The sequence below is a fragment of the Rathayibacter sp. AY1B8 genome (genome assembly GCF_002932775.1).
Taxonomy (GTDB): Bacteria; Actinomycetota; Actinomycetes; order Actinomycetales; family Microbacteriaceae; genus Rathayibacter.
On the sequence record NZ_PSWJ01000007.1, the window covers coordinates 1 to 112,276 of the forward strand.

The following is a 112,276-nucleotide window of genomic DNA, read 5'->3' on the forward strand; positions in this document are numbered from 1 at the left end:
GTGAAGCGCCGATCGAGGTAGCGCTCGTTGACGAGGGCGGCCGCTCGACGTCGTCGCCATCGCGGCGGCCGCCCTCGTCAACGAGCGCTACCTCGATCGGCGCTTCACCGTCCACCACCTCGCCGCCGAGCTGCGGATGCCCGCCCTGCTGCTGCGGCTGCGGTTCCGCCGCTGCTACGGGCTCGGCCTCGACGAGCACCTCGCCCTCCGCCGACTCGAGCTGGCCGCCGTCCTGATGGCGAGCACCCCCGTCGCTCTCGGCGGCCTCGACCGCATCGCCCGGGGCTCCGGCTACCGGGGCACCGCCGAGCTGGATCGCGACCACCGGAGGCACCGCCGGTCCTCCGCGCTGGCCGCCTGGTTCCGGGCCGCCCCGCGTCCCGAGCGCGAGCATCGGCCCGGCACCCGGCCCGAGGAGGAGCTGCTCGCCGCAGCGCCGGGCGCTGCGACTCCGGCCCGCCCCAGCAGCATCCGCTCGGCACCGGTCACCCCGCTGAGGCGCCGCGCCTGAGCCCGGCCGCGGAGCGGTACAGTGCCACGATGCGCACCTCCGGAACCCGCCGATGACGGCCGTCCGCTACGTCGCGATCGGCGATTCCTTCACCGAGGGCGTCGGCGACGAGCGGCCGGACGGCACCACGCGCGGCTGGGCCGATCTGACGGCCGCGGGATGGGCGGCGGCCACGGGCGAGCGGATCGAGTACGCCAATCTCGCGATCCGGGGCCGGCTCATCGCGCCGATCCTCGCCGAGCAGCTCGAGCCCGCGCTCGCCCTGGGCCCGACCCACCTCTCCTTCAACGGAGGCGGCAACGACATGCTGCGCCCGCGGGCCGACATCGAGCGGATCGCCGACGCCTACCTCCGCGTCCTCGAGCGCTGCGACGAGCAGGGCGTCGTGCTGATCGCCCTGGCCGGCGCCGACCCGTCGCCGCGGCTCCCGCTCGGCTCGCTCATCCGCCGCCGCGGGGACGCGCTGACCGACGCCGTCCTGCGCCGGACGAGCCACCGGACCGACGTGGTCGTCGCCGACAACTGGCACGACCCCGCTTTCGCCGATCCGGCGCTGTGGTCGGAGGACCGCGTGCACCTCGGCCCGCGGGGGCACCGTCGGGTGGCCGACCGGGTCCTGCGGGCGCTCGGGCTCACGCCGCCCGCCGCGCTGCCCGACGCTCCCGAGGCCGCACTCCGGCGCGGCGGAACCGTGCAGTACTACCGGCAGCACGTCGCGCCGTGGGTGCAGCGCAGGCTCACCGGCACGTCCTCCGGGGACGGCCGCGCCGCGAAGTACGCGGGCTTCGTGCCGATCGACCCGGTCTGACGCCTCCTCCGAGGAGCACGGCCCTCGTTCGACGGGCAGGGATCTCCCCTGAGGCGCTCAGCGGCGACCACTCGTGGCCGCTCAACGGCGTCGAGCGCTCAGTGCCAGCCGTACCGCGCCGAGAGCACCCGGGCGACGGCGTCGTACCGAGCACGCTCCAGAGCTGCTCCTTCGCGGCGCATCCCGGCGGGGTGCACGCGGAACACGCGCTCCGGGTCGACCCAGCTGGGGCGCCCGTCCGGGTCCCAGCCGCCGGTCCCGACGGCCAGGTAGTCGGAGTGCTCCTTCGAGCTCAGCCGCACGGCGAGCACTGTCCCCGACTTCTCGACCGCGAGCACGAGCACCGGGCGGTCCTTGCCGCGGCCGTCGTCCTCCTCGTACGGCACCCAGGTCCAGACGACCTCGCCCGGGTCCGGGTCGCCGTCGGGCGTGGGCGCGTAGCCCAGGCGGACCCCGCGGAGCCGCGACGGGTCGACCTCGACGGTGCGGCCCACTCCGCTCGCGCCCGGGGTCGGCGCCGTCGTGCTCAGGTACGGGCGCTGCGGGCGGGGCCCGGCGTCCGGCCGCGGGGCGACCGCGCGGCCGAGGAGTCGGAGGAGCAGGGACACGACCGAGCGCGAGGAGGGCACCCCGGAACCCTAGCCCGGATCCGCGGCCGCCCGCCCGCGGGGGCGCTCCCGGCGGTTGCCCGGCCCGGACGCGCCGACGGGGTGCCGGCTCCGGAGAGCCGGCACCCCGTCGGGTGCTGCGGAGGAGGGGGTCAGTCCGCCAGGACGTAGCCCGCCTCGCCGTGGATGGCCGTGTCGATGCCGGCGATCTCGTCCTCGTTCTTCACGCGGAAGCCCATCGTCTTCTGGATGATCCAGCCGATGAGGAGCGTCATGACGAAGGAGTAGGCGAGGACGGTGAAGGCCGCGAGGGCCTGCTTGCCGAGCTGGCTCGCGTCGCCGGTGAGGAACAGGCCCACGCCGGTGCCGAAGAAGCCGATGTAGAGCGTTCCGATGAGGCCGCCGACCAGGTGCACGCCGACCACGTCGAGCGAGTCGTCGTAGCCGAGGCGGTACTTGAGGTCGATCGCCAGGGCGCAGACGGCTCCGGTGATGACGCCCAGGACGATCGCCCAGAACGGCGACAGGCTGGCGCACGCCGGGGTGATCGCGACGAGGCCCGCGACCGCGCCCGAGGCGGCGCCGATCGAGGTGGGCTTGCCGTCCTTGATCTTCTCGACGACGAGCCAGCCGAGGATCGCGGCGGCCGGAGCGGCGATGGTGTTGAGGAAGGCGACGGCCGCGATGCCGTCGGCGGCGAGCTCGGAGCCGGCGTTGAAGCCGAACCAGCCGAACCACAGCAGTCCGGCGCCCAGGAGCACGAACGGCGGGTTGTGCGGCTGGTGCGCGCCCTTGGTGAAGTTGACGCGCTTGCCGAGCACCAGGGCGAGGGCGAGGGCCGCCGCTCCGGCGTTGATGTGGACGGCGGTGCCGCCCGCGAAGTCGATCGCGCCGACGCCGTAGGCGATCCAGCCGCCGTCGACGACGGTGGCGTCGTCGCCGAGGGTGAAGTTGAAGACCCACGAGGCGACCGGGAAGTAAACGACGGTGGCCCAGACGCCGGCGAAGACCATCCAGGCCCCGAACTTCGCGCGGTCCGCGATGGCGCCGGAGATGAGCGCGACGGTGATGATCGCGAACGTCGCCTGGAACGCGGCGAAGGCCAGCGTCGGGTAGGCCGACGTCTGCTCGCCGAGTGCGTCGTTGTAGATGCCCTGCAGGCCGATCTGGGCGGTGTCGATGCCGAGGACGCCGTCGATGCCGACGAAGGTGTCGGTCCCCGCGGGGCCGGACGGGCCGTTGCCGAACGCGATCGCGTAGCCGTACAGGACCCAGAGGACCCCGATGAGGCCCATGGCTCCGAAGCTGAGCATCATCATGCTGATGACGCTCTTCGCACGCACCAGGCCGCCGTAGAAGAAGGCGAGCCCGGGGGTCATGAGCAGGACCAGCGCGGCTGCGATGAGCAGGAACGCGGTATTGCCTTGATCCATTGTTGAACCTCTCGTGAGTGTGCAGAGAAAAGCCCGGAGCGAGGACGCTGCGTCGGAGCACGGCCTGGAGACACGCGGGTGTCGGGTCACCTCGGGTAGCCGACAGTCTGGTGGCGCGAGGTTTCGTCCCGTGAGGCACCGCGTTTCGCGGAGGTTACGGCCGAGGCCCCTGTGTAAAAAGCGCGTTACGGCGCGCTGGCGGACGGCACGACGACGACCCCGGGAACGCCGGGAGGAGAGCGGATCCGCCCCTAGGAGCGGGGCGCCATCGAGGTGAGCGCGATGAGCCGCGACATCGAGCGCAGGTACTTCTTGCGGTAGCCGCCGCTCAGCATGTCGCCGCCGAAGACCTCGTCGAGGGGCGTCCCGGAGGCGAGGACCGGGATCTGCGCGTCGTAGACCCGGTCGATGAAGGCCACGAGGCGCAGGGCGTCGGTCTGGTCGGTCAGAGCGGTGACGCCCCGGAGCACGATGGTGTCGACGCCGTCGATCACCTTGATGTAGCGGGAGGGGTGCACGGTGCCCAGGTGGTGCACGGCGTCCGCGAACGGGTCGTCGGTGACGACGGAGCCGGCGGGGGCGGCCGCGACGAGAGCGTCGATCTCCTCGTCGGTGCGCACCACGGCGTGGCCCTCGATGTCGCGGCGCCGGTAGTCGGTGCCGTCGATCCGCATCGTCTCGAAGTGGGCGGCCATCGACTGGATCTCGCGGAGGAAGTCCGCCGCGGCGAAGCGCCCCTCGCCCAGCGCGTTGGGCGGGGTGTTCGAGGTCGCGGCGATGCGGCTCCCGGAGGCGACGAGCTCGCCGAGGAGCCGCGTCATCAGCATCGTGTCGCCCGGGTCGTCCAGCTCGAACTCGTCGATGCACAGCAGCGCCGAGCCCTTGAGGAGCGAGACGGTCGCCGCGTAGCCGAGCGCGCCGACGAGCGCGGTGTACTCGATGAACGTCCCGAAGTAGGTGCGGCCCGGCACCGCGTGCCAGATCGCCGCGAGCAGGTGGGTCTTGCCGACGCCGAAGCCGCCGTCGAGGTACACGCCCGGCTTGACCGCGGGGGCCTTCTTCCGGCCGAAGCCCAGGAAGCCGCCTCCGCCTCCCTTGGATCCGCCGCCGGCGGCGAACGCGCGCAGAGCCTCCACCGCGTCGGCCTGCGAGGGGTACTCCGGGTCGGGACGGTAGCTCTCGAAGGTGGCGCCCTCGAACTGGCGCGGGGGCACCAGCGTCGACGCGATCTCGTGCCCGCTGATCTGGGGCGAGCGGGCGGTCAGGCTGCTCGTCGATCGGACGTCGTCGGGGCTCACTCGCGTCTCGCATCCTGCGCACGGCGGGGGTCAGTGCGCTCAGTGGCGGCGGCCGCACCGGGCACGGAGCCGCCGCGGTTCTGTGTCGAACTCTTACGGCGCCCTCCGTGCGGCGTCGTCCGCGGACGCGTACTGTCGCTGAAGGGCGGGCTCCAGCGTAGCCCGCCGTGGAATCACGCCCGCGCTCCGCGCACCATCCTGGAGGTCCTCCTTGTCCGTCGAAACCGATCCGTCGCCGAAGTTCGCCTCCTACGCGCACCCCGAACGGCTCGTCAGCGCCGACTGGCTCGAGCAGCGCCTCGGCACTCCCGGTCTCGTCGTCGTCGAGTCCGACGAGGACGTCCTGCTCTACGAGACCGGCCACATCCCCGGCTCCGTCAAGATCGACTGGCACACCGACCTCAACGACCCGGTGCAGCGCGACTACATCGACGGCGCCGCGTTCGCCGCGCTCGTCGGCGGCAAGGGCATCGCCCGCGACACCACCGTCGTCGTCTACGGCGACAAGAACAACTGGTGGGCCGCCTACGCGCTCTGGGTCTTCACCCTCTTCGGTCACGAGGACGTCCGTCTGCTCGACGGCGGCCGCGACAAGTGGCTCGCGGAGGGCCGCCCGACGACCACGGACGCCTCCTCCCCGGAGCCCGCCGAGTACCCCGTCGTCGAACGCAGCGACGCCGAGATCCGCGCCTTCAAGGACGACGTCCTCGCGCACTTCGGCAACCCGCTGATCGACGTCCGCTCCCCGGAGGAGTTCACCGGGCAGCGCACCACGGCGCCGGCCTACCCGGAGGAGGGCGCCCTGCGCGCCGGTCACATCCCCAGCGCGCAGAACGTGCCCTGGGGCAGGGCCGCCGCCGAGGACGGCACCTTCCGCCCCCTCGACGAGCTGAACGGCATCTACCGCGAGGGCGCGGGGCTGAAGGACGGCGACTCCGTCATCGCCTACTGCCGGATCGGCGAGCGCTCCGCCCACACCTGGTTCGTGCTGACCCACCTCCTCGGCTTCGAGGGCGTCCGCAACTACGACGGCTCCTGGACCGAGTGGGGCAGCGCCGTCCGCGTCCCGATCGTGCAGGGCGCCGAGCCCGGCGAGGCCCCCGCGGCCCGCTGACGCGTCACGGCGGAGGCCGGGAGCGCCGATCCGCCCGTCGACGGGCCGGATCCGGGCTCCCGGCCTCCGCTGCGACCGCCCGCCGCCCCTCCCCCGATGAGACACTGGACCGGATGACCGACACCACGCTCCCCGACGCTCTGCGCGACATCCGCGAGGAGTTCCTCGCCCTCGAGAAGCCGGAGCGCCTGCAGCTCCTGCTCGAGTTCTCGAACGAGCTCCCCGACCTGCCCGAGCGCTACCGCGACCACCCGGACCTCTTCGAGCGCGTGGAGGAGTGCCAGGCGCCCGTCTTCATCGTCGTCGACGTCGAGGGCGGGATCGTGCACCTGCACGCCACGGCTCCTCGCGAGGCGCCCACGACGCGCGGCTTCGCGTCGATCCTGGCGCAGGGCCTGGCCGGGCTCACCCCCGAGCAGGTGCTCGCCGTCCCCGACGACTTCCCGCAGACCATCGGCCTCTCGGAGGCGGTCTCGCCTTTGCGCCTGCGCGGCATGACCGCGTTGCTCGGCCGCACCAAGCGGCAGGTCCGCGCGCACCTGGCCGCATGATCCTCCGGCCGCTCGTCCCCGCCGGTCCGCCGATCGTGATCGGCGAGGAGGGCGCGCGAGCGGCGGTCGCGGACGCCTGGCGTCCCGACGAGGCGGTGCGCGTGCGCCTGAACATGATCGCGAGCGTCACCGGCTCCAGCACCGGCTCCGACGGCACGAGCGAGACGCTCACCAACCGCGTCGACCGCACGATCCTCGGAGTCGTCCGCGAGCAGGCCGACGTCGTCCTCGTCGGAGCCGCCAGCGTCCGCGCCGAGGGCTACCGCGTCCCCCGGCGGGTCCCGCTCGCCGTCGTCTCCGTCTCGGGCGATCTCGCCGGGCACCGCCTGGAGCTGCAGGAGGGCTCCCGGGTCCTGCTGCTGGTGCCGGAGTCGCGCGGCGCGGTGGAGGGGCTCCCCGCCGGCGTCGAGGTCGTCCCGGTCCCGTCCTCCTCGGAGCGGATCGGCGTCGACGAGCTCCTGGAGGCTCTCGCCGGGCTCGGCCTGCACCGCGTCGTCTGCGAGGGCGGCGCCTCGCTCTCGGGCCAGTTCCTCGCCTCGGGCCGGGTCGACGAGCTGTGCCTCACCACCTCGCCGCGCGTCGTCCTGCCGGGCCTCCCGGTCGCGACGGGCACGGCCGTCGTCGACGACGCCTACGCCCTGACGCTCCTGGCCACGGACGATTCCGGGGCCGTCTACGCCCGCTGGAGCCGCACGCGCTGAGAGCCGCCCACCCGGCGTGCCTCCGCGTCCCGGGCGCGTCGGAACCCTAGTCTGCGATCGTGCCCGAATTCCCAGCGTCGTCCCAGCTCCCCGAGGAGTTCCGGGTCGCGACGGAGTCGATCCGCGCCGCTGCCACGCGCGCCGAGCTCACCGTGTCCGAGATCGCCTCGCCGTCGGGTCTCGCGCCCTGGGCCCTCGCCCTGTCGGGCGACGTCGCGCCGCACGCGCACGGACGCGACTCCGAGCTGGGCACGGGGCGCTTCATCCTGCTCTACGACCCCGAGGAGCCCGAGCAGTGGGGCGGCCCCTTCCGTGTCGTCTGCTTCGCCCAGGCCCCGCTTGAGGTCGAGATCGGCACCGATCCGTTCCTCGCCGAGGTCGCCTGGTCCTGGCTCATCGACGCCCTCGGGGCGCGGGGCGCCTCCTATTCCGCCGCGTCCGGCACGGCGACCAAGGTGCTCTCCACCGGCTTCGGCGAGCTGGCCACTCAGGGGGACGGTGCGCAGATCGAGATCCGCGCCTCCTGGAGCCCGGATGATGCGCAGCTCGCCGCTCACGTGGAAGGGTGGGGGGAGCTGTTGTGCATGCTCGCGGGTCTCCCGCCCGTATCGAGCGACGGTGTGACCCCGCTCGCCTTCCGACGGAACAACCGTGACTGATTACCGTGTCCTCTCCACGCCCGACGAGTTCCTCGCCGCGGTCGACGCCCTCGCCGCCGGCGAGGGCCCCGTCGCCGTCGACGCCGAGCGCGCCTCCGGCTTCACCTACTCGCAGCGCGCGTACCTGATCCAGGTCTACCGGCGCGGTGCCGGCGCGTTCCTCTTCGATCCCCCCGCCATCGGCCGGATGGACGCCCTGCAGGCGGTCATCGGCCAGGAGGAGTGGGTCCTCCACGCCGCCAGCCAGGATCTCGCCTGCCTGCGCGAGGTGGGCCTGGACCCGGTGCGGATCTTCGACACCGAGCTCGCCGCCCGGCTCCTCGGACTGCCCAAGGTGGGCCTCGGCGCCGTCGTCGAGGACCTCCTCGGCATCCACCTGGCCAAGGAGCACTCGGCCGCCGACTGGTCGACCCGCCCCCTCCCCCAGAGCTGGCTCGTCTACGCCGCGAAGGACGTGGAGCTCCTCGTGGACCTCCGCGACCGCATGGAGGAGATGCTCATCGCCGCGCGGAAGACGCGCATCGCCCGCGAGGAGTTCGAGGCGACGCTCGCGCGCGCCCCGAAGGCGGTCCCGCCGGATCCGTGGCGCCGCCTCTCCGGCATGCACTCGCTCCGCGGCCCGCGCCCCCTCGCCGTGGCGCGCGAGCTCTGGCTGGCCCGGGACGCGTTCGCCCGCGAGCGCGACATCGCTCCCGGCCGCCTGATCCCCGACTCCTCGATCATCGCGGTCGCCCGCAACATCCCGACCAGCATCGGCCAGCTCTCGGGCCGCCGCGACTTCACCGGCCGCGCCAGCCGCGGCGAGGTCGAGCGCTGGTGGGCCGCGATCGAGCGCGGGACGACGACCGAGGACCTGCCGAGCCCGACCCGCCCGGCCGCCGACACGCTCCCCCCTCCGCGGGCGTGGGGCGATCGCAACCCGGCCGCCGACGCCCGTCTGAAGGCGGGACGCGCCGTGGTCACCGAGATCGCCGAGCTGCTCTCGCTCCCGGTCGAGAACCTGCTCACGCCGGAGCTGCTGCGCCGGGTGGCCTGGAACCCGCCCGAGCCGCTGACCGCGGAGTCGGTCGCCGCGGAGCTCACCCGTGCCGGCGCCCGTGCCTGGCAGGTCGAGGCCACGTCGGGCTCGATCGCCACCGCGTTTGTCGAAGCGGCCCAAGCGCCGGCCGAGGGCACCGAAACCCTTTCGTAGGAAGCGGCAAAGGATTCCGGCTGCGCGGTGCCGGTTCCTACGATCGACGGCGACCGTGAGTTCCTGGGAGGCATTGTGGCCGAGAGATCCGAAGTCGTGTTCGTCGACGGAGTCCGTACTCCGTTCGGGCGTGCCGGCGAGAAGGGCATGTACTGGCAGACCCGGGCCGACGACCTCGTCGTCAAGGCGATGATCGGTCTGCTGGAGCGCAACGGCGCGCTGCCGAAGGAGCGGGTGGACGAGGTGGCGATCGCCGCCACCACCCAGCAGGGCGACCAGGGCCTGACCCTCGGCCGCACGGCGGCGCTGCTCGCAGGGCTGCCGAAGTCGGTGCCCGGCTTCGCCATCGACCGCATGTGCGCCGGAGCGATGACCTCGGTCACCGCGACCGCGGGCGGCATCGCGTTCGGCGCCTACGACGTGGTCCTCGCCGGTGGCGTGGAGCACATGGGCCGGCACCCGATGGGCTTCGGCGCCGACCCCAACCCGCGCTTCCTCTCCGAGCGCCTCGTCGGCGAGGACGCGCTCAACATGGGCCGCACGGCGGAGCGGATCCACGACCGCTTCCCGCACCTGACGAAGGAGCGCGCCGACCACTACGCCCTGCGGAGCCAGCAGAAGCTCGCCGCCGCGTACGCCGCCGGCAGCATCCAGCCGGACCTCGTCCCCGTCGCCACGCGCAGCGCCGCGGGCTGGGGCCTCGCGACCGCCGATGAGGCACCGCGCCCCGAGACGACCCTCGAGGGCCTCGCGGGCCTGCGGACCCCGTTCCGCCCCCACGGCCGGGTGACCGCGGGCAACTCCTCCGGGCTCAACGACGGAGCGACGGTGTCGCTCCTGGCCAGCGCCGAGGCCGCACAGGAGCTGGGCCTGTCCGCGAAGATGCGGATGGTGAGCTTCGCGTACGCCGGCGTCGAGCCCGAGATCATGGGCATCGGCCCGGTCCCCTCGACCGAGAAGGCGCTCCGCAAGGCGGGCCTGACCATCGAGGACATCGGGCTCTTCGAGCTCAACGAGGCGTTCGCCGTGCAGGTGCTCTCCTTCCTCGACCACTTCGGCCTCGACGACGACGACCCGCGCGTCAACGAGTACGGCGGAGCGATCGCGATCGGCCACCCGCTCGCCTCCTCCGGGGTCCGGCTGATGATCCAGCTGGCCCGGCAGTTCGAGTCGCACCCCGAGGTCCGCTACGGCGTGACGGCCCTCTGCGTCGGCCTCGGCCAGGGCGGCACGGTGGTCTGGGAGAACCCGCACTACGACGGCAAGCGCGGACGACGGAAGGGACGCTGACCCATGCTCGACGGATTCGAGAACCTCGTGGACCTCGCCGAGGGCGAGGTCGTCACCCACTCCTACGTCCGCGACGTGCCGCTGCCCAGCGGCCGCACGCTCGCCCTGATCACGCTCGACAACGACCGCGACCACACCCGCCCCAACACCTTCGGGCCGGCGTCGCTCTTCGAGCTGGCGGACGTCCTCCTCACGCAGAAGGAGCGCGCCTCGCGCGGCGAGATCCAGGCGGTCGGCATCACCGGCAAGCCGTTCATCCTCGCCGCGGGAGCCGACCTCAGCAAGGTCGGGGCCATCCCGAGCCGTGAGCTCGGCCGCCAGCTGGCGCGCCTGGGCCACCGCACGCTGGGGATGCTGGCCGAGCTGGGCGTGCCGTCCTTCGCCTTCATCAACGGCCTCGCCCTGGGCGGCGGCACCGAGATCGGCCTGAACGCCGACTACCGCACCGTCGACTCCTCCATCCCCGCGCTCGGGCTCCCCGAGGTCTTCCTCGGCATCATCCCCGGCTGGGGCGGCGCGTGGCTCCTGCCGAACCTGATCGGCATCGAGAACGCCCTCAAGGTCGTCGTCGAGAACCCGCTGAAGAACAACCGCACGCTCAAGGGCCAGGAGGTGTTCGACCTCGGCATCGCCGACGCGATCTTCCCGCCCGCCGCCTTCCTCGAGGACTCGCTCCGCTGGGCCGACGGTGTGATCGGCGGCTCCGTGAAGGTGGAGCGGCCGAACGCGCCCGGCAAGCTGGAGCGGCTGGTCAAGTGGGACGTCGCGATCTCGATCGCGCGCAAGCAGCTGGAGTCGCGGATCGGCACGGTCGCGGCGTCTCCGTACCGCGCGCTGGAGCTGCTCAAGGCCGCGAAGAACACCACGCGCGAGGAGGGCTTCGCCGCCGAGGACGAGGCGCTGGCCGACCTGATCTCGGGCGACCAGTTCCGCGCGAGCATCTACGCGTTCGATCTGGTGCAGAAGCGCGCCAAGCGTCCCGCGGGAGCGCCCGACAGGGCGCTGGCAAAGCCCGTCACCAAGGTCGGGGTGGTCGGCGCGGGCCTCATGGCCTCGCAGTTCGCGCTGCTCTTCCTCCGCCGCCTCCAGGTGCCGGTGGTCATCACCGACCTCGACCAGGAGCGGGTCGACAAGGGCGTCGCGGGCATCCGCGCCGAGATCGACGCGCTGCTGGCGAAGGGACGCGTCTCCCCCGACGACGCGAACCGCCTCCGCGCGCTGATCACCGGCACGACCGACCGCTCCGACTTCGCCGACGCCGACTGGGTGATCGAGGCGGTCTTCGAGGAGCTGTCGGTGAAGCAGGAGGTGTTCGCCGACATCGAGCGCTACGTCTCGCCCACGGCGGTGCTCGCGACCAACACCTCGTCCCTCTCCGTCGAGCGCATCGGCGAGCGGCTGGAGCACCCGGAGCGCCTCGTCGGCTTCCACTTCTTCAACCCGGTCGCGGTCATGCCGCTGATCGAGGTGGTCCGGACACCGCACACCGACGACGAGACCCTCTCGACGGCGATGGTCACCGCCGCGAAGCTCAAGAAGAACGCCGTCATCACGCGCGACACCCCGGGCTTCGTGGTGAACCGCGTGCTGGCGAAGGTCCTGGGCGAGGCGATGCACGCGGTCGACACGGGCACTCCCTTCGAGGTCGTCGAGCAGTCGCTGGCTCCGTTCGGCCTGCCGATGACCCCGTTCGAGCTGCTCGAGCTGGTGGGCCTCAAGGTCGGCGCGCACGTGCTCGACACCCACCACGCCGCGTTCCCCGACCGCTTCTTCGACAGCCCCAACCTGCACCGCCTCGCCGAGCTCGGCCACGTCTTCGAGCGCGACGCGAAGGGGCGTGTGAAGGGCGTCGACAAGCGCGCGGTCGCGATCGTCGCCGGGGGCACGGAGCCGATGACGGCCGAGCAGCTGCGGCTGCGCGTCGAGACGGGTCTCGCGGACGAGGTCAAGCGGATGCTGGACGACGACGTCGTGCACGCCGCGGAGGACATCGACCTCTGCCTGATCCTCGGCGCGGGCTACCCGTTCCAGATGGGCGGGCTCACGCCCTACCTCGACCGGGTCGGCGCGAGCGAGCGGGCGTTCGGGGACACGTTCCACCACCCCGCGATCCGCGGCGTCGACTGACGCGGAGTGCAGTGACGCGGAAGGGGCGCCGGATCTGATCCGGCGCCCCTTCCGCGCGTCGCCTGCGGGAGGGGTCCCGACGGCCGATCAGTCGCTGCGGGCGTCGTCCCGGGCCTCGACCTCGTCCGGGAGCGGACGGGCGACCGGGATCTTGCTGCCCAGCACCTGCGCGACGACGTCGCGAGCGATGTGCTGGGGAGTGAGTCCGACGTCCTCGAGGATCTCCTCGCGCTTGGCGTGGTCGAGGAACTGGTCGGGCAGCCCGAGCTCGGTCACCGCGGTGTCCACGCCGGCCTCGCGCAGGTCCTGGCGGATGCGCGTGCCGATCCCGCCGACGCGCACCCCGTCCTCGATCGAGACGACAATGCGGTGCTCGCGGGCGAGCTCGATGATGCTGGTGGGCACGGGCACGACCCAGCGGGGGTCGACGACGGTGGCTCCGATGCCCTGGGCCGCGAGCCGCTGGGCGACCTCGAGACCCATCGCGGCCATCGGCCCGACCGTGACCAGCAGCACGTCCTTACGCTCGGCGCGGGCGAGCACGTCGACCCCGTCGCCGAGACGCTCGACGGCGTCGATCTCGTCGCCGACGCTCCCCTTCGAGAAGCGCACCACGGTCGGCGCGTCGGTGACGCCGACGGCCTCGCGCAGCTCCTCGCGCAGGCGCACGGAGTCGCGCGGAGCGGCGAGGCGGATGTTCGGGACGACCTGCAGGATCGCCAGATCCCACATGCCGTGGTGGCTCGGACCGTCGGGTCCGGTGACTCCGGCGCGGTCCAGCACGAAGGTGACGCCCGCTCGGTGCAGTGCGACGTCCATCAGCACCTGGTCGAAGGCGCGGTTCACGAAGGTGGCGTACAGCGCGACGACCGGATGCAGCCCGCCGAAGGCGAGACCGGCGGCCGAGGTCACGGCGTGCTGCTCCGCGATGCCGACGTCGAAGACGCGCTCCGGGTACTTCTCCGCGAGGCGGTCGAGACCGACGGGCCGGAGCATGGCGGCCGTGATGCCGACGATCGTCGGGTCCTCGTCGGCCAGCGTGACGATCTCCTCGGCGAACACCGAGGTCCACGAGCGGGCCCCGGCCGCGCTCAGCGGCTCGCCCGTCTCGGGGTCGATCTGCCCGACGGCGTGGAACTGGTCGGCGAGGTCGTGCACGGCCGGACCGAAGCCCTTGCCCTTCTGGGTGATCGCGTGCACGATGACCGGCTGGCCGTAGTCCTTCGCCTGCTGGAGAGCCTCCTCCATCGCCGTCAGGTCGTGTCCGTCGATCGGCCCCAGGTACTTGATGTCGAGGTTGGAGTAGAGCGCCTCGTTGTTGATGAAGCGGCTGAGGAAGCCGTGGAGCCCGCCGCGAACGCCGCGGTAGACGGCGGCGGCGGGGCCGCCCAGCCGCTCCGAGACGGCCCGGGAGCCGCGGTGCATCGTGCGGTAGGTCGGCCGCGTGCGGACGCCGTTGAGGAAGCGGGCCATGCCGCCGATGGTCGGGGCGTAGGAGCGCCCGTTGTCGTTGACCACGATGACCAGCCCGCGGGAGTTGTCGTCGCTGATGTTGTTCAGCGCCTCCCAGGTCATGCCGCCGGTGAGGGCGCCGTCGCCCACGACCGCGACGACGTGGCGGTCGGTCTGGCCGGTCATCGTGAAGGCGCGGGAGATCCCGTCCGCCCAGGACAGCGAGCTGGAGGCGTGCGAGCTCTCGACGATGTCGTGCGGCGACTCCCTCCGCTGCGGGTAGCCGGCGAGGCCGCCGCGCTGCCGGAGCTTCGAGAAGTCCTGGCGACCGGTGAGCAGCTTGTGGACGTAGGACTGGTGACCGGTGTCGAACACGATCGCGTCGTGCGGCGAGTCGAAGACCCGGTGGATCGCGATGGTCGTCTCGACGACGCCGAGATTCGGCCCCAGGTGGCCGCCGGTCTTCGAGACCTCGCGCACGAGGAAGTCGCGGATCTCCTGCGCCAGCGTCTCGAGCTCGGCCGCGGTCAGGCGATCGAGATCGCGAGGACCGCCGATGGTCTCGAGAACAGCCATGCGCGCCGCCTTCCGGGGTCGTGAGCGAGGTGGGGACGTCTCCCGAGTCTACGCACGGGGCCCCCGGGAACGCGTGTGCGCCTCCCCCGCAGGGAAGGCGCACACGCTCTGCGGCTGATCTAGACGAGCGAGCGCAGCACGTACTGCAGGATGCCGCCGTTGCGGTAGTAGTCCGCCTCACCGGGGGTGTCGATGCGGACGACCGCGTCGAACTCGACGGTCCGCTTGCCCTCGGCCGAGTGCTCGGTCGGCTCGGCGACGACGTGCACCGTCTTGGGGGTGACGCCCTCGTTCAGCTCCTCGATGCCCGAGATGCTGATCGACTCGGTGCCGTCCAGGCCCAGCGACTCCCAGCTCTCGCCCGCGGGGAACTGCAGCGGGACGACGCCCATGCCGATGAGGTTCGAGCGGTGGATCCGCTCGAAGCTCTCGACGATGACCGCCTTGACGCCCAGCAGGCTCGTGCCCTTGGCCGCCCAGTCGCGCGACGAGCCGGAGCCGTACTCCTTGCCGCCCAGGATGACGAGCGGGGTGCCCTCGGCCTGGTAGTTCTGCGACGCGTCGTAGATGAACGACTGCGGGGCGTCCGGCTGGGTGAAGTCGCGGGTGTAGCCGCCCTCCACGCCGTCGAGCAGCTGGTTGCGCAGGCGGATGTTCGCGAACGTGCCGCGGATCATCACCTCGTGGTTGCCGCGGCGCGAGCCGTAGGAGTTGTAGTCCTTGCGGTCGATGCCGTGCTCGTCGAGGTAGCGGCCGGCGGGGCTGTCGGCCTTGATCGAGCCGGCGGGGCTGATGTGGTCGGTCGTGACGGAGTCGCCGAGCTTGGCGAGCACGCGGGCACCGGCGATGTCGGTGACCGGGGTCGTCTCCATCGTCATGCCGTCGAAGTACGGGGGCTTCCGCACGTAGGTCGACGACTCGTCCCACTCGAAGATCGAGCCCTCGGGGGTCTGCAGCGCGCGCCAGCGCTCGTCGCCGTCGAACACGCCCGCGTACTGCGTGTCGAACATCGACTTGTCGATCGACGAGTCGATCGTCGCCTGCACCTCGGCCGCGTCGGGCCAGATGTCCTTGAGGAACACGTCGTTGCCGTCGGAGTCGGTGCCGAGCGCGTCGACCTCGAAGTCGAAGTTCATCGAGCCGGCGAGCGCGTAGGCGATGACGAGCGGGGGGCTCGCCAGGTAGTTCATCTTCACGTCCGGGTTGATGCGGCCCTCGAAGTTGCGGTTGCCCGAGAGCACGGCGGTCACGGCGAGGTCGTTGTCCTGCACCGCGGCCGAGATCTCCTCGAGCAGCGGGCCGGAGTTGCCGATGCAGGTCGTGCAGCCGTAGCCGACCGTGTAGAAGCCGAGAGCCTCGAGCGACTCGGTCAGGCCGGCCTTCTCGTAGTAGTCGGTGACGACCTTCGACCCGGGTGCCAGCGTGGTCTTCACCCACGGCTTGGCCTTCAGGCCCTTCTGCGCTGCGTTGCGGGCCAGCAGGCCGGCCGCGAGCATGACGGACGGGTTCGACGTGTTGGTGCACGAGGTGATCGCCGCGATCGCGACGGCGCCGTGATCGATCGTGAAGGTCCCGCCCTCGCCGAGCTCGACCGTGGTCGGCTTGGAGGCGGTCGCCGGCGCGTGCGAGCGGTGGGTGTGCTCGTGGCTGCTGTGCTCGTCCTGCGGCTGCAGCTCTCCGGGGTCGGAGGCGGGGAACGACTCCGCGATGGTCAGGTCGACGATGTCGTGCGAGACGTCCGCGTAGTTGGTGAGATCCGACTCGAACTGCGTCTTGGCGGACGAGAGCTCGATCCGGTCCTGCGGGCGCTTCGGGCCGGCGATCGAGGGGACGACGGTGCCGAGGTCGAGCTCGAGGTACTCGCTGAAGACCGGCTCGACCGCGGGGTCGTGCCAGAGCTTCTGCAGCTTGGAGTACTGCTCGACGAGGGCGATCTGCTCGTCGCTGCGGCCGGTGAGGCGCAGGTAGTCGAGGGTCACGTCGTCGATGGGGAACATCGCGGCGGTGGAGCCGAACTCGGGGCTCATGTTGCCGATGGTGGCGCGGTTCGCGAGCGGCACCGCGGCGACGCCGGCCCCGTAGAACTCGACGAACTTGCCGACCACGCCGTGCTTGCGCAGCATCTGCGTGATGGTGAGCACGACGTCCGTCGCGGTCACGCCGGTCGGGATCGAGCCGGTGAGCTTGAAGCCGACGACCTTCGGGATGAGCATCGAGACGGGCTGGCCGAGCATCGCGGCCTCGGCCTCGATGCCGCCGACGCCCCAGCCGAGCACGCCGAGGCCGTTGACCATCGTCGTGTGCGAGTCGGTGCCGACGCAGGTGTCGGGGTAGGCGCGCAGCGCACCGCCCACCTCGCGGGTCATGGTGACGCGGGCCAGGTACTCGATGTTGACCTGGTGCACGATGCCGGTTCCGGGCGGGACGACCTTGAAGTCGTCGAAGGCGGTCTGGCCCCAGCGGAGGAACTGGTACCGCTCGCCGTTGCGCTCGTACTCGAGCTCGACGTTGCGCTCGAGCGCGTCCTCGGTGCCGAAGAGGTCGGCGATGACGGAGTGGTCGATCACCATCTCGGCGGGCGCGAGCGGGTTGATCCGGTTCGCGTCGCCGCCCAGGGCAGCGACGGCCTCGCGCATCGTGGCGAGGTCGACGATGCAGGGCACGCCGGTGAAGTCCTGCATGACCACGCGGGCCGGCGTGAACTGGATCTCGGTGTCGGGCTCCGACTCCGGGACCCACTCGCCGAGGGCGCGGATGTGGTCGGCGGTGATGTTCGCGCCGTCCTCCGTGCGGAGGAGGTTCTCGAGCAGCACCTTGAGGCTGAACGGGAGCTTCTCGTGACCGGGGACCCGGTCGATGCGGAACACCTCGTAGTCGGTCGAGCCGACCTTCAGGGTGTCTTTCGATCCAAAGCTGTCTACCGCGGACACGTCGCCCTCTCCTTCGCTGACTGCAGCGTCCGCCGACGGGCGGAGCCGCTCTCCGTCCTCATCTTGACGACCGCGCACAGCGGCCTGCCACCAAGGAGGACCTAACTCCTCGACGCCGAGGCGCCCGGTCGACCTCGCCGCGACGGTGCGGGGAGGCGAGCGCTATTTATCTCGACGTCGAGACAATTCTACGCACGATCCGCAGCATCGCCCGCATCGGCGCGCTCGTCGGCTCCGCGGTACTCGGCCCGGACGGCGAGCACGGTGAGCACCAGCAGCGGCGCGTACAGGGGCAGGCCCAGCGCCAGCTTCCAGATGCCCAGCGCCGTGGTGTCCTCGGCGAGGAACAGCGGGTACTGCACGGCCAGGCGCAGGAGGAAGAGCCCCGCCCACGCGAGGGTCAGGGCGCCGAAGAGGCGGCGCTTGCGCCGATCGGACCGCCAGGAGGTGCCGTCCCCCATCAGGAAGCCGGCGGCGACGCCGATCAGGGGCCAGCGCACGACGACGGAGAGGAGGAAGACGAGCCCGTAGACGAGGTTGGTGAGCAGCCCCAGGGCGAAGTTGTCGACGCCCCGCCCGGTGAACAGCGCCAGTGCGGCCGAGACCACCACGGCGAGCAGTCCGCCGACGGCCTGGATCACCGGCGTCCGGCCGAGCACCCGCGCCACCGTGAACGCCACGGCGAGGCCGACGGATGCGACCAGCGAGAGCACCAGCTCCGAGGTGACCGTGTAGAGCAGGACGAAGGCGATGCCGGGCACGACGGCCTCGAGGATCCCCCGGACGCCGCCCATGGTGCGCAGCAGCGCCTTCCCGTCGAACGGCTCGCCGTCGGCGACCGCGCCGAGTCCCGAGCGGCGGGCGGCCTGCGCGATCGCGTCGCCCACCTCGGGCCGGACCGGCTCCTCCGATCGGGCCGGGTCCTCGGGCCGCACCGGCTCCATGCCGGTCAGCTCGCGCTCTGCTGGGTCTGGCTGCCGGTCGGCACCTTCAGCGGGATCAGGTCGCGCGGAGGCATCGGGCCGCTGCCGCGGACCACGACGATGCTGCGGAAGAGCTCCTCGACCGAGGCGGCCGCCTGCTCGTCGACGGCTCCGGCTCCGGCGATCACGCCGCGGAGGAACCAGCGCGGACCGTCGACGCCGACGAACCGGGCGACGCGGGTCTGGCCGCCGGCGATCGGGAGCTCGGCGACGAGCTCCGGACCGAAGACGCCGTCGCGCTCCGTCGTCGATCCGCCCTGACGGCCGATCTGCTCGGCGATCTGGCCGCGGATCTCGTGCCAGAGGCCCGAGGAGCGCGGCGCGGAGAAGGGCTGCACCTGCAGCGTCGACCCTGCGTAGTCGAGGCCGACGGCGATGACGCGCTTGGTCCCCTCCTCGACCTCGAGGCGGATGTGCATGCCCTCGCGGGGAAGCACCTTCACCCCGCCGAGGTCGATGTAGGGGCGGACCGGGTTGGCCTCGCGCTCGTCCAGGGGCCCGGCCTCCGCGCGGTCCTCCGGCGCCGACTTCTCGAAGTCCTGCTGGACGGGCTCGGCGGCCTCGCCGGTCGTGGACTGGATGTCGCTCATGCGCTCTCCTCGTGGATTCTGGTCTCCTGGGCGCCGGCGGCGTACCCGGTGGATCCGAAGCCGCCCGTGCCGCGGACCGACTCGGGAAGCTCGTCGACGGCCGTGAACCTCGCCTGGACGACGGGGACGATCACGAGCTGCGCGATCCGGTCCCCCGCCGAGACGCGGTACGTCTCGCGGCTGTCGGTGTTCAGCAGCGCCACCCGGATCTCGCCGCGGTAGCCCGCGTCGATCGTTCCGGGGGCGTTGACGACGGTGATGCCGTGCCTGAAGGCCAGCCCGCTGCGGGGGACGACGAAGCCGGCGTGGCCCTCCGGGAGGGCGACGGCCACCCCTGTGCCGACGGAGGCGCGCTCACCGGGGGCGAGCACCACGTCCTCCGTCGAGTGGAGATCGGCTCCCGCGTCGCCCGGACGGGCGTAGGAGGGGAGCCGGTCCGCGGTGATCGGGACGTCGACGGTTGCAGGCACGTGACGAGGGTAGACCAAACGTCTGATCCAATAGGGTCATGCCGTCCTACCGAGAGAGGCTGTGGCCCGCGCCCTGGCTCTTCGTCGCCACCGCCCTCGTGATCCCCGCCAGCATCCTGGTGTTCGCGCCCATCGACTTCGCGGTGGGGGTGATCGTCGCGGTCGTGCTGTACGCGGGCTGCGTGCTGTCGCTGCTGGCACTCTCCCCCGTGATCGAAGTGGCGGAGGGGGAGCTGCGCGCCGGCCGCGCGCACATCCCGCTGGACCTCGTGGGCGAGCCGTCCTCCTACTCGGGGGACCAGGCGTTCGCCGAGCGTGGGACGCGCCTGGACGCGCGGGCGTACCTGGTCATCCGCGGCTGGGTGAAGGACGTGGTGCGGGTCCCGATCGAGGATCCGGCCGACCCGACGCCGTACTGGCTGGTCTCCACTCGCCGCCCGGACGACATCGTCGCCGCGATCCGGGGATCACGGCGACGGAGCGGTCGTCCTTCGGAACCGGGAGGCGCTTAAGCGGCGCACTCCAGGCAGATCGGTCCGAGCTTCTCCTCGTGGTCGATCTGCGAGCGGTGCTTCACGAGGAAGCAGCTCACGCACGTGAACTCGTCCGCCTGGGGCGGAAGGACCACGACGTCCAGATCGAGGTCGGACAGATCGGCACCGGGCAGTTCGAATCCGCCCGGGTTGTCGGCGTCATCGACGTCGACGACTCCGGACATCTTGTCGGGGACTCGCTCCTTCAGGGCCTCGATCGACTCGGAGTCGTCATCGGTCTTGCGGGGGGCGTCGTAGTCCGTAGCCATTCCCATCCACTTCTTATTTCTGCTGTTCAACAAATCGGCGGGGTCAGTGTGCATCACGACGCATCGATTCGCAAACCACCTCGAACGGCTCTTGACACCCGCTCGCCCCGCCTCCTTCCGCACCAACTTTCGACCCGCCCGGGGTATTCCCGGCCGATCGCCCGGGCGCGTGGCATCCTTGCCCGGTCCGCGTCCAGAAGGAGGGTCCCCACGATGATGGAACTGAAGGTGATCGGCGTCGAGGGCGGATCGCTCGTCCTCGTGTCCGAGGGCGGCGAGCGCTTCTCGGTCCGCATCGACGAGACGCTGCAGAGCCAGCTGCGGCCGCGGGTCCACACCCTCCCGCCGCGCGAGAAGCGCGTCTCCCCCCGCGAGATCCAGGCCCACATCCGCTCCGGGCTCTCCGCCGAGGAGGTCGCCGAGCTCACGGGCGCCGACCTGGGCTACGTCCAGCGCTTCGAGGGACCCGTCACGGCCGAGCGCGAGCACATCGTCGCTTCCGCTCTCGCCGTGCGCGTCTACACGACCACCGACCCCGATCCCCTCGAGGAGGGCACGCCCTTCGGCGATGTCATCCGCGACCGCCTCGCGTCGCTCGGCGCCGAGGGCGAGCAGTGGTCGAGCTGGAAGGAGGAGGAGGGCTGGGTCGTCAAGCTCCTTTTCCGCTCGGACGAGATCGACCACGACGCCCGCTGGCGCTTCGACCCGCGGAAGGCGCTGCTGTCGCCGCTGACCTCCGAGGCGATCACGCTCTCGCAGCAGGGTGAGATCCGGCCGACCCTCATCCCGCGCCTGCGCGCCGTCATCCCCGCCGCCGTCGACGAGCTCGCCACGCGCTTCGACACGGAGTCCGCGGAGGCGCCGAGCCGCTCCGCCCGGGCCGACCACCCCACCGCCGGCCGCCCCGCCGCGATGCCGCACGCCCGGCCGGCCGCCGTCCGCCCCTCCGACACGGAGCCGCAGCCGGCCCTCTCCGAGACCCCGCGCCCGATCTCGACGCTCCCCCGCCCCGTCACGAGCACGACGGAGCAGCGCGAGCGCAACCTCAACGACACCGCCGACCTGCTCGACGCCCTGCGGCGCCGCCGGGGCGAGCGCGATCACGCCTCGAGCCTCCGCGTCCGCGAGGAGCCGGAGCCCGAGGCCGAGGCCGCTCCTCCCGTCGAGAAGGCACCGGAGCCGCCGCGCACCGCTCCCCCGGTCCCCGAGCAGCCGTCGGGCGTGCGCGGGAGCCTCCGCAGGGGGCGGGCGTCGATGCCGAGCTGGGACGAGATCGTCTTCGGAGCGCGCAGCGACGACTGACCCTCCGCCGGCGCGGCTCCGCCGGGGTGGACGGTGCCCCCCGTCCCCTCGGCCCGGCTCAGGCCAGCGCGCCGAAGCGGAGGAGCGGCACCTGCGTCTCCTCCGGCGTGAGCGACCCGTGCTGCCCGATCATGGAGCGGCCGGAGGAGTCGTCCGCCGCGTAGTAGGCGATGGTCCTCCGCGCCGCGACGAACACGTCGCCCATCCGCTCGGCCGCCGCCGGAGAGACCTCGCCGAACCAGCCGCTCACGGCGACCTCGTCGCGCGTCGCGATCCAGGCGCGTGCGCCCTCCGCCTCGATCCAGCGCCGCGCCACCTCGTCGGGGTCCACACCCGGCTCGAGGTGCAGCTGCAGGCAGCGGGGCTCTCCTCCGAGGTGCCGGACGCCATCGAGCAGCGGTCCCCGCTCGACGAGCACGTGCGAGGACGCCGGAACGTCCACGATGCCGTGGTCGGCGGTGACCAGCACGCTCTCCCGGGCGGAGAGCCCGCGGACCGCTCCGCCGACCTCCCCGTCCAGGAGCTCGAGCGCTGCCGTCCACTCCGGCGACTCCCAGCCGCGCGCATGCGCCGCCTGGTCGAGCTCGGGGACGTAGAGGTACACGAGCTGCCGGCCGCCCTCGTCGAGCAGGGCGCGCGCCGCCGTGAAGCGCTCGGCGACGCCGCCGGCGGAGTGGTACTCGGCGCCGCGCAGGATCGCCCGCGTGAGACCGGAGCGGGCGTACCGCGCGGGGCCGATCACTCCGGCCCGGACACCGGCGGCCGAGGCCTGCTCGAAGACCGTGGGGTGGGGCTGCCACGTCTCGGGCACCATGCGCTCGTCCCAGCCGGAGAGCTGGTTGACCAGGCGGTCGGAGGCGCGGTCGAGCACGCGGTAGCCGACCATCCCGTGCCCGCCCGGGCGCAGGCCCGTCGTCAGGCTCGCCAGGGCCGCCGCGGTGGTCGTCGGGAAGCCCGAGACGAGCGTGGTGCCGCGGTTGAGGGCCGGAGCGAGCGTGCGCGAGTGGCCCCCGCGCTGGCGGAGGTTCGCGGCACCCAGGCCGTCGACGAGGACGACCACGATCCGCTCGACGCGGGGCGAGCCGAAGAGGCCGGGGCGGCCCAGGAGCGCGTCGAGGGCGCCCGGCAGGACGTCGGCGAGGCTCCGCCGCCCGTCGGGGGCTGGCGGTAGCATGTGGGTCATCGCGCCCAGTTTCGCACAGCGCCGCCGTCCCCGCCGGGCCGGTGCGGCGGAGCGTCCGCGTGAACGGGAGGGTCGGTCCCGTCCGCGAGGCGCCGTCTCCGCTCCGCCCGTCCCGTCGAGCGCCGCAGGGCGGTGCAGTCCCCCGCCGCCGCCCCGCGCCCGCCACCGAATCGAGTCATGAACGCTGCAGCCCCCTCCTCCGGATCCTCGCTCACCGAGCGCATCGAGGACGTCGACGTCTCGGCCGAGATGGAGGGGTCCTTCCTCGAGTACGCGTACTCGGTCATCTACTCGCGGGCCCTGCCCGACGCCCGCGACGGCCTCAAGCCGGTGCAGCGCCGGATCCTCTACATGATGAGCGAGATGGGGCTGCGGCCCGATCACGGCCACGTGAAGTCGGCCCGCGTGGTCGGCGAGGTGATGGGCAAGCTGCACCCGCACGGCGACGCCTCGATCTACGACTCGCTCGTCCGCCTCGCCCAGCCGTTCACGATGAGGGTCGCCCTCGTCGACGGGCACGGCAACTTCGGCTCCCTCGACGACGGCCCGGCCGCGGCCCGCTACACCGAGGCCCGCCTCGCCCCGGCCGCCACGGCCATGACCGAGCACCTCGGCGAGGACGTCGTCGACTTCGTCCCGAACTACGACAACTCGCACGACCAGCCCGAGGTCCTCCCCTCCGCGTTCCCGAACCTGCTGGTCAACGGGGCCAGCGGCATCGCCGTCGGCATGGCGACGAACATGGCGCCCCACAACCTCGTGGAGGTGATCGGGGCGGCCCGGCACCTGATCGCCCATCCCGACGCGTCCCTGGACGACCTGATGTCGTTCGTCCCGGGACCGGACTTCCCGAGCGGTGGCACGATCGTCGGCCTCGCCGGCGTGCGCGACGCCTATGCGACCGGCCGGGGCGGCTTCAAGACCCGCGCCCGCGTCTCGGTCGAGAGCATCACCGCGCGCAAGTCCGGCCTGGTCGTCACCGAGCTGCCCTACCTCGTCGGCGCCGAGAAGGTCATCGACAAGATCAAGGACGGCGTCCAGAATAAGAAGCTCAGCGGCATCTCGGACGTCACCGACCTCACGGACCGGGACAACGGCCTCCGGCTCGTCATCGGGATCAAGACCGGCTTCAGCCCGGAGGCCGTCCTCGAGCAGCTCTACCGCTACACGCCCCTCGAGGACGCGTTCTCGATCAACAACGTCGCGCTGGTCGACGGCGGCCCGCGCACCCTCGGCCTGAAGGAGCTGCTGCAGGTCTACATCGGCCACCGGGTGCAGGTCGTCACCCGGCGAACCCGCTACCGACTGCGCAAGCGCCAGGAGCGGCTGCACCTGGTCGAGGGCCTGCTCATCGCGATCCTCGACATCGACGAGGTCATCCAGCTGATCCGCGGGAGCGACGACACCGCGGCGGCGCGGGCCCGGCTGATCGAGGTCTTCGACCTCAGCACCCTGCAGGCCGACTACATCCTCGAGCTCCAGCTCCGCCGCCTCACGAAGTTCTCGCGCATCGAGCTCGAGACCGAGCGCGACACCCTCCTCGCCGAGATCGCCGAGCTCGAGGCCCTCCTCGCCAGCCGCTCACGGATCGACGAGCTGGTCTCGGACGAGCTCGACGAGGTCGCCCAGCGCCTCGGGACCCCGCGGCGCACCCTGCTCACCGAGGCGCGTCCCTCCGTCGCCACCACCGGGCGGAAGGCCGCCGCGGTGCTCGAGATCGCGGACGTGCCCTGCCGGGTGCTGCTGAGCACCACCGGCCGCATGGTGCGGGTCGACCGCGACCCCGAGGCCGCTCCCCACCCCGAGCGCGCCACGCGCCGCTCGAAGCACGACGCCGTCCTCAGCGTGCTCGACACGACCAGCCGGACGGAGATCGGCGCGGTCACCAGCGCCGGTCGGCTCCTCCGCTTCTCGCCGGTCGACGTGCCCGCCGTCCCCTCCTCCTCGGTGCAGCTGGGCGCGGGCGTGCGCATGAGCGACTACCTCCCGCACCTGGCGAAGGACGAGCGGGTGCTCGCGCTCGTCGCCCTCGACGACGAGCGGCCGATCGCGCTCGGCACCCAGCAGGGCGTCGTCAAGCGCGTCGCGCCGGGCGAGCTGCCCAACCGCCCGGACATCGAGCTCATCGCCCTGAAGCCGAAGGACGCCGTCGTGGGCGCGGCCGCGTCGGGTGAGGAGGACGAGCTGGTCTTCGTCACCGGCGAGGCCCAGCTGCTGCGCTTCCCCGCGTCCGCCGTCCGCCCTCAGGGCCGGACCGCCGCGGGGATGGCCGGGGTCAAGCTGGCCGAGACCGACGACGTCGTGCACTTCGCCGTCGTCGCCGCCGAGGACCGGGACGAGGCCGTCGTCGCGACGGTCGCCGTCGACAGCTGGGCCCTCTCGGGGACCGACACCGGTAGTGCGAAGGTCTCGCCGTTCTCGGAGTTCCCCGCCAAGGGCAGGGCCACCGGCGGAGTCCGTGCGCAGCGCTTCCTCAAGGGTGAGACCGCCCTCGGAGTGGCGTGGGTCGGCCCCGGTCCCGCGCACGCGCTCGAGGCCGACGGCTCGGTCGCCGCGCTGCCCGACTCCGGGATGAAGCGCGACGGCTCCGGCGTGGCGCTCGCGGCGCCGATCGCGACGATCGGAGCGGCGCCCGAGGTGTTCTGAGCCCCGCGGATCAGACGTCGATGCGGTCCCGCGACAGCGACTCGGACCCGCGGACGATGAACTCCTTGCGGGGTGCCACGTCGTTGCCCATCAGCAGCTCGAACACCCGGCCGGCGTTCTCCGCGTCGGCGACCCGCACCCGGCGGAGGGTGCGGCGGGAGCGGTCCATGGTCGTCGTGGCCAGCTGGTCCGCGTCCATCTCGCCGAGCCCCTTGTAGCGCTGGATCGGGTCCTGGTAACGGCGGCCCGCCTTGCCGAGGGTCGCGAGCACGCTCTGCAGCTCCTTCTCGGAGTAGGTGTAGATCGTCTCGTTCGGCTTCTTCCCCGCGTTCATCACCACGAGCCGATGCAGCGGAGGCACGGCGGCGAAGACGCGCCCCGCCTCGACGAGCGGCCGCATGTAGCGGAAGAAGAGCGTGAGCAGCAGGGTGCGGATGTGGGCGCCGTCGACGTCGGCGTCGCTCATCAGGATGATCTTCCCGTAGCGGGCGGCCGAGAGGTCGAAGGAGCGGCCGGAGCCGGCTCCGATCACCTGGATCATCGAGGCGCACTCGGCGTTCGAGAGCATGTCGGCGATGCTCGCCTTCTGCGTGTTGAGGATCTTCCCCCGGATCGGCAGCAGGGCCTGGTACTCGCTGTTGCGGGCGAGCTTGGCGGTGCCGAGGGCGGAGTCGCCCTCGACGATGAAGAGCTCGCTGTTCTCGACGTCGCTGCTGCGGCAGTCGACCAGCTTCGCCGGAAGGGAGGAGGACTCCAGCGCGTTCTTGCGGCGCTGCGTCTCCTTGTGCGCGCGGGCCGAGATCCGCGACTTCATCTCGGCGACGACCTTCTCGAGGAGCTGGGAGGTCTGCGCCTTGTCCTCGCGGCGCGTCGAGGAGAACACCGCGCCCAGCGTCGAGGCGATGGTGGAGGCGACGATCGCGCGAACCGCGGGCGTGCCCAGCACCTCCTTCGTCTGGCCTTCGAACTGCGGCTCAGGGAGCCGCACGGTCAGCACGGCGCTGAGCCCGGCGAGGACGTCGTCCTTCTCGAGCTTGTCCGAGCCGACCTTGAGGCGGCGGGCGTTCGCCTCCACCTGGGAGCGGAGCAGCTTCAGCAGGCCCTGCTCGAAGCCGGTCTGGTGCGTCCCGCCCTTGGGCGTCGAGATGATGTTCACGAAGCTGCGCATCACCGTCTCGTAGCCGGTGCCCCAGCGCAGGGCGATGTCGACCTCGCAGGTGCGCTCCACCTCGGTGGGCACCATGGCGCCGCCGGGGGTCAGCACCGGCACGGTCTCGGTGAAGGTGCCGGAGCCGGTGAGGCGCAGCACCTCGGTCACGGGGGCGTCGGGGGCGAGGAACTCGACGAACTCCGAGATGCCGCCGTCGTAGCGGAACATCTCGGCGCGGCGCTCGTCCGCTCGGTCGTCGACGATGTCGATCGTCAGGCCGGGGACGAGGAACGCGGTCTGCCGGGCACGCGTCACCAGGTCGTCCGTCTGGAACGAGGCGCCCTTCGTGAAGATCTGGCGGTCGGCCCAGTAGCGCACGCGCGTACCGGTGACGCCCTTGGCGACCTTCCCGACGACCGTCAGCTCCGACCCGTTCTCGAACGGCGTGAACGGAGCGTCGGGGGTGGGCTCGCCCGCGTCGGCGAAGCGCCCGGGCTCCCCCCGGTGGAACGACATCCGGTAGGTGCGGCCGTTGCGGTCGACCTCGACGTCCAGGCGCTCCGAGAGCGCGTTGACCACGGAGGCGCCGACGCCGTGCAGACCGCCGGACGCCGCGTAGGACCCGGAGCCGAACTTGCCGCCCGCGTGCAGCTTCGTGAACACGACCTCGACTCCGGAGAGCCCCGTCTTCGGCTCGATGTCGACCGGGATCCCGCGCGCGCGGTCGCGCACCTCGACGCTGCCGTCGGCGTGCAGGAGCACGCTGATCTCGGTCCCGTGCCCGGCCAGCGCCTCGTCGACGGAGTTGTCGATGACCTCCCAGAGGCAGTGCATGAGGCCGCGCGAGTCGGTCGATCCGATGTACATGCCGGGCCGCTTCCGGACCGCCTCGAGACCCTCGAGGACGGAGAGGTGACGGGCGTTGTAGTCGGTGGAGGCCATCCGCCCAGTCTACTTTCGGGAACCGCTCCGGCCGCGGTGGCGCGGCACCCGGCGGCAGCACGATGGCCGCTCGGCGCGGGGTCCCTACGCGCAGAGCGAAATGCCGACCGATCGACTCCGTGCGGAAACAATCGCGTGCTTGGATGGGTTCCACTAAGCAGAGATCGAAGACCGAGTGCAGGAGGCCAAGTCATGTCGACCACAGCAACCCAGAACGGCGTGGACGAGCTCGCCGGTGCCCACCAGCTCTCCGCCGCCGACCGCTGCGACAGCTGCGGTGCGCAGGCGTACATCCGAGTGGTCGTGAACAACGGAGAACTGCTGTTCTGCGCGCACCACGGGAAGAAGTACCAGGAGAAGCTCTCCAGCATCGCCCAGAGCTGGCACGACGAGTCCGCCCGACTCTTCGAGGAGCAGCGCCCCTAGCGCGTCCCCGATCAGCCCGGACGGCGCGTCAGCGCCCTACAGACCGACACCGAGCCGCTTCGCGATCACTTCGCGAGCGGCTCGTGCCGTTTCATCGACCAGGCGGAGACGCTCGTCCGACGGGGAGTAGGCGTCGCCGAGGGCGCGCCGCAGGATCGCGTCCGCGAGCGAGGGGTTCTTCGCGAGGACGGGGCCGTGCAGGTGCGTGCCCAGAAGGCCTCCCACCGCGTAGCCCTCGTGGCCGGCGCCGTCGCCGGTGCCGTGCAGCACTCGGCCGAGCGCGTGCTCGGGCGCGATCCCGGTCATCCGGCGCTCGTGGTTCTCGAAGCCGACGAGGACGCCGCCCGGCGTCTCTACGAGGAGGTCGTCGGTCGCGCGCTCGCCCGTGACGGAGTCTCCGGGGAACAGTCCGATCCCCCGGGCTCCGCCCGCGGCCGTGCTGATCGAACCGGCCAGCATCTCCCAGCCGGCTCCGACCGCGACCACCTGAGTGCCCTGGTCGACCCAGGCCCGCAGCGTCGGCGCGATCTCGTGGAGGAGTGCCAGGAGGCCCGGGAGGTCCTCGTCCGCTCCCGTCCCGGCGACCAGGACGTCCGGACGGACCTCGGCGTCGGAGGCGGTCACCAGCGGCACCACCTCCGCCTCGACGCCCGACCAGCGCGCCCGAGCCGCGAGGACCCGGGCGTTCGCCGCGTCGCCGTTGCTGTCCAGGACGTCGGGAGCGAGCACGGCGATGCGGAGGGTGGTCACGCGGTCTCCTCGCGGTTGGTGACGAGCTGCAGGTGCGCACGGGTGCGGCGCATCGAATCGGCCGAGAAGACGATGGTCTTCCGGCCGGAGGCGGGGGTCGGCAGAGCGAGGAACGCGTCGAGCGCGCGACCCAGGTCCTCGTCGACGGAGTCGACGCGCACGCCGTCGTAGCGCAGGTGCAGCGCCGCCTCGTGCGCCTTCGACCCCGAGACGACACGGACGTGCCCGAGCACGGAGGTGTCCACGGGCCAGAAGTAGGAGGGGTCTCGGACGTCGGAGCCGATCGCGAGCATGATCTGCTCGGTCCCCTCGGGGATCTCCGCGATGTTCAGGCGGTAGCTCGCCGGGTTCTGAACCAGGACGAACTCGACCTCGTGGCCGCGCACGGTGACGATCTCGCCCCGCCCGAAGACGGGGTCGATGCTCGAGAGCGCGGAGGCGGCGAGGGCCGGGTCGAAGCGCGCGGCGAGCACGGCGCGGGCCGTGGAGACGGCCGCCGCGGCGTCGACCGCGTAGTGGACGCCCCGCGCGGGGAGCCGGACCTCGAGCGGGTCGCCGTCGCTGACGATGCGCGCGGCCGCTCCCGTCGTGCTCTCGACGACGGTGGTGGCACGGTCGGTCCCGGCCTCCGCCTCCGCGGCGTAGCCGAGACCGCCCGACGCGGAGTCGCGGACGGAGGAGGAGACGCCGTACCAGCGGATCCGCTCGTCGGGGAGGGAGGTCGCGACATCGGCGACGTGGCGGTCGTCGGCGTTCAGCACGACGGGACCGGTCGCGCGGGAGGCGATGGTGCCGAGCATCCGGGCGACCATGGCCGGATCGAAGAAGCGGTCGATCTGGTCGACCACCACGTTCGTCAGCAGGACGACGCGGGGGCGCATCCGGGGCGCGAGGCGTGCGCCGTGACCCTCGTCCATCTCGAGGACGGCGATGTCGGCGTCGATCCGTCCGCGGAGGTCCGCCCGCTCCAGGAGCGCGGAGGTCAGCCCCTGGGCGATGTTGGCCGTCGAGGGGTTGGTGAAGACCCGGAGCCCGTGCGCGCGGAGTACCGCGACCAGCATCTTGGTCGTGGTCGACTTGCCCGCCGATCCCGTGACGACCACGAGGCCGTCCCGGAACCCGTCGAGCACCGCGGGCAGGAATCCGGGCGCGACGCGGTTCACCACGAGTCCGGGCACGGCGGATCCCCCGCCGGGCTTCCGGACCCGCGCGGCGAACCGGGCGGCCCTCCCGAGGAGGACCGCCGGCGCGTAGCGGATCACCGGCCTACTCGAGGTAGTCGCGGAGCGACTGCGAGCGGGACGGGTGGCGGAGCTTGGCCATCGTCTTGGACTCGATCTGGCGGATGCGCTCGCGCGTCACGCCGAAGGTGTCGCCGATCTGGTCGAGCGTCTTCGGCATGCCGTCGCCGAGGCCGAAGCGCATGCGGATCACGCCGGCCTCGCGCTCCGAGAGCGAGTCGAGCAGCGACTCCAGCTGCTTCTGCAGCATGGTGAAGCCCACGGCGTCGGCCGGGACGACCGCCTCGGTGTCCTCGATGAGGTCGCCGAACTCGCTGTCGCCGTCCTCGCCCAGGGGCGTGTGCAGCGAGATCGGCTCGCGCCCGTACTTCTGCACCTCGATGACCTTCTCGGGGGTCATGTCGAGCTCGCGCGAGAGCTCCTCGGGCGTGGGCTCGCGGCCCAGGTCCTGGAGCATCTGGCGCTGCACGCGGGCCAGCTTGTTGATGACCTCGACCATGTGCACCGGGATGCGGATGGTGCGGGCCTGGTCGGCCATCGCGCGGGTGATCGCCTGGCGGATCCACCACGTGGCGTAGGTCGAGAACTTGAAGCCCTTGGTGTAGTCGAACTTCTCGACCGCACGGATGAGGCCCAGGTTGCCCTCCTGGATGAGGTCGAGGAACTGCATCCCGCGACCGGTGTAGCGCTTCGCGAGGCTGACGACGAGCCGGAGGTTCGCTCCGAGCAGGTGGCTCTTCGCGCGCTGGCCGTCCTTCGCGACCCAGCGCAGCTCGCGGACGAGCTCCGGGCTGAGGTCGGTCGAGTTGGCGAGCTTGTCCTCGGCGAACAGGCCGGCCTCGATGCGCATCGCGAGCTCGACCTCCTCGGCCGCGTTCAGGAGCGCGACCTTGCCGATCTGCTTCAGGTAGTCCTTGACCGGGTCGGCGGTGGCACCGGTGATCGCGGTCGAGTAGACCGGGACCTCGTCGTCCTCTCCGCCGAACGACAGGACGAGCGCACCGCTCGGGAGCGGCTCGGCCGGAGCGGCGACGGCAGCGGCGGCCGGGGCCTCCGGCGTCTCCGCGTCGTCCTTCGCGTCGGTCTCGGTGTCCTCGGCGACGCCCTCGGTCTCCTCCTCCGCTGCCTCGTCGGGCTCGACGGCGTCGGTCGGCTCCTCCTCGGTGTCGGCAGGAGCGGCGGCCTTGGTCGTGGCGCGCGAGCGGGTCGTCTTGGCCGCGGTGGTCTTGGCCGCCGTGGTCTTCGCCGCGGGCTTGCGCGTCGCGGGCTTCTTGGTGGTCGTCGTCACGTCGTCGTCGACGGCGTCGAGCGTTGCGGTCTTGGTAGCTCTGGTGGCCATGGCGGCACCTCTCCATCCGTTGCGTCCCGGGGGCGGGCGGCGCGGGAGGGCGTCGTCCGTCGGTGGGCATTACGAGGACCCATGTCAAGTCGAGGACGTCGCACGCCCGACGTGGGCCTGGTGCTCCTCAACCCGAACGGGTCCTATTGACAATTATTGCACGTCTGAGTAGTGCAGCCGTGCGGTGCGGTGCGAGTGGGGCTCGATCCGGCGGGATCCGGGCCGTTCCGCTGGGACATCGCGTCTGCAGAAGGGCGGATCGACGGGGACGACCGTCAGCGCCCCGCGCGGCCGCGGCGCATACGGTCACTCAGTGCAACCCAGAGAGGGGCCACGGTTATTCCCTCGTCCTCGGCCAGGCGGCGGCGGGTCCGGCGGCGCGCGACGAGGAGTCCGACGACTCCGGCGCCGACCACCACGTACTGCACGCACCACGCCAGGCGGAAGTGCTCGAGCGAGTAGGTCTGCTCGGAGGAGGCACCGGGACCGGCCAGTGCGTCGAGGATCAGGCCGATCGCGAACATCATCGTGAAGCTGGCCAGGAACCCGCCCACGTTGACGACTCCGTTCGCCGCGCCGAGGCTCCGCGAGGGGTTGAACGTGCGGGCGAAGTCGAACCCGATCATGGAGCCGGGGCCGCCCGCTCCGACGACGATCAGGAGCAGCACCACGAGCCAGTACGGCGGGACGCCGGGCCAGAGCAGCACGATGGTCCAGGCGACCGCCATCGCCGAGACGATCCCGAGCACGAGGTTGCTGCGGCGCATGGGGTGGCGGGCGGTCAGGACGCCGAGCACCGGCCCGACGACGATCCCCGCGATCACGACGATCGTGAGGGTCGGCGCGGCGACGGTCGGAGGCAGGCCGATCGCGTACACGAGGAAGGGGTAGCCCCAGAGGAGCGTGAAGACCGTGCCGGAGGACTGCGTGACGAAGTGCGACCAGAAGCCGAGCTGCGTCCCCGGCCGGCGCAGGCTCACTCCGAGCTGCGCGATCGTCGCCCGGAGCGTCGGCGGCACCAGGGTGATCGGCTCGGTGCGCGGCGGGACGTCGGCGACCAGGAGGAGCACGCCGAGGAAGGACACGGCCCCGAGGCCGGCGGCGCTGAGGAACGCGGGCTCCCAGCCGAACGTGTGGAGGATCGCCGCGAACGGGAGTGCGGAGAGGATCTGGCCCACCTGGCCGATGTTGCCGATCCACTGCGAGAGCTGCGGCACGATCGGTCCGCTGAACCAGGTGACCGTGAGGCGGATCACGGAGGTGAAGATCGCGGCGTCCCCCGCTCCGAGCAGAACCCGCCCGACGATCGCGACGCCGATGCCCGGCGCGATCGCGACCACGACCTGGCCCGCCATCATCAGTGCCGTGCCCGAGAGGATCAGGGTCCGCGGGCCGAACCGGTCGATGAGGATCCCGACCGGGATCTGCATCCCGGCATAGACGATCAGCTGGACGACGGCGAGCGACGAGAGGACGGCGGCGGCCACCCCGAACCGCTCCGCGGCGTCCACTCCTGCGACGCCCAGCGTCGTGCGGTCCAGGACCGCGACGAGGTAGGCGAACGCTCCGGCACCGAAGACGAACCAGGCTCGACGATCACGCACTCGTCCGATCCTACGGCCGCTCAGGAGGCGGTGGGCTCCTCGCCCGGGCGGCGGATCGCGAGGAACTTCTCGAGCTCGGCGGCGATCGCGTCGGCGCTGGGCACGAAGCCATCCTCGTCGGTGAGCGGCGAGCGGAGGCTCGTCCCCTCCATGTAGGTGTCGTGCCGCGCCTCGAGGGCCGAGACCAGCTTCTGCAGCTCGTCGTTGCCGCCGACCTGCTCGTCGACCTTGCCGAGGAACTCCCGCCCGCTCTCACGCAGGCGGTCCGTCGGGAAGATGAGGCCGGTCGACGCCGAGATGCTCTCGAGCGCCGCGACCGCCGCCTGCGGGTACTCGGTGTCCGACAGGTAGTGCGGGATGAGCAGCGCGAAGCCGACCACGGTCAGACCGCGCTCGTAGAGGCGCAGCTCGAGCAGGTGGAGGACGTTCGAGGGCACCTGCGTGTGCGGCTTCCAGACCGACATCGCCTCGATCAGGTCCTCGCGGTTCCCGCTCACGGTGACGCCGACGGGCCGGGTGTGCGGCACGGGCATCGGGATCGCCTGGACCCACGTGGTCGAGGCGACGTCGAGCCGCTCGAGGAGGGAGACCACCGCGCGGGTGAACCGCTCCCACTGGAAGTCGGGCTCGAAGCCGGTGAGCAGGAGGAACGGCTGGTGCAGCTCGTCGTGCGCGAGCGAGAGCCGGAGCATCGCAGGACGGTAGTCCGTCAGGTGGTCCTGGTCGAAGGTGATGATGGGGCGGCGGGCCCGGTAGTCGAGCAGCTGATCCTGGTCGAAGACCGCGACCTCGCGGTGCTCGAGGGTCTCGAAGAGGTACTCCCCCAGCTGCCCCACCGCTCCCCCGGCGTCGGCGGAGCCCGTCAGGCCCGCGACGAGGTGCAGCCCGCGCGGGATCTCGGAGAGGTCGCCCTCGATCTCGAACAGGTCTTCCGGATCCAGCATGCGTCCAGTCTAAACGGGGGTCCCGGCACCCCGTCCGGGTCCGCTGAGCCCTCAGCGAACAGCGCCTAGCATTGCCGCCATGCCCCTCTCCTCTCTCGTGTACTCGACCGTTCCCGCCTCCGACATCGACACCGACGCCCTCGTCCTCGGCGTCGCCCCGGGACCCGACGGTCCCCGGCTCGTCGGTGCGGAGGGCTTCGAGGAGCTGGCCCCCGCGCTGAGCGCGCTCGGCGCGACCGGCGCCGCCGAGACGCTCGTGCGCGTGCCGTCCTCGGTCCGTGCCGGAGTGATCGTCCTCGTCGGCCTCGGCTCGGCGGAGCCCGACGACACCGCGCTGCGGAACGCCGCGGGCGCCGCCGTCCGCCTGCTCGCGGGGTCCGCCTCCGTGGCCCTCTCCCTCCCCGCCGGCTCCGACGGCACGCTCGCCGCGGTCGCCGAGGGCGCCGCGCTCGGCTCCTACTCCTTCACCGCCTTCCGCGGCAGCACCGCCGCCGCGGCGAAGGCGCCCGTCGAGCACGTCGTCCTGCTGGGCGGCGGCGAGTCGGTCGACCCCGCCGTCCTGGACCGGGCGCTCGTGCTCGGCCGCGCGGTCGGCACGGTGAAGGACCTCGTCAACACTCCCCCGTCGCACCTCTACCCGCAGACGCTGGCCGAGGCCGTGCAGACCGGCGCAGAGGGTCTGCCCCTCAAGGTCACCGTCTGGGACGAGGAGGCCCTCGCGGAGGAGGGGTTCGGCGGCATCCTCGGAGTCGGCAGCGGCTCCGCCCGCCCGCCCCGCCTCGTGAAGGTCGCCTACGCGCCCGAGGGCGCGAGCACCCACCTCGCCCTGGTCGGCAAGGGCATCACCTTCGACAGCGGCGGACTCTCGCTCAAGCCGCCGGCCTCGATGATCGGGATGAAGACCGACATGGCGGGCGCGGCGACCGTGTACGCCGTCGTGCGCGCCATCGCGGAGCTCGGCCTCCCGCTCCGCGCGACCGCCTGGCTCTGCATCGCCGAGAACCTCCCCTCCGGGACCGCGATCCGCCCGGACGACGTGCTCACCGTGCGCGGCGGGACCACGGTGGAGGTGCTGAACACCGACGCCGAGGGCCGGCTGGTGCTCGCCGACGGCCTCGTCGCCGCCAGCGAGGAGCAGCCCGATGCGATCATCGACGTCGCGACGCTGACCGGCGCCTCCGTGGTCGCCCTCGGCAACCGGACCGTCGGCGCTCTGGGCGACGACGAGCTGGTCTCCCGCGTCCTCGAGGCCGCCCGCACGGCGGGAGAGCCCTTCTGGCAGATGCCCCTCCCCGCGGAGCTGCGACCGCTGCTCAACTCGGACATCGCCGACATCGCGAACGTCAAGCCGGGCAACACCGCCGGCGGCATGCTCCTCGCCGGCCACTTCCTCCGCGAGTTCGTCGGGAAGCGCGGCGAGGGCGAGGACACGACCACGATCCCGTGGGCGCACCTCGACATCGCCGGCCCCTCGAGCAACGGAGGCGGTGGCTACGGCTTCACCGGAGCCGGCGCCACGGGAGTCTCGGTGCGCGCGCTGATCGCTCTGGCCGAGGGCTTCGCGAGCGCGTAGTAGGGTCGACGGGGCGGGAGATCCCGCCTCGTCCCCCCTCCCGATCCGCTCGGCGCTCAGCGCCGGAGCCGGTCGGCCGGGAAGCGGGACCGCACGTCGCGAGGGAGTCACTGGGTGTCGGAAGAGCGCTACGACCTGGTCGTGCTCGGAGGTGGCAGCGGCGGGTACGCGGCGGCCCTCCGGGCGACGCAGCTCGGGATGAGCGTCGCGCTCGTGGAGCGCGACAAGCTCGGCGGCACCTGCCTGCACCGCGGGTGCGTGCCCACCAAGGCCCTGCTGCACGCCGCCGAGCTGGCGGACGGCGCCCGCGAGGGAGAGAAGTACGGCGTGCTCTCGAGCTTCACCGGGATCGACATGGCGGGCGTCACGCGCTACCGCGAAGGCGTCGTCGCCGGCAAGTACAAGGGGCTCCAGAGCCTCGTGTCCTCGCGCGGCATCACGGTCGTCACGGGCGACGGCCGCCTTACCGCGCCGGGCACCGTGACGGTCGGTGAGCACGTGCTCCACGGCGCGTCAGTGGTCGTCGCCACCGGGTCCGCCTCCCGCACCCTCCCCGGGATCGAGATCGGCGGCCGCATCCTGACGAGCGACCAGGCTCTCGAGCTCGACCACGTTCCCGCGAGCGTCGTCGTCCTCGGCGGCGGAGTGATCGGCGTCGAGTTCGCGAGCGTCTGGCGCTCGTTCGGCGCCGAGGTCACGATCGTCGAGGCCCTCCCCCACCTCGTCCCCAACGAGGACGAGAGCGTCAGCAAGCAGCTGGAGCGCGCCTTCCGCAAGCGGGGCATCGCCTTCCAGCTGGGATCCCGTGTCGCGTCGGTCTCCCAGAGCGGGGACGGCGTCTCCGTGTCGCTCGAGAGCGGCGCAACGGTGGAGGGCGAGATCCTGCTGGTCGCCGTCGGCCGCGGCCCGGTGACCGCGGGCATCGGCCTCGAGGAGGCCGGGGTCCGCCTCGACCGCGGCTACGTGCTGACCGACGAGCGCCTGCAGACCTCCGTCCCCGGCGTGTACGCCGTGGGCGACATCGTGCCGGGGCTCCAGCTCGCGCACCGGAGCTTCCAGCAGGGGATCTTCGTCGCGGAGGAGATCGCCGGTCTGGGGCCGCAGGTCGTCAGGGACGTCAACGTCCCGAAGGTGACCTACAGCGACCCCGAAGTGGCCTCCGTCGGCCTCGGCGAGGCCCGCGCGATCGCCGAGTACGGCGCCGAGCGCGTCGCCGTGTACGACTACGGCCTCGGCGGCAACGCCCGGAGCACGATCATCGGGACCACCGGCTCCGTGAAGGTCGTGCGCCTGGTCGACGGCCCCGTCGTCGGCGTGCACATGGTCGGAGCCCGCGTCGGCGAGCTGATCGGCGAGGCTCAGCTCATCGTGAACTGGGAGGCGCACCCCGAGGACGTCGCGCCCCTCGTGCACGCGCACCCCACTCAGAACGAGGCGCTCGGCGAGGCGCACCTCGCTCTGGCCGGGAAGCCGCTGCACGCCCTGTAGAACCACTGCGGTGCGGCGACCCGCCGCTTCCGCATCAGTAAGCTGGACATCGAAACACAAGCGTCTTAAGGAGACAGGCTCATGAGCGAATCCGTCAGCCTCCCGGCACTCGGAGAGAGTGTCACGGAAGGAACGGTCACCCGCTGGCTGAAGAACGTCGGGGACCGCGTCGAGGTGGACGAGCCCCTGCTCGAGGTCTCGACCGACAAGGTCGACACCGAGATCCCGTCGCCCGTCGCGGGAGTGATCGAGGAGATCCTCGTCCAGGAGGACGAGACCGTCGAGGTCGGCGCCGAGCTGGTGCGCATCGGAGACGGCTCCGGAGCCGCGTCGGCGTCCGAGCCCGAGGCTCCCGCCGAGGAGGCTCCCGAGGTCCAGGCCGCCGAGACCGAGGCCACTGACGAGGCGACCCCGTCGGTGGACGCCGAGAGCGACGCCGAGGCTCCCGCCCCGGCCGAGCCCGAGCCCGCCCCGGCCGCCGAGAAGCCCGCCGCCCCCGAGGCCGCGGCCCCCGCTCCGTCGGCTCCCGCGCCGGCCGCCGCCGCGCCGGCCCCCGCTGCCGCCGCGCCCGCCGCCTCCCCCGAGCCCACCGACTCCAACCCCGGCTACGTCACCCCGCTCGTGCGCAAGCTCGCCGGCGAGAACGGCATCGACCTCTCCACCCTGACGGGAACCGGAGTCGGCGGCCGCATTCGCAAGCAGGACGTCCTCGACGCGGTCGAGGCCGCCAAGTCGGCTCCGGCCGCCCCGGTCTCGGCGCCCGCCGCCGCAGCCGCCAAGGCCGCGCGCACCCCGCTCGAGACCTCGCCCCTTCGCGGCACCACGCAGCCGATGTCGCGCCTGCGCAAGGTCCTCGCGCAGCGCGCCGTCGAGTCGATGCAGACGAGCGCCCAGCTCACCTCGGTCATCGAGGTCGACGTCACGGCGGTCGCCCGCTTCCGCGACTCGGTCAAGAAGAGCTTCCAGGAGAAGACCGGCGCCAAGCTGTCCTTCCTCCCGTTCTTCGCCCTCGCGGCGGCCGAGGCGCTCAAGGCCTACCCGGTGATCAACTCGACCCTCGACGGCGAGTCGATCGTCTACCCGGACCACGAGAACATCAGCATCGCCGTCGACACCGAGCGCGGCCTGCTGACCCCGGTCCTCAAGAACGCGTCCGAGCTGAACCTCGCGCAGATCGCCTCCACCATCGGAGACCTGGCCGAGCGCACCCGCAACAACAAGCTGAAGCCCGATGAGCTCGCCGGCGGCACCTTCACGCTGACCAACACCGGTTCACGCGGGGCCTTGTTCGACACTCCCGTCGTGTTCCTGCCGCAGACCGCGATCCTCGGCACCGGCATCGTCACCAAGAAGCCGGCCGTCGTGCAGGTGGACGGTGCTGACGCCATCGCGATCCGCTCGACCGTCTTCCTCGCGCTCTCGTACGACCACCGCACGGTCGACGGAGCCGACGCGGCGCGCTTCCTGGTCGCGATCAAGGAGCGCCTCGAGGAGGGCTCGTTCGAGAACGACCTCGGCATCTAAGACGCTCCCCCTGAGCGCGCCTCTCACGAGGCCGCTCCGGTGTAGACGTCGCGGATGAGCCAGCCGGCCTCCGTCCTGATGATCAGGACGGAGGCCGCTGTCGTCCCCGGGGCCGTCCGGAGGTGCACGACCGCCGATGCCCCGTTCACGTCGACGAGGACGGCCGACGCCTCCCCCGTCGCCGGGACAGCGGAGGCGGGGCCGTCCGCTGCGTCACCGAGCGGCGAGTCCGCCGTGACCAGACCGCGGGCGCACCCCCGGTCCCCGCACGCGCGCACCGCGTCGATCAGCACCTCCGCCGCCTGCTCGGCGTCGAGCGCGGCCGCCGCGACCGGAGCGGGCGGTGCCGCGGTCGCCACCGCCGGCGGAGTCGACCGAGCCGGAACGGGCGCGGCTGCGGTCGACGCCTCCGCATCCTGCACCTGCCGACCGGGCCCGCCCGCGAGCGATCCGGCGAGCACCGCTCCCAGCACGATCGCCGTCCCGACGGAGAGCGGTCCCCGACGCCGGACGACGAACGCCCGGAGGCGGTCCTGCCAGCCGTCGAGCGGATGGACCCGCCGGTGCCGGGCAGCCGGAGCAGGCACCGCCTCCCGACCCCGTGCACCCGCGCCGGACGTCGGCAGCGCCCGCACCGCCTCGCCTATCCCCTGCGGATCAGCGAGTCCGTAGAGGTTGCCCTCCAGCGCCAGCAGGTCGCGGTGCCGCGCGAGGGCGGCGACCGGCAGCTCCGGGCAGAGCATCCCGAGGCGCTCCAGAACCTGCTGCAGCGCGTCGCGCGCCGCACGCGGGGTGTCGACGGCGGGCGTCGTCAGCAGCAGCAGGGGCCGACCCTCCTCCGTCAGGCCGATGTCGTCCGTCGTCGGAGCCAGCCATGCTCCCTCGAGGGCGGCCGAGCGGACCGCGCCCACCACGGGGGCGAGGAGGGTGACCGCGGCGCCGAGTCCGATCCCCCGCTCGACCCGCAGGAACCTCTCGAGCGTGGCGACGACGGGAGGGGCGGTCGAGACGATGCACCTCCTCGGAGACGACTCCACCCGGACGATGCGCTCGCGGTGGCGGTGCTCGGCGAGCCGAGCCACCGGCGACGCCTGCAGCGCCTCGGCCTCCCGCGGCCGCATCGTCCGCTCGGCCGGCGGTGCGGCACCCGGTGCAGGCGTCCGCCGCCTCCCCGTCCGCACTCCGCCGATCCTCCGGCCCTGGACCGTCCCGCTGCTCGTCATGAGGCGAGCCTGACCGCAGACCGAGGCGGAGGACGCCCGTCTATCCCGATCGGTGGACGGATCGGCGCGCGTGCCCTCTGTGGAGGAGTCCGATCCGCGTCCGGGGTCCGCCGCCGCGCTCCCGCTCGGTATCCTTGACGTCATGGCACGCAGCACGGAACCGTCGACGAAGGCGGTCAAGGAACCCGGACGTCTCAAGCAGATGTGGCAGGTGTTCCAGATGACCCGCCGCTACGACAGCAGCGCCGTCTGGATCATCCTCCTCGCGCTCCTGCTCCCGATCCTGCTCGGCGTGCTCCTCGGCATCCTGCTCAGCAACGGCAACGGCTTCGTGATCGCGCTGTGGATCATCGTGGGCGTGATGGCCGGCCTGGTCGCCGGACTCGCCGTGCTCTCGCGCCGCGCCGAGCGCGCCGCCTACGGGCAGATCGCCGGGCAGCCCGGCGCGGTCGGCGCCGTCCTGCGCAGCGGACTGCGCGGCACCTGGACCGGCGGCGAGATGCCCGTCGCCGTCAACGGCAAGACCCAGGACGCCGTCTACCGCGCCGTCGGCCGCGGAGGCGTCGTGCTGATCGCGGAGGGCCCCGCCTCCCGGACCAAGCGCATGCTCGAGGACGAGCGGCGCAAGGTGGCGCGGATCCTGCCGAACGTCCCCGTCACCTTCGTGCACGTCGGCTCCGACGCCGATGCGACTCCACTGCACAAGGTGCCGAGCCGCCTCTCGAAGACGAAGAAGGTCCTCACCAAGGCCGAGGTCCTCGCGGTGAAGAACCGGCTCTCCTCGCTCAACACGTCGCTGCCCATCCCGAAGGGCGTCGACCCCTTCAAGGTGCGCCCTCAGCGATCGCGCTGACGCACGACGCGACAGGCCGGTCGGGATCTCTCCCGGCCGGCCTGCTTCGTCTGCGGCGCGAGTCAGTAGCGGACGAGAACCGTCCCGGCCACCTTGTCGTGGAAGCCGCGCTGGTCCGAGTCCCAGACGAGCGCCGGCACCAGCACGGCCAGCAGCACAGAGCGCACGATCGGGCGCCACACGCCGACCCAGCCCCCGCCGAGACGGATGACGCGCATCCCGAGCAGGCGGTGCCCGATGCTGCCGCCGATGGTGGGGATGAAGACGACCTGCAGCAGGACGAACAGCAGCAGGCTCGCCCAGCGGTCGTAGTCGAAGAACGCGAGCGACAGCAGAGCGGCGACGGCGAAGTCGACGGCCAGGGCGGCGATGCGGCGGCCGGACCGTCCGACCGAGAGGCGGCCCTCTCGGGGGAGGCCGAGACGCTCCCCCGGGTACGAGCTCGGGGCGGCGTCGGCGAAGGTCCTGCGGTCGGCGGCTGGCATCCTCCGATCCTATCCGCGGCGTCTCGGAGCGGACCGAGGAGCGGGTGGTCCGGCAGACGACGTGGAGCCCGACCCCGGACGGGCCCCGTAACATGTCGGAAACAACAGGGACACGGTGGGGAAACCCCCCGTCACTACCCTGGAACGGCTGCGCTCTGCAGCACCCCGTCACGCCATTGGAGACCTTTGCATGTTTAAAGATTCTTCCGAGGTGCTCTCGTTCATCAAGGACACGGACGTCAAGTTCCTCGACATCCGGTTCACCGATCTCCCCGGTGTCCAGCAGCACTTCAACATCCCCGCCTCGACTGTCGATGAGGAGTTCTTCTCCGTCGGTCAGCTCTTCGACGGGTCCTCGATCCGCGGATTCGCGAACATCCACGAATCGGACATGCAGCTGATCCCTGACGTGACCACCGCCTACGTGGACCCGTTCCGCGTCGAGCGCACGCTGATCCTCGTCTTCGACATCTACAACCCGCGCAACGGCGAGATCTACTCCAAGGACCCGCGCCAGGTCGCGAAGAAGGCCGAGAAGTACCTCGCGTCGACCGGCATCGCCGACACCGCGTTCTTCGCCCCCGAGGCGGAGTTCTATATCTTCGACGACGTCCGCTACGAGATCACGCAGAACTCCGCGTTCCACTCCGTCGACTCGGTCGAGGGCGCCTGGAACTCGGGACGCGTCGAGGAGGGCGGCAACCTCGGCAACAAGACGCCCTACAAGGGCGGCTACTTCCCGGTGAGCCCCGTCGACAAGCAGGCCGACCTCCGCGACGACATCTGCCTCAAGCTGATCGACGCCGGCCTCATCCTCGAGCGCTCGCACCACGAGGTGGGCACCGGCGGCCAGGCCGAGATCAACTACCGCTTCGACACGATGGTCCACGCGGCGGACGACATCCTGAAGTTCAAGTACATCGTCAAGAACACGGCCGAGCAGTGGGGCAAGACCGCCACGTTCATGCCGAAGCCGCTCTTCGGCGACAACGGCTCGGGCATGCACACCCACCAGTCGCTGTGGAACGACGGCACGCCGCTCTTCTACGACGAGAACGGCTACGGCGGTCTCTCGGACCTCGCGCGCTGGTACATCGGCGGCCTGCTCAAGCACGCTCCCGCCGTCCTCGCGTTCACGAACCCGACGGTCAACTCGTACCACCGCCTGATCCCGGGCTTCGAGGCGCCGGTCAACCTGGTCTACTCGGCCGGCAACCGCTCCGCGTCCATCCGCATCCCGATCACCGGCACGAACCCGAAGGCCAAGCGCATCGAGTTCCGTGCGCCCGACGCCTCCGGCAACCCGTACCTCGCGTTCGCCGCCCAGCTGATGGCGGGCCTCGACGGCATCAAGAACCGCATCGAGCCGCACGAGCCGGTCGACAAGGACCTCTACGAGCTGCCCCCCGAGGAGGCGAAGCTCATCCCGCAGGTCCCCGCGACCCTGGGCGAGGCGCTCGACGCCCTCGAGGCCGACCACGACTTCCTCCTCCAGGGCGGCGTGTTCACTCAGGAGCTCATCGACACCTGGATCGAGTACAAGCGCGAGAAGGAGATCAAGCCCCTCGCGCAGCGTCCTCACCCGTTCGAGTTCGAGCTGTACTACGGGGTCTGATCCCGCAGCACTGCCGAAGGGCCGTTCCTCCTCGGAGGGGCGGCCCTTCGCCGTCCCCGGCGCGCGGGCGTCAGCGGTAGGAGGGAGCGTCTCCCGCGGCCGGCCCGTAGAACAGGCGCTCGAAGACCGCGCGTGAGCGGCGGGTCACGCCGAGGTAGTCGTCCTCGAGCGCCGTCGCGGACCCGGCCGGGTACTCCAGCAGGCGCGCGACGCCCTCGAGCTGCCGGCGGTCGGTCGGGAGGACGTCGCTGGTGCGGTTGCCCCAGAGCGTGGTGCCCGAGCGGACACGGGACGCGAGGATCCACGCGGCACGCAGCCGCTCCGCGTCCTGCGGGCCGACCATGCCCTCCTCCTCCGCGACCGCGAGGGCGGTGAGGGTCGAGGTGGTCCGCAGCGCCGGGGTCCGCCGCGCGTGCTGCAGCTGGAGGAGCTGCACCAGCCACTCGACGTCGCTCAGCGATCCACGGCCGAGCTTGAGGTGACGGCGGGGGTCGGCGCCCTGCGGCAGACGCTCGCTCTCGACCCGTGCCTTGATCCGCTTCACCTCGCGGATGTCGCGGTCGGAGACCGCTCCCGGGTAGCGGACCCCGTCAGCCAGCTCCTCGAAGTCCTCGATGAGCGCCTGGTCCCCCGCCACTCCCCGCGCCCGGAGCAGCGCCTGCGCCTCCCAGGTCAGCGACCAGCGGGCGTAGTAGGCGCGGTAGGAGTCGAGGGAGCGCACGAGGGGCCCGTTCTTGCCCTCGGGCCGCAGGTCGGCGTCGAGGTCGAGCGGCAGGCGGGAGTCCTCCGTGAGCCGGACCAGCTCGGCGACGACGAACTGCGAGTAGAGCTGGGCCTGGTGCGGCTCGGCGGTGCCGGGTCGCTGGACGTACATCACGTCGGCGTCGGAGCCGAAGCCCAGCTCCGCTCCCCCGTACCGGCCCATGCCGATGATCGCGAACTCCGCGTCGGCGCCGGGCCGGGTCGCACTGCCGCGCCGGATGGCGGCGAGCACGCCGCCCAGCAGTGCGCTGATGATGTCGGTGAGGCTGGTCGCGATCTCCTCGATCGAGCTGAGACCGAGCACGCCCCCCATGGCGGTCCGCAGCACCTCGCGCCGGCGCATCGAGCGGAGGACTGAGGCGACCGCGTCGGGCGTCTCGTGCCGGGCGAGCACGGCGCGCACCTCCTCGGCGAGCTGGGCGGCGCTACGGGGGCGGAGGGCGTCGTCGTCCTCGAGCCAGGCCGCCGACTCCGGGATGCGGTCGAGCAGCTCGCCGACGAAGCGCGATCCGGAGAGCACCGTGGTGAGCCGCTTGGCGGCTCCGGACGAGTCGCGCAGCATCCGGAGGAACCAGGGCGTCCCGCCCAGTGCGTCGCTGAGGCGCCGGAACGCGAGCAGGCCGTAGTCGGGGTCCGGTCCGTCGGCGAACCACTGCAGCATCACCGGCACGAGGTGGCGCTGGATGCTCGCGCGACGCGAGACGCCCGAGGTCATCGCGGCGATGTGGCCGAGCGCCCCGCGGGCGTCCGCGAAGCCGATGGCGGCGAGGCGCGCCTCCGCCTGGCCGGTGGACAGCTCGGCGCCGCCGTCGGAGAGCGCGGCGACCGCGGAGAGCAGCGGACGGTAGAACAGGCGCTCGTGCAGGCCCCGGACGCGGTGCTTGATCCCGTTCCAGACGCTCAGCAGCTCCTCCGCCGTGCGGGCGAGCCCGCTGGAGCGGGCGAGGGTCCGCAGCTCGTGCTCGTCCCGCGGCATCAGGTGCGTGCGTCGCAGGCGCCGCAGCTGGAGGCGGTGCTCGAGCAGCCGGAGTGCTCGGTAGTCCTGCGCGAACTCCTCGGCGGCGGAGCGGCCGATGTACCCGCGGTCGGCGAGGGCGCCCAGGGCGAGCAGAGTCCCGGGCATGCGGATCTCGTCGTCGGTCTGCCCGTGGACGAGCTGGAGCAGCTGCACCGTGAACTCGATGTCGCGCAGGCCGCCGGGCCCGAGCTTGATCTGGTAGTGGACGTCGTTCTGCGGGATGTTCTCGGTGACCCGCTCCCGCATCCGCTGCACCGACTCGACGAAGTTCTCGCGGGAGGCGCTCGACCAGACCTTGGGCGCGACCGCGTCGACGTACGCCCGCCCCAGCTCCTGGTCGCCGGCGAGCGGACGCGCCTTGAGCAGCGCCTGGAACTCCCAGCTCTTCGCCCACCGGTCGTAGTAGGTGATGTGCGACTCGAGGGTGCGCACGAGCGCGCCCTGCTTGCCCTCCGGGCGCAGGTTCGGGTCGACCTCCCAGAGCTCCGGCTCCATCGCCAGCGCAGAGGTTCCGCGCATGAGGAGCACGGCGAGCCGGGTGGCGACGTCGATCGCACGGGCGTTCGTCAGCTCCTTCTCCGGGTCGCCCTCGGCGACGAAGATCACGTCGACGTCGCTGACGTAGTTGAGCTCGGACGCTCCCGCCTTGCCCATGCCGATGACGGCGAAGCGGGTGGCGGCGACCTCGTCGCGGCCGAAGCGACCCGGGCCCGCGCCCTCGACCAGCTCGGTCCGCGCCACGGCGAGGGACGCCTCCAGCGCGGCTCCGGCGAGGTCGGCCAGCGCCCTCGTCACCCGGTCGATCGCCGCGACGGGGTCGGCCTGGCTCAGGTCGTGGACGACGATCCTGGTGAGGAGGCGGCGGTACCGCACGCGCAACGCCGTCCAGCCCGCCTCCTCCCGGAGCGACGAGAAGCCGTCGACGGCGCCGACCGACTCGAGCAACTCGGCCTTCATCTCGGCGCGCCCGGGGAGCGTGCGCACCGGCTCGAGCACGCTGGCCAGCTCGTCGGGCCGGCGCTGGAGGAAGTCGGCGAGGCCGGAGGAGGCCCCCACCACCAGAAGCAGCCGGGTCAGGGCCTCGTCGTCGGCGAGGACCGCGTCCATGCTGTCGCGGTGCCGTCGCAGCAGGTCGATCAGAGCGAGCAGCGCCTCGTCCGGGTCCGCCACCCGGGCGAAGGAGGGCAGCACCGACTCGAGCTGCCGCCCGGCCAGCTCCTCCGCCTCGGCCAGCCGTGCCCCGGTCTCGCCGAGCGCGGCGAAGCCGAGGCGTGCGACATCGCGGAGGGAGCGTTCGCGGGGCATGGCCGAGGCGTCAGAGCATCTCGAGATTGCTGCGCAGCTCGTACGGCGTGACCTGGGCGCGGTACTCGGCCCAGTCCTTCCGCTTGTTGAGCAGCACGAAGTTGAACACCTGCTCGCCCAGCGTCTCGGCCACGAGCTCGGACTCCTCCATCAGCGAGATGGCGCGGTCGAGGCTGGCGGGCAGAGCGCCGTAGCCGAGCGCCCGGCGCTCCGCGTCCGAGAGGGCCCACACGTTGTCCTCGGCCTCGGCCGGGAGCTCGTAGCCCTCCTCGATGCCCTTGAGCCCGGCTGCCAGGAGCAGCGAGTACGCCAGGTAGGGGTTCGCCGCGGAGTCCAGCGCCCGGTACTCGATGCGCGAGGACTGCCCCTTGTTGGGCTTGTAGAGCGGAACGCGCACGAGGGCGGACCGGTTGTTGTGGCCCCACGAGACGTAGCTGGGCGCCTCGTCGCCACCCCAGAGCCGCTTGTAGGAGTTGACGAACTGGTTCGTCACGGCGGTGATCTCCGGGGCGTGCTTGAGCAGGCCCGCGATGAACTGGCGACCGAGCTTCGAGAGCTGGTACTGGGCGCCCTGCTCGTAGAACACGTTCACGTCGCCCTCGAAGAGCGAGAGGTGCGTGTGCATGCCCGAGCCGGGGTGCCCGGAGAGCGGCTTCGGCATGAACGTCGCGTAGACGCCCTGCTCGATCGCCACCTCCTTGATCACGGTGCGGAAGGTCATGATGTTGTCGGCCGTGGTGAGCGCGTCCGCATAGCGGAGGTCGATCTCGTTCTGGCCGGGGCCCGCCTCGTGGTGGCTGAACTCGACCGAGATGCCCAGATCCTCCAGCATGCGCACGGAGCGGCGGCGGAAGTCGTGCGCCGTGCCTCCGGGGACGTTGTCGAAGTACCCGGCGGAGTCGACCGGCTCCGGACCCTCGGCGCCGAAGGACGACGACTTGAGGAGGTAGAACTCGATCTCGGGGTGCGTGTAGAAGGTGAACCCGCGCTCGGCCGCCTTCGCCAGCGTGCGCTTGAGCACGTTGCGCGGGTCGGCGACGGCGGGCTGGCCGTCCGGCGTGGTGATGTCGCAGAACATCCGCGCCGTCGGGTCGATCTCTCCGCGCCACGGGAGGATCTGGAAGGTCGACGGATCCGGATGCGCGAGGACGTCGGCCTCGAAGGAGCGGGTGAGGCCCTCGATGGCGGAGCCGTCGAAGCCGAGCCCCTCCGCGAACGCGCCCTCCACCTCGGCCGGCGCGATCGCGACCGACTTCAGCGTGCCGACGACGTCGGTGAACCAGAGGCGAACGAATTTGATCCCTCGCTCTTCAATGGTGCGAAGAACGAAGTCCCGTTGCTTGTCCATCCAGACCCCTCCTGTTTCGACCCTCAGGCTACTGCCTCCGACCGGGGCCCGCGGGGCGCCCGAGGCGCGCCGTAGACTGGCGCCCATGTCAGCGCAGCCCGTGAAACGCGTTCGAACCCGCCACTTCCAGAACGCGAAGGACTCCGGTGTCCGCATCACCGGGCTGACCAGCTACGACCAGCTGACGGCGAAGATCTTCGACGACGCCGGGATCGACTTCCTCCTCGTGGGCGACTCCGCCGGCAACACGGTGCTCGGCTACGACACCACTCTGCCCGTCACCGTCGACGAGCTCATCCCGCTGGCACGTGCCGTCGCCGGAGCCGTCGAGCGCGCCTTCGTCGTCGCCGACATGCCCTTCGGCTCCTACGAGTCGGGTGCCGACGACGCGCTGCACACGGCGTTCCGCTTCATGAAGGAGACGCACGCGCACGCGGTGAAGCTCGAGGGCGGGGTCCGCTCCGCCGAGCAGATCCGGCGCATCGTCGAGGCGGGCATCCCCGTGATGGCGCACATCGGCTTCACGCCGCAGAGCGAGCACGGGCTCGGCGGCCACATGGTCCAGGGACGCGGCGAGGGCATCGAGCAGCTGCTCGCCGACGCGCGCGCCGTCCAGGAGGCCGGTGCGTTCGCCGTGGTCCTCGAGATGGTGCCCGCGGACGCGGCACGTCAGGTGACGGAGGAGCTGCGCATCCCCACGATCGGAGTCGGAGCGGGACCGCACGTCGACGGACAGCTGCTCGTGTGGACGGACTTCGCCGGATTCACCACCGGCCGCATCCCCCGCTTCGTGAAGCAGTACGCGGATCTGCGCGGCGTGCTCACCGGAGCGGTCACCGCGTACCGGGACGACGTGGAGTCCGGCGCCTACCCCGGCGCCGAGCACAGCTACGAGTAGCCGCGGTCAGCGGTCCTCGGCGGCGTCCTCCTCGGCCCACTTGCGGCTGTTCTCGTGCAGCCGCTCGAGGGCGTGCTCCGCCTCCTCGCGAGAGGAGAAGGGTCCTACCCGGTCGACGGAGGGGGACACGAATCCCTGCTCCACCGTGCCGGCCTTGAGGTTGTACCACCAGGAGTTCGCGTCGCCGTCAGCCATGCCGCGATCCTACGCCGCAGCCCGCGTCGGTCCGCACCCCCGCCCTTCGCTAGCATGGCCGCTATGACTGCTGCGGCGACCGCCATCGGGATCGACATCGGGGGAACGGGCATCAAGGGGGCCTCGGTGGACCTGGCCGCGGGCACCCTGCTCAGCGACCGGATGAAGCTCGCCACTCCCCCGGGCGGCACGCCGAAGGACATCGTCGCCACCGTCCAGCAGATCCTCGAGAAGATCCCGGACCTGCCCTCGGACACCCCGGTCGGCATCTGCTTCCCCGCCGTCGTCGTCCACGGACGGACGATGTCGGCGGCGAACGTGTCGGACGAGTGGATCGGCCTCGAGGCCGAGAAGCTGTTCGAGGACGCGATCGGCCGGAACATCTTCTTCGTCAACGACGCCGATGCGGCGGGCTACGCCGAGTCGCGCTTCGGAGCGGCGAAGGACAAGGAGGGCCTGGTCATCATGACCACCCTCGGCACCGGCATCGGGACGGCGCAGATCCACGACGGGATCCTCATCCCCAACGCCGAGCTCGGCCACCTCGAGATCCACGGCGGCGACTACGAGAAGAAGGCCTCGTTCGCCGCCAAGGAGCGCGACGACCTCGATTACAAGCACTGGGCGAAGCGCCTGCAGCGCTACTACTCCCACCTCGAGGCGCTGCTCTGGCCCGATCTCTTCATCGTCGGCGGCGGCATCTCCAAGCACCACGACGAGTTCCTCCCGCTGCTCGACCTGCGCACCCCGATCATCCCGGCGGCGCTCCGCAACAACGCCGGCATCCTCGGCGCGGCCGCGCTCGCAGGGCGGGGCTGAGTCTTTTTCCTCGGCGGTCCCCGCCCGCCGAGGCGCGGTCGGCCTCGGGAGGTGACGCGTTCCGGGGAGCGGGGTGCGGACGGCTACGGCGAAACGCTGGTACGCGTTTCGCCGTCTCGCCTGGTGCGTGGCGCCGTGGCGCACGGACGTGATCGGACCTTCGGGGTCCAGCGGTCGCGGTGAGCCACGACGGGGCGGGGGCACCTGGTCCTCGGCGGTCGATCCGCAGCGGCGTCTCAGGACCGTCCTCCGGGACCGTCGCCTGCCGGACGTCGTGCTGCACCGCTTCGTCCGCAGGAGGCAGCGCGAGAGATGGACCGCGCCAGTCCTGTCGAGTGGCGGCGCAAGGATGTATCGAGACCCGGGAACCGCCACGGCAGGCCGTCGCGCTGCCTGCGGGCGGGAGCGCGAGCTCGGCGACCGGCGGAGACGCGAGATGCCCCGCCGGGGCGGGGCATCTCGTGGCGAAGGGGTCGGCTGATACGCCGGGTTCTGTTCACGCCGCGCCTCTCGGCGGGCGCTGGACGGCCATCTCTCTCGGAGCCACGTCGCCGTGACCCTCCAGCGGTCTACCCGAGGACCCGACGAGCAGCCGCATCGTCCTCTGTCTGACCTTGCTCCGGGCGAGGTTTACCGAGCGGACCGGATCACTCCGGCCCCTGGTGGTCTCTTACACCACCGTTTCACCCTTACCGCCGGCCGGAGCCGACGGCGGTCTGTTCTCTGTGGCACTGTCTCGCGGGTCGCCCCGGGTGGGTGTTGCCCACCGCCCTGCTCTGCGGAGCCCGGACGTTCCTCGGCACCACGGCTCTCGCCGCGGTGACGCGACCGTCTTGCCGGCCCGTTCGCCCGTCCAGTGTACGGCTCAGGCGAGGGTGGACTCCTCGCCGCGCACCAGGATGCAGCCGCTGTCGGGGCAGAGGACGACCTCGTCGGGAGCGGAGGCGCGGATCCAGGAGAGGTCCGACTCGGTGAGGGCGACGCCGCTCCCCTCCGACACCTTCCCACGGAGGAGGGCCGCGCCGACCCCGTAGCGGGCACGCTGCTTCTCGTACAGCTCGACCAGGTCCTCCGGAAGCATCGTCACCAGGTCGGCGCGGTCCCGGGCGAGCGCCTCCTGCTTGTCGCGGAGCTTCTCGGCCTGCGCGTCGCGCTCCTCGGCGAGGGTCCCGAGCGAGGCGACGACCTCGTCGCGCTCGGCCTGAGCCGCGGCGACCTCGGACTCGATGCCCTCGATCCGCTCCATCAGGGTCAGCTCGATGTCCTCGAGGTCTCCCCGCCGCTTCACGAGGGAGGTGATCTCGCTCTCGAGCGCGGCGATGTCCTTGGCCGCGGAGGCGGTCTGCAGGCGGTCGCGATCGCGGGTGAGGCGCTTCTCGACCACGCTGACGTCGGACTCGATGCGCCCGAGCTCGGTGCGCACGTCCTCGAGGCGCCCGGTCCGCTCGGCGAGGGAGCGGCGGGTCTCGTTGTCGCGGGCCTGCATCGCCTGGATCCGCGCGATCTGCGGGAGCGTCGCGAGGGCGTGGCGCAGCTGCGCGCCCCTCGTGTCCAGACTCGCCAGAGTCAGGAGTTCGCGCTGGTGTGCGGGGCTGGCTTTCACGTGGCGGTCCTCGTTCCCGGCGCGCAGTACGGGCGCGCCGCGTCCATTCTCCCGTGCCCGCGGCGGGTCAGTGCACGATCGCGAAATCCCACGGGTCGGTGCGGGTCTCGCTCACCTCGACGGTGACCGTGGGCAGGGCCTCCCGCAGCGCGGTCGCGGCGACGTCGAGCCACAGCCACTCGCTCGCCCAGTGCGAGACGTCGATGAGGGCGGGCCCGGTGCCGTGCAGGGCCTTCTCGCGCGCCTCGGAGGCCGGGTGGTGCCGGAGGTCGGCGGTGATGAACACGTCGCTCGTGCGGACGGCGGGGGCGTCCAGGAGGGAGTCCCCCGCTCCCCCGCAGAGCGACACGCGGCGCACGGGTGTCTCGTAGGCGCCCGCGGCCCGCACTCCCCCTGCGGTGGCCGGCAGGAGCTCGGCCACGGCTCCGGCCAGGCGTCCGAGCGTCACCTCCTCGGGCAGATCGCCCACCCGGCCGAGCCCGACCGACGGGTCGGCGCCCGGGACGATCGGAGTCGTGCCGGTCAGGCCGAGGCGGGTCGCGATCACGTCCGAGACGCCGTCCGCGACGATGTCGGCGTTCGTGTGGGCCGAGATCAGTGCGCAGCCGCCCCGGACGAGGTCCACGAGCAGGCGGCCCTTGTAGCCGTCCTCGGCGATCGAGGTGACGCCGCGCAGCAGCAGCGGGTGGTGCGCGACCAGGAGCTGGTATCCGCCGTCGACGGCCTCCGCGACGGTGTCGGAGACCACGTCGACCGTGAGCAGGATCCGCTCCACCGCGGCGTCGGGGTCGCCGGTGACCAGGCCGGGCGCGTCCCAGCTCTCGGCGGCCGCCTCGGGCCAGAGACGGTCGATGACGGCGTGGACGTCGCGCAGTGAGGGCATGCGTCCAGGGTAGGGCCGCTCAGGGCGGGTGGTCGGTCTCCACGGCGCGGATCCCGGCGTCGGCCGCCGCGTCCAGGTCGGCTCGCGGGTGGTCGTCCGACTCCAGCAGGAGGAGGGTGATGCCGCCGTACCGCTCGATCTCGAGCAGGCCCGCGACTCCGGAGGCGGCGAGCACGTGGCCGCCGATCCCTCCGGTGGTGTCGACGACGTGCGTGTGCAGGCCGGCGACGCTGATCCCCTGGAACGGCTGCGGGCCGACGAAGCCCAGCAGCGTGCCCTCGACGCCGGTCGGCCGGACCTCGTGCTGGTCGCGCATCGCGTCCGGCAGGCGGCGGTAGGGCTCCGCCCGCGCGATCGGCCGGCGCAGGGTCGGGGTCTCCGCCCTCGCGCGCAGGCGGACGCCGACGAAGACGTCCGGAGTGGGCACGAGCGAGCGCACTGCGGCCAGTCTGCCGAGCGGCGCGATCGGGAGCCGTCGCGGCGCACGGTCGGTGGTCCGTGCTTGCCTGGGGACCATGAACGAGTACCTGCCCTGGGCCGTCGCGGCCGCCCTGCTCCTGGCCCTCCTCATCACGGTCGTCGTCGGCCGCCGACGGCGCACTGCGGCGGGAGCGGCGGCGGAGCAGGCCGCGAAGGAGGCCTCGGAGGAGCACCAGCGAACGATCACCGAGCGCGACCGGAGCCACGAGGCGGCGCTGAAGGCATTGACGGGCGCGCGCGACGCCGAGCGCGACCTCAGTCGGACCGAGCTCGAGACGGCGCAGGAGGAGGTCGAGCAGACCCGTGACGCGCTCGCCAGGACCTGGAGCAGCGAGGCCGTCTCGCACACCCTGATCCGGGAGGCGTGCGCCTCGGCGGGGCTGTCCGGCGTCCTCGCCACGAACGTCGTCTTCGTACCGGTCGACGCGCGCACGACGCGCCGCTTCCTCGCGCAGATCGACCATCTGCTGCTCACCCGGCACGGCGCGCTCATCATCGAGGCCAAGTACTGGCAGGGGGTCGTCTTCGACGGCGTGCGACCCGGTACTGTCCACCCCTCCTACGGCGTCCTCCTCGACGAGGACGCCCTGCCCGAGGCCTTCGCGGTTCAGATCGCACCGGGGACGGTGTCGCGGTGGACGGTGCGCACGCATGTCGAGCAGCACGTCCCCGCCCGGCAGGTCCGGATCCAGGCCGCGAGGCTCAAGGAGCACCTGGCCCTGAACGTTCTGCCCACGCCGTGGTTCGAGACGGCCGTGCTCTACAGCCACCCCGACGTCAGGACGTACGCGCCCGGATGGCAGGGCACGGGAGCGGCACGGACGAGGATCCTGACGGGAGTCGACGAGCTGACGGACGCTCTGGCCGATCTCGCACGGCGCCCGAACACCACGATCGGGGAGGACGCCTGGGGCGAGCTCTCCGGATTCCTCGCCGGATGCGGCGGCCATGTGGAGCCGGTCGGGCCGACGCGTGCGTGACCAGCAGGGGGACCCGGCGGCCGGGCGGGTACGGTCATGACCGGCCTGAGCCGGACAGGACGGCGCCAGACCCTGTAGCGCCGTGAACGACGAAGGTCCGCACTCCCGGAGGAGTGCGGACCTGTTCGGTGGATCCGAGGGGATTCGAACCCCTGACCCCCTGCATGCCATGCAGGTGCGCTACCAGCTGCGCCACGGACCCGTGTTTTGTTCTCTCTTGCTTCGTACTGTCTTTCGCTGTCTCCGCCCGGCGGAAGCAACTCGAATAAACTACAACACGATTCGCGTGAAGTGAAATCGAGCGCTGTCGCCGGGCGTGTTCGTCAGTTCGAGGACGTCGACGAGTCGACGGCGACGGGCTGCTCGAGGGTGAACGGCACCGTCGGGCAGTCCTTCCAGAGGCGCTCGAGCGAGTAGTACATGCGGTCCTCCTCGTGGAAGACGTGCACGACGAGGTCGCCGAAGTCGAGGAGGATCCAGCGGCCCTCCGCACGGCCCTCGCGGCGCAGCAGCTTGGCGCCGGAGTCGTTCAGGCGGTCCTCCACCTCGTTCGCGATCGCGACCACGTTGCGCTCGGAGCGGCCGGTGGCGAGGAGGAAGATGTCGACCAGCGGCAGCGGCCCCGAGACGTCGAGGGCGACGAGGTCCTCACCGCCCTTGGAGTCGGCGGCGGTGGCCGCGAGCTGGAGCAGGGCGCGGGCGGAATCGGTCGCAGTCATGAAGCCTTCAGTGTCGGTGGTGGAGATCAGAAGATGTTGAGCACGAAGCCGCCGATGAACAGCGCGATCGCGCCGACCAGCAGGACGGCCGCGGTGATCGCGAGGACCACCGGGACGCTCACGCCGGCGCGCTTCTGCGGCGCGATCATCGAGGTGCCGGCGGCGTGGGTGGAGACGGCGCTGGACGCCCGGACCGGCTCGGACTCGCCGACGGGCTGCTCGCGGTCGATGCGGTCGACGTAGCGGTCCACATCGGGCGAGTCGTAGAGGTTCGGGTGCTGGCCCGTGGAGCCGAGGCTGCGCGGGAGGTCGAACGAGCCGGTGACGAGGATCTCCCCCGTGTCCGTGCCGACTGTCGCGCCGGGGCCCGTGGTCGGCAGGATCAGCGCGTTGGTGGTGGTGACGGCACCGGTGGCGGCGACTCCGCTCGCGATGAGGGAGTCGAACGAGGCGTCCACCTCCTCCTTCGACTTGCTGTCGAGCTCCTCGGTGATGGCGAGGTGCTCGATCGGCGGCTCGAAGCTCCCGGTGATCTCGGTGGCCTTCTCGTCGGCGATGTCGAGGGATCCGCCCACCGACGCGAAGAGCGCGGTGTTCAGGTGCGGCTGCTCGGGCTGCTCGCCGGCCGTCGGCTGCTCGTCGTCCGCGTCCCGCTCGTCGGAGGCGTCCGCGGACGGCGTCTCGTCGGCGGAGGAGGAGCTCTCGATCTCGGCCTCGTGCACCTCGGCCGCGTCGGCCTCGTCGGCGTCCGCGGTCGCATCGGAGGCGGACTCGTCCGCCTCCTCCTCGGACGCCTCGGGGGCGTCCTCGGTGACGACGTCCTCGTCGCCCTCCGGCTCCTGCTCCGCTGCACCCTCGGGCACCGGCTCCGCATCACGGGACTCGTCGGCCGCCTCGATCACGGGGACCGCCCCGGTCGGCGGGAGCGCCGAGGCGCGCTCGACGTCGTCGGAGCGCTCGTCGTCGGACCGCTCCTCCTCGGCGGGCGGCTCCGCCTCCGGTGCGGCGGCGACCTTCTCCGCCTGCTGCTGCGCCAGCAGTGCGCGCAGCTCCCGACGGGTCAGCTGGCGGCCCGTGGCGTTCTCGGTGGCGACGATCTCCATCGAGGAGGTGCGCAGGTCGGGCTCGCTCGCGGGGCTCGGCTCGACGGGGGTGATCCGCAGGGCCTGGGTGGGGGTCAGCACCGGCATGTCGCCGGCGGTGGTGGCGGTCGCGGTGGCAGCTCGGCGGGACGTCGTCGGAACGGCGGCGGTCGTGGCCGCACCGGCCTCGCGCCTCTCGCGCTCGCGGATCTCGCGCCGGGTGAGCGGCTTCTCCTCGGGCTGAACTGTCATGACGTGCTCCGATACAGGTGGTGCTTCGAGATGTACTGGACGACACCGTCGGGAACCAGGTACCAGACCGGATGACCCCGGTTGACGCGGCTCCGACAGTCGGTCGAGGAGATCGCCAGTGCCGGAATCTCCAACAAGGATACGTCCTGGGCCGGCAATCCCGAAACGTTGAGGACGTGCCCCGGCCGGCTGACGGCGACGAAGTGGGCCAGCTCCCACAGCTCGTCGTAGTCCTTCCAGCTCAGGATCTGAGCGACCGCGTCCGCGCCGGTGATGAAGAACAGCTCGGCGTCGGGGTGCGCGGCGTGGATGTCGCGCAGGGTGTCGATCGTGTAGGTCGTGCCGATGCGGTCAACGTCGACGCGGCTGACGGTGAAGCGCGGGTTCGACGCCGTCGCGATCACCGTCATCAGGTACCGGTGCTCGGCGGAGGTCACCGTCTTCTTGTGCCACGGCTGGCCGGTGGGCACGAAGACGACCTCGTCCAGGTCGAACGACTGGGCCACCTCGGAGGCGGCGACCAGGTGACCGTGGTGGATCGGGTCGAAGGTGCCGCCCATCACGCCGATGCGCGGACGCCGCGGGCCTCCGCTCGCGGCGGACGTCACGATCGCTGGGCTCCCCGCCTAGTGTCCGTGACCGTGCTGGTCGTGGGAGCCGGCGCCGGTCTTGTGCGAGTGGCGGTTCGCCACGTCCCGGTAGCTCCAGGTGACGAAGCCGAGGGCCGTGAAGGCGACGGCGGCGATCAGGCCGAAGACGATCGGGGGGAACGGCAGCTCCGTGTGGGCCGCTGCTTCGGCGAGGACGGTCGTCGCGAGGGACATGCAGTGCTCCTTGGAGGTCGTGGTCGCCCCGGCGGGGCTCCGACGAGTCTACCCGGACGCCGCTCGACGGCGGATCGCCGGTCCGGGCGCTAGGCGCGGACCTGTCCCGCGCCGCGCAGCATCCACTTCGTGCTGGTCAGCTCGGGAAGACCCATGGGGCCCCGAGCGTGCAGCTTCTGCGTCGAGATGCCGACCTCGGCGCCGAACCCGAACTCGCCGCCGTCGGTGAAGCGGGTGGAGGCGTTGACCATCACGACCGCGGAGTCGACCTCGGCGAGGAAGCGCTCGGCGCTCCGGAGGTCGTTCGTCACGATCGACTCGGTGTGGTGGGTGGAGTACCGGTCGATGTGGCCCATCGCGGCGTCGAGGTCGTCGACGATCGCGACGGCGACGTCGAGCGAGTAGTACTCCGCGGACCAGTCCTCGTCGGTGGCGGGCACCGCGTCGGGCCAGAGCGCCGCGACGCGCTCGTCGCCGTGCACGGTCACTCCCGCTTCCGCGAGCCGGCCGAGGACGGGCGGGAGGAGGCGCTCGGCGGCGTCGCGGTGGACGAGGAGGGTCTCGAGGGCGTTGCAGGTGCTCGGACGCTGCACCTTGGCGTTGTGGACGATGTCCACGGCCCACTGCTCGTCGGCACTGGCGTCGAGGAAGACGTGGACGACTCCGGCGCCCGTCTCGATCACGGGGACCGTCGACTCCGTCACGACCGACTCGATGAGGCCCGCGCTCCCCCGCGGCACCAGGACGTCGACGTAGCCGCGCGCTCGCATGAGGGCCTTCGCGCCCTCGCGGCCGTGGTCGTCGACCGTCTGCACCAGCTCGGCGGGCAGGCCGACGGAGGCGACGGCCTCCTGCAGCAGCTCCACCAGGACGCGGTTCGTGTTCTCCGCGGCCGTGCCTCCACGCAGGATCACGGCGTTCCCGCTCTTGAGGGCGAGCGCCGCGATGTCGATGGTGACGTTCGGGCGCGCCTCGTAGATCGCTCCGACCACGCCGAACGGGACCCGCACCTGGGTGAGGGAGGCGCCGTTGGGCAGGTTCGATCCCCGCACCGTCTGCCCGACCGGATCGGTGAGCCCGACGACCGCGACGACGGCGTCGGCGAGGGACCCCAGGCGCGCCGCATCGAGGCGGAGGCGGTCCTGCAGGCCCGCGCTCATCCCGCTCTCGCGACCCCGCTGGAGGTCGAGCTCGTTCGCCGGGACGACGCGCGCGGCGCTCGAGCGCACCGCGTCGGCGATGGCGAGCAGAGCCCGGTTCTTGAGGTCGGTGGTCGCACTGCGGAGGGAGCGCGACGCGACGCGGGAAGCGGCGAACCGCTCGGTCAGCGCACTGCTGTCGGGGGTCGTCTGCGGCATCCGGCCAGTGTAGAGGCAGACGACCCCGGCGGCGGGAGTCAGCTCTCCTCGCCGGCCTCCGTGCCGTCGCCCTCGTCGGCGACGCGCCAGACGCCGCCCTGGCGCTCGCGCTCGAGCTCCGCGCGGGCCTCGGCCTTGGCGTCCATCCGCTCGAAGTAGTCCTCGCGACGCTCGTTGCGGGTCTTGCGCCGGTTGTCCTCGAGGCGGAGGTCCGTTCCGCGGGGCGCGGTGATGAGCTCGGCCGTCGAGGTGAGGGTCGGCTCCCAGTCGAAGACGACGCCGTCGCCGGGGCCGATGACGACGGTGGAGCCGGCGACCGCTCCAGCCGAGAACAGGCCGTTCTCGACTCCGAGCTTGGCCAGGCGGTCGGCGAGGAAGCCGACGGCCTCGTCGTTCGTGAAGTCGGTCTGCGCGACCCAGCGCACGGGCTTGGTGCCCAGGACCCGGTACACGTAGCCGTACGAGCCGCCCTCGACCCGGATCTCGAAGTCCTTCTCGTCCACGGCGCGGGGGCGGATGGTGATGCGCTCCACCCGCGGCACGGCGGCGAGCTCGAGGCGGTGCTTCTCGACGATCTCGGCGAGGGCGAACGTCAGTTGGCGGAGTCCCGAGTGGCTGACCGTCGAGATCTCGAACACGCGGTAGCCGCGGCCCTCGAGGTCGGCCCGGACGAAGTCGGCCAGTTCCTGGGCCTCGGGCACGTCGACCTTGTTGAGCGCGATCAGCTGCGGGCGCTCGATCAGCGGCACCTGTCCGTCGCCGACGGGGTACGCCGCCAGCTCGCCGAGGATGATGTCGAGGTCGGTCAGCGGGTCGCGGCCGGGCTCGAGCGTGGCGCAGTCGAGCACGTGGACGAGCGCGGTGCAGCGCTCGACATGGCGGAGAAACTCCAGGCCCAGGCCCTTGCCCTCGCTCGCGCCCTCGATGAGACCGGGCACGTCGGCGACGGTGAACCGCGACTCCCCCGCCTGCACGACGCCGAGGTTGGGCGCGAGGGTCGTGAACGGGTAGTCCGCGATCTTCGGCTTGGCCGCCGAGATCGCCGCGACGAGGCTCGACTTGCCCGCCGAGGGGAACCCGACGAGCGCGACGTCCGCGACGGTCTTCAGCTCGAGGACGACGTCGCCCTCCCAGCCCGGCGTGCCGAGCAGCGCGAAGCCGGGCGCCTTGCGCTTCGTGGTGGCGAGCGAGGCGTTGCCGAGCCCGCCCTGCCCGCCCGGAGCGATGACGAACCGGAGGCCCGGCTCGTCCATGTCGATCAACTGGTCGCCGTCGGGCGACTTGACGACCGTGCCGACCGGGACGGGGAGCTCCATGAGCTCGCCGTTCCCGCCCGCGCGGTGGTCGCCCATGCCGGGACCGCCGTTCTCGGAGCTGCGGTGCGGGTGGCGGTGGTAGGCGAGCAGCGTCGTCGTCTGCGGGTCGGCGACGAGGACGATGTCGCCCCCGTGCCCGCCGTTGCCGCCGTCGGGGCCGGCGAGCGGCTTGAACTTCTCGCGACGGACGGAGACGCAGCCGTTGCCGCCGTGGCCGGCACGCAGATGCAGCGTGACGTTGTCGACGAAGGTGACCATGGTGTGAATCCGTCCGTGAGTGCGTGCGGCGCCGGGATGCCGGCGCCGGGGGGCTGTGCCCCGGTAAACGCGCAAGGGGCGAGCCGAAGCCCGCCCCTTGCGTCCTGTGCCTGTGCGGCCGAGGAGGTCGACCCTACTGGGCGGCCGCCACGATGTTGACGACCTTGCGGCCGCCCTTGCTGCCGAACTCGACAGCGCCCGCCGAGAGGGCGAACAGGGTGTCGTCGCCACCGCGTCCGACGTTCGCGCCGGGGTGGAAGTGCGTGCCGCGCTGGCGGACGATGATCTCGCCCGCGTTCACGACCTGGCCGCCGAAGCGCTTGACGCCGAGACGCTGCGCGTTCGAGTCGCGACCGTTGCGAGTGGAGCTCGCGCCCTTCTTGTGTGCCATTTCTCATCTCCTCGAGACCGGGGGGCCGCAGCCCCGTACTGTTGCCCTGCAGGGCGATGGCTCGCTCCGCAGGTCAGCTCAATTCCTTTGCAGGACTACTTGATGCCAGTGACCTTGACGCGCGTGAGGTCCTGACGGTGCCCCTGGCGCTTCTTGTAACCGGTCTTGTTCTTGAACTTCTGGATGATGATCTTCGGACCACGGAGGTCCTCGAGCACCTCGGCGGTGACGGTGACGCCCGCGAGGGTCGCCGCGTCCGAGGTGATCGACTCACCGTCGACGAGCAGCACGGCAGGAAGCTGCACGGTGCCGTTCTCGTCGGCCTTGACGCGGTCCATCGTCACGATGGTGCCGACCTCGACCTTCTCCTGCCGACCGCCGGCGCGCACAACTGCGTAAACCACTTCTCGTACCTGTTTCTCGTCTGGACGGAGCGGAGGCCTCGTCCGGGGCTTGTAGGGACGGGGCTGAGCCCCGGTCTTCCGGTTCGTACCCGTCTCCTCACGACACGAGGGAACCGGCACCGCGGCCCGCGCCCCGTGAGGGGCGGAGCGACAACGGAAATCTGCGTGAGCACATGGATCGCGCCACACCAACGGTCAAGAGTACGGGATCCGCGCTCCACGGTCAAACGCACACGACTGCGAAGCCGTGTCCACCCGACCGGCGACCCCGTCACGATAGTCGAGGAGGAGGCGCGTGGACGGACGGCGCGCCGCCTACGATCGGGGAATGGCCATCCTCGTCGACGCCGCGCGCTGGCCGGCGCACGGCCGGCTGTGGGCGCACCTCGTGAGCGACGTCTCGCTCGAGGAGCTCCACGACTTCGCGCGCCGTCTCGGCGTGCCCGAGCGCGGCTTCGACCTGGACCACTACGACGTGCCCGAGGAGCGGATCGACGAGTTCGTCGCCGCGGGCGCGGTCCCCGTCGGCGCGCGGGAGCTGGTCGAGCGGCTGAGGCGGAGCGGGCTCCGCGTCCGCGGGCGCGACCGGGACGCCGAGAGGGCCCGGCGCCGGCTCTCGCCGGGCACCGGGCCCTCCTGACACCGGGTCGCGCTACTGGTCGGCGCGGCGCGGGGTCTGCTCGGGGATGACCGCGACTCCGGTGAGCGCGGCCGTCGTGACGCGCCGGCTCTTCGCACGGCCCTGGCCGGGCTGCTTCGGGGCCGGCAGAGCGTCGAGCACGGAGTCGAGCAGGTGCTCGGCGACCTCGCTGCGGACGCGGCGCGGAGGCGTGACCGGCGCGATCGGGATGTCGAGGATCGGCGCGGCAGCGGCCGGCTCGATCTCCTTCTCGACCGGGGTCTCGACGGGAGCCGACTCGACGGCCGCCGTCTCGGCGGCCTCCTGGCGCGGCTCGCGGTCGCGGCTGCGACGACGGCGCTCGCCCCGGGCGGGACGCTCGCCGCGACGACTCGGCTCGGACGGCTGCTCCTCGGGTGCCGTGGCGGACTCCTCCGGCGCCATGGCCTCGACGGTCTCGGCGGCGTCCTCGACCAGCGCGGCCGCCTCCTCCGCCGCCTGGCGCACGGCCTGGGGGTGGATGGTGCTGGCGGCGATCTGCGCGAGCGCGTTCTTCGCGTCGTCCGTGATGGCGTGGGTGCTGATCGGCTTGGTCGCCGGCGCGCCCTGCCCGTTCTGCCCGCCGTTCGAGCGCCCGGAGGCGGCGGGCTGCTGCTCGCCGCCCTTGCCCCGGCGGCGCTGCTCCTGCTGCGGAGCGGCGGTCGACCGGTGCTTGAGCACGGGGTCGTGGTGGACGATGACGCCGCGCCCGGCGCAGATCTCGCAGTTCTCGCTGAAGGTCTCGAGCAGGCCCAGGCCCAGCTTCTTTCGGGTCATCTGCACGAGGCCGAGCGAGGTGACCTCGGCGACCTGGTGCTTCGTCCGGTCGCGGCTCAGGCACTCGACCAGGCGGCGGAGCACGAGGTCGCGGTTGGACTCGAGCACCATGTCGATGAAGTCGACGACGATGATGCCGCCGATGTCGCGCAGGCGCAGCTGGCGGACGATCTCCTCGGCCGCCTCCAGGTTGTTCTTCGTGACCGTCTCCTCGAGGTTCCCGCCCGAGCCGACGAACTTGCCGGTGTTGACGTCGACCACCGTCATCGCCTCGGTGCGGTCGATCACGAGCGAGCCGCCGCTGGGCAGCCACACCTTGCGCTCCAGCGCCTTCTCGATCTGCTCCGTGATGCGGAACTCGTCGAACGCGTCCTTGTCACCCGTGTAGACCTCGACGCGCTCGAGCAGATCGGGTGCGACCTGGCTGAGGTAGAGCTCGATGGTCTCGCGGGCGTCGTCGCCGGCGATGACCATCTTCTCGAAGTCCTCGTTGAAGACGTCGCGGACGATCTTGATCAGCAGGTCCGGCTCGCTGTGCAGGAGAGCGGGAGCCTGCCCGCTCGCGGCCTTCGCGCTGAGAGCCGTCCACTGCGCGGTCAGGCGCTCGACGTCGACGGTCAGCTGCTCCTCCGTGGCGCCCTCGGCCGCGGTCCGGACGATGACGCCCACGTTCTCGGGCAGCACCTCCTTGAGGATCTTCTTCAGGCGGGCGCGCTCGGTGTCCGGGAGCTTCCGCGAGATGCCGTTCATCGAACCGTTGGGCACGTAGACGAGGTAGCGGCCGGGGAGCGAGATCTGGCTCGTGAGACGGGCGCCCTTGTGGCCGACGGGGTCCTTCGTGACCTGGACGAGGACCCGGTCGCCGGGCTTGAGCGCGAGCTCGATCCGGCGGGGGCCGCCGGCGTTGTTCGCGGCGTCCCAGTCGACCTCGCCGGAGTAGAGCACTGCGTTGCGCCCGCGTCCGATGTCGACGAAGGCGGCCTCCATGCTCGGGAGGACGTTCTGCACGCGGCCGAGGTAGACGTTGCCGATGAGCGACGCCTCCTGCGAGCGGGCGACGTAGTGCTCGGCGAGGACGCCGTCCTCGAGCACGCCGATGCGGATGCTGTCCTCCTTCGAGCGGACGACCATGACGCGGTCGACCGCCTCCCGGCGGGCGAGGAACTCGGACTCGGTGACGACCGTGCGGCGCCGGCCGGCGTCGCGGCCGTCGCGGCGGCGCTGCTTCTTGGCCTCGAGGCGGGTCGAGCCCTTGATGCGCTGCGGCTCGGTGATGAGCTCGGGCTCGCGGGCCTCGCGCTGCTCGCGCGGCTGGCGGACCCGGACGACGGTGTTCTCGGGGTCGTCGGAGCCGGACCTCTCGCTCTCGCCGCTGCGGCGGCGCGAGCGGCGGCGGACGGAGCCCTGCTCCTCGGCCGGGCTCTCGCGCTCCTCCTGGACGCCCAGCGGCGCACCGCGGGGAGGCAGCGGAGCCAGCTCGACGTAGTCGGGCAGGACCGGCGCCTGGAACAGCAGCGACGGGCTCGGCAGTGCGGGCCGTCGCGGCTCCTCCTGCTCGGCGCCCGGAGTCTGCGGGAGGGCGTTGAAGAACACCGCGCCCGTCGACGTCGACGGCTCGGCCGCCTCCGCGGCGCTCCCGGTCTCGGGCAGCTCGGTGCCCTCGGCTCCGGTCTGGTCGGTCTCGTTGCTGTCGATGATCGTCTCCCCTGTCGCTGGCGCGCTCGACTCGGTCCGCCGGGTAGCCCGGCGGCCACCGAAGAGGCGGCTGATCTTCCTGGCCCCGCTGCGGGGCTCGTCGCGGTCCCGATCGGATCCGCTCGTACTGTTGTCTTCCACCATTCCTGGTGCACTCCTCGGCCGGGTCGTCCGCCGCGTCGTCTTCCCGGATGCTTCTCTCGTGCGAGGGGCCTCGGCCCGCCGCGAATCCTTCCGCTCCCCCGGTCCCGTCGCGCTCGTGGCGCGGGACTCCGGTTGCAGCTGCACTCTCGGAACTGACTATCCGACACTCGCTCCTCCGCGGTGCGACCTGCGGTCGACTCCCGGCGGAGCGGAGATCCGGCGCGTCCATTCGCGGAACGCTGTCGATCTCCTGTGGCCCGGTACTCGCCCGGTAAACCTTCTTCGCGTCGATGCGGGGTCCCCCGGACCGACGGCTCCGATTATCGCACGCATTCCCAGAGGCGCCGATCCGGCGCGTGCCATAATCCCCCGGTGTCCAGCGATCCCGGGGTGCGCGACGCCCCCACCCAGCAGCGCCCCGTCGTCTTCGCCGTCCTGCTGATCGTCCTCGGCGTGATCGGCTGGACCGCCGCCTTCGCCCTCACGAACGACAAGTTCGCCGCTCTCGAGAACCCGGATGCGGGCCTCGGCTGCGACTTCAGCCTGCTCGTGCAGTGCAGTGCGAACCTGAACTCGGTGCAGGGCGCGGTCTTCGGCTTCCCGAACCCTCTCATCGGCCTGGCGGCCTGGATCGCGCCGATCGTGGTGGGGCTGGGCCTGCTCGCGGGCGCCCGGTTCGACCGGTGGTTCTGGGCGGCCTTCAACGTCGGCTTCCTGCTGGCACTGGTGTTCGTGGGCTGGCTCATCGCGACGAGCGTCTTCGCGCTCGGAACGCTCTGCCCCTGGTGCATGCTCACCTGGGCCGTCGTCATCCCGGGCTTCTGGCTGGTGACGCTCCGCAACCTCCGTGAGGGCGTGTTCCCCGTCCCCGCCGGGGTGCGCCGCTTCGCCGGTGCCGCCTACGGCTGGGTCCCGTTCATCACGCTGCTCTGCTACCTGCTGATCGCGGTGATCGCGCAGGTGAGGCTGAACGTGCTCGCCTACCTCTGACGGACGTCGTCAGAGGCAGGCGGCCGAGCGGCTCAGGCGAACCAGAGGCCGAGCTCGCGCGCGGCCGACTCCTCGGAGTCGGACCCGTGCACGAGGTTCTGCTGGACCTTGAGGCCCCAGTCGCGGCCGAGGTCGCCGCGGATGGTGCCGGGAGTGGCCGTGGTCGGGTCGGTGGTGCCGGCGAGGGCGCGGAAGCCCTCGATCACACGGTCGCCCGCGATGCGCAGGGCGACGATCGGGCCGCTCTCCATGAACTCGACGAGCGGCTCGTAGAAGGGCTTTCCCTCGTGCTCGGCGTAGTGGGCGGCGAGCAGCTCGCGGTCGGCCTCGACGAGCTTCACGTCGACGAGGGAGTAGCCCTTCGCCTCGATGCGGCGGAGGATCTCGCCGGTGAGGTTGCGGGCGACGCCGTCGGGCTTGACGAGGACGAGGGTCTCCTGAGTGGCCATGGTTCAGCGGTCTCCTTCGGTGGGATCGGTGGGCTCCGCCGCCCGGCGCGTCTGAGCGTCGAGGCGGGTGCCGGTCACCATGCAGTACGTCCACAGCGCCACGAAGGCGGCGCCGATCACGTACATGATCGGGACCAGCAGGCCCGAGGCCACGATAACGAACTGCAGCACCCAGCCGATGCGGAAGCCGACCGGCCGGTTCAGCAGGCCCAGAGTGGCGACGAGCGCGAGGCAGACCACCGCTCCCCCGACCAGCACGATCACGGGGTCGGCCGCCTTCAGCCCGAAGGCCACCAGGGTGGCGAGGAAGACGATGACCGCCTCGAAGCCGAGCACGATCGAGCCGAGGCTCTCCCGGACGGTCCGCGAGCGCCGCGGGCGCCCGGCCCTCACGCGCCCAGCCAGTTCTCGTCGCGGGCCGCGGTGATCGTGCGGCCGACGAGGGTGATCGAGCCCGTGACCAGCAGGGCGCCCTTGTCGGTGCGCGCCGCGAGGACGCGACCGGCCGTGAGAGCACCCAGCGGGTCGTCGGCGACGCGGACCGCCTCCTCCGGGAACACGGTGCGGGCGAGCGCGGCGAGCTCCTCGGCGGGCATCGCCCGATCGCTCGGCGCCGTGGTCACGATCAGCTCGTCCACCACGGGGCGGAGCTCCCGGAGGATCCCCTCGGCGTCCTTCTCGGCCAGCACGCCGAGGACGGCCGTCACGCGGTCGAAGTCGAAGTAGCGGCCGAGAGCGGCGGCGAGGGACGCGGCACCGTGCGGGTTGTGCGCCGCGTCGACGACGGTGCGCGGAGCGAGTCCGACGAGCTGCAGGCGGCCCGGGGAGGTCGCGGCGGCGAAGCCCTCGTCGAGGACGTCGCCGGTGAGCTCCTGCGTCCCGCCTCCCAGGAACGTCTCGACCGCGGCGACGGCCACGGCGGCGTTCTCGGCCTGGTGGTCGCCGAAGAACGGCAGCAGCAGCTGCTCGTACGTGGTGACGAGTCCCCGCACGGTGACGACCTGGCCGCCGACGGCGACGGTCGTCGACTCGACGTCGAACTCCGCCCCCTCGACGACGATCGTCGACTCGGTGGCCTCGGCCGCGTGCCGCAGCACCGCCTCCGCCTCGGGGACCTGCCTCGCGGAGACCACCGAGGCGAGCGGCTTGACGATGCCCGACTTGGTGCGCGCGATCTCCTCGATCGTCGAGCCGAGGCGGTCGGTGTGGTCGAGGGCGATCGGCGTGAAGACGGCGACCTGCGCGTCGGCGACGTTCGTCGAGTCCCACTCGCCGCCCATCCCCACCTCGACGACGGCCACATCGACCGGCGCGTCGGCGAAGGCCGCGTAGGCCAGGACGGTGATCGCCTCGAAGAAGGACAGCGGCGCCTCGCCCTGCTCGGCCAGCTCGGCGTCGGTCATCCGCAGGTACGGCTCGACGTCCTGCCAGTTGTCGGCGAGGCTCCGGTCCGAGATCGGCTCTCCGTCGATGACGATGCGCTCGTTGAAGCGCTCGAGGTGCGGACTGGTGAACAGGCCCACCCGCAGCCCGTGGGCGCGCAGCAGACTCTCGATCATCCGGCTGGTCGAGGTCTTGCCGTTGGTTCCGGCGATCTGGATCACCGGGTAGGCGCGCTGCGGGTCGCCGAGGATCTCGACGGCGCGCCGGGTCGGAGCGAGGCGCGGGCGGACGCTCGCCTCGCCCAGGCGCTCCAGCAGCGCGGCGTAGACGGCGTCGGCGGCCGCGCGGTCGGCGTCGTCCGGCTCGAACGGATCAGACATCGGCGGCCTCGACCTTCTCGACGCGGATGATGGCGGTGCCCGCGGGGCCGACGGCGATCGCGCCCTCGCCGCCCTCGAGAGCCGTGGTGAGCGGAGTGAACGCGCATCCGGTCGCGAGGGTCTCCTCCGCGATCCAGAGCGCGTGCGGCTCGAGCGCCTGCAGGCTCGGCTCGTCGAGCACGACCTCCAGGACGATCCGGTCGCTGACCTCGAACCCGGCCGCCTTGCGGGCGTCCTGCACCGCGCGGATGAGGTCGCGGGCGAGCCCCTCCGCTTCGAGCTCGGGGGTGGTCGCCGTGTCGAGGAGCACGAAGCCCCCGCGCGGGAGCAGGGCGATGGCGCGGTCGTCGCCGGCCGAGCCGCCGACCTCGAGCGTGAGCTCGTACTCGCCCTCGACCAGCTCGACGCCGCCGGCGGTGACGACACCGTCCGTCTCGCTCCAGTCGCCGGCCTTGGCGGCCCTGATCACGGTCTGCACGCCCTTGCCGAGCCGGGGCCCGGCGGCGCGCGCGTTGACCGCGAGACGGGAGGTGACGCCGTAGTCGGCGGCGCTGGAGTCGACCAGCGGCACCAGCGACACCTCCTTCACGTTCAGCTCGTCGCGGAGGATCGCCTCGAACGGCGCGAGCTCGGCGGCGTCGGCGACCACCACGGTCAGGCGCGCGAGCGGCAGGCGGACGCGGAGCCCGGCCTGCTTGCGGAGGGAGAGCGCGGTGGACGAGATGCCGCGGACCGCGTCCATCGCGTGCACGAGCGCCGGGTCGGCGGGGAACTCGTCCGCCTCCGGCCAGTCGGTGAGGTGGACGCTGCGGCCGCCGGTCAGGCCCTGCCAGATCTGCTCCGTGACCAGAGGCAGGAGCGGGGCGGCGACGCGGCACACGGTCTCGAGGACCGTGTAGAGCGTGTCGAACGCCTCCGATCCGCGGCCGTCCTCGTCGACGCCCTGCCAGAAGCGGTCGCGGGAGCGGCGCACGTACCAGTTCGTGAGCACGTCGCTGAAGTCGCGGAGCGCGGCGGCCGCGAGCGTGGAGTCCAGCGCCTCGAGCCGGCCGGTCACCGTCTCGACCAGATCGCGGGTCTTGGCCAGCAGGTAGCGGTCGAGGACGTCCTCGGAGCCGGTGCGCCTGGTCGCCTCGTAGCCGCCGCCCGCCGAGGCGTTGGCGTAGAGGGAGAAGAAGTACCAGGTGCTCCACAGCGGCAGCAGCACCTGGCGGACGCCCTCGCGGATGCCCTCCTCCGTCACGACGAGGTTGCCGCCCCGGAGGACCGGGCTCGACATCAGGAACCAGCGCATGGCGTCGGAGCCGTCGCGGTCGAAGACCTCGGCCACGTCCGGGTAGTTGCGCAGCGACTTGGACATCTTCTGCCCGTCGTTGCCCAGCACGATGCCGTGGCTGACCACGTTGCGGAACGCCGGGCGGTCGAAGAGCGCGGTGGAGAGCACGTGCAGCGTGTAGAACCAGCCGCGTGTCTGCCCGATGTACTCGACGATGAAGTCCGCCGGGTTGTGGGTGTCGAACCAGTCCGCGTTCTCGAACGGGTAGTGCACCTGGGCGAAGGGCATCGATCCGGAGTCGAACCAGACGTCGAGGACGTCGCTGATCCGGCGCATCGTCGAGCGCCCGGTCGGGTCGTCGGGGTTCGGGCGGGTCAGCTCGTCGATGAACGGCCGGTGCAGGTCGTCCGGGCGCACGCCGAAGTCGCGCTCCAGCTCGTCCAGCGAGCCGTAGACGTCGATCCGCGGGTACTCCGGGTCGTCGCTCTTCCACACCGGGATCGGCGAGCCGAAGTAGCGGTTGCGGCTGATGGACCAGTCGCGCGCGCCCGAGAGCCACTTGCCGAACTGGCCGTCCTTGACGTTCTCGGGGACCCAGGTGATCTCCTGGTTGAGCTCCTCCATGCGGTCGCGGATCGCGGTGACGCGGACGAACCAGCTCGAGACCGCCTTGTAGATCAGCGGGTTGCGGCAGCGCCAGCAGTGCGGGTACGAGTGCTCGTAGCTCGCCTGGCGGAGCAGCCGGTGGCCCGCGCGCAGGAGCTGCGTGAGGGGCTTGTTCGCGTCGAAGACCTGGAGGCCGGCGACCTCGCTGATCTGCGGCAGGAAGCGGCCGCCGTCGTCGACCGAGATGATGACGGGGATGCCCGCCGCCTCGCAGACCTTCTGGTCGTCCTCGCCGTAGGCGGGCGCCTGGTGCACGATGCCGGTGCCCTCGCTGGTGGTCACGTAGTCGGCGACGAGGATGCGCCACGCGTTCTGCGTGCCCCAGGCCTCGGTGTCCGCGTAGTGGTCCCAGAGGCGGTCGTAGCTGATCCCCTCGAGCTCGGAGCCGCGGTGGGTGCGCGAGACGGCGGCCAGGGCCGACTCCGCGTCCGGATAGCCGAGGTCCTTCGCGTAGGCGCCGACCTGGTCGATGGCGAGCAGGTACTCGGCCGAGAGCTCGCGCTCCTCGGGCTCGCCCCTGCCGTCGGCCGCGCCGTTCGGGCCGGCGGGGACGACCGCGTACTCGATGTCGGGCCCGACGGCGAGCGCGAGGTTCGTCGGCAGCGTCCACGGCGTCGTCGTCCACGCGAGAGCGCGGACCGCCGTCAGCTGGAGCGCCTCCGCCGTCTCGCCGACCAGCGGGAAGGTGACGGTGACCGTCTGGTCCTGGCGCATCTTGTAGACGTCGTCGTCCATCCGCAGCTCGTGGTTCGAGAGCGGCGTCTGGTCGCGCCAGCAGTACGGCAGCACGCGGTGGCCCTCGTAGGCGAGGCCCTTGTCGTAGAGCTGCTTGAACGCCCAGATCACCGACTCCATGAAGGTGGGGTCGAGCGTCTTGTAGTCGTCGTCGAAGTCGACCCAGCGCGCCTGGCGGGTGACGTAGTCCTGCCACTCCCCGGTGTAGCGCAGCACCGACTCCTTCGCGGCGGCGTTGAAGGCCGCGACGCCCATCTCCTCGATCTGGGACTTGTCGGTGATGCCGAGCTGCCGCTCCGCCTCGAGCTCGGCGGGCAGGCCGTGGGTGTCCCAGCCGAAGCGGCGGTGCACCTGGCGTCCGCGCATAGTCTCGAAGCGGGGGAAGACGTCCTTGGCGTAGCCGGTGAGGAGGTGCCCGTAGTGCGGCAGGCCGTTCGCGAAGGGCGGGCCGTCGTAGAAGACCCACTCCGGCGCTCCCTCGCGCTGCCGGATCGACTCCTGGAAGGTGTCGTCCGCCTTCCAGTACGCGAGCACGCGCTCCTCGATCTCGGGGAAGCGCGGCGACGGGGACACGCCCCGGCCGAACGCGGAGCCCTCGGTTGGCTCGGCTCCGTGCGGGGTGGGCGGGGTCAGGGGGTAGGTCACGTGCGGTCTCCTGGCAGTGCTGCTGGTCTGCACGAGGACGGCCCGCCCGGATCTCAGACCCCGGGCCGGGTCGCGGTACCACCTCGCTTGGACCGGTCGGCCGGTCGCTCCCGGAGGAGTGCCCGCTGACGCGTTCCCACTCGATCGGCTGTCACGGGCCGCACCCGTCCGGGTCTACTGGGCGCAGGCCGGAGCCGGCGCCGTTCTTCCGGAGACTCACCGGTGATGGCCGGGTCGAAGTCGTCCGGCGCTATCCTAGCGCGTCGGGGGAAGCGGAGCAGGAGCGGTTCATGGTGCGAGGAGTGCAGCGCGGACGGCCCCGCGCGTCGTCGCGCTCCATGCTGGAGGACGCCGCTCTGGACCTCTTCGTCGAGCAGAGCTACGCGGGCACGACGATCGAGCAGATCGCCCAGCGCGCAGGCGTCTCGCGCAACACCTTCTTCAACTACTTCGAGTCCAAGAGCGACGTCTTCTGGGTGCTGGTCGACGATCGGCTGGCCGAGCTCCCGGAGGCGCTGGCCGAGACGGCGGCCGGGGCGCCGGTGATGGACGCGCTCGGCGACGCGCTGCTCGCGATCGGCTCCGGCTTCGGACCCGCGACGGTGCCGTGGGTGCTCACCCAGTCCGAGATGATCGGCAGCGTCCACGAGCTGCAGGCGTCGGCCCTCGGCCGCCTCGCCCGGCAGGCGGCCGTGATCGCCCGCTTCGTGGAGGAGCGGAGCGCGCGCCCGCTGCCCTCGCACCTCTCGCGCGCCATCGCCTACGCGAGCGTCGGTGCCGCGGTGGCGGCCGTGCAGGCCTGGGCCGCGGCGGGCCCCACCCGCGGCGAGCTCGTGCCCTACCTCGACGAGGCGCTCGCGCCCGTCCGCGCCGGCTTCGCCCCCGTCGTCGACTGACCCGGCTCCCGCCGCTCCGGTAGAATCGTCGCGGCCGGCGGGCGACTCGCCCCGGAGCCCCCATCCAGGCACCATCACCACCGACACGGTGCCGCCCATAGCGAACCGGAGCATCATGACCCTCGCCGACCGCCTCCCCGCGAAGCCCGCCCTCGAGGGCCTGGAGGGCACGTGGGGCCTCCGCTGGCATGCCGACGGGACCTACCGGTTCGACCGCACCGGCCTCACCCGCGCCGACGTCTACTCGATCGACACCCCGCCGCCCACCGCGTCCGGGTCGCTGCACATCGGGCACGTCTTCTCCTACACGCACACCGACGTCGTCGCGCGGTTCCAGCGGATGCGCGGCAAGAGCGTCTTCTACCCGATGGGCTGGGACGACAACGGCCTGCCCACCGAGCGCCGCGTGCAGAACTACTACGGTGTGCGCTGCGACCCGACGCTCCCCTACGAGCCCGGCTTCACGCCTCCGTTCGAGGGCGGCGACAACAAGAGCAGCAAGGCCGCCGACCAGAAGCCGATCTCGCGCCGCAACTTCGTCGAGCTGTGCGAGCGCCTCACCGTCGAGGACGAGAAGCAGTTCGAGGACGTCTGGCGGGCCCTCGGCCTGTCCGTCGACTGGTCGCAGAGCTACCGGACCATCGGCGACGAGTCGCAGGCCGCCTCGCAGCGCGCCTTCCTCCGCAACCTCGCCCGCGGCGAGGCCTACCAGGCGCAGGCCCCGACGCTCTGGGACATCACCTTCCGGACCGCCGTCGCCCAGGCGGAGCTCGAGGACAAGGACCAGCCCGGCGCCTACCACCGCCTCGGCTTCCACCGCGACGGCGGCGAGGACGTCTTCATCGAGACGACCCGTCCCGAGCTGCTGCCCGCCTGCGTCGCCCTCGTCGCGCACCCCGACGACGAGCGCTACCAGGCGCTGTTCGGCACCACCGTCCGCACGCCGCTCTTCGACGTCGAGGTCCCGGTGCTCGCGCACCACCTCGCGCAGAAGGACAAGGGCTCGGGCATCGCGATGATCTGCACCTTCGGCGACATCACGGACGTGGTCTGGTGGCGCGAGCTCGACCTGCCCAACCGTGCGATCATCGGCTTCGACGGCCGCCTGATCTCGGAGGCTCCCGCCGCGATCACGAGCGACGCGGGCCGCGCCGCCTATGAGCAGCTCGCCGGCAAGACCGTCTTCTCCGCGAAGCAGGCCGTCGTGGCGCTGCTGAAGGAGTCCGGCGAGATGGTCGGCGACCCGCGCCCCATCACCCACCAGGTCAAGTTCTTCGAGAAGGGCGACAAGCCGCTCGAGATCGTGTCGACCCGCCAGTGGTACATCGGCAACGGCGCTCGCGACGCGGTGCTCAAGGAGCGCCTGCTGGAGCTCGGCCGCGACGTGCGCTTCGTGCCGGAGTTCATGCGCGTCCGCTACGAGAACTGGGTGAACGGCCTCTCCGGCGACTGGCTGATCTCGCGCCAGCGCTTCTTCGGCGTGCCGATCCCGGTGTGGTACCCGCTCGACGGCGACGGCAACCCCGTCTTCGACTCCCCGATCGTGCCGGACGAGGCGGCGCTGCCGGTGGATCCCTCCAGCGACCCGGCCCCCGGCTACTCGGAGGACCAGCGCGGAGCGGCGGGCGGCTTCCAGGGCGAGCTCGACGTGATGGACACCTGGGCGACCTCCTCGCTGACCCCGCAGCTCGCGGGCGGCTGGGAGCGCGACGACGAGCTCTGGCAGCTGGTCGCTCCCTACGACCTGCGCCCGCAGGGCCAGGACATCATCCGCACCTGGCTCTTCTCGACCCTCCTGCGCTCGCAGCTCGAGGACGGCCGCGCCCCGTGGAGCACGGCGACCGTGTCCGGCTTCATCGTCGACCCCGACCGCAAGAAGATGTCGAAGTCGAAGGGCAACGTGGTCACTCCCGCCGCGATGCTCGAGCAGCACGGCTCGGACGCGGTCCGCTACTGGGCCGCCTCCTCGCGCCTGGGCACCGACGCGGCCTTCGACCCGCAGAACCCGACGCAGATCAAGATCGGCCGCCGACTGGCGATCAAGATCCTCAACGCGGCGAAGTTCATCCACGGCTTCCCTCTCGCCGAGGGCGCCGAGGTCACCGACTCGCTCGACCTCAGCATGCTGGCCACCCTCGACACCGTGGTCGCCGACGCGACGACGGCGCTCGAGAACTACGACCACGCCCGCGCCCTCGAGACGACGGAGGCGTTCTTCTGGACGTTCTGCGACGACTACCTGGAGCTGGTGAAGGAGCGCGCGTACAGCGAGGACGGCGCGTCCGCCGCGGCCGCCCTGCACCGGGCGCTCGACGTCCTCCAGCGCCTGTTCGCGCCGTTCCTGCCGTTCGCGACGGAGGAGACCTGGTCGTGGTCGCACGACGACTCGGTGCACCTGCGCCCCTGGCCGGCCGTCGAGGGCCTGGGCGGCGACCCCGCCGTCCTGGCCGCGGCGAGCTCGGTCCTCACGGCCATCCGGCGCGCGAAAACCGATGCGAAGGCCTCGCAGAAGACGCCGGCCCGCTCCGCCCTGGTGACGGCGCCCGCCGAGCTCGTCGCGTCTCTCCGACTCGCCGCGGGAGACCTCGCGGCCGTCGGCAGGATCGCGACGCTCGACTTCGCCGAGGGCGACGCCCTCGCGGTCGGCATCGAGCTCGAGACCGAGGCGTAGCGCCGCTCCCGGGAGGCGGGAATGGTCCCGCCTCCCTCCCCACCGTCGAGAGGACCCCTCCCATGCAGCTCGGAACCCGCTGGTCGGTCGGCCAGGTGCCGCCGCAGACCCTCCCCGAGATCGTCGTCACCGCCATCGGCGACGTCGAGGGCGAGCTCACCGCGGCCGGCACGGCGACCGCCGACTGGCGCTGGACGCTCACCTGGCTCGAGGGCAGGCCCGTCCTCGAACTCGACGACGGCACGACGATCACCTACCGTCCTGACGATGATGCTGCCTACATCACGCAGCCGCAGGGCCGCGTGGAGGGCGAGGACGACGACGACTGGGGCTGACGCCCCTTCGCGGCGCGGTCGTCGAGTCCGGTGAGTGCGCGCGTCCTGCGATCCTGAGTCGGAGCCCTCTCCCCCGCTCGCGCTCTAGGCTCGCAGGATGAGCGCACCCGATCCCGTCGCCGTCCTGCTCGAGCCGAGCGGACTCCCCCACGGGCTCCCCGACTTCGCCGCCGTCGACCCCGAGGCCTACCGCCCGGCGTTCCTCGAGGCCCTCCGCCGGCACCGCGCCGAGATCGACGCGATCGCCGGCGCCTCCGAGCCGCCGACCGTCGAGAACACCCTCGTCGCCCTCGAGCGGGCGGGCCGCGAGCTGCGCCGGGTGAGCGCCGTCTTCTTCACCGTCGCCGCCTCCGACCGCACTCCGCTCACCGACGCTCTGGAGGCCGAGCTCGCTCCGCTGCTCTCGGCCCACAGCGATGCGATCAGCCTCGACCCGCGCCTGTTCGCCCGTCTCCGCGCTCTCGCCGAGCAGTCGACGGAGCTCGACCTCGACGCCGAGACGGCCTACCTCCTCGAGCGGAGGATCACCGGGTTCGAGCGCTCCGGTGCGCTCCTCGACGACGCGGGGAAGGCACGGCTCGGCGAGCTGAACGAGCAGCTGTCGACCCTGACCACGCGCTTCGAGAAGGACCTGCTCGCCGAGTCGAACGACCGGGCGGTCCTCCTCGAGGACGTCGCCGGCCTCGACGGGCTCGACGAGTCCGACGTCTCGGCCGCCGCGCGCGCCGCCGCCGACCGCGGCGTCGACGGCTGGCTGATCACCCTGCCCCTCTACTCCGGCCACCCCTGGCTCGCGCGTCTGCGCGACCGCGGCGTCCGCGAGCGCGTCCTGCGCGCCTCTGTCGGCCGCGGTGCGGAAGGCGGGCCGCACGACACCACCGCGACTCTGCAGCAGATCGTCGCGCTGCGGGCCGAGCGCGCAGCTCTGCTGGGCGCGGCCTCGCACGCCGATTTCGTGATCTCGGGCCAGACCGCGGGCTCGCCGGAGCGCGTCCTGTCGCTGCTGCGCGAGCTCGCCGCTCCCGCCGCCCGGAACGCGAGGATCGAACTCGAGCGGATGCAGGCCTCCGCCGACGCCGAGCAGGACGCCGCCGGAGCGCCGCGCTTCACGATCGAGGCGTGGGACCGCGCCTACTACGAGGAGCGCGTGCGGTCGGAGAGCTACTCCGTCGACTCCAGCGCACTGCGTCCCTTCTTCGAGCTGGAGCGGGTGCTCCGGCACGGCGTGCTCGCCGCCGCCACCGGTCTCTACGGCGTCCGCTTCTCGGAGCGGAGCGACCTGGCCGGCTACAGCGAGCACGTCCGCGTGTTCGAGGTGCACGAGGAGGACGGGACGCCGCTGGGCCTGTTCCTGCTCGATCCCTTCACCCGCGACTCGAAGCGCGGCGGGGCGTGGATGAACTCCCTCTCCAGCCGCACGTCGCTGCTCGGCGACTCCGCCGTCGTCGTGAACAACCTGAACCTATCGGCTCCGGGCCCGGGCGAGCCCGCCCTTCTCAGCCTCGACGAGGTGGAGACGCTGTTCCACGAGTTCGGGCACGCCCTGCACGGCCTGTTCGCGAGCACGCGGTACCCGCGCTTCGCCGGTACCGCGGTGTTCCGGGACTTCGTCGAGTTCCCGAGCCAGGTGAACGAGACGTGGGTGCGCCGTCCCGGGCTCCTCGCCGAGTACGCCCGCCACGTCGAGACCGGCGAGGCCCTGCCCGCGGGGACCGTCGAGCGCCTCGAGGCGTCCGCGCTGTGGGGCGAGGGCTTCGCGACGAGCGAGTACCTGGCGTCCGCCCTGCTCGACCTCGCCTGGCACTCCCTGCCGGCCCCGGTCGAGCCGCGCGACGCGGCCGCCTTCGAGCGCGACGTGCTCGACGGCGCGGGCCTCCTCCTTCCCGCCGTGCCGCCCCGCTACCGCAGCACGTACTTCGCGCACGTCTTCTCCGGCGGCTACTCCGCGGGCTACTACTCCTACATCTGGAGCGAGATCCTCGACGCGGACACGGTCGAGTGGTTCGAGGAGAACGGCGGCCTCGACCGCTCGGCGGGCGAGCGCTTCCGTCGCGGGGTGCTCGAGCTCGGCGGCTCCCGCGATCCGCTCGACGCGTACCGCGCGTTCCGCGGGCGGGATGCGCGGACCGAGCCGCTGCTCGCGCGCCGCGGCCTCCTCTAGCGGCGCCGGGGGACGAGCCAGGCGAGGAGGACGAGTCCCACGACCAGGCCCCAGAAGGCCGAGCCGATCCCCGCGATGGTCGTGCCGGAGGCGGTGACCAGGAGCGTCGCCGCCGCCGGCAGCCGCAGCCGCGCGTCCTCCACGGCGGCCTGCACCGCCGACACGAACACCCCCAGGAGCGCCAGACCGGCGACCGCCTCGATCAGCAGCGGGCTCGCGGAGGACACCAGCGCGGCGGCCGCTCCGGCGAACACGCCCAGCACGAGGTAGGAGGCGCCCGCCGAGACCGAGGCGACCCAGCGCTGCTCCGGCCGCGGCGAGGCCTCGGGACCCGCGGTCAGCGCGGCGCTGAGCGCGGCGTAGTTGATCGGCACTCCGCCGAAGACCGCCGAGACCCCGGAGAGAGCACCGGTCGAGACGATCCCGGGACGCGAGTGGGCCGCGAAGCCGAAGCTCGTCAGCACCGCGATGCCCGGGATGTTCTGCCCGGCCGTGGTGACCACGTAGAGCGGCAGGCCGATCCCGACCATCGCTCCGATCTCGAACACCGGAGCGACGAACTGCGGCACGGGGAGCAGCGGCGCACCGGCGAGTGCCGCGCCGTCCGTCACGATCAGCAGCACGATCGCCAGGGCGATCGCGGCCGGCACCGCCCAGCGGGGCAGGAGCCGCAGGAGCAGCAGCCAGAGCAGGATCACCGGCAGCGCGAGCGCGGGGATCTCGACCGCCGCGCGCACCGGCGCCAGGACGAGCGGGAACAGGATGCCCGCGAGCATGGCGTTCGCGAGCGGCCGCGGGATGCGCGCGACGAGCCTCCCGAGCGCCGGCCACAGCCCGGTGACCACCAGCAGAGCGGAGGCGACCAGGAACGCCCCGACCGCGCGGTCGAAACCACCGGGGAGCGTCGCGGTGGCGGCCAGCAGGGCGGCTCCCGGCGTGCTCCAGGCGAAAGTCATCGGCACGCGATAGCGGATGCTCAGCACGATGCAGAGGACCCCCTGCAGCACGCAGACCGCGAGGAGGCCCGACGCGGCCTGCGCGTCGGTGGCGCCCACCGCGACCACCCCGGCGAGCACGATCGCGAACGAGCTCGAGAAGCCGGTCAGGGCGGCGACGATCCCGGCGAGCAGCGGCTGGACGATGGCGGAGCCTCCCGGAGGATCGACCGGCACCGAGGCGACCGGACGCGCCGTCGGCGCGCTCCGCCAGGTTAGGGAAGCGGGAGCGCCTCGCCCGACGATCCGCCGGGCCAATCGCGGTGAACTGGCAGAGCGGGGCGGGGAGCGACTAGGCGCTCTTCTCCTGGCGACGGGGAGCGTGGGGGACGATCGTCGGGGCCGCGTTGTCGAGCACCGCGGCGCGGGTGACGACGACGCGCGCCACCTCGTCCGAGGAGGGCACCTCGAACATGATCGGGCCGAGCACCTCCTCGAGGATCGCGCGCAGTCCGCGGGCGCCGGTTTGGCGGAGAACCGCCAGGTCCGCGATGGCCTCGAGAGCGCCCCGGTCGAACTCGAGCTCGACGCCGTCGATCTCGAACATCCGCTGGTACTGCTTCACGAGCGCGTTGCGCGGCTCGGTGAGAATCTGCATGAGCGCGACCTGGTCCAGCTGCGTGACCGTCGTGACGACGGGGAGGCGCCCGATGAACTCGGGGATCAGCCCGAACTTGTGCAGGTCCTCCGGGAGGACCTCGCTGAAGATGTTGATCTCGTCTTCCTTGTTGTGCAGCGGGGCGCCGAAGCCGATGCCGCGCTTGCCTGCCCGCGACGAGATGATGTCCTCGAGCCCGGCGAAGGCGCCGGCGACGATGAAGAGGACGTTCGTCGTGTCGATCTGGATGAACTCCTGGTGCGGGTGCTTCCGCCCGCCCTGCGGGGGCACGGAGGCGACGGTGCCCTCGAGGATCTTGAGCAGCGCCTGCTGCACTCCCTCGCCCGAGACGTCGCGCGTGATCGAGGGGTTCTCGGCCTTCCGCGCGATCTTGTCGACCTCGTCGATGTAGATGATGCCGGTCTCGGCACGCTTGACGTCGTAGTCGGCGGCCTGGATGAGCTTGAGGAGGATGTTCTCGACGTCCTCGCCGACGTAGCCCGCCTCGGTGAGGGCCGTGGCGTCCGCGACGGCGAAGGGCACGTTGAGGCGCTTCGCGAGGGTCTGGGCGAGGTAGGTCTTCCCGCAGCCCGTGGGGCCGATGAGCAGGATGTTGCTCTTGGCGATCTCGACCTCGTCGTGGATCGCGTCGGCGGCGGTGATGGTGTTGCGGGCCCGCACGCGCTTGTAGTGGTTGTACACGGCGACGGCGAGGGCCTTCTTGGCCTGCTCCTGCCCGATCACGTACTCCTCGAGGAAGCCGAAGATCTCCTTCGGCTTCGGGAGGTCGAACTCGTGGCTCGTCTCCTCGCTCGACTCGGAGAGGCGCTCCTCGATGATCTCGTTGCAGAGCTCGACGCACTCGTCGCAGATGTAGACGCCCGGTCCCGCGATGAGCTGCTGGACCTGCTTCTGGCTCTTGCCGCAGAAGGAGCACTTCAGCAGGTCGGCGCTTTCGCCAATACGTGCCACGGGGATGCCCCACTTCCTTGTCGTGCGTCTGTCGTGCGTCGGTCGGTCGTGCAACGGAGCCTGGAGCTCCGGCCGGTGCGAGCGGGACGAGCCCCCTGACACTGCTCCGAGCCTAGCCGCTGAGCCGCGAGGGCTCGGCAGGCGGGCCGGATTCGCCGTGCCTTGCGCCTCGTGTGGCGCTTTGCTACGGCCACGGAGGACGCAGAGAGGGGCCGGGCGGCGGATCGCTCCGCCACCCGGCCCCTCCTGGACGCCCTACGCCGTGAGAGCCGGGAGGCTCTTGCGGCTGGTGAGCACCTGGTCGATCAGCCCGTACTCGAGCGCGTCGCTCGCGCCGAGGATCTTGTCGCGGTCGATGTCCTTCTTGACCTGCTCGATCGAGCGGTTCGAGTGGTGCGACAGCGTCTCCTCGAGCCACTCGCGCATGCGCATGATCTCGGCGGCCTGGATCTCGATGTCCGAGGCCTGGCCCCCGCCCTGCTGCACGGCGGGCTGGTGGATGAGGATGCGCGCGTTCGGCAGCGCGAGGCGCTTGCCGGGCGTTCCCGCGGCGGTGAGCACGGCGGCGGCCGAGGCGGCCTGGCCGAGCACGACCGTCTGGATGTGCGGGCGGATGTACTGCATCGTGTCGTAGATCGCCGTCATCGCGGTGAAGGATCCACCGGGCGAGTTGATGTACATGACGATGTCGCGGTCCGGGTCCTGGCTCTCGAGCACGAGGAGCTGGGCCATGATGTCGTCCGCGGAGGCGTCGTCGACCTGGACGCCGAGGAAGATGATGCGGTCCTCGAAGAGCTTGGCGTACGGGTCCTGGCGCTTGTAGCCGTAGGCCGTGCGCTCCTCGAACGTGGGGAGGATGTAGCGCGAGGACGGTGCGGCTCCGGAGCCGAACGCCGTTCCGCCGAAGGTGGGTGTGGTCATTGTCTGTTCCTGATCTCTCGGCGCGTTCGCTGGACTACTCGTCAATGGCGGTTCCGCCACCGCCGGCCACGTCGGTCGCCGACGAGCGGATGTGGTCGACGAAGCCGTAGGCGAGGGCCTCCTCGGCGCTGAACCAGCGGTCGCGGTCGCCGTCCTCGTTGACCTGCTCGACGGTCTTGCCGGTCGCCTTGGCGGTGATCTCGGCGAGGCGCTTCTTCATGTCGAGGATGAGCTGCGCCTGGGTCTGGATGTCGGAGGCCGTGCCGCCGAAGCCGCCGTGCGGCTGGTGGAGGAGCACCCGCGCGTTCGGGGTGATGTAGCGCTTGCCCTGGGTTCCGGCGGTGAGGAGCAGCTGGCCCATGGAGGCCGCCATCCCGATGCCCACGGTCACGATGTCGTTCGGGACGAACTGCATCGTGTCGTAGATCGCCATGCCCGCGGTGATGGAGCCGCCGGGCGAGTTGATGTAGAGGTAGATGTCCCGCTCGGAGTCCTCGGCTGCCAGGAGCAGGAGCTTCGCGGCGATCTCGTTCGCGTTCTCGTCGCGCACCTCGGAACCGAGCCAGATGATCCGGTCCTTGAGCAGGCGGTCGAAAACACTGTTGGGCATAACCATGTCGGCCATGTATTGCTCCGTTTCAGTTGTCGCTTCGGAGGCGAATCTATCGGACGCCGCCAGGCCGATCCGGCCGTGTTCGCCCGGGGCGGAGCGGGAGTCGCCCGTGTTCGCCCGGGGCGGACCGGAGCCCCGCAACGAGAGGAGCCGCCCTCCGACGGATCGGGGGGCGGCTCCTGACGTGCTCGCGGGGACTACTCCGCGGCCGGGGTCTCCTCGGCGGGAGCGGCGGCCTTCTTCTTGGCCGGCGCGCGCTTCTTCTTGGGGGCCGGGGCGGGCTCCTCCTCGGCGGCGGGCTCCTCGGCGACGGGCTCGGCGGGGACCTCGGCGTCGGCGGCGGCCCGAGCCTCCTCCGCGACCTCGGTCTCGTCCGAGGCGACGGCCTCGTCGGAGGCCTCGACGGCCTCGTCGTCACCGGGGACCGCGGTGAACGCGGTCAGGTCGACGGCGTTGCCCTCGGTGTCGGTGACCTTCGCCTTGCCGAGGACGATCGCGAGCGCCTTGTTGCGGGCGACCTCGCCGACCATCTGGCCGATCTGGTTGTTCTCGGACAGGATCTTGATGAACTCGTTCGGCTCCATGCCGTACTGCGCCGCACCCTGGATGAGGTACTGCGTGAGCTCGTCCTGGCTGACCTGGACCTTCTCCTGCTCGACGACGTGGTCGAGGAGGATCTGCGTCTTGAAGGTCTTCTCGCTGGCCTCCTTGACCTCGGCGCGGTGCTCGTCGTCCTCGAGGCGGTTCTCGCCCTCGAGGTGGCGGTGCACCTCGTCGTCGACGAGACCGGTGGGCACGGGGACCTCGACGAGGGCGAGCAGCGCCTCGACGAGCTTCTCGCGGGCCTCGCCGCCCTGGCCGAAGGTCTTCTGCTGAGCGGCCTGCTCCTTGAGCGACTCGCGCAGCTCGGCGATGGTGTCGAACTCGCTGGCGATCTGCGCGAAGTCGTCGTCGGCCTCGGGGAGCTCGCGCTCCTTGACGGCGGTGAGCGCGACGGCGATCTCGGCCTGCTCGCCGGCGTGGTCGCCGCCGAGCAGCGGAGCGGTGAACGTGGTGCTCTCGCCCGCGGTGAGCGAGTCGAGCGCCTCGTCGATGCCCTCGATCAGCTCGCCCGAGCCGAGCTCGTACGAGATGGCGTTGGCGGTGTCGACCTCGACGCCGTCGATGGAGGCGACCAGGTCGATCTGCGCGAAGTCGCCGGTCTTCGCCGGGCGGTCCACGGTGACCAGGGTGCCGAAGCGGCTGCGGAGCTTGTCCAGCTCGGCGTCGACGTCGGCGTCGGTGACCTCGGCCGCCTCGACGGTGAGCTCGATGCCGTCGTAGTCCGGGACGGTGATCTCGGGCCGCACGTCGACCTCGATGGCGAGCTCGAGGTCGCCGGTGAAGTCCTTGTCGCTCGGCCAGGCGACGATGTCGGCCTGGGGGCGGCCCAGGGGGCGGACCTCGGTCTCGCGGACGGCCTCGCGGTAGAAGCCGTCGAGGCCCTCGTTGACCGCGTGCTCGAGCACCGCGGCCTTGCCGACGCGCTGGTCGACGATGGCGGGCGGGACCTTGCCCTTGCGGAAGCCGGGGACGTTGATCTGCTCGGCGATGTGGCCGTAGGCGTGCGTGATGCTGGGGCCGAGCTCGTCCGGGGTGACCGAAATCGCGAGCTTCACGCGGGTCGGGCTCAGCTGTTCTACCGTGGTCTTCACGTGAGGGGATCTCCTGTGCTGGTTGGTGTCGGCGCCGGATGACGGTCGTCACGGGTCGATGTCGTCACGATGAGTACTCGTGGTCGGGGCGACAGGATTCGAACCTGCGACCTCCCGCTCCCAAAGCGGGCGCTCTAGCCAAGCTGAGCTACGCCCCGGATGCGCGGGCCTGGGCACCGTGCGTGAGACTCTCGTCGAGCCGTCCCCGCACGTGCGCTTGCGCGACACGCCGAAATGGCCTTCGCAAGTGTACTGCACCGCGGCAGCGGCGACCGGAACCGCGCGGCGGAGGACGACCGGGGTGTCCACGGTGCTCGCGCGATGTACTACGCTGTCCTGGTGCCCGGTCGAGAGACCCGGTCGCACCGGTTCGCGGTCGTCAGACCAGCGATCCGGGGCTGTAGCTTAGTGGTAAAGCCTCTGTCTTCCAAACAGATGATGCGAGTTCGATTCTCGTCAGCCCCTCTCCTCTCGAAGAGCCCCGGACGTCCGGGGCTCTTCGTCGTTCCGAGGCGTTCCGGGCGTGCTCAGCCGACCGCGCCGCGGTGCTCCTCCGTCAGGGCGAGGTACGAGGCGGCGTTCCGGCGGATGCCCTCGCGCTCCTCCTCCGTCAGCTCCCGCCGGACCCTCCCGGGGACGCCCGCCACCAGCGAGCCCGGCGGGACGACCGTCCCCTCGAGGACGACGGCGCCTGCGGCGATCAGCGAGCCGGTGCCGACGACGGCCCCGTTCAGGACGGTCGCGCTCATGCCGACCAGCACGTCGTCCTCGAGGGTGCAGCCGTGCAGCACCGCGTTGTGCCCGACCGAGACTCCGGCGCCGATGACCGCGTCGTAGTCGGCGTCGACGTGGACGACGACGCCGTCCTGGAGGTTGCTGCGGGCGCCGAGCTCGATCCGCGCGTGCTCGGCGCGCAGGACGGCGCCGTACCAGACGCTCGCCCGCTCGCCCAGGCGCACGGAGCCGATCACGGTGGCGCCCGGAGCGACCCACGCGGTGTCGGCGATCTCCGGGGCGCGTCCCCCGGTCAGGGCGAGGACGCGGGCGCCCTCCGCGGGACTCGACGGCATCGGGTTCTCCTCTTCTCCGGTGGTCAGCGCCCGGCGCGCAGGAAGGCGAGGACCGCCAGCACCCGCCGGTGGTCGGAGCCCGAGTCCTCGAGCCCGAGCTTCTGGAAGATCGCGGTCACGTTCTTCTCCACGGCGCCCACGCCGACGAAGAGAGCGGAGGCGATGCCCGCGTTCGTGCGCCCCTGGGCCATCTGCTCCAGCACCTCCCGCTCCCGCGGGGTCAGCGAGGCGAGCGGGTCGCGGTTGCGCTGCAGGAGCGAGGCGACGACCTGCGGGTCGAGGACGGTTCCGCCCGCCGCGACGCGCTCGACGGCGTCGCGCAGCTCGTCCACGGAGGCGACCCGGTCCTTCAGGAGGTAGCCGAGTCCGCCGTCGCCGGAGCCGAGCAGCTCCTGCGCGTAGGTGACCTCGACGTACTGGCTGAGCAGGAGGACCGACACGTGCGGGTAGCGGCGGCGGATCTCCAGCGCCGCGCGGACGCCCTCGTCGCGGAAGGTCGGCGGCATCCGGACGTCGAGCACGGCGACGTCGACCCCGGCCGGGTCCCGCGCCAGATCGGCGAGCAGGGCGTCCGCGTCCCCGAAGGCGCCGACGGAGGCGAACCCCGCGTCCTCGAAGAGGCGGACCAGGCCCTCGCGCAGGAGGACCGAGTCCTCGGCGATGGCGACGCGGATCACGGGCACGCCCTCAGGATAGGACGGCCGGGCGGTAGGGGACGTGCACCCCGACCGTGGTCGGCCCGCCGACCGGCGACTCCACGCTCAGGATCCCGCGCAGGCCCCGGACGCGCCCGCCGACCCCCTCGAGACCGTGACCGGCGACCGGCGACGCCCCGCCGACTCCGTCGTCGACCACCCAGGCGTCGAGCCAGCGCTCCCCCGGAGTGCCGGAGTCGCGGGTGTCGAGATGCACCCGCACCGATCGGGCACCGGAGTGCTTGGAGACGTTCGCGAGCAGCTCGGCGACGACGAAGTAGACGCTGCGCTCGACCTCGGGCGGCACGTCCGCCACGGGGTGCTCGGTGAGGACCTCGACCGGCACCGGGCTGAGCTCGGCGAGCGAGTGCACCGCCGCCTCGAAGCCCCGGTCCTGCAGGATCGGCGGCGCCACGCCGCGGGAGAGGGCGCGCAGCTCGTCGAGCGCGGCGCGCACGTGCTCGAGAGCCTCGTCGACCAGGCGGGCGGCGGACTCCGGGTCGGCGGCGAGTCGGTTGCGTGCCGAGGCCAGGTCCATCTGGACCCGGATCAGGCGCTGCTGCGGGCCGTCGTGGATGTCGCGCTCGAGCCGGCGCAGCGCGCGGTCCTCGGCGGCGACGGCTGCGCCGCGGGAGGCGCTCAGCTCGGCGACCTCGCGCTGGAGCGCCTCCGACTCCCACGGGCCGAGCAGGAGACGGTCGACCAGCCAGTGCAGGAGGGAGAGACCGCGGGTGGCGAACGGCAGGGTCGAGACGAAGAGGACGGTCGTGGCGACCGTCGCCGCGGCGACCAGTCCCGCCGGAGGCTGCGGGGCGCCCAGCAGAGCTGCTCCGCTCTCGGCCAGCAGGCGGGCCGGACCGGGGGCCCCCGTGAGCGCGGCGGCCACCGTGCCCGGGCCCGCCCAGGTCCACAGCGCCAGGAGCAGTCCTGACAGCAGCGCGAGCGCCGGAGCCACGACGAGCGTGTGCAGGAGAGCGAGCCAGTAGTGCCCGTCGATCACCGGACCGTAGAGGGCGAAGGTCGACGGAGTGACGGAGGAGGGCGGTCGCCGCCACTGCGGCCGGGGGACGGCGGGCCGTCCGGCCAGCACGTCGAGGCCGACAGCGGCTCGGGAGAAGAAGCGCGCCGTGTAGAGGGCGGCGGGCAGGAACACCAGGCCGATCAGGACTCCGACGAGCCCGAGCGCGACGGCCAGCGCGACGCCGGCGCAGAAGGCGCCGAGGAGCGCGACCGGGATCGCGGCCACCAGCGCGACCACCTCCCGGGGCAGTCCGCGCCAGAGCCGGAGGTAGGCGCGCGAGGCCTCGCCGAGGGCCGTCGATGCTCCGCTCATCCGCGCCTCCTGTCCGCTCCCGCCGCCGCCGCGACCCGGTCGAGCGTACCGGCGGCACGGCTCCGGGCACCCGGGGGGAAGCCCCCGTGACGCCCCTCCGCGACCGAGGTGAGCCTGTCCTTCACCAGACTGAGCCGAGCCTGCGCTTCCTTGCGGCGCCGGGGGATCTGCGTACTGTTGACGATCAGTCACCCCCTCTCGAAAGGACCAGACGATGTCCACCACGTCCGTCACGTCGCTCACCTCGTCGAACCCGGATGTCGCATCCGGAGTCGCCCAGTTCCTCAGCCCCGTCGTCGTCGAGATGACCGCGCTCGCCGTCAACGGCAAGCAGGCGCACTGGCACGTCCGCGGCGCCAACTTCATCGGCGTCCACGAGCTGCTCGACGCGATCGTCGGCCGCGCCATCGAGTGGGCCGACCTCGCCGCGGAGCGCGTCGTCGCCCTCGGCCTCCCGGTCGACGCCCGCATCCAGACCGTCGCCTCGGCGACGCGGTCCGAACCCCTCACCCCCGGCTTCCAGCGCTCCGAGAACGCGATCGTCGAGATCATCCGCCAGATGGACGTCGCCATCGCGACCGTCAACACGGCGATCGCCGAGCTCGCCGAGATCGACGCGAGCAGCCAGGACGTCGCGATCGAGATCGGCCGCGGCCTCGAGAAGGACCGCTGGTTCCTCTTCGCCCACGTCAGCGAGAGCTGAGCACCGCGCCTCGACCGGCCCGCGGATCCTCGGATCCCGCGGGCCGTCGTCGTTCCCGGGCCCGTTCGCGCGATCCGGAGCAGCCGGTGTCGCGACGGGCGCGGGTCAGCCGCCGTGCGTGAAGCGGCCCGCCAGGAGGGTCGCGGCGACCGGCATGGATCGGAGGGCTCCCGCGTCGGCGGCGAGCGGATCGCGGTCGACCACCACGAGATCGGCGGGATCGCCGGCCGCGGGCCTGAGCCGGCGCACCCGGGTCGAGGCGACGATCGCCTCCTCGACGCTCACCCGCTGCTCCGGATGCCAGGGCTCGTCGCCCGGCAGCGCCCGCGCGACCGCGGCCGAGATCGCGACCCACGGGTCGAGCGGAGCGACCGGAGCGTCCGAGCCGAGCACCACGCGGGCCCCGGAGTCGAGCAGCGAGCGCAGCGGGAACGCCCGGCCGGTCCGTCCCGGCCAGTACCGCTCCGCCACCTCGCGGTCGTCCAGCGCGTGCGCGGGCTGCACTCCGGCCTCCACGCCGAGCGCGGCGAACCGCGGAAGGTCGGTCTCCGCGAGCAGCTGAGCGTGCTCGATCCGGCCCCCGCCGACCCGGCCGAGCGCGTCCAGAGCCAGCGTCGCCGCGGCGTCTCCGATCGCGTGCACGGTGGAGCGGATGCCCCCGGCGGCCGCGCGGGCGAGCAGCTCGTCCAGCTCGGCGGGCTCCACGGTGAGGACGCCGTAGCCGTCGTGGTCGGCGTAGGGGTGGGCGCAGTAGGCGGTCCTCGTGTTGAGGGAGCCGTCGATCAGGACCTTGAGCGGGCCCATCCGCAGCAGGCCGTCACCGCCGTCGAGCTCGTCGCCCGTGCGCAGTCCCTCCGCGAGGGCGCGGTCGAGGTGGTCGCGGTAGACGCCGGTGTCGACGCGGAGGGAGCGGGTTCCGCCGTCGACGCGACGGGTCCAGTCCCCCGCGTTCCAGCGCATCTCGAGGTCGACGACGCCGACCACCCCGCGGGCCGCAGCCCGCCGGGCCGCCGCGTCGGCGAGCGCGTCGAGCTCGTCGTCGCCGAGGGCTCCGAGTGCGGTGACGAGCTCGAAGCAGGCGTCCTCGCGCAGCAGCTCGGGCTCGGGAGCGACGGCGTAGCGCCGGTACGCGGCGGAGTTCAGCCAGGCGCAGTGCAGGTCGCCGCTGATCAGCACGACGGGCCGCTCCGGAGAGACCTCGTCCAGGAGCGCGGTCGTCGGCGGCTCCGGCCAGAGGCCGTCGCGGAAGCCGAAGCCGATCAGCGTGCCGGTAGCGGGCTCCTCCGCCAGGCGACGTCGAACCGCGTCCGCCGTTCCGCGGGCCGAGTCCGCCGACGAGACGTCCAGGCGCGGGACGGTCATCGCCCACTGGGAGAAGTGGACGTGCTCGTCCCAGAGGCCGGGGAGCACCCAGCGCCCGTCGAGGTCGCGCACCTCGTCGCCCGGGGCGGCGGCGGCGTCCGGTCCGACAGATTCCACGCGGCCGTCGCGCAGGAGCACGGCACCGGGTCGGGACGAGCCGAGGAGGCGGGCGCCCCGAAGAAGGACACCGCCGGTCATCGGGCGGCCTCGCGGAGCGCGGGGCGGACGGCGCGGGACCGGGCCGGCGTCTCTCCACCGGCGCTCACGACTGGCACACCGGGCACCAGTAGAGCTTGCGCGCGCCGATCTCCTCGAGCAGCACGTTCGTGCCGCAGACGCGGCAGGGCAGGCCCTCCCGCTTGTAGACGTAGTTGCGCTCGGCGCGGCTACGGACGGCTTTCGAGCGCTCGGTCTTCGTGAGGCCGCGGCGCGTGATCATCATCCCGGTCCGGATGCCGTCCTCGAGCAGGTCCGCCCAGTCCCGCCACAGCTCCTGTGCGAGCTCCAGCGGCACCTGCTTGCCGGGAGTGTGCGGGTCGAGGCCGGCGCGGTAGAGCAGCTCCGCGCGGTAGATGTTGCCGATGCCGCTGACAACGGACTGGTCCATCAGCACCAGCCCGACCGGCGTCGCCGTCCTGCGGAGCCGGTTCACGAAGCGGTCGCGAGCCTCGTCGGAGTCGTCGTCGGCCGGATCCGGACCGAGGCGGGCGAGGAGGGCCTCCACCTGGGCGGGGTCCATCACCTCGCAGGCGGTGGGGCCGCGCAGGTCGGCGACGGTCTCCTCCGTCATGATGCGCACGCGCACCGCGCCCACGGGCTTCGGCGGGAACTCGTCGAGATCGGAGTCGGTCTCGTGCTCCGTCTCGGAGAGGCGCACGGCGCGGCGGCGCCGGGGAGCGCCGATGCTGCTGCCGGCCTTCCCGTCCGGGAACAGCGGCGAGACGTGCCCGAGGAAGTCCCACGCGCCGTAGAGGCCGAGGTGGACGTGCAGCGTCAGGTCGTCCTCGAAGCGCAGCAGCAGGTGCTTGCCGACGGCCGTGGACTCGAGGACCTCGCGCCCGTCGAGGAGCGCGGCTCCCTCGGTGAAGCGGCCCTGGGGGCTGCTGGTCGCGACGCGGTGCCCGACGACGTCGCGCTCGAACTGCAGGGCGATCCGATGGACGGAGTGCCCCTCGGGCACTCAGCGCTCCTTCGCGGCGGAGTCGACGACCCGGCCGGCGATGTCGCCGGTGGCCTCGTACTCGGCGAGCTGCGCGATGCGGCGCACGTGGCGCTCCTCGAAGGTGAAGGGCTCGGCGACGAACGCGTCGATGAAGCCGGTGGCCTCCTCGACGGAGTGCTGGCGGGCCCCGATCGAGATGACGTTCGCGTCGTTGTGCTGGCGGGCCAGCACGGCGGTGCTCAGGTTCCAGACGAGCGCCGCGCGCACGCCCGCGACCTTGTTCGCCGCGATCTGCTCGCCGTTGCCCGAGCCGCCGAAGACGACGCCGAGGGCCTCGACCCCCGCCTCCTGATCGCGGACGACCGCGGCGGCGGCGTTGATGCAGAAGGACGGGTAGTCGTCCAGCGGGTCGTAGGACGTGGGGCCGTGGTCGATCACGTCGTGACCGGCGGCGCCGAGGTGCTCGATCAGGTGACGGCTGAAGTCCAGCCCTGCGTGGTCCGTGGCGATGTGGATGCGCACGAGAGAACTCCTCCGGAAGAGCCGTCTGGGGCCCGCGGTGCCCGGGCCGGGAGTCAGAGTACCGCGAGTCGGCTCAGTCGAACTGCGGGTCGCGGGTCCGCGAGCGCTTGAGCTCGAAGAAGCCGTCGAAGGAGGCGGCGGCGACGATGCCGTCCCAGAGGGTCAGCGCCTGCTCGCCCCTCGGGATCGGCGAGATGACGGGGCCGAAGAAGGCGACGTCGCCGATCGCGATGACCGGGGTGCCGACGTCCTGGCCGACCCGCTCGATCCCGTCGAAGTGGGAGGCGCGCATCGGCTCGTCGTACTCGTCCGAGTCGGCGTGGGCGGCGAGCTCCGCAGGCAGGCCGAGCTCGGCGAGCGACTCGGCGATCACCGCGTCGACGTCGGTGCGCCCGCCCGGGTGGATCCGGGTGCCGAGCGCGTCGTAGAGCGGCTTGACGTGCTCGCGGCCCTCGCGCTCGGCGACGGCGGCGACCAGGCGGGTGTATCGCAGCGCGCGCGGGAGGAAGGCGCGGTACGAGTCGTCCACGTCCTTGTCCTCGTTGAGGACGGCGAGGCTCATGATGTGCCACTGCACGTCGAGGTCGCGCGCGGGGGTCACCTCGTCCACGAATCGCGAGGTCATCCAGGCCCACGGGCAGGAGGGGTCGAACCAGAAGTCCACAGAGGTCATGGGGACACGCTACGCCGCTCGCCGCGGCCGCGTCCGCGCTCCCCGGCGGCTCCGCAGGATCGGCGCCACGGGGCTCCATGGCGGGTCCCGGCAGCTCTAGGGTGGATCGGCGGCGCCCGCACCCCGGCGCCCGCGGCAGCGCCCGAGACGAACGGATGGAGCACCCCCGTGCCAGGAGACAACCTCACCCGGAGCGAGGCGCAGGAGCGCGCCTCGCTGATCCAGGTCCACGACTACGACATCGCCCTCGACCTGACCCGGGGAGCCGAGACCTTCCTCAGCACGACCACGGTGCGCTTCTCCGCCACCGAGGGCGCCTCGAGCTTCATCGACGCCGTCACGGGCACGGTCCACTCCGTCACCCTCAACGGCGCGGAGCTCGACCCCGCCGACGTCGCCGACGGCGTCCGCATCCGCCTCGACGCCCTGGCCGCGGACAACGAGCTCACCGTCGTCGCCGACATGCTCTACACCAACACGGGCGAAGGCCTGCACCGCTTCGTCGACCCCGTCGACGGCGAGGTGTACCTGTACTCGCAGTTCGAGGTGCCCGACTCCCGCCGCGTCTTCGCGGTGTTCGAGCAGCCGGACCTCAAGGCCGAGTTCCGCTTCACCGTCACCGCGCCCGCGCAGTGGCAGGTCGTGTCGAACCAGCCCACTCCCGAGCCGGTCCCGGCGGGCGAGGGGATCGCGACCTGGAGCTTCGAGCCCACCCCGCGCATCTCCTCCTACATCACGGCCCTCGTCGCCGGACCCTACGTGGTCGAGACCGACTCGCTCGTCTCCTCCGACGGCCGCACCATCCCGCTGGGGGTCTTCGCCCGGGCCTCGCTCGCGCCCTTCCTCGACGCCGACTACGTGTTCGAGAAGACGAAGCAGGGCTTCGCCTTCTACGAGGAGAAGTTCGGCGTCCCGTACCCGTTCGCGAAGTACGACCAGCTGTTCGTCCCCGAGTTCAACGCCGGCGCGATGGAGAACGCGGGAGCGGTGACCTTCACCGAGACCTACGTGTTCCGCTCCAAGGTGACGGACGCGATCAAGGAGCGCCGGGTCGTCACGATCCTCCACGAGCTCGCCCACATGTGGTTCGGCGACCTGGTCACCATGAAGTGGTGGAACGACCTCTGGCTCAACGAGTCGTTCGCCGAGTACGCCTCCACCCTCGCCACCGCGGAGGCGACGGAGTGGACCGAGGCGTGGACCACCTTCGCCGCGATGGAGAAGAGCTGGGCCTACCGCCAGGACCAGCTGCCCTCGACCCACCCGATCGTCGCGACCATCAACGACCTCGAGGACGTCCAGGTCAACTTCGACGGCATCACCTACGCCAAGGGCGCCTCGGTGCTCAAGCAGCTTGTCGCGTGGGTCGGCGAGAGGGAGTTCCTCGCCGGCGTCCACGAGTACTTCGTCAAGCACGCCTTCTCGAACACGGAATTGCGCGACCTGCTGGTCGAGCTGGAGGCCACCAGCGGGCGCGACCTCACCGAGTGGTCGGCGCAGTGGCTCGAGACGGCCGGCGTGAACACGCTCCGCCCCGAGATCGCGGTCGACGAGAGCGGAGCGATCGCGTCCTTCGCGATCCTGCAGACCGCGGTCGAGGAGTACCCGACGATCCGCCCGCACCGCCTGGCGATCGGCCTGTACGACTTCGAGGGCGAGCGCCTCGTCCGCGTCGACCGCCTCGAGCTGGACGTCGACGGGGAGCGCACCGAGGTGCCCGAGCTGATCGGCCGCACCCGTCCGGCGCTCGTGCTGCTCAACGACGACGACCTCGCCTACGCGAAGGTCCGCCTCGACGACGCTTCGCTCGCCGTGGCCGTCGAGCACCTCGCGAGCATCGACAGCCCCCTGGCCCGCTCGCTGGTCTGGGGCTCGGTCTGGGACTCGACCCGCGACGCCGAGTCGGCGCCGCGCGACTTCGTCCGCCTCGTCCTGGGCAACGTCGCGACCGAGACCGAGTCCACGACCCTGCGGACGGTGCTCAACCAGCTCGTCGCCACCGCCACCCAGTACGTCGCTCCGGAGTACCGGGCCGAGGTCGTCGAGGAGGCGGGCGATCAGCTGTGGACGCTCGCGCAGAGCGCCGAGCCGGGCAGCGACGCGCAGTTCCAGTTCGTGAAGTTCTTCGCCGCGATCGCGTCCACCCCGGCGCACCTCGAGGCCGTGCAGGCGCTGCTCGACGGCTCCACCGCCCTCGGCGGCCTCGACATCGACACCGACCTCGGCTGGGAGCTGCTGATCGCTCTCGTCGCCGGCGGGCGGGCCGGTGCGGACGACATCGACGCGGCGCTCGCCTCGGACAACACGGCGACCGGCCAGCAGTCGGCCGCGCACGCCCGTGCCGCACTGCCGACCGCGGAGGCGAAGCGCGCGGCGTGGGACTCCGTCACGGCCGACGACTCGGCACCGAACACGATCGTCCGCTCGACGGGCCTGGGCTTCCAGCGCGCCGCCGACCCGCGCCTGCTCGACGCGATGGTCCCGGTCTACTTCGACGCCCTCCGCACCCTCTGGGAGTCGAAGAGCTACAAGATCGCCGAGTACCTGGTCGTCGGCTTCTACCCGGCCGCCACGCCCTCGCAGGAGATCGTCGACGCCACCCGCGCCTGGCTCGACGCGAACCCGGAGGTCCCGGCGCTGCGCCGACTCGTGATCGAGAACCTGGCCGGCGTGGAGCGTGCGCTCCGCGCCCAGGAGCGCGACACCCGGGGCTGACAGCGAGCCGCCCGGTCCCCCGGCGCTCGGCGCTGCGGGACCGGGCGGCTCTCCCCGCTCCCGGCGCCTAGCGCTGCGGGACCGAGCGGCGCTCCGGCCCGTCATAGGCGGACAGCGGCCGGATGAGCGCGTTCGAGCCCCGCTGCTCGATCACGTGGGCCGTCCAGCCCACCACCCGCGCGGCGACGAACAGCGGAGTGAAGATCCCGGTGTCGAAGCCCATCAGCCGGTAGGCGGGGCCGGACGGGTAGTCGAGGTTCGGCAGGATCCCCGTCCGCTCGGCCATCGCCGCGGCCAGGGCGTCGTACAGCTCCATCATCTCGCCGGCCCCCTCGTGCTCGGCGAGCCGCCGGAGAGCGGCGTCCATGGTCGGCACCCGCGAGTCGCCCGACTTGTAGACCCGGTGGCCGAACCCCATGACCTTCCGGCGCTGCCCGAGCGCCTCGGCGAGCCACTCCCGGGACCGCCGGTCCGCCTCCGGTCCGGTGCCGACCTCGTCGAGCACGTGCAGCACGGCCTCGTTCGCCCCGCCGTGGAGCGGTCCCTTGAGCGCTCCGACGGCGGCGGTCACGGCGGAGTGGACGTCCGACAGCGTCGACGTCACGACGCGGGCCGTGAAGGTCGAGGCGTTGAAGGAGTGCTCGGCGTAGAGCACCAGCGAGACGCGGAACGCGTCGACGACGACCGGCTCCGGCACCTCGCCGAAGGTCGTCCAGAGGAAGTTCTCGGAGTAGTCGAGGTCGTCGCGCGGCTCGATCGGCTCGAGGCCGCGCAGGCGGCGCTGGGCGTAGGCGACGATCGCCGGCAGTGCCGCCCAGAGCCGCACGGAGCGCTCCAGCACGGCATCGGCAGCGTCGGCGTCGGCGTCCGGATCCTCCTCGAGCGCGCCCAGGACGCTCACCGCCGTCCGCACCACGTCCATCGGGTGCGCCGACAGCGGCAGCAGGTCGATCACGGTGCGCACCTCGGGGGCCAGGGCGCGGTGGGCCCGCTCCACGGCGGCCAGCCCGGCCGCCTCCTCAGCAGTGGGGAGCTCGCCGTGCCAGAGCAGCCAGGCCACGTCCTCGAACGAGGTCCCCGCCGCGAGCTCCTGCACGGGGTAGCCGCGGTAGAGCAGCGAGTTCGACGCCGGGTCGACCTTCGAGACGGCCGTCGTGTCGACGACGACCCCCACGAGTCCCTTGCGGATGTCCTGATCGGTCGTGCTCATCCTTCGCTCCTTCGCGAGAGGCGGGCGGCGGCGCCGGGGAGCGCCGCCGGTTCGTGCGGGTCGGCGCGCTCAGGCGCCGTAGTGGTCGGCGAGCGAGAAGTCGAAGACGCCCTCGTCGAAGCGGCTGTACGAGGCGTAGTCGAGGAGCTCGTAGAGCTCGGCGCGCGTCTGCATGCCCGGGACCTCCGAGCGGAGCGACCCCTCCGCCTTGAGGGCGTCGAGTGCCCGCATCGCGGCGCCCATCGCGATCCGGAGCAGCGAGACCGGGTGGATCACGACGTTCACGCCGACGTCGGCGAGCTGCTGCGCGGTGAACAGCTCGCTCTTGCCGAACTCGGTCATGTTGGCGAGGATCGGCACGTCGATCGCGGCGCGCACGGCCTCGAACTCGGACAGGTCGCGCATCGCCTCGGGGAACACCGCGTCGGCTCCGGCGTCGACGAGGCGCTTGGCGCGGTCGATCGCGGCCGGCAGGCCGTCGAGGGCGCGGATGTCGGTGCGGGCCATGATCACCAGATCGGAGTCGCGGCGCGCGTCGACGGCCGCCGCGATCCTCCGCACCGAGGTCGCCTCGTCGACGACCGCCTTGCCGTCGAGGTGCCCGCAGCGCTTGGGGTTCACCTGGTCCTCGATGTGCAGCCCCGCGACTCCGGCGTCCTCGAGCATCTGCACCGTGCGCGCGACGTTCAGCGGCTCACCGAAGCCGGTGTCCGCGTCGACGAGGACCGGCAGGTCGGTCAGGCGCGCGATCTGCTGCGAGCGGCCGGCCACCTCGCTGAGCGTGGTGAGCCCGATGTCCGGCAGCCCCAGCTCGGCCGAGAGCACGGCGCCCGAGACGTAGATCCCGTCGAAGCCCTTCGCCTCGATGAGGCGCGCGGAGAGCGGAGTGAACGCGCCGGGCAGCTGCAGCAGCTCGCCCGAGGCGAGGCGCTCGCGGAAGAGGCGGCGCTTCTCGGCGGGAGTCCGGGTGGAGTGGAGCATCGGGCGTCCTTCCCAGGGCGGTGTCCGGGTCCGAGCGGACCCGCCTCGAATCTATACGCGCTCGGGGCTCGTGCACCCGTCTCGGAGGGAGGCGTCCCGTAGCCTGGAGCGGTCATGCTGCTTCTTCAGACCTCCACCCCGGACCCTGTCGCCGCCACCGTCTCCTTCTTCGAGTCCGAGCCCTTCTGGAAGGTGGTCGCGATCCTCGGGATCGTGCTGGGCGCGCTGCTGGTGCGCGTCATCGCCCACTTCGTGATCGGCCGCGTCGTCGATCAGATCGTGTCGGGAGTGAAGCGCCGCCAGCGCGTCGAGGACACCCAGTCGATCGCCGCGTCGCCGCTCGCGGCCGTGCGGGTGGTGCAGCGCACGCGCACGCTCGGGTCGATCCTCAACAACCTGAGCTCGATCCTGATCGTCGTCATCGCCCTGGTCATGATCGTGACGACGATCGACAAGGACCTCATCGGCTCCTTCGCCCTGCTGACGGCCGCCCTCGGCGCGGGCCTCGGCTTCGGCGCGCAGAACATCGTCAAGGACGTCCTGAACGGGCTGTTCATGGTCGCCGAGGACCAGCTCGGGGTCGGCGACGTCGTCGACACCGGGCAGGCGACGGGCGTGGTCGAGTCGGTCGGCGTCCGCGTGACGCAGATCCGCGACGTCAACGGCACCCTCTGGTTCGTCCGCAACGGCGAGATCGTCCGGGTGGGGAACATGTCGCAGGGCTGGTCGCGCGTCATCGTCGACCTGGCCGTGCCCTACGAGACGGACCTCGAGCAGGTGCAGTCCACGGTCCTCGCGACCGCGAACGAACTGGCGGCGAGCAGCCGCTGGCGGGCCCGGATCATCGACAAGCCCGAGCTCTGGGGCCTGGAGTCCATCGCCGACGACGCCCTGGTCATCCGGGTGGTGGTCAAGACCCGCACCACCGCCAAGGACGACGTCGCCCGCGAGCTGCGCCTGCGCCTGAAGAAGTCGCTCGACGCGCTCGACGTGAAGCTCCCCTCGCTGGCCACCGTCGTCCTCGAGGGCTTCGAGGGGGCGACGAGCGTCGGAGGCGCCAAGCCGCCGCGGACCACGCCCTCCCCCACGATCAGCACCGAGCACGGCAAGCCCGTGCGGCTCCCCCGCGCGCTGCGGCGCGGGAGCGGGACGCCGCCCCAGGACGGCGGCGGCACCTCCGGCCCGACGGGAGCGCGCTCGTGAGCGGCCTGCAGATCGGCGGCACGCCTCCGCTGCGCAGCTTCTGGGAGCACATCGGCGGCCGGCCGACGTTCGAGCGCCTGGTCCGCCGCTTCTACGAGGGCGTCCGCGAGGACGAGGTCCTCTGGCCGATGTACCCCGAGCACGACCTCGAGGGCGCGATCCAGCGGCTGACCGGCTTCCTCGAGCAATACTGGGGCGGCCCGGGCACCTACAGCGAGGAGCGCGGCCACCCGCGCCTGCGGATGCGGCACCAGCCGTTCCGGATCAACCCCGAGGCCCGCGACCACTGGCTCCAGCACATGCGGACGGCCGTCGACGATCTCGAGCTCGCTCCGGCCGACGACGCCCTGCTCTGGGACTACCTGGAGCGCGCCGCCCACGCGATGGTGAACACCTTCGAGGAGTAGCCGCTCAGCCCGGGGTGCGGACCAGCACGTGTCCGCGCCGTGAGGTGAGGCGGCGCCAGGCGCCGCTCTCGAGCAGGGCGACCGGGTCGTCGGCGCCGAGGAACCCGAGCGCGAAGAGGGCGAACGCCGCTCCCGCCGGGACGTCCTCGAGGCCGTCGAGCGGGCGGCCCCAGACGCTCGACCGCACGCGGCCGACGATCTGCTCGCCCGTCTCGGAGCCGACGGCCGCCGCGATCTCGTCGATCCCCTCGCGCGCGACGCGCTCCAGGAAGCCCGGGTCCACGGGCTCGCGCCGGGTCCAGCCGCCGCGGGGCGGGGAGACGCCCGCCCAGGGCCCCGCCGTCGCGTCGTCGCCGTCGGGCAGGACGACCGGCTTGCCGTCCGCTCCGCCCGGCTCCCACTGCAGGCGGGCGAGGCGGTCCGACAGCGCACGGATCGGCACGACCCGGTCGAAGCCGGCGGGCTCGTCGAGCGCGAAGACGCGCAGGCCCAGCACGGTCGCGGAGCGGTCGAGCAGACCGCGGGGCTGGAGGATCGCGGTGTAGGCGGCCAGCACGTGGTCGTCGGCGAGGAGCCGGACCGCACCGTCCTCGACCCGGGCCGAACGGCCGAGGAAGACGCGCAGATCCGACAGGCTGGGCGGATCCGCCAGGGAGAAGGACGAACTCATCGCGTCGATAAACTTACCCGAGGCCGCTCGCCCCACCGCCCGACACCCCGGAGGTACCGTGCCCGATCCCCTGTCCTCGTTCCTCACCGCGCTCGACCTGACGGACACCGGCGCCCGCACCAGCGAGGACATCTCGACGGGTCCCTCGCAGTGGATGCCCGAGGGGCGGGTCTTCGGCGGCCAGGTCCTCGCGCAGTCGCTCATCGCGGCCGGTCGCACCGTCGAGGGGCGCTCCGTGCACTCGATGCACGGGTACTTCCTCCGCCCCGGGGACGTCTCCCTGCCGATCACGTTCTCGGTCGACCGGATCCACGACGGCCGCTCCTTCTGCACGCGGCGGACGCAGGCCTACCAGAACGGACGCCCCATCCTCTCGATGATCGCCTCGTTCCAGACCGAGGACGAGGGTCTCGACCACCAGGCGCCGATGCCGGAGGGGATCCCCGACCCGGAGTCGCTGCCGAGCACCGCTGAGATCCTCGCGGGGGTCGACCACCCGGTCGGCAGCTTCTGGGCCACGCAGCGCCCCTTCGACGTGCGGCACGTCGAGCAGCCGGTGTACCTCCGGGCCGACCCCGAGCGGGTCGCGCACCAGAGCGTGTGGATGCGCTCGCTCGGACCGCTGCCGGACGATCCGATGCTGCACCGCGCCGCCCTCGCCTACGCGAGCGACTACACGATCCTCGAATCCACGCTCCGCCGGCACGGTGCGGCGTGGACGACGCCGGGCCTGCGGATAGCGAGCCTCGACCACGCGATGTGGTGGCACCGCCCCGCGCGCGTGGACCAGTGGCTCCTCTACGTGCAGGAGGCGCCGAGCGCGTCCGGCGGACGCGGGCTCTCGCTCGGGCGCATCTACACGCAGGAGGGCGTGCTCGTGGCGAGCGTCGCCCAGGAGGGCATGGTCCGCGTCCCCCTGGGCTGAGCTCAGCCCCGCTTCGAGAAGGTGATGGGCTCCTCGACGTAGGGGCCCCACGCCTCGCGGAGCTCCTCCGGGATGCGCTGGGGCCTGCCCGTCGCGGCCGTCACCAGCACCAGAGTGGTGGCCGCCTTCGTGAAGAGCACCCGCGGGACGACGCCGGCGGGCGAGTAGAGCTCGTAGCAGACCTCGAGGCTCGCCCCGCCGATCCGCCCGATCCACAGCTCCACGTCGATCGGCGCGCGCATGTACGGGATCGGCGCGAGGTACTCGATCTCCTGCCGGGCGATGAGGCTGATCGACTCGGCGCCCGGCCGTGCGTCGAGCACCGCCGTCGCCATCCCGCCGGGCTGCGGCGAGTCCGGCTTCCAGAACGCCTGGATGCGCGCCTCCTCGAGCAGGCGCAGCATCTCGGCGTTGTTCACGTGCGCGTAGGCGTCGAAGTCCGACCACCGCAGCGGGATGGCGACGTGCAGGCGCATCAGTCGCGGGTGAGCTTGCGGTACGCGGAGCGGTGCGGCTTCGCCGCGTCCGGGCCGAGGCGCTCGATCTTGTTCTCCTCGTACGCCTCGAAGTTGCCCTCGAACCAGTACCAGTTGGCCGGATCCTCCTCGGTGCCCTCGTAGGCGAGGATGTGGGTCGCGATGCGGTCGAGGAACCACCGGTCGTGCGTGATCACCACGGCGCAGCCCGGGAACTCGAGGAGCGCGTTCTCGAGGCTGCCCAGGGTCTCGACGTCCAGGTCGTTGGTGGGCTCGTCGAGCAGGAGCAGGTTGCCGCCCTGCTTGAGCGTCAGCGCGAGGTTGAGGCGGTTCCGCTCGCCACCGGAGAGGACGCCGGCCTTCTTCTGCTGGTCCGGGCCCTTGAAGCCGAACTGCGAGACGTAGGCGCGGGAGGGGATCTCGGTCTTCCCGACGGTGATGTAGTCGTGCCCGTCGGAGACGACCTCCCACAGGTTCTTCTGCGGGTCGATGCCGCCGCGGCTCTGGTCGACGTAGGAGATGTCGACCGTCTCGCCGATCTTCAGGTCGCCCGAGTCGAGCGGCTCGAAGCCCACGATCGTCTTGAAGAGCGTTGTCTTGCCGACGCCGTTCGGGCCGATGACGCCGACGATGCCGTTGCGGGGCAGCGTGAAGCTGAGGTCGTCGATGAGGACGCGCTCGCCGAACTGCTTGTGCAGCTTCTTCGCGTCGATGACCTGGGAGCCCAGACGGGGGCCCACCGGGATGACGATCTCCTCGAAGTCGAGCACGCGCGTCTTCTCGGCCTCGGCCGCCATCTCCTCGTAGCGCGCCAGGCGCGCCTTCGACTTGGCCTGACGGCCCTTGGCGTTGCTGCGCACCCAGTCGAGCTCGGTGGTGAGCCGCTTGGCGAGCTTGGCGTCCTTCTTGCCCTGGACCTCCAGGCGGGCGCTCTTCTTCTCGAGGTACGTCGAGTAGTTGCCCTCGTAGGGGTAGAGGTGGCCGCGGTCGACCTCGGCGATCCACTCCGCGACGTTGTCGAGGAAGTACCGGTCGTGGGTGACGGCGAGCACGGCGCCGGGGTACTTCGAGAGGAACTGCTCGAGCCAGAGCACGCTCTCGGCGTCGAGGTGGTTGGTGGGCTCGTCGAGCAGCAGCAGGTCGGGCTTCTGCAGGAGGAGCTTGGTGAGCGCCACGCGGCGCTTCTCGCCACCCGAGAGGTTGGTGACGAGGGAGTCCCCCGGCGGGGTGCGCAGCGCGTCCATCGCCTGCTCCAGCTGCGAGTCCAGGTCCCAGGCGTCGGCGGCGTCGATCGCCTCCTGCAGGGTCCCCATCTCGGCGAGGAGACTGTCGAAGTCGGCGTCCGGGTCGGCCATCGCGAGGGAGATCTCGTTGAAGCGGTCGATCTTGCCCTTGATCTCGCCCACGCCCTCCTGGACGTTCTCGAGTACCGTCTTGGTCTCGTCGAGCTCGGGCTCCTGCATCAGGATGCCGACGGTGTAGCCCGGGCTGAGCCGCGCCTCGCCGTTGCTCGGCGTGTCCAGCCCCGCCATGATCTTCAGGATCGTCGACTTGCCGGCGCCGTTGGGCCCGACCACGCCGATCTTCGCTCCCGGCAGGAACGACATGGTGACGTCGTCCAGGATCAGCTTGTCGCCGACCGCCTTCCGCGCGCGCACCATCGAGTAGATGTATTCAGCCATGCCCAGTCCTCAAGTCCGTCGGTCTGCGCGGAGTCGGGTCGCCCGCCGGTCCCCTGCTCCGCGCGGAGGCGCTGACGGAGGCTCGGACCGGGGCGGGACGCCGGGCCCCGGCCGACGCGGAGCGCAGGCCGCGGGACCGTCCGCACCAGTCGAGGATAACGGGAACTCGCCGGTCCGCGTCGGAGGGAGCGCCTGAACGCGGACCGCCCTCCGCTCCGGCCGGGCCGGTGGGGAGGGCGGATCGCGTCAGCGGACGACGGTGCGGATCAGCTGCAGGGCGTCAGGCGCTCCACCGCCTCGGACAGCGTGTCCGTGCTGCCGAGCAGGATCACCTGCGTCGCCTTGGACGCGGTGATGTCGGCGAGGACCGCCCGGGGCACGCAGGTGGGCTGGACCGCGAAGAGCGGGCTCCGGGTGTAGCCCGCCGCCGTGGCTCCGGCCAGGGCGTCGGGGAACTTCTCACCGGTCGCGAGGTAGACGGTCGTCGCCGAGGTGAAGGCCGCCTTGTTCAGCTTCTCCGAGGTGTCGTACCGGTCGGTCCCGCCGATGCGGGTGATCACGGGGCCCGTGATCGAGCGCTCGATGCCGGCGCTGACCGAGAGCGTCGAGCCCGCGATCGTCAAGCTACTGACCTTGAGGCCGCTGATGATCTGCTGGGTGAGGGGGTCCACCGTGGAGCCGGTTCCATTGGTCAGCACCACCGGAGCGCGATTCGCGCCGGCTGCGGCGCTGGCGCTCAGGGCGTCGGGGAACTTCTCGCCCGTGGCCAGCCAGGCCATCGGGGAGCCGCCCCTGAAGGCGTCCTGGAGGATCAGCTTCGAGGTGTCGTAGCGGTCGACTCCGCCGATGCGCGTGGTCTTCCCCTTCGGCGCATACGCGGCCAGGTCGCTGTAGACCTGGCTGCCGACGCTGAGCTCGGAGCCGACGACGACGATCTTCGCGGGCTTGAGACGCGTCAGCTCGGTGCGGACGACCTGGCTCATCGAGTCGCGGTCGACCAGGAGCAGCGGCCCGCCCGCCTTGGCCGCGGCGGGTCCGGCGCTGAGCGCGTCCGGGAAGTTCTGCCCGGTGGCGACGTAGACGACGGGGACGTTCGCCGGGAAGGTGCGCTTGGACACCTCGACCGCGGTGCCCTGACGGTCGGTGCCCGAGATGCGCGAGACGACCGGCGAGCCGGCGGGCGGGGCGGTCGGCGTTGCGGTCGGCGTGGGCGTGACCGGAGGAGTGGTCGGGGTCGGCGTGACCGGCGGGGTGGTCGCGGTGGCCGTCGGGGTCGGCGTGACCGGCGGGGTGGTGGCTCCGCTTCCCGTGACGCGGACTGCGGCGTCCGACGTGATGGTCGCTCCGCGGGGCTGCTCCACCCTGCCGTTGCTGACGCCGGTGACCTGGAGCAGGCTGCTCACGCGGTCCTTGTAGGCGTCGTAGGCGCTGGACGGGATCGTCACGGTGACCTTGGACTGATCGTTGTCCGCGACCACCTGGGCGGGGATCCGCTCGGTCCTGCTGGGACCGACGTAGGCGGCGAGCCCCTGGAGGTCGTAGAAGCCGTCCCGGTTGGACTCGAGGACGACGGTGTCGCCACCCTTGACGTCCAGAGCCGTGTCGACCTTCTCGTACGCGAAGTACGCGGCGCTCCGCTGGAGCGTCTGTGCGCTGCTGCTGAGGTCGACCCCGCCGACACCGCCGGCGCCGGAGGCTCCGGCGACGGAGAGGGTGGCCGACGTGGTCAGCTCGAAGCCGCTGTCGACCGGCTGGCCGATCGGACTCTGGTTCTCCTCCAGCGGTTGCTTCTGCGCCGTGATCTGGAGGGCGACAGTCCCACCGCCGAACGAGGAGAGGGGCTGCTTCAGGTCGATGCGGAAGGTGCGATCCCCGGCGTCGAGGTCCACCGCCCCTGTGAGGGCGTAGTCGCCGATCACCCAGTTGTACGTCGTGAACGCCGGGTACCTCCCCGTCGGCCGGGCGGAGTCGGACAGCGTGACGTCGAGCCCGGTGACGTCTCCCGCGACGGGAGCGGTCTGAGCGGCCGAGAACGTCTCGGTGGTCGACCAGTTGTAGGGGGTGACCTTCGTCAGCAGACGCTTCTCCGCTGCGGCAGCCGCTCCGGCTCCTGTCGTCACTCCGAGGACGACGGCTGCCGTGCTCGCGACCGCGATGGCGGTGCGCCTCCACCTCGCTCGCGTCGTCGTCTGCGGTCGGGATGTGGTCATGGCGAGTTCCCCCTCGTCGTGGTCCTCGTGCCGAGCACTCCCGTCGGCACGTCCGTCGCGGTGCCCGCGCTGGGGCACACGTGTCGGTCCGGGCAGCCTAACCGTGCGGAGCGGCGTCCCGGGGAGAGGAGGGCGCCGCCGACCACCGGGATCGCCGACCTGTCCGCTCGCACGAGGCGGTGCTCACGCTCGGATCCGTACCGGTCGGAGTGGTCCTGCAGGAGCGATGGGCGAACACCGGGCTCTCTCGGACTCGACGGGCGAGGGGCCTTGTCGAGGATCCTTTCGTCCTTTCCGACCCCGACCGGGGCGCGAGGCGGAGCGGTTCCCGGTCGAGGCCGGCGCGTCAGCCCTGGATCGGGACGGTCCGGCCGACCAGGCAGGCGCCGGTCGCGATCGGAGCCGCGATCACCGCCCGCACCCCGCCGCTCTTCAGGCCGTACTGGCCGATGAGGCACGACTCCCCGAGCTTGACGGAGACCTGCACCGAGTCCGCGTCGAGTCCGACCGAGGTCTCGTCCGCTGTCAGCTGCATCGACTCGCGGGAGAACCCCGCCGCGACGAGCGCGTCGACCACGCTGGAGCCGCTCACCTCCGGATCGGGCTCGGCCGCCGCGCGAAGGGTCTGCTCGAACACGGGGAGGTTCTGCTCCGTCGTCCCGCCCGGCACGAAGGCGACGGGTGCGGCGGACTCCGCCGGTGCCGGCGCCTCGGCCGCGGAGGAGGACACCACGGGGTCCGGCGCCGACGGCGACGTGCAACCGGAGAGGCAGACGGCGAGACCGCCGAGCACGAGCGCGATGCGGGCCGCTCGGTTCCGTGTCACGCCCGGCTCCTCCCGACCGGGACGGCTCTCGCTCCGGTCCCCCGGATCAGAACGGGGTCTCCCCGGATCCTACCGAGAGACCGGGAGCGCCTCCGCCGACGCCCGCCGCCACCGGCGGCTCGGGCACGGCATCACCGCGGTCATGGCCCGACGCGCCCCAGTCACCCGCCGCGGCGCCCTCGCGCGGCGCCTCCTCGCTCCACGCGGGCTCGGCGGCAGGGGCGGGAGCAGAGGCGCGCCCGACGGTCTTCGTGAAGCTGCTGGTCCCCCAGGCGAGGTCGTGCCCGATGCCCTCGGCCGTGAGGACCACATCGGTACCGGCCTTGCCTCCCGCCTCCCAGGCCCTCACCCCGAGCCGCCCGGTGACGAGGATCCGGTCGCCGCGCGACAGGGAGGACAGCGCGTTGCCGGCCAGGCCGTTGAACGCGGTGACGGTGTACCAGTTCGTCGAGACGTCGACCCAGCGCTGCTCCGAGCGGTCGTAGCGCCGCTGCGTCGAGGCGAGCCGGAAGCTGGTCATCGCGGTGCCGCTGGAGGTGTCGATGCTCCGGGGCTCGGTGCCGATGGTCCCGATGACGGTCAGCGTGTCGGTCATGGTCGTGTCCTCTCTACTCCTGCCCCGCCACGGCTGCGACGGGCACGGCGCCCGGGCGGAGGGGGCTGGTACCGCTCGGGCGCCGCAGTGCCAGTGTCGCGACGAAGGGCCCGCCTCCGAGGTGGAGGCGGGCCCTTCTGGGGAGAGGACGAGCGGATCGTCCCCTGTGGAGGAGCGTTACGACGCGGTGATGTACCTCGAGTAGGACTTGCGGATCTTGTTCACCTTGGGCAGTGCGACCGCCATGCAGTAGCCCTGGCCCGGGTTCTTCGCGAAGAAGTCCTGGTGGTAGTCCTCGGCGGGGTAGTAGACGCCCAGCGGCGAGATTTCAGTGACGATCGGGCCGTCCCACCACTCGGACGCACGGTCGCGCGCGGTCTCGAACAGCTCCTTCTCCTCGTCGGAGGAGTAGAACATCGCCGAGCGGTACTGCGTGCCGACGTCGTTGCCCTGGCGGTTCAGCTGTCGCGGGTCGTGCAGGGTGAAGAAGACGTCGAGGACGACCTGCTCGGGGATGACCTCGGGGTCGAAGGTGACGGCGACGGCCTCGGCGTGGCCGGTGCGCCCGGAGCAGACGTCCTCGTAGTCGGGCTCGGTCGTGCGGCCGCCGGTGTAGCCGGAGACGACGTCGGTCACGCCGTCGAGGACGCGGTAGACGGCGTCCAGACACCAGAAGCATCCTCCGGCGAGTACGAATGTGCGCATTGCGTGTGACTCACTTCCTGTCGCGTCGACGCGTCCGGGGTGCCGGAGGCGTCAGTCGGTCCAACACGCTCACCGCCCCCTGCATTCCGCGGATCCGCCCCCTGCAATAGAGTCGCGGCGTGAGCTACGACGCCGCCCCCGCCCGCTACGACCGCATGGACTACCGACGCACCGGACGGAGCGGCCTGCTGCTGCCCGCCCTGTCGCTGGGCCTCTGGCACAACTTCGGATCCGACCGCTCCCTTGACACGCAGCGCGCGATCCTCCGCCGCGCGTTCGACCTGGGCGTCACCCACTTCGACCTCGCGAACAACTACGGACCGCCCTACGGCGCCGCCGAGACGGCCTTCGGCCGCATCCTCGCGGAGGACCTCCGCCCGTACCGCGACGAGATCGTCATCTCGTCCAAGGCCGGATACGACATGTGGCCCGGCCCGTACGGGGACGGCGGCTCGCGCAAGTACCTGCTCTCCTCGCTCGACCAGAGCCTGCAGCGGATCGGCGTCGACTACGTGGACGTCTTCTACTCGCACCGGCCGGACCCGGAGACTCCGATCGAGGAGACCATGGGCGCTCTCGTCTCGGCGGTGGAGTCGGGCAAGGCGCTCTACGCCGGCATCTCGAACTACTCGCCCGAGCAGACCCGGGCCGCGCAGGCGGCACTGGCGGGCAGCGGAGTGCCGCTCCTCCTGCACCAGCCCCGCTACTCGCTCTTCGACCGCGGACCCGAGGACGGCCTCTTCCCCGTGCTCGACGAGCTCGGCACCGGCTGCATCGTCTTCTCGCCGCTGGCGCAGGGGCTCCTGACGGACCGCTACCTCGACGGCACCGTGCCGGAGGGGTCCCGTGCGGCGACGTCGCGCTTCCTCTCCTCCGACCGGATCGACGACGCGTACCTGACGCGCGCCCGCGGCCTGAACGCGATCGCGCAGCAGCGCGGCCAGTCGCTGGCCCAGCTCGCCCTGAGCTGGGTGCTCCGGGTGCCCACCGTCACGAGCGCCATCATCGGAGCGTCGAGCGTCGCGCAGCTCGAGCAGAACTTCGCCGCGCTGGACGCCGGCCCCCTCTCGCAGGAGGAGATCGACGCGATCGAGGAGTTCGCGGTGCACGGCACGACCCTTCGCTGACGCCCCGGCGGGGATGTCGGTGGTCGGCCGTAGTCTGCGACAGCACTCGGCCGGTGGGTGCTCCGAGACTCGAGCAGGAGGAACCGATGTCCCTGTCCACGCTGCACGCCACCCGCACCCCGCCGACGCTCACCCGGGTCAACGCCCGGCTGTGGCGCGTGAGCACCGGCTCGGGTGCCGTCGTCGGCCACATCGAGCTGGTCGAGGATCCGCTCGGCGAGCGGTACCGCGCCCGGCTGCTGCGGGCGGGCATGCCCGCCGGCGCTGAGCTCGGCGAGTTCTGGAGCGTCGACGACGCGATCGAGGTCTTCCGCGTCGCCTGACGCGCCGATCCGCCCGGTCGGCGGCGTGCCGACCGGGCCGCGGCGACCGCCCCGGATAGCGTTCGCCCCATGCAGTGGTGGAACGAGTTCATGTCCTGGATCCGCACGAGCGACGGACACCAGGCGGTCTTCACGGCCGCTGTGGTCCTGCTGGCCGTGGTGGTCGGAGCGATCGTGATCGCCTCCGTCTTCCGAGCGTCCATCGCGCGCCTCATCCGTCAGCAGGATCACGAGCGGAAGAACGCGGTCATCGCGACGCTCGTCGACGCCGCGGTCGACGCCTCGGCCTGGAACGTCCTCAGCAGCCCGGAGCGCGTCCTCAGCGACCGCGCTTCCGCGCAGGCCGAGACGCACCTGCGCCTCCTGCCCGTCAAGGGCTCCGGAGTCGCGGCCAACTGGGCCGCTCACGAGCTCGCCGAGCTGAAGCACACGTCGAGCACCGGCGGCTACCAGACGCAGGCGAGCGTGGGCGAGTTCCGCGACCGCCTCGTGCAGTGGCGGGACAAGCCCGGGCGCGCCCGGAAGGCCTTCCTCGCCGACCTCGAGCGCTGGCGCTTCTCGGAGACGGGTCGAGACCGCTCCGCCAAGTCCGCTCCGTCGTCCGATCGGGCCGCGAGCACCGCCGAGGCCGCTCCCCAGCGCACCGCTCCCCCGGCCGCCGCACCGACCGCCGTCGCACCGGTCTTCGTCGGCGCGGGCTCCGCCTCCGGCTCTGCAGCCCCGCAGACGCCCACGATCGTCCTCCCCGCGTCGGCCGGGGACGCCTCGCAGGAGGAGACCCGCCGCCTGCTCGCCGACGTCGACCGCCTGGAGGTGCCGTCGCGCGAGCGTCCCGTGGAGGAGCTGCCGCCCGTCGACCCGCAGCGCTCGGCTCCTGCCGCCCAGCCGCAGCCGGACGCGGAGCACGACGCGACGCCGTCGGCTCCGGCCGACGGAGACCGCGACGGCGTGCCGGCCGACGACGAGGCGGTCGTCCGGGCGGACGAGGCCCGGTTCGAGCGGTCCGCCTCGGACGACGACCGAGGCCAGGAGCGCAGCTCGGTCTGAGTGCTCCCGACCACGTGAAGAAGGCCCCGATCGCGAGTGCGATCGGGGCCTTCTCCGTGGTGCGGGCGGTGCGTGTACTGACTAGCTGTGTGCATCACGTGCACGGGCGACTCGGCCGACCAGTACGGCGAGGGGCGCCGCGACGATCGTCCACGCGACGGCGATTCCACCGAGGATGGCGAGGAGCAGCATGGTCGTACCTCCGTTCGTTACGTCGTTGTAATTCCGGACACCCCAAGACTAGGCGCCTGAATGACACTCAAACGACTTCGGGTGGGAAACACGCCGGTGTTGCCTCCGATTTGCCGGTGTGTTACTGGTGGAGCGACCGCGAGTCCTCGTCCGAGGGTCACCGGAGCGGAGGAAAACCCCGTGGGTGCCGGGCGTCACTCCTCGGAGGAGCGCAGCGCCGCCCGAGGAGAGGCCGCGACGCGGTCGAAGGACGGGCGCGAGGCGTCGACGCTGATCCGCACGCCACCGGGACAAGACTAGGGACGGCGACCGGCGCGCTCCCGATCCGATGGTGCCCCCGGCAGGAATCGAACCTGCGACCAAGAGATTAGAAGGCTCCTGCTCTATCCGCTGAGCTACGGGGGCGGACTGCGACCACGATACCGAAGCGCAGAGGCCGCGCCCGCCGGGGCCTAGGTGCCCCGGACGAGTCCCAGCACTCCCACGACCAGGGAGACCACGGCGAGGGCGAGCGACACGCCGATGAGCACCGTGTGCACGCGGAGGAAGGTCGTCGCGCGGCCGTCCGCGTCGCGCGCCCGCGGGTCCTTGCGGACGCGGCGGAGGAAGGGCGGCCAGACGATCGCGTTCCACACGGCGTTGACGATCAGGAGGCAGCAGGCGAGCGTGATCACGAGGGTCCAGTGTAGGAGGAGCGGGACGGCCGGACCGGGTGTCGGCGGCCGCCGATAGACTGCCCCGCATGAGTAGCGCCCCCGACCGTCTTGTCTGGATCGACTGCGAGATGACGGGGCTCGACCTCTCCGTCGACGAGCTCGTCGAGATCGCCGTCGTCGTCACCGACTTCGAGCTGAACCCGCTCGACGAGGGGCTCTCCCTCGTCATCCGGCCCGACGCGACCGCGCTCGAGAACATGGGCGACTTCGTCCGGTCGATGCACGAGACCTCCGGGCTGCTGGTCGAGATCCCCTCCGGCGTCAGCGTCGCGGAGGCCGAGTACGAGGTGCTGGAGTACGTGCTGAAGCACGTCCCGGCGGAGCAGCAGGCCCCCCTCGCCGGCAACTCGATCGGCACCGACCGCGCCTTCCTCGCGAAGTTCATGCCGCGTCTCGACGGCCACCTGCACTACCGCAACGTCGACGTCAGCACGATCAAGGAGCTGGCACGGCGCTGGTTCCCGCGCATCTACTTCAACGCGCCCAAGAAGCACGGCGGACACCGCGCCCTCGCCGACATCCTCGAGAGCATCCGCGAGCTGCAGTACTACCGCCGTGCCGTGTTCGTGGAGCAGCCGGGGCCGAGCACCGCCGAGGTGCAGGCAGTGTCGGCCGCCGTCGTGGACGAGTTCGCCTCGCGGATGTAGTACTCTCGTACAGTTGCTTCGGCGGGTCACCCCGCCGGAACACGCTCCTGGTGGGTATAGCTCAGTTGGCAGAGCGCCTGGTTGTGGTCTAGGAGGTCGCGGGTTCGAGCCCCGTTACTCACCCCAGTGGCTGTGCATGCAGCGGAAGAGGCCCGGAGTTCCGACTCCGGGCCTCTTCGCACATCCGGCGACCGGCAGCGATCGCCGACGCAGAGAGGTCCCGGATGCTCGAGCTGGACGAGGACGCCTTCGAAGCCCTGGTGATCTCCGAGCTCGACGCGCTCCCGGACGACATGGTCGACGGGCTCGACAACGTCGTGTTCGTCGTGGAGGACCGGCCCGAGGACGGGACCCTGGATCTGCTCGGCTACTACGACGGCGTCGCCCTCACCGAGCGCGAGCGCTACGGCTTCGGCGAGATGCCCGACCGCATCGTGCTGTTCCGCGAGCCGCACCTCGCCGCGTGCGACGATCTGGACGCGCTGCGCGACGAGATCCACGTCACGCTCGTCCACGAGATCGCCCACTTCTACGGCATCGACGACGACCGGCTGCACGAGCTCGGCTGGGCCTGATCACCGCCGAGGGCGAGCCTCTCACCGGCATCCGCGCGTCGCCGCGCTCGGAGGGGACCCCTCAGCCGCGCACCGCTCCCCCGCCGCCCGTGTCCAGCACGAGGTCGGCGTTCTCCCGGGGCCGCTCCCGAGCGCAGTAGGAGCGGAAGTCGCGGTCCCAGGCGTCCCAGTGCGGAGCGAAGAGCTCGCCGTCGCGCTCGAGCGCGCGCACGCGCCGCACCTCGTCGTCGGCCTCGAGCCAGACCACCAGATCGGCGTGGCGGCGCGCGGCGGCGCCGGCCGATCCGCAGCCCTCGAGCACGAGAAGCGTCTCGCGGACGACGCGGCGCCCGGCCGTCGTCCCCGCGGCCCAGTTCCAGGGCCGCCAGTGCGCCGCGAGGCCGAGGCCGTGGGGGCGGACGAGCGTCCCGGCCGTCTCCCGCGACGCCCGGTCCAGGCCCGTCCAGCCGGGGTAGAGGTCGTCCATCCGCACGAGCGCGACCGACGATGCCGCCGGCGCGAGACGGAGCTGCTCGACCAGCGCGCGCGCGAACGTCGACTTGCCGGAGCCGCTCGGTCCGTCCAGCAGCACCGTCCGACGACGCCGCGCGATCACGGAGCGGGCGAGGTCGCCCGCCGTGTGATCCGTCAGCGGCAGGATCCGCTCAGCCATGCAGGACGAAGCTCCAGGAGCCGGTGACGACGGCGGCGGTCACGGCGACGGCAGCGATCAGCACTCCGCCCGCGAGCAGCAGGAGGTCGCCGGCTCCGAGGCGCGACTGCCGCGCCCAGGTGCGCGGGACGCCGGAGCCGAAGCCCTTCGCCTCCATCGCCGTCGCGAGCCTGCTCCCCCGCCGGATGGCCAGCACGAGCAGCGAGAACGTGCGGGCCGCGAGGCTGCGGAGCGCCTCGACGGGCCCGCGGCCGTCGGCGACCCCACGGGCCCGGCGGGCCATCGACAGGGTGCGCCAGTCGTCGACGAGCAGACCGACGAGCCGCATGCCGGCGAGAGCGCCGAGCACGAAGCGCGAGGGCAGGCGCAGGATCTGCGCGAGGCCGTCCGCCAGGTCCGTCGGGTCGGTGGTGGCGATGAGGACCACGCTCGGCAGTCCGATCGCCAGGACGCGCAGCGCGATGGCCAGCCCGAGGGCGACGGATCCCTCCGTGACCGAGACGATGAGGAACTCCGCGAAGACGGCGCCGCTGTCGCGACCGTAGAGAACAGTCGAGAGGCCGGCGAGCGGAGCCGCGATCCAGACGGGAGCCGTCCGCCGCACGAGCTCGCCCGCCCGGAGCCCCGCGAAGGGCAGAACCAGCAGCTCGAGCGCCAGCGCCGTCGCCGCGGAGACCGCATCGACCGTGAGGAGGAGCGCGAACGCGATGACCAGGCTGGCGAGGAGCTTGGCCACCGGGTTGGCCCGGGCGATCCGGCTGCGCGCGGGAACGGAGTCGAGGAGCGTCATCCCGACACCGCCTCGCGGGCGCCGAGGGTGACGACCGAGTCGGCGAGGGCGGCGACCAGCGCCTCGTCGTGGGTGACGGCGAGCACCGCCGTGCCCGCGTCGCGCTGCTCGGCGAGGAGGTCGACGAGCACCTCCCAGGTCAGGCGGTCCTGCCCGAACGTCGGCTCGTCGAGGACGAGCACGGACGGCGACCGGGTGAGGGCGGACGCGACGGCCAGGCGCCGCTTCTCGCCTCCGGAGAGGGTGAACGGATTGGCGTCGGCGAGGTGCGCGAGGCCGAGGCGCTCCAGGAGCTCCTCCGCCCGATGCCGCTCCGTCTCGTCGCGGGCGCCCAGCGCGAGCTCGGCGCGCACGCGAGCGGTGAGGAACTGGTGCTCCGGCTCCTGGAACACCATCGCGATCCGTCCGGCGAGCTGAGCCGAGGTCCAGCGGATCGGCTCCGGGCCCGCACCGGAGCGGAGCGACTCGGAGGCGGTCACCCGCCCCGCGACCGGCGGCAGGAGACCGGCCAGCGTGAGCGCGAGGGTCGACTTCCCCGCGCCGTTGGGTCCCAGCACGGCCGTGGCCCGCGCGGAGTCGACGGCGAGCTCGAGCCCCGAGGCCACGATGGTCGAGCGGCGGCGCCCGAGGACGGGCCGGCCGATGGCGAGGTCGTGCGCGCTCAGGGCGGCGGGCGAGGGCAGCACGCTCGCCCCGCGCCGGGCGGGGGTGTCACCGGGCAGCCAGACGCCGGAGGCGCGGAGCACGTCGTGCGTTCGATCGAGGACCTCGACTGGAGCGCCGTCGGCGACGACCGCGCCGTCCCGCCCGAGCACCACGACCCGGTCGACGAGGCCGACCCACACGTCGACCCGGTGCTCGACGACGATCAGCGTCGCCCCCGTGCGGGCGGCCGTGCGCTCCACCGCCGCCCGCACCTCGCGTACACCGTCCGGATCGAGGTTGGCGGTGGGCTCGTCGAGGAGCAGGAGCCGCGGACGCATGGCGAGCACACCCGCCAGGGCGAGCCTCTGCTTCTGCCCGCCCGAGAGCGCCGAGGTGGAGTGGTCCAACGGCACGTCGAGCCCGACGTCGCCGAGTGCCTCCCGCACCCGCGCGGGGATCTCCTCGCGCGGCACGCCGAGGTTCTCGCAGGCGAACGCGACGTCGTCGCCGACCCGCGCCAGGACCGCCTGAGTGTCCGGATCCTGCAGCACGAGCCCAGCGACACCGCGCCGGGTGAGCGGCGCGGCTCCGTCGATCTCGAGCTCGCCCGCCGCGGAGCCGTCCTCCTCCCCGCCGAGGACGCCGGCCAGGGCGTGCAGCAGCGTGCTCTTTCCCGCGCCGGAGGGGCCGAGGAGCAGCACGCGCTCCCCCGGCTCCAGCGCGAGATCGAGGCCGGAGAGGGCGTCGCGGGAGCGTCCCGCGTGCCGCCAGCTCCAGCCCCGCGCCCGGACGTAAGCGCCGCTCATCGAGCGCCCGCGCCGGCTCCCTCGACCGTCCGGCCCTCGCGCCCGGAGGCGAAGCGGTCCAGCGCTCCCGAGGCCGCGAGCCCCCGCACCGCGAACCAGGACAGCAGCCCGGCCAGGAGCGCGCCCGAGACGATCGAGGAGGCGACGTAGACGGTCTTGAAGAGCGCATCGTTGACGGCGTAGTACGACAGCAGGTCGTTGATCGCGAGGGCGAGCCCCGCACCGGCACCGGCCAGCATCGCGACGAGCGGACGGCCGCTGCGGTAGAGGAAGAGCGCCAGGACGATCTCCGCGCCGAGTCCCTGCACGAGTCCGGAGATCAGCACGGTGAAGCCCCACTGGGTGCCGATCAGAGCCGACACGGCCGCGGCGACCAGCTCGGTGTAGAGCGCGGCTCCGGGCTTGCGGATGATCAGGCCGCCGAGGACGCCGGCGAAGAGCCAGCCGCCGCCGAGGAGCCCGCCGAGCCCGGGCAGGAACTCGAAGGCGAGGCCGAGGACGTTCGTCGCCAGGCCCCAGGCCCAGAAGACGATCCCGCTCGCGACGGCGACGACGCTCGCCACCACGATGTCGACGACCCGCCAGCGCAGATCGCGCCGGGCCGGGGCGGAGGAGGTGAGGTTCTGCGCGTTCGTGTTCTGCGCGTTCGTGTTCTGCGCGTTCGTGTTCTGCGCGTTCGTGTTCTGCACTGACGTGCCCTTTCGTGGAAGCGAATGGAGGGCACGGGTTGGTAAGAGGAGATCGAAACGTTCCTTCGCTGGCATGACCCAGATCAGGTTCGACGGTCGAAGGCTGCTGCCTTCCTCTCAGCCCGGTGCACCGGACTCCCGTGTTCGTCGGCAATTATAGACGTCATGTCGTGGTCGGTGGTCGTCGTCCTGGCCGTGCTGCTGATCGTCCTGCTGCAGGCCCTGCTCTGGCAACGCCGTGCGCGGATCCGCCGCGAGCTGCTCAGCTACGGCACGCGGGTGCCGGCGCGCGTCGTCGGGCCGGATCCGGCACGCGGCGATCGCGATTCGGCACGGGATCTGGGCAGGCTCCTGGTCGTCTACCGGACCGCCGAGGGTGTGGAGAAGCGCGCGCAGAAGTACCCGCTGAAGCGGGGGGACGCGTGGATGGCCGGTGAGCCCGCCGCGGTGATCTACGATCCCCGCCGGCCGGACGACGCCGAGCGGCTGATCGTCGGCTTCGGCCGGACGAAGAAGAAGTGGTACCCCGCGCGCCAGCAGCGCGCCAGCTGACGCGGGGCCGCTCCGGCTACTTCTTGAGGGCGCGGATGATGCGCGCGAGGGCCTTGCCGGTCACCCACACGAAGGGGATGCCGACGGCGAGGACCGAGATCACGTTCGGCTGGAACCGCAGGCCGAGGTCGTCTTTGATGTAGGCGCCGATCGGGATGACCGTGGCGCCGCCGCCTCCGCCGCCGCCCTCCTGGCCGTCCTCGGAGCCGCTGCCTCCGCCGAAGCCGAACCAGCGGAGGGCGACGGGGACGAGCGAGACGCCGTCGACGGTGACGGGCTCGCCGTAGATCGTCGCGGTACCCGCGGTGGTGACGGTGTCGGCCAGGGAGACTGCGATGTTGGGCATGGTGCGACGGTACTCCGCGGCTCTCCGCGGCGACAAGCGGCCCGCCGGGGCGCACAGGACTCGTCCATGGACCTCCGGGGACCTGCTGCCATGATCGACGGATGTCCGCCCG

General features: G+C 72.0%; 103 protein-coding genes, 5 tRNA genes, 1 other RNA gene and 1 riboswitch (1 of these 110 cut by a window edge). Of the genes, 41 read left to right on the top strand and 68 right to left on the bottom strand.

Features of this window, described 5'->3' with window-relative positions:
• Positions 1-136: 136 nt before the first annotated feature.
• Positions 137-511, top strand: coding sequence for a hypothetical protein (locus C5C63_RS06355; protein ID WP_104232579.1), 375 nt, complete (start codon positions 137-139; stop codon positions 509-511).
• A gap of 52 nt (positions 512-563) precedes the next feature.
• Positions 564-1,319, top strand: a complete 756-nt coding sequence (locus tag C5C63_RS06360; RefSeq protein WP_104325708.1) for an SGNH/GDSL hydrolase family protein — start codon at positions 564-566, stop codon at positions 1,317-1,319.
• A gap of 98 nt (positions 1,320-1,417) precedes the next feature.
• Here C5C63_RS06360 and C5C63_RS06365 read toward each other — a convergent pair whose 3' ends face one another.
• The 3 genes from C5C63_RS06365 to zapE all read right to left on the bottom strand — a co-directional run bounded on the left by C5C63_RS06365 (position 1,418) and on the right by zapE (position 4,658).
• A complete protein-coding gene (locus tag C5C63_RS06365) occupies positions 1,418-1,948 on the bottom strand; it encodes a type II toxin-antitoxin system PemK/MazF family toxin (protein WP_167299028.1) in 531 nt (176 codons plus the stop codon).
• Between the two features lie 131 nt (positions 1,949-2,079).
• Positions 2,080-3,360, bottom strand: a complete 1,281-nt coding sequence (locus tag C5C63_RS06370) for an ammonium transporter (protein ID WP_104222080.1) — start codon at positions 3,358-3,360, stop codon at positions 2,080-2,082.
• A 251-nt stretch (positions 3,361-3,611) separates the two neighbouring features.
• Positions 3,612-4,658, bottom strand: coding sequence for a cell division protein ZapE (zapE, locus tag C5C63_RS06375; RefSeq protein ID WP_104309983.1), 1,047 nt, complete (start codon positions 4,656-4,658; stop codon positions 3,612-3,614).
• 211 nt (positions 4,659-4,869) lie between these two features.
• Here zapE and C5C63_RS06380 point away from each other — a divergent pair, with 211 nt between their 5' ends.
• From C5C63_RS06380 to C5C63_RS06410, 7 genes are all read left to right on the top strand, one after another.
• A complete protein-coding gene (locus tag C5C63_RS06380) occupies positions 4,870-5,772 on the top strand; it encodes a sulfurtransferase (RefSeq protein ID WP_104232576.1) in 903 nt (300 codons plus the stop codon).
• 113 nt (positions 5,773-5,885) lie between these two features.
• Positions 5,886-6,323, top strand: a complete 438-nt coding sequence (locus C5C63_RS06385) for a SufE family protein (RefSeq protein WP_104222086.1) — start codon at positions 5,886-5,888, stop codon at positions 6,321-6,323.
• Positions 6,320-7,024: a dihydrofolate reductase family protein gene (locus C5C63_RS06390; protein ID WP_104325709.1), complete on the top strand. Its 705-nt coding sequence runs from the start codon at positions 6,320-6,322 to the stop codon at positions 7,022-7,024. Before C5C63_RS06385 ends, C5C63_RS06390 begins: the two co-directional genes overlap by 4 nt.
• A gap of 59 nt (positions 7,025-7,083) precedes the next feature.
• A complete protein-coding gene (locus C5C63_RS06395; protein WP_104325710.1) occupies positions 7,084-7,683 on the top strand; it encodes a DUF3000 domain-containing protein in 600 nt (199 codons plus the stop codon).
• Entirely contained in the window at positions 7,676-8,875 is a 1,200-nt protein-coding gene (locus C5C63_RS06400; protein ID WP_104257524.1) for a ribonuclease D, read from the top strand. The genes C5C63_RS06395 and C5C63_RS06400 overlap by 8 nt, the downstream gene beginning before the upstream one ends.
• A gap of 75 nt (positions 8,876-8,950) precedes the next feature.
• Entirely contained in the window at positions 8,951-10,165 is a 1,215-nt protein-coding gene (locus C5C63_RS06405) for a thiolase family protein (protein ID WP_104325711.1), read from the top strand.
• A gap of 3 nt (positions 10,166-10,168) precedes the next feature.
• The gene (locus tag C5C63_RS06410) at positions 10,169-12,292 is read left to right on the top strand and encodes a 3-hydroxyacyl-CoA dehydrogenase NAD-binding domain-containing protein (protein WP_104325712.1); all 2,124 of its coding nucleotides are present in this window, start codon (positions 10,169-10,171) and stop codon (positions 12,290-12,292) included.
• 87 nt (positions 12,293-12,379) lie between these two features.
• On the opposite strand, the gene dxs is transcribed toward C5C63_RS06410, so the two are convergent.
• The 5 genes from dxs to dut all read right to left on the bottom strand — a co-directional run bounded on the left by dxs (position 12,380) and on the right by dut (position 19,293).
• Entirely contained in the window at positions 12,380-14,320 is a 1,941-nt protein-coding gene (dxs, locus tag C5C63_RS06415; protein WP_104222098.1) for a 1-deoxy-D-xylulose-5-phosphate synthase, read from the bottom strand.
• Positions 14,321-14,439: 119 nt separating this feature from the next.
• Positions 14,440-17,250 carry an aconitate hydratase AcnA gene (gene acnA, locus C5C63_RS06420; RefSeq protein ID WP_104222099.1) on the bottom strand — a complete coding sequence of 937 codons (2,811 nt, stop codon included), beginning with the start codon at positions 17,248-17,250 and terminating at the stop codon, positions 14,440-14,442.
• 188 nt (positions 17,251-17,438) lie between these two features.
• On the bottom strand, positions 17,439-18,194 hold the full coding sequence (locus C5C63_RS06425; RefSeq protein ID WP_104325713.1) for a DUF3159 domain-containing protein: 756 nt from the start codon (positions 18,192-18,194) through the stop codon (positions 17,439-17,441).
• A gap of 5 nt (positions 18,195-18,199) precedes the next feature.
• The gene (locus tag C5C63_RS06430; protein WP_104222103.1) at positions 18,200-18,823 is read right to left on the bottom strand and encodes a DUF3710 domain-containing protein; all 624 of its coding nucleotides are present in this window, start codon (positions 18,821-18,823) and stop codon (positions 18,200-18,202) included.
• The gene (gene dut, locus C5C63_RS06435; protein ID WP_104222105.1) at positions 18,820-19,293 is read right to left on the bottom strand and encodes a dUTP diphosphatase; all 474 of its coding nucleotides are present in this window, start codon (positions 19,291-19,293) and stop codon (positions 18,820-18,822) included. Before dut ends, C5C63_RS06430 begins: the two co-directional genes overlap by 4 nt.
• A gap of 38 nt (positions 19,294-19,331) precedes the next feature.
• Here dut and C5C63_RS06440 point away from each other — a divergent pair, with 38 nt between their 5' ends.
• Positions 19,332-19,805, top strand: a complete 474-nt coding sequence (locus C5C63_RS06440) for a DUF3093 domain-containing protein (protein WP_104325714.1) — start codon at positions 19,332-19,334, stop codon at positions 19,803-19,805.
• Here the strand turns inward: C5C63_RS06440 and C5C63_RS06445 are convergent.
• Positions 19,802-20,095, bottom strand: coding sequence for a DUF4193 domain-containing protein (locus tag C5C63_RS06445; protein ID WP_055792269.1), 294 nt, complete (start codon positions 20,093-20,095; stop codon positions 19,802-19,804). The genes C5C63_RS06440 and C5C63_RS06445 overlap by 4 nt on opposite strands.
• A gap of 213 nt (positions 20,096-20,308) precedes the next feature.
• Here C5C63_RS06445 and sepH point away from each other — a divergent pair, with 213 nt between their 5' ends.
• The gene (gene sepH, locus C5C63_RS06450) at positions 20,309-21,397 is read left to right on the top strand and encodes a septation protein SepH (RefSeq protein ID WP_104232567.1); all 1,089 of its coding nucleotides are present in this window, start codon (positions 20,309-20,311) and stop codon (positions 21,395-21,397) included.
• 58 nt (positions 21,398-21,455) lie between these two features.
• Here the strand turns inward: sepH and C5C63_RS06455 are convergent, their stop codons facing one another.
• On the bottom strand, positions 21,456-22,580 hold the full coding sequence (locus C5C63_RS06455; RefSeq protein WP_258065400.1) for an alkaline phosphatase family protein: 1,125 nt from the start codon (positions 22,578-22,580) through the stop codon (positions 21,456-21,458).
• A 177-nt stretch (positions 22,581-22,757) separates the two neighbouring features.
• On the opposite strand from C5C63_RS06455, the gene C5C63_RS06460 reads away from it, so the two are divergent.
• Complete coding sequence (locus C5C63_RS06460) at positions 22,758-25,226, top strand: DNA topoisomerase (ATP-hydrolyzing) subunit A (protein ID WP_104268676.1); 2,469 nt, start codon at positions 22,758-22,760, stop codon at positions 25,224-25,226.
• A 10-nt stretch (positions 25,227-25,236) separates the two neighbouring features.
• Here the strand turns inward: C5C63_RS06460 and C5C63_RS06465 are convergent, their stop codons facing one another.
• Positions 25,237-27,318 (bottom strand): type IIA DNA topoisomerase subunit B, encoded by a 2,082-nt coding sequence (locus C5C63_RS06465; RefSeq protein ID WP_104257520.1) that lies wholly within the window; start codon positions 27,316-27,318, stop codon positions 25,237-25,239.
• Positions 27,319-27,510: 192 nt separating this feature from the next.
• Between C5C63_RS06465 and C5C63_RS06470 the strand changes: the two genes are divergently transcribed.
• Positions 27,511-27,744 (top strand): hypothetical protein, encoded by a 234-nt coding sequence (locus C5C63_RS06470; RefSeq protein WP_068212876.1) that lies wholly within the window; start codon positions 27,511-27,513, stop codon positions 27,742-27,744.
• Between the two features lie 36 nt (positions 27,745-27,780).
• Here the strand turns inward: C5C63_RS06470 and C5C63_RS06475 are convergent, their stop codons facing one another.
• From C5C63_RS06475 to C5C63_RS06495, 5 genes are all read right to left on the bottom strand, one after another.
• Positions 27,781-28,494 (bottom strand): type 1 glutamine amidotransferase, encoded by a 714-nt coding sequence (locus C5C63_RS06475; RefSeq protein ID WP_146086363.1) that lies wholly within the window; start codon positions 28,492-28,494, stop codon positions 27,781-27,783.
• Positions 28,491-29,756 (bottom strand): Mur ligase family protein, encoded by a 1,266-nt coding sequence (locus C5C63_RS06480; RefSeq protein WP_104325717.1) that lies wholly within the window; start codon positions 29,754-29,756, stop codon positions 28,491-28,493. The genes C5C63_RS06475 and C5C63_RS06480 overlap by 4 nt, the downstream gene beginning before the upstream one ends.
• Positions 29,757-29,760: 4 nt before the next feature.
• Positions 29,761-31,074: an RNA polymerase sigma factor gene (locus C5C63_RS06485; RefSeq protein WP_104325718.1), complete on the bottom strand. Its 1,314-nt coding sequence runs from the start codon at positions 31,072-31,074 to the stop codon at positions 29,761-29,763.
• 275 nt (positions 31,075-31,349) lie between these two features.
• Positions 31,350-32,678 carry a nitrate/nitrite transporter gene (locus tag C5C63_RS06490; protein ID WP_104325719.1) on the bottom strand — a complete coding sequence of 443 codons (1,329 nt, stop codon included), beginning with the start codon at positions 32,676-32,678 and terminating at the stop codon, positions 31,350-31,352.
• A 20-nt stretch (positions 32,679-32,698) separates the two neighbouring features.
• Positions 32,699-33,622, bottom strand: a complete 924-nt coding sequence (locus tag C5C63_RS06495) for a proteasome assembly chaperone family protein (protein WP_104238748.1) — start codon at positions 33,620-33,622, stop codon at positions 32,699-32,701.
• Between the two features lie 79 nt (positions 33,623-33,701).
• Here C5C63_RS06495 and C5C63_RS06500 point away from each other — a divergent pair, with 79 nt between their 5' ends.
• The 3 genes from C5C63_RS06500 to sucB all read left to right on the top strand — a co-directional run bounded on the left by C5C63_RS06500 (position 33,702) and on the right by sucB (position 38,207).
• Complete coding sequence (locus tag C5C63_RS06500) at positions 33,702-35,195, top strand: leucyl aminopeptidase (protein ID WP_104325720.1); 1,494 nt, start codon at positions 33,702-33,704, stop codon at positions 35,193-35,195.
• A gap of 114 nt (positions 35,196-35,309) precedes the next feature.
• Positions 35,310-36,683, top strand: a complete 1,374-nt coding sequence (gene lpdA, locus C5C63_RS06505; RefSeq protein ID WP_104325721.1) for a dihydrolipoyl dehydrogenase — start codon at positions 35,310-35,312, stop codon at positions 36,681-36,683.
• An 81-nt stretch (positions 36,684-36,764) separates the two neighbouring features.
• Positions 36,765-38,207, top strand: coding sequence for a 2-oxoglutarate dehydrogenase, E2 component, dihydrolipoamide succinyltransferase (gene sucB, locus C5C63_RS06510; RefSeq protein ID WP_104325722.1), 1,443 nt, complete (start codon positions 36,765-36,767; stop codon positions 38,205-38,207).
• 23 nt (positions 38,208-38,230) lie between these two features.
• Here the strand turns inward: sucB and C5C63_RS06515 are convergent, their stop codons facing one another.
• Positions 38,231-39,430, bottom strand: a complete 1,200-nt coding sequence (locus C5C63_RS06515) for a hypothetical protein (RefSeq protein WP_146084655.1) — start codon at positions 39,428-39,430, stop codon at positions 38,231-38,233.
• A 142-nt stretch (positions 39,431-39,572) separates the two neighbouring features.
• Between C5C63_RS06515 and C5C63_RS06520 the strand changes: the two genes are divergently transcribed.
• Positions 39,573-40,283 (top strand): DUF4191 domain-containing protein, encoded by a 711-nt coding sequence (locus C5C63_RS06520; RefSeq protein ID WP_104325747.1) that lies wholly within the window; start codon positions 39,573-39,575, stop codon positions 40,281-40,283.
• Positions 40,284-40,345: 62 nt separating this feature from the next.
• Here the strand turns inward: C5C63_RS06520 and C5C63_RS06525 are convergent, their stop codons facing one another.
• Entirely contained in the window at positions 40,346-40,768 is a 423-nt protein-coding gene (locus tag C5C63_RS06525) for an RDD family protein (RefSeq protein WP_104223667.1), read from the bottom strand.
• A 190-nt stretch (positions 40,769-40,958) separates the two neighbouring features.
• Here C5C63_RS06525 and glnA point away from each other — a divergent pair, with 190 nt between their 5' ends.
• Positions 40,959-42,383, top strand: a complete 1,425-nt coding sequence (glnA, locus tag C5C63_RS06530; RefSeq protein ID WP_104223668.1) for a type I glutamate--ammonia ligase — start codon at positions 40,959-40,961, stop codon at positions 42,381-42,383.
• 70 nt (positions 42,384-42,453) lie between these two features.
• On the opposite strand, the gene C5C63_RS06535 is transcribed toward glnA, so the two are convergent.
• A complete protein-coding gene (locus tag C5C63_RS06535) occupies positions 42,454-45,468 on the bottom strand; it encodes a bifunctional [glutamine synthetase] adenylyltransferase/[glutamine synthetase]-adenylyl-L-tyrosine phosphorylase (RefSeq protein WP_104267215.1) in 3,015 nt (1,004 codons plus the stop codon).
• 10 nt (positions 45,469-45,478) lie between these two features.
• Complete coding sequence (locus tag C5C63_RS06540) at positions 45,479-46,816, bottom strand: glutamine synthetase family protein (protein ID WP_068253236.1); 1,338 nt, start codon at positions 46,814-46,816, stop codon at positions 45,479-45,481.
• 85 nt (positions 46,817-46,901) lie between these two features.
• On the opposite strand from C5C63_RS06540, the gene panB reads away from it, so the two are divergent.
• Positions 46,902-47,714, top strand: a complete 813-nt coding sequence (gene panB, locus C5C63_RS06545; RefSeq protein ID WP_104226711.1) for a 3-methyl-2-oxobutanoate hydroxymethyltransferase — start codon at positions 46,902-46,904, stop codon at positions 47,712-47,714.
• Between the two features lie 6 nt (positions 47,715-47,720).
• Here the strand turns inward: panB and C5C63_RS06550 are convergent, their stop codons facing one another.
• The gene (locus tag C5C63_RS06550; protein WP_104223671.1) at positions 47,721-47,909 is read right to left on the bottom strand and encodes an SPOR domain-containing protein; all 189 of its coding nucleotides are present in this window, start codon (positions 47,907-47,909) and stop codon (positions 47,721-47,723) included.
• Positions 47,910-47,972: 63 nt separating this feature from the next.
• Between C5C63_RS06550 and ppgK the strand changes: the two genes are divergently transcribed.
• Complete coding sequence (gene ppgK / locus C5C63_RS06555; protein ID WP_104239180.1) at positions 47,973-48,728, top strand: polyphosphate--glucose phosphotransferase; 756 nt, start codon at positions 47,973-47,975, stop codon at positions 48,726-48,728.
• 465 nt (positions 48,729-49,193) lie between these two features.
• Here ppgK and rnpB read toward each other — a convergent pair.
• From rnpB to C5C63_RS16990, 4 genes are all read right to left on the bottom strand, one after another.
• Positions 49,194-49,572, bottom strand: an RNA gene (gene rnpB / locus C5C63_RS06560) — RNase P RNA component class A.
• 21 nt (positions 49,573-49,593) lie between these two features.
• The gene (locus C5C63_RS06565; RefSeq protein ID WP_104325723.1) at positions 49,594-50,331 is read right to left on the bottom strand and encodes a zinc ribbon domain-containing protein; all 738 of its coding nucleotides are present in this window, start codon (positions 50,329-50,331) and stop codon (positions 49,594-49,596) included.
• 67 nt (positions 50,332-50,398) lie between these two features.
• Positions 50,399-51,214: a Nif3-like dinuclear metal center hexameric protein gene (locus C5C63_RS06570; RefSeq protein ID WP_104325724.1), complete on the bottom strand. Its 816-nt coding sequence runs from the start codon at positions 51,212-51,214 to the stop codon at positions 50,399-50,401.
• A 19-nt stretch (positions 51,215-51,233) separates the two neighbouring features.
• Positions 51,234-51,653, bottom strand: coding sequence for an acetolactate decarboxylase (locus C5C63_RS16990; RefSeq protein WP_181110569.1), 420 nt, complete (start codon positions 51,651-51,653; stop codon positions 51,234-51,236).
• Between the two features lie 76 nt (positions 51,654-51,729).
• Between C5C63_RS16990 and C5C63_RS06580 the strand changes: the two genes are divergently transcribed.
• The gene (locus C5C63_RS06580; protein WP_104325725.1) at positions 51,730-52,674 is read left to right on the top strand and encodes a nuclease-related domain-containing protein; all 945 of its coding nucleotides are present in this window, start codon (positions 51,730-51,732) and stop codon (positions 52,672-52,674) included.
• Positions 52,675-52,803: 129 nt separating this feature from the next.
• On the opposite strand, the gene C5C63_RS06585 is transcribed toward C5C63_RS06580, so the two are convergent.
• From C5C63_RS06585 to rplU, 9 genes are all read right to left on the bottom strand, one after another.
• A tRNA-Ala gene (locus C5C63_RS06585) sits at positions 52,804-52,876 on the bottom strand.
• 121 nt (positions 52,877-52,997) lie between these two features.
• A complete protein-coding gene (gene rsfS / locus C5C63_RS06590) occupies positions 52,998-53,393 on the bottom strand; it encodes a ribosome silencing factor (protein ID WP_104223676.1) in 396 nt (131 codons plus the stop codon).
• A 26-nt stretch (positions 53,394-53,419) separates the two neighbouring features.
• Positions 53,420-54,727 carry a hypothetical protein gene (locus C5C63_RS06595; protein WP_104325726.1) on the bottom strand — a complete coding sequence of 436 codons (1,308 nt, stop codon included), beginning with the start codon at positions 54,725-54,727 and terminating at the stop codon, positions 53,420-53,422.
• Positions 54,724-55,335 (bottom strand): nicotinate-nucleotide adenylyltransferase, encoded by a 612-nt coding sequence (gene nadD, locus C5C63_RS06600; protein WP_104223678.1) that lies wholly within the window; start codon positions 55,333-55,335, stop codon positions 54,724-54,726. The genes C5C63_RS06595 and nadD overlap by 4 nt, the downstream gene beginning before the upstream one ends.
• Before the next feature lie 18 nt (positions 55,336-55,353).
• Positions 55,354-55,551 (bottom strand): hypothetical protein, encoded by a 198-nt coding sequence (locus tag C5C63_RS06605; RefSeq protein ID WP_104223679.1) that lies wholly within the window; start codon positions 55,549-55,551, stop codon positions 55,354-55,356.
• 89 nt (positions 55,552-55,640) lie between these two features.
• Positions 55,641-56,909, bottom strand: coding sequence for a glutamate-5-semialdehyde dehydrogenase (locus C5C63_RS06610; protein WP_104325727.1), 1,269 nt, complete (start codon positions 56,907-56,909; stop codon positions 55,641-55,643).
• A gap of 38 nt (positions 56,910-56,947) precedes the next feature.
• Complete coding sequence (gene obgE / locus C5C63_RS06615) at positions 56,948-58,483, bottom strand: GTPase ObgE (protein ID WP_104325728.1); 1,536 nt, start codon at positions 58,481-58,483, stop codon at positions 56,948-56,950.
• Between the two features lie 133 nt (positions 58,484-58,616).
• Complete coding sequence (rpmA, locus tag C5C63_RS06620) at positions 58,617-58,874, bottom strand: 50S ribosomal protein L27 (protein WP_068209107.1); 258 nt, start codon at positions 58,872-58,874, stop codon at positions 58,617-58,619.
• 95 nt (positions 58,875-58,969) lie between these two features.
• On the bottom strand, positions 58,970-59,278 hold the full coding sequence (gene rplU / locus C5C63_RS06625; protein ID WP_104223682.1) for a 50S ribosomal protein L21: 309 nt from the start codon (positions 59,276-59,278) through the stop codon (positions 58,970-58,972).
• Positions 59,279-59,606: 328 nt separating this feature from the next.
• Here rplU and C5C63_RS06630 point away from each other — a divergent pair, with 328 nt between their 5' ends.
• Positions 59,607-59,918, top strand: coding sequence for a DUF4031 domain-containing protein (locus C5C63_RS06630; protein WP_104325729.1), 312 nt, complete (start codon positions 59,607-59,609; stop codon positions 59,916-59,918).
• A gap of 12 nt (positions 59,919-59,930) precedes the next feature.
• Here the strand turns inward: C5C63_RS06630 and C5C63_RS06635 are convergent, their stop codons facing one another.
• The gene (locus C5C63_RS06635) at positions 59,931-62,552 is read right to left on the bottom strand and encodes an Rne/Rng family ribonuclease (protein ID WP_104292151.1); all 2,622 of its coding nucleotides are present in this window, start codon (positions 62,550-62,552) and stop codon (positions 59,931-59,933) included.
• 372 nt (positions 62,553-62,924) lie between these two features.
• Between C5C63_RS06635 and C5C63_RS06640 the strand changes: the two genes are divergently transcribed.
• Positions 62,925-63,542, top strand: coding sequence for a vitamin K epoxide reductase family protein (locus tag C5C63_RS06640; RefSeq protein ID WP_258065401.1), 618 nt, complete (start codon positions 62,925-62,927; stop codon positions 63,540-63,542).
• A gap of 32 nt (positions 63,543-63,574) precedes the next feature.
• Here the strand turns inward: C5C63_RS06640 and ndk are convergent, their stop codons facing one another.
• Genes ndk through ileS form a run of 4 tightly spaced genes read right to left on the bottom strand, consistent with a single transcriptional unit; the run spans position 63,575 to position 69,076 of the window.
• Positions 63,575-63,991: a nucleoside-diphosphate kinase gene (ndk, locus tag C5C63_RS06645; protein WP_104325730.1), complete on the bottom strand. Its 417-nt coding sequence runs from the start codon at positions 63,989-63,991 to the stop codon at positions 63,575-63,577.
• 3 nt (positions 63,992-63,994) lie between these two features.
• On the bottom strand, positions 63,995-64,384 hold the full coding sequence (locus tag C5C63_RS06650) for a DUF4233 domain-containing protein (protein ID WP_258060376.1): 390 nt from the start codon (positions 64,382-64,384) through the stop codon (positions 63,995-63,997).
• Positions 64,381-65,754, bottom strand: coding sequence for a folylpolyglutamate synthase/dihydrofolate synthase family protein (locus C5C63_RS06655; protein ID WP_104223687.1), 1,374 nt, complete (start codon positions 65,752-65,754; stop codon positions 64,381-64,383). The genes C5C63_RS06650 and C5C63_RS06655 overlap by 4 nt, the downstream gene beginning before the upstream one ends.
• Positions 65,747-69,076, bottom strand: a complete 3,330-nt coding sequence (ileS, locus tag C5C63_RS06660) for an isoleucine--tRNA ligase (RefSeq protein WP_374954092.1) — start codon at positions 69,074-69,076, stop codon at positions 65,747-65,749. Before ileS ends, C5C63_RS06655 begins: the two co-directional genes overlap by 8 nt.
• A 290-nt stretch (positions 69,077-69,366) precedes the next feature.
• Between ileS and C5C63_RS06665 the strand changes: the two genes are divergently transcribed.
• The 4 genes from C5C63_RS06665 to C5C63_RS06680 all read left to right on the top strand — a co-directional run bounded on the left by C5C63_RS06665 (position 69,367) and on the right by C5C63_RS06680 (position 75,139).
• The gene (locus C5C63_RS06665) at positions 69,367-69,972 is read left to right on the top strand and encodes a TetR/AcrR family transcriptional regulator (RefSeq protein WP_104239720.1); all 606 of its coding nucleotides are present in this window, start codon (positions 69,367-69,369) and stop codon (positions 69,970-69,972) included.
• Between the two features lie 115 nt (positions 69,973-70,087).
• Entirely contained in the window at positions 70,088-72,643 is a 2,556-nt protein-coding gene (valS, locus tag C5C63_RS06670; RefSeq protein WP_104325731.1) for a valine--tRNA ligase, read from the top strand.
• A 62-nt stretch (positions 72,644-72,705) separates the two neighbouring features.
• On the top strand, positions 72,706-72,978 hold the full coding sequence (locus tag C5C63_RS06675) for a hypothetical protein (RefSeq protein ID WP_104257386.1): 273 nt from the start codon (positions 72,706-72,708) through the stop codon (positions 72,976-72,978).
• A gap of 97 nt (positions 72,979-73,075) precedes the next feature.
• Positions 73,076-75,139: a M3 family metallopeptidase gene (locus C5C63_RS06680; RefSeq protein ID WP_104325732.1), complete on the top strand. Its 2,064-nt coding sequence runs from the start codon at positions 73,076-73,078 to the stop codon at positions 75,137-75,139.
• On the opposite strand, the gene C5C63_RS06685 is transcribed toward C5C63_RS06680, so the two are convergent.
• The 6 genes from C5C63_RS06685 to C5C63_RS06710 all read right to left on the bottom strand — a co-directional run bounded on the left by C5C63_RS06685 (position 75,136) and on the right by C5C63_RS06710 (position 81,090).
• Complete coding sequence (locus tag C5C63_RS06685) at positions 75,136-76,311, bottom strand: benzoate/H(+) symporter BenE family transporter (protein WP_104325733.1); 1,176 nt, start codon at positions 76,309-76,311, stop codon at positions 75,136-75,138. The two genes, C5C63_RS06680 and C5C63_RS06685, sit on opposite strands and share 4 nt — an antisense overlap.
• Before the next feature lie 115 nt (positions 76,312-76,426).
• Positions 76,427-77,704: an ATP-dependent Clp protease ATP-binding subunit ClpX gene (gene clpX / locus C5C63_RS06690; protein ID WP_104223693.1), complete on the bottom strand. Its 1,278-nt coding sequence runs from the start codon at positions 77,702-77,704 to the stop codon at positions 76,427-76,429.
• Between the two features lie 255 nt (positions 77,705-77,959).
• Positions 77,960-78,625 (bottom strand): ATP-dependent Clp protease proteolytic subunit, encoded by a 666-nt coding sequence (locus C5C63_RS06695; RefSeq protein ID WP_068253282.1) that lies wholly within the window; start codon positions 78,623-78,625, stop codon positions 77,960-77,962.
• A 34-nt stretch (positions 78,626-78,659) separates the two neighbouring features.
• Positions 78,660-79,250 carry an ATP-dependent Clp protease proteolytic subunit gene (locus C5C63_RS06700; RefSeq protein ID WP_097165884.1) on the bottom strand — a complete coding sequence of 197 codons (591 nt, stop codon included), beginning with the start codon at positions 79,248-79,250 and terminating at the stop codon, positions 78,660-78,662.
• Positions 79,251-79,435: 185 nt separating this feature from the next.
• Complete coding sequence (gene tig / locus C5C63_RS06705; protein WP_104325734.1) at positions 79,436-80,932, bottom strand: trigger factor; 1,497 nt, start codon at positions 80,930-80,932, stop codon at positions 79,436-79,438.
• An 80-nt stretch (positions 80,933-81,012) separates the two neighbouring features.
• Positions 81,013-81,090 (bottom strand) — tRNA-Pro (locus C5C63_RS06710).
• Positions 81,091-81,326: 236 nt separating this feature from the next.
• Here C5C63_RS06710 and C5C63_RS06715 point away from each other — a divergent pair.
• Positions 81,327-81,397 (top strand) — tRNA-Gly (locus C5C63_RS06715).
• A gap of 62 nt (positions 81,398-81,459) precedes the next feature.
• Here C5C63_RS06715 and C5C63_RS06720 read toward each other — a convergent pair.
• Genes C5C63_RS06720 through C5C63_RS06730 form a run of 3 tightly spaced genes read right to left on the bottom strand, consistent with a single transcriptional unit; the run spans position 81,460 to position 84,030 of the window.
• Positions 81,460-82,002, bottom strand: coding sequence for a gamma carbonic anhydrase family protein (locus tag C5C63_RS06720; RefSeq protein ID WP_104325735.1), 543 nt, complete (start codon positions 82,000-82,002; stop codon positions 81,460-81,462).
• A gap of 23 nt (positions 82,003-82,025) precedes the next feature.
• Positions 82,026-82,685, bottom strand: coding sequence for a response regulator transcription factor (locus C5C63_RS06725; RefSeq protein WP_104325736.1), 660 nt, complete (start codon positions 82,683-82,685; stop codon positions 82,026-82,028).
• A gap of 4 nt (positions 82,686-82,689) precedes the next feature.
• Positions 82,690-84,030 (bottom strand): sensor histidine kinase, encoded by a 1,341-nt coding sequence (locus tag C5C63_RS06730; protein ID WP_146086364.1) that lies wholly within the window; start codon positions 84,028-84,030, stop codon positions 82,690-82,692.
• A 214-nt stretch (positions 84,031-84,244) separates the two neighbouring features.
• On the opposite strand from C5C63_RS06730, the gene C5C63_RS06735 reads away from it, so the two are divergent.
• Positions 84,245-84,733: a Dps family protein gene (locus C5C63_RS06735; protein ID WP_104232536.1), complete on the top strand. Its 489-nt coding sequence runs from the start codon at positions 84,245-84,247 to the stop codon at positions 84,731-84,733.
• A 105-nt stretch (positions 84,734-84,838) separates the two neighbouring features.
• Here C5C63_RS06735 and C5C63_RS06740 read toward each other — a convergent pair whose 3' ends face one another.
• The 4 genes from C5C63_RS06740 to C5C63_RS06755 all read right to left on the bottom strand — a co-directional run bounded on the left by C5C63_RS06740 (position 84,839) and on the right by C5C63_RS06755 (position 88,452).
• Entirely contained in the window at positions 84,839-86,293 is a 1,455-nt protein-coding gene (locus C5C63_RS06740) for an amidohydrolase (RefSeq protein ID WP_104325737.1), read from the bottom strand.
• A gap of 64 nt (positions 86,294-86,357) precedes the next feature.
• On the bottom strand, positions 86,358-87,275 hold the full coding sequence (locus C5C63_RS06745; protein ID WP_104325738.1) for an Fpg/Nei family DNA glycosylase: 918 nt from the start codon (positions 87,273-87,275) through the stop codon (positions 86,358-86,360).
• On the bottom strand, positions 87,276-87,779 hold the full coding sequence (locus C5C63_RS06750; RefSeq protein ID WP_104223700.1) for a ribose-5-phosphate isomerase: 504 nt from the start codon (positions 87,777-87,779) through the stop codon (positions 87,276-87,278). It lies immediately after the preceding gene.
• Positions 87,780-87,852: 73 nt separating this feature from the next.
• Positions 87,853-88,452 (bottom strand): DsbA family protein, encoded by a 600-nt coding sequence (locus C5C63_RS06755; protein WP_104223701.1) that lies wholly within the window; start codon positions 88,450-88,452, stop codon positions 87,853-87,855.
• A gap of 168 nt (positions 88,453-88,620) precedes the next feature.
• Between C5C63_RS06755 and pepN the strand changes: the two genes are divergently transcribed.
• A complete protein-coding gene (gene pepN / locus C5C63_RS06760; RefSeq protein ID WP_104325739.1) occupies positions 88,621-91,167 on the top strand; it encodes an aminopeptidase N in 2,547 nt (848 codons plus the stop codon).
• 67 nt (positions 91,168-91,234) lie between these two features.
• On the opposite strand, the gene C5C63_RS06765 is transcribed toward pepN, so the two are convergent.
• Both C5C63_RS06765 and prpB read right to left on the bottom strand, forming a co-directional pair.
• Complete coding sequence (locus C5C63_RS06765) at positions 91,235-92,377, bottom strand: bifunctional 2-methylcitrate synthase/citrate synthase (RefSeq protein ID WP_104325740.1); 1,143 nt, start codon at positions 92,375-92,377, stop codon at positions 91,235-91,237.
• A gap of 69 nt (positions 92,378-92,446) precedes the next feature.
• Positions 92,447-93,358 carry a methylisocitrate lyase gene (gene prpB, locus C5C63_RS06770; RefSeq protein WP_104223704.1) on the bottom strand — a complete coding sequence of 304 codons (912 nt, stop codon included), beginning with the start codon at positions 93,356-93,358 and terminating at the stop codon, positions 92,447-92,449.
• 114 nt (positions 93,359-93,472) lie between these two features.
• On the opposite strand from prpB, the gene C5C63_RS06775 reads away from it, so the two are divergent.
• Positions 93,473-94,561: a mechanosensitive ion channel family protein gene (locus C5C63_RS06775; RefSeq protein ID WP_104223705.1), complete on the top strand. Its 1,089-nt coding sequence runs from the start codon at positions 93,473-93,475 to the stop codon at positions 94,559-94,561.
• Positions 94,558-94,968: a globin gene (locus C5C63_RS06780; protein WP_279630823.1), complete on the top strand. Its 411-nt coding sequence runs from the start codon at positions 94,558-94,560 to the stop codon at positions 94,966-94,968. Before C5C63_RS06775 ends, C5C63_RS06780 begins: the two co-directional genes overlap by 4 nt.
• Positions 94,969-94,972: 4 nt before the next feature.
• Here the strand turns inward: C5C63_RS06780 and C5C63_RS06785 are convergent, their stop codons facing one another.
• Positions 94,973-95,638, bottom strand: coding sequence for a hypothetical protein (locus C5C63_RS06785; protein ID WP_104223706.1), 666 nt, complete (start codon positions 95,636-95,638; stop codon positions 94,973-94,975).
• A gap of 58 nt (positions 95,639-95,696) precedes the next feature.
• Between C5C63_RS06785 and C5C63_RS06790 the strand changes: the two genes are divergently transcribed.
• A complete protein-coding gene (locus C5C63_RS06790; RefSeq protein ID WP_244230637.1) occupies positions 95,697-96,563 on the top strand; it encodes an acyl-CoA thioesterase II in 867 nt (288 codons plus the stop codon).
• A gap of 2 nt (positions 96,564-96,565) precedes the next feature.
• Here the strand turns inward: C5C63_RS06790 and C5C63_RS06795 are convergent, their stop codons facing one another.
• The 6 genes from C5C63_RS06795 to msrA all read right to left on the bottom strand — a co-directional run bounded on the left by C5C63_RS06795 (position 96,566) and on the right by msrA (position 103,057).
• Positions 96,566-97,039: a thioesterase family protein gene (locus C5C63_RS06795; RefSeq protein ID WP_104223707.1), complete on the bottom strand. Its 474-nt coding sequence runs from the start codon at positions 97,037-97,039 to the stop codon at positions 96,566-96,568.
• On the bottom strand, positions 97,039-98,721 hold the full coding sequence (gene ettA / locus C5C63_RS06800; protein WP_104223708.1) for an energy-dependent translational throttle protein EttA: 1,683 nt from the start codon (positions 98,719-98,721) through the stop codon (positions 97,039-97,041). Before ettA ends, C5C63_RS06795 begins: the two co-directional genes overlap by 1 nt.
• 266 nt (positions 98,722-98,987) lie before the next feature.
• The gene (locus C5C63_RS06805; RefSeq protein ID WP_104325741.1) at positions 98,988-100,931 is read right to left on the bottom strand and encodes a cell wall-binding repeat-containing protein; all 1,944 of its coding nucleotides are present in this window, start codon (positions 100,929-100,931) and stop codon (positions 98,988-98,990) included.
• 346 nt (positions 100,932-101,277) lie between these two features.
• Complete coding sequence (locus C5C63_RS06810; protein ID WP_104292167.1) at positions 101,278-101,757, bottom strand: DUF6993 domain-containing protein; 480 nt, start codon at positions 101,755-101,757, stop codon at positions 101,278-101,280.
• 46 nt (positions 101,758-101,803) lie between these two features.
• Positions 101,804-102,352 (bottom strand): single-stranded DNA-binding protein, encoded by a 549-nt coding sequence (locus tag C5C63_RS06815; RefSeq protein WP_104274010.1) that lies wholly within the window; start codon positions 102,350-102,352, stop codon positions 101,804-101,806.
• A gap of 177 nt (positions 102,353-102,529) precedes the next feature.
• The gene (msrA, locus tag C5C63_RS06820; RefSeq protein WP_104223713.1) at positions 102,530-103,057 is read right to left on the bottom strand and encodes a peptide-methionine (S)-S-oxide reductase MsrA; all 528 of its coding nucleotides are present in this window, start codon (positions 103,055-103,057) and stop codon (positions 102,530-102,532) included.
• A gap of 119 nt (positions 103,058-103,176) precedes the next feature.
• Between msrA and C5C63_RS06825 the strand changes: the two genes are divergently transcribed.
• The 3 genes from C5C63_RS06825 to C5C63_RS06835 all read left to right on the top strand — a co-directional run bounded on the left by C5C63_RS06825 (position 103,177) and on the right by C5C63_RS06835 (position 105,554).
• Positions 103,177-104,184: an aldo/keto reductase gene (locus tag C5C63_RS06825; RefSeq protein ID WP_104325742.1), complete on the top strand. Its 1,008-nt coding sequence runs from the start codon at positions 103,177-103,179 to the stop codon at positions 104,182-104,184.
• 86 nt (positions 104,185-104,270) lie between these two features.
• The gene (locus C5C63_RS06830; protein WP_104223715.1) at positions 104,271-104,507 is read left to right on the top strand and encodes a hypothetical protein; all 237 of its coding nucleotides are present in this window, start codon (positions 104,271-104,273) and stop codon (positions 104,505-104,507) included.
• Positions 104,508-104,576: 69 nt separating this feature from the next.
• Entirely contained in the window at positions 104,577-105,554 is a 978-nt protein-coding gene (locus C5C63_RS06835) for a hypothetical protein (protein WP_104325743.1), read from the top strand.
• 521 nt (positions 105,555-106,075) lie between these two features.
• On the opposite strand, the gene C5C63_RS06840 is transcribed toward C5C63_RS06835, so the two are convergent.
• A tRNA-Arg gene (locus C5C63_RS06840) sits at positions 106,076-106,151 on the bottom strand.
• A 47-nt stretch (positions 106,152-106,198) separates the two neighbouring features.
• Entirely contained in the window at positions 106,199-106,420 is a 222-nt protein-coding gene (locus C5C63_RS06845) for an SCO4848 family membrane protein (protein ID WP_104325744.1), read from the bottom strand.
• A 68-nt stretch (positions 106,421-106,488) separates the two neighbouring features.
• Here C5C63_RS06845 and orn point away from each other — a divergent pair, with 68 nt between their 5' ends.
• The 3 genes from orn to C5C63_RS06860 all read left to right on the top strand — a co-directional run bounded on the left by orn (position 106,489) and on the right by C5C63_RS06860 (position 107,684).
• Positions 106,489-107,109, top strand: coding sequence for an oligoribonuclease (gene orn, locus C5C63_RS06850; protein WP_104223718.1), 621 nt, complete (start codon positions 106,489-106,491; stop codon positions 107,107-107,109).
• Between the two features lie 50 nt (positions 107,110-107,159).
• Positions 107,160-107,235, top strand: a tRNA-His gene (locus C5C63_RS06855).
• A gap of 98 nt (positions 107,236-107,333) precedes the next feature.
• On the top strand, positions 107,334-107,684 hold the full coding sequence (locus C5C63_RS06860) for a metallopeptidase family protein (RefSeq protein ID WP_104223719.1): 351 nt from the start codon (positions 107,334-107,336) through the stop codon (positions 107,682-107,684).
• A 61-nt stretch (positions 107,685-107,745) separates the two neighbouring features.
• Here C5C63_RS06860 and C5C63_RS06865 read toward each other — a convergent pair whose 3' ends face one another.
• From C5C63_RS06865 to C5C63_RS06880, 4 genes are read right to left on the bottom strand one after another with little or no spacing between them, the layout of a single operon-like run.
• Positions 107,746-108,336, bottom strand: coding sequence for an AAA family ATPase (locus C5C63_RS06865; RefSeq protein ID WP_181133507.1), 591 nt, complete (start codon positions 108,334-108,336; stop codon positions 107,746-107,748).
• Entirely contained in the window at positions 108,329-109,126 is a 798-nt protein-coding gene (locus tag C5C63_RS06870; protein WP_104232521.1) for an energy-coupling factor transporter transmembrane protein EcfT, read from the bottom strand. The genes C5C63_RS06865 and C5C63_RS06870 overlap by 8 nt, the downstream gene beginning before the upstream one ends.
• Positions 109,123-110,577: an ABC transporter ATP-binding protein gene (locus C5C63_RS06875; protein ID WP_104325745.1), complete on the bottom strand. Its 1,455-nt coding sequence runs from the start codon at positions 110,575-110,577 to the stop codon at positions 109,123-109,125. The genes C5C63_RS06870 and C5C63_RS06875 overlap by 4 nt, the downstream gene beginning before the upstream one ends.
• Positions 110,574-111,266: an ECF transporter S component gene (locus C5C63_RS06880; RefSeq protein ID WP_374953318.1), complete on the bottom strand. Its 693-nt coding sequence runs from the start codon at positions 111,264-111,266 to the stop codon at positions 110,574-110,576. Before C5C63_RS06880 ends, C5C63_RS06875 begins: the two co-directional genes overlap by 4 nt.
• 43 nt (positions 111,267-111,309) lie before the next feature.
• Positions 111,310-111,417: riboswitch (TPP riboswitch) on the bottom strand.
• Positions 111,418-111,431: 14 nt separating this feature from the next.
• Between C5C63_RS06880 and C5C63_RS06885 the strand changes: the two genes are divergently transcribed.
• Complete coding sequence (locus C5C63_RS06885; RefSeq protein WP_104223723.1) at positions 111,432-111,818, top strand: DUF3592 domain-containing protein; 387 nt, start codon at positions 111,432-111,434, stop codon at positions 111,816-111,818.
• Positions 111,819-111,834: 16 nt separating this feature from the next.
• Here C5C63_RS06885 and C5C63_RS06890 read toward each other — a convergent pair whose 3' ends face one another.
• Positions 111,835-112,164: a hypothetical protein gene (locus C5C63_RS06890; protein ID WP_104223724.1), complete on the bottom strand. Its 330-nt coding sequence runs from the start codon at positions 112,162-112,164 to the stop codon at positions 111,835-111,837.
• 101 nt (positions 112,165-112,265) lie between these two features.
• On the opposite strand from C5C63_RS06890, the gene C5C63_RS06895 reads away from it, so the two are divergent.
• Positions 112,266-112,276, top strand: the 5' portion of a protein-coding gene (locus C5C63_RS06895) for an endonuclease/exonuclease/phosphatase family protein (RefSeq protein WP_104325746.1). It continues 913 nt past the right edge of the window; the window shows 11 of its 924 coding nt (coding positions 1-11); the start codon lies at positions 112,266-112,268; the stop codon falls past the right edge of the window.

What these genes read in the sequence shown, in the direction of transcription:
- C5C63_RS06570 (WP_104325724.1), bottom strand. Translation starts at nt 51,214, where the DNA reads ATGCCCTCACTGCGCGACGTCCACGCCGTCATCGACCGTCTCTGGCCC.
- C5C63_RS06390 (WP_104325709.1), top strand. Translation starts at nt 6,320, where the DNA reads ATGATCCTCCGGCCGCTCGTCCCCGCCGGTCCGCCGATCGTGATCGGC.
- C5C63_RS06860 (WP_104223719.1), top strand. Translation starts at nt 107,334, where the DNA reads ATGCTCGAGCTGGACGAGGACGCCTTCGAAGCCCTGGTGATCTCCGAG.
- C5C63_RS06775 (WP_104223705.1), top strand. Translation starts at nt 93,473, where the DNA reads ATGCTGCTTCTTCAGACCTCCACCCCGGACCCTGTCGCCGCCACCGTC.
- ettA (WP_104223708.1), bottom strand. Translation starts at nt 98,721, where the DNA reads ATGGCTGAATACATCTACTCGATGGTGCGCGCGCGGAAGGCGGTCGGC.
- obgE (WP_104325728.1), bottom strand. Translation starts at nt 58,483, where the DNA reads ATGGTCACCTTCGTCGACAACGTCACGCTGCATCTGCGTGCCGGCCAC.
- C5C63_RS06535 (WP_104267215.1), bottom strand. Translation starts at nt 45,468, where the DNA reads ATGCCCCGCGAACGCTCCCTCCGCGATGTCGCACGCCTCGGCTTCGCC.
- C5C63_RS06595 (WP_104325726.1), bottom strand. Translation starts at nt 54,727, where the DNA reads ATGACAGTTCAGCCCGAGGAGAAGCCGCTCACCCGGCGCGAGATCCGC.
- C5C63_RS06805 (WP_104325741.1), bottom strand. Translation starts at nt 100,931, where the DNA reads ATGACCACATCCCGACCGCAGACGACGACGCGAGCGAGGTGGAGGCGC.
- C5C63_RS06680 (WP_104325732.1), top strand. Translation starts at nt 73,076, where the DNA reads ATGAGCGCACCCGATCCCGTCGCCGTCCTGCTCGAGCCGAGCGGACTC.
- C5C63_RS06515 (WP_146084655.1), bottom strand. Translation starts at nt 39,430, where the DNA reads ATGACGAGCAGCGGGACGGTCCAGGGCCGGAGGATCGGCGGAGTGCGG.
- C5C63_RS06550 (WP_104223671.1), bottom strand. Translation starts at nt 47,909, where the DNA reads ATGGCTGACGGCGACGCGAACTCCTGGTGGTACAACCTCAAGGCCGGC.
- C5C63_RS06765 (WP_104325740.1), bottom strand. Translation starts at nt 92,377, where the DNA reads ATGAGCACGACCGATCAGGACATCCGCAAGGGACTCGTGGGGGTCGTC.
- C5C63_RS06835 (WP_104325743.1), top strand. Translation starts at nt 104,577, where the DNA reads ATGCAGTGGTGGAACGAGTTCATGTCCTGGATCCGCACGAGCGACGGA.
- dxs (WP_104222098.1), bottom strand. Translation starts at nt 14,320, where the DNA reads ATGGCTGTTCTCGAGACCATCGGCGGTCCTCGCGATCTCGATCGCCTG.
- C5C63_RS06445 (WP_055792269.1), bottom strand. Translation starts at nt 20,095, where the DNA reads ATGGCTACGGACTACGACGCCCCCCGCAAGACCGATGACGACTCCGAG.
- sepH (WP_104232567.1), top strand. Translation starts at nt 20,309, where the DNA reads ATGATGGAACTGAAGGTGATCGGCGTCGAGGGCGGATCGCTCGTCCTC.
- ndk (WP_104325730.1), bottom strand. Translation starts at nt 63,991, where the DNA reads ATGGCCACTCAGGAGACCCTCGTCCTCGTCAAGCCCGACGGCGTCGCC.
- prpB (WP_104223704.1), bottom strand. Translation starts at nt 93,358, where the DNA reads ATGCTCCACTCCACCCGGACTCCCGCCGAGAAGCGCCGCCTCTTCCGC.
- msrA (WP_104223713.1), bottom strand. Translation starts at nt 103,057, where the DNA reads ATGCGCACATTCGTACTCGCCGGAGGATGCTTCTGGTGTCTGGACGCC.
- C5C63_RS06460 (WP_104268676.1), top strand. Translation starts at nt 22,758, where the DNA reads ATGAACGCTGCAGCCCCCTCCTCCGGATCCTCGCTCACCGAGCGCATC.
- C5C63_RS06675 (WP_104257386.1), top strand. Translation starts at nt 72,706, where the DNA reads ATGCAGCTCGGAACCCGCTGGTCGGTCGGCCAGGTGCCGCCGCAGACC.
- C5C63_RS06580 (WP_104325725.1), top strand. Translation starts at nt 51,730, where the DNA reads ATGAACGAGTACCTGCCCTGGGCCGTCGCGGCCGCCCTGCTCCTGGCC.
- rpmA (WP_068209107.1), bottom strand. Translation starts at nt 58,874, where the DNA reads ATGGCACACAAGAAGGGCGCGAGCTCCACTCGCAACGGTCGCGACTCG.
- C5C63_RS06385 (WP_104222086.1), top strand. Translation starts at nt 5,886, where the DNA reads ATGACCGACACCACGCTCCCCGACGCTCTGCGCGACATCCGCGAGGAG.
- C5C63_RS06885 (WP_104223723.1), top strand. Translation starts at nt 111,432, where the DNA reads ATGTCGTGGTCGGTGGTCGTCGTCCTGGCCGTGCTGCTGATCGTCCTG.
- C5C63_RS06865 (WP_181133507.1), bottom strand. Translation starts at nt 108,336, where the DNA reads ATGGCTGAGCGGATCCTGCCGCTGACGGATCACACGGCGGGCGACCTC.
- C5C63_RS06495 (WP_104238748.1), bottom strand. Translation starts at nt 33,622, where the DNA reads ATGCTGGATCCGGAAGACCTGTTCGAGATCGAGGGCGACCTCTCCGAG.
- C5C63_RS06410 (WP_104325712.1), top strand. Translation starts at nt 10,169, where the DNA reads ATGCTCGACGGATTCGAGAACCTCGTGGACCTCGCCGAGGGCGAGGTC.
- C5C63_RS06525 (WP_104223667.1), bottom strand. Translation starts at nt 40,768, where the DNA reads ATGCCAGCCGCCGACCGCAGGACCTTCGCCGACGCCGCCCCGAGCTCG.
- C5C63_RS06605 (WP_104223679.1), bottom strand. Translation starts at nt 55,551, where the DNA reads ATGTCCCTCGCGACGACCGTCCTCGCCGAAGCAGCGGCCCACACGGAG.
- C5C63_RS06755 (WP_104223701.1), bottom strand. Translation starts at nt 88,452, where the DNA reads ATGACCTCTGTGGACTTCTGGTTCGACCCCTCCTGCCCGTGGGCCTGG.
- C5C63_RS06630 (WP_104325729.1), top strand. Translation starts at nt 59,607, where the DNA reads ATGGCCATCCTCGTCGACGCCGCGCGCTGGCCGGCGCACGGCCGGCTG.
- C5C63_RS06890 (WP_104223724.1), bottom strand. Translation starts at nt 112,164, where the DNA reads ATGCCCAACATCGCAGTCTCCCTGGCCGACACCGTCACCACCGCGGGT.
- orn (WP_104223718.1), top strand. Translation starts at nt 106,489, where the DNA reads ATGAGTAGCGCCCCCGACCGTCTTGTCTGGATCGACTGCGAGATGACG.
- C5C63_RS06610 (WP_104325727.1), bottom strand. Translation starts at nt 56,909, where the DNA reads ATGCCGCAGACGACCCCCGACAGCAGTGCGCTGACCGAGCGGTTCGCC.
- sucB (WP_104325722.1), top strand. Translation starts at nt 36,765, where the DNA reads ATGAGCGAATCCGTCAGCCTCCCGGCACTCGGAGAGAGTGTCACGGAA.
- C5C63_RS06440 (WP_104325714.1), top strand. Translation starts at nt 19,332, where the DNA reads ATGCCGTCCTACCGAGAGAGGCTGTGGCCCGCGCCCTGGCTCTTCGTC.
- C5C63_RS06470 (WP_068212876.1), top strand. Translation starts at nt 27,511, where the DNA reads ATGTCGACCACAGCAACCCAGAACGGCGTGGACGAGCTCGCCGGTGCC.
- C5C63_RS06520 (WP_104325747.1), top strand. Translation starts at nt 39,573, where the DNA reads ATGGCACGCAGCACGGAACCGTCGACGAAGGCGGTCAAGGAACCCGGA.
- C5C63_RS06355 (WP_104232579.1), top strand. Translation starts at nt 137, where the DNA reads ATGCCCGCCCTGCTGCTGCGGCTGCGGTTCCGCCGCTGCTACGGGCTC.
- C5C63_RS06700 (WP_097165884.1), bottom strand. Translation starts at nt 79,250, where the DNA reads ATGGCCGACATGGTTATGCCCAACAGTGTTTTCGACCGCCTGCTCAAG.
- C5C63_RS06875 (WP_104325745.1), bottom strand. Translation starts at nt 110,577, where the DNA reads ATGAGCGGCGCTTACGTCCGGGCGCGGGGCTGGAGCTGGCGGCACGCG.
- ppgK (WP_104239180.1), top strand. Translation starts at nt 47,973, where the DNA reads ATGACTGCTGCGGCGACCGCCATCGGGATCGACATCGGGGGAACGGGC.
- rsfS (WP_104223676.1), bottom strand. Translation starts at nt 53,393, where the DNA reads ATGACTGCGACCGATTCCGCCCGCGCCCTGCTCCAGCTCGCGGCCACC.
- C5C63_RS06360 (WP_104325708.1), top strand. Translation starts at nt 564, where the DNA reads ATGACGGCCGTCCGCTACGTCGCGATCGGCGATTCCTTCACCGAGGGC.
- C5C63_RS06540 (WP_068253236.1), bottom strand. Translation starts at nt 46,816, where the DNA reads ATGGACAAGCAACGGGACTTCGTTCTTCGCACCATTGAAGAGCGAGGG.
- C5C63_RS06635 (WP_104292151.1), bottom strand. Translation starts at nt 62,552, where the DNA reads ATGGTGGAAGACAACAGTACGAGCGGATCCGATCGGGACCGCGACGAG.
- C5C63_RS06730 (WP_146086364.1), bottom strand. Translation starts at nt 84,030, where the DNA reads ATGAGCGGAGCATCGACGGCCCTCGGCGAGGCCTCGCGCGCCTACCTC.
- C5C63_RS06500 (WP_104325720.1), top strand. Translation starts at nt 33,702, where the DNA reads ATGCCCCTCTCCTCTCTCGTGTACTCGACCGTTCCCGCCTCCGACATC.
- C5C63_RS06785 (WP_104223706.1), bottom strand. Translation starts at nt 95,638, where the DNA reads ATGAGTTCGTCCTTCTCCCTGGCGGATCCGCCCAGCCTGTCGGATCTG.
- panB (WP_104226711.1), top strand. Translation starts at nt 46,902, where the DNA reads ATGTCAGCGCAGCCCGTGAAACGCGTTCGAACCCGCCACTTCCAGAAC.
- C5C63_RS06740 (WP_104325737.1), bottom strand. Translation starts at nt 86,293, where the DNA reads ATGACCGGCGGTGTCCTTCTTCGGGGCGCCCGCCTCCTCGGCTCGTCC.
- glnA (WP_104223668.1), top strand. Translation starts at nt 40,959, where the DNA reads ATGTTTAAAGATTCTTCCGAGGTGCTCTCGTTCATCAAGGACACGGAC.
- C5C63_RS06425 (WP_104325713.1), bottom strand. Translation starts at nt 18,194, where the DNA reads ATGGAGCCGGTGCGGCCCGAGGACCCGGCCCGATCGGAGGAGCCGGTC.
- C5C63_RS06695 (WP_068253282.1), bottom strand. Translation starts at nt 78,625, where the DNA reads ATGACCACACCCACCTTCGGCGGAACGGCGTTCGGCTCCGGAGCCGCA.
- C5C63_RS06795 (WP_104223707.1), bottom strand. Translation starts at nt 97,039, where the DNA reads ATGCGCCTGCACGTCGCCATCCCGCTGCGGTGGTCGGACTTCGACGCC.
- C5C63_RS06720 (WP_104325735.1), bottom strand. Translation starts at nt 82,002, where the DNA reads ATGCCGTCGAGTCCCGCGGAGGGCGCCCGCGTCCTCGCCCTGACCGGG.
- C5C63_RS06465 (WP_104257520.1), bottom strand. Translation starts at nt 27,318, where the DNA reads ATGGCCTCCACCGACTACAACGCCCGTCACCTCTCCGTCCTCGAGGGT.
- C5C63_RS06830 (WP_104223715.1), top strand. Translation starts at nt 104,271, where the DNA reads ATGTCCCTGTCCACGCTGCACGCCACCCGCACCCCGCCGACGCTCACC.
- C5C63_RS06370 (WP_104222080.1), bottom strand. Translation starts at nt 3,360, where the DNA reads ATGGATCAAGGCAATACCGCGTTCCTGCTCATCGCAGCCGCGCTGGTC.
- C5C63_RS06735 (WP_104232536.1), top strand. Translation starts at nt 84,245, where the DNA reads ATGTCCACCACGTCCGTCACGTCGCTCACCTCGTCGAACCCGGATGTC.
- C5C63_RS06655 (WP_104223687.1), bottom strand. Translation starts at nt 65,754, where the DNA reads ATGTCTGATCCGTTCGAGCCGGACGACGCCGACCGCGCGGCCGCCGAC.
- C5C63_RS06665 (WP_104239720.1), top strand. Translation starts at nt 69,367, where the DNA reads ATGGTGCGAGGAGTGCAGCGCGGACGGCCCCGCGCGTCGTCGCGCTCC.
- valS (WP_104325731.1), top strand. Translation starts at nt 70,088, where the DNA reads ATGACCCTCGCCGACCGCCTCCCCGCGAAGCCCGCCCTCGAGGGCCTG.
- C5C63_RS06430 (WP_104222103.1), bottom strand. Translation starts at nt 18,823, where the DNA reads ATGAGCGACATCCAGTCCACGACCGGCGAGGCCGCCGAGCCCGTCCAG.
- C5C63_RS06815 (WP_104274010.1), bottom strand. Translation starts at nt 102,352, where the DNA reads ATGACCGACACGCTGACCGTCATCGGGACCATCGGCACCGAGCCCCGG.
- C5C63_RS06455 (WP_258065400.1), bottom strand. Translation starts at nt 22,580, where the DNA reads ATGACCCACATGCTACCGCCAGCCCCCGACGGGCGGCGGAGCCTCGCC.
- C5C63_RS06485 (WP_104325718.1), bottom strand. Translation starts at nt 31,074, where the DNA reads ATGGCCACCAGAGCTACCAAGACCGCAACGCTCGACGCCGTCGACGAC.
- C5C63_RS06870 (WP_104232521.1), bottom strand. Translation starts at nt 109,126, where the DNA reads ATGACGCTCCTCGACTCCGTTCCCGCGCGCAGCCGGATCGCCCGGGCC.